The organism is Bradyrhizobium sp. JR4.1, assembly GCF_040548605.1.
In the GTDB taxonomy this organism is placed as follows: Bacteria; Pseudomonadota; Alphaproteobacteria; order Rhizobiales; family Xanthobacteraceae; genus Bradyrhizobium; species Bradyrhizobium canariense.
In genome coordinates, this window is the sequence record NZ_JBEPRY010000030.1 from 1 (window position 1) to 85187 (window position 85187).

Genomic DNA, 85187 nt, shown 5'->3' on the forward strand with positions numbered 1-85187 from the left:
CCCCACTCCCACACACACCACCACCACCCAAACCTATTACCCACCCCCCCCCCCCCCCGCCCCCCCCCCCCCCCCACACACCCCCCCCCCCCCCCCCCCCCCCCCCCCCCCGCCCCGCCCCCCCCCCCCCCCCCCCCCCCCCCCCCCCCGACCTCTCCCCGCAAAGAGCGGGGAGAGGTTAAGGGCGCTCGCGGCGTCCCGTTGAAGTTCGATGGGCCCATGAAGTGAGGGACACACTGCTCGTGCACTCCCTCGCCCCGTTCTTACGGGGAGAGGGTGGGGTGAGGGGCTCTCTCCGCGAACTCGCTTTTAGACGCGTTCGATCTGGCACCGCCAAAACTATTGTGGCATAGACCATCGCGCATCACGGGTGGGGCGCTCTCTCTGCTCGCATCACATTCATCGCCGGAGATATTCATGCGCCGTTCACTCCTCCTCGCCGGGCTTGCCGTTGCGAGCTTCGTTGCCTCCGTTGTGGGCGCCAGCGCGCAGTCCCGGATGGTGCAGGTGGGCGTGCTCGAATGCCGCGGCGGCGCCAGCGTAGGCTTCATCGTGGGATCGGTAACCAATCTCGGCTGCGTGCTGCGCGTCGATGGTTTGCCGGACGACCGTTACGTCGCGACGATCCGCAAGGTGGGCCTCGACCTCGGCATCACCCAGGAAACGGCACTCGCCTGGGGCGTGTTCGCGCCGGTGAACCGGATTGGCCCGGGCGACCTCGCCGGCACCTACGCCGGTGCGCAGGGCAGCGCATCGGTCGGCGTCGGCCTCGGCGGCAACGTGCTGGTCGGCGGCTCCAATAATTCGATCGCGCTCCAGCCACTCAGCGTGCAGGGCCAGGTCGGCCTCAACGTCGCCGCCGGCCTCGAGAGCCTGGAACTCCACCCGGGCCGTTGACAACTCCCGTGTGCGAATCGCGTCGCTCCGACGCGATTCCGGCAACGACGCACCGCAGCGACGTTTGATGCTTGCCAAATCTCGGGGACGGGCAGAGCATCGGCGTTTGCCGACCCAATCATGGGCCGAGCTCCACACCAAGGAGGCGGCGAATGGGACAAGACGTCAGAAGTCCCCGAGGTCCACGGTGCATCGCGCTGGTGGGCCCTTTCCAAAGCGGTAAAACCACACTTCTCGAAGCCATCCTGGCGCGAACCGGCGCAATCCCACGCGCCGGCAGCGTCGACGCCGGAACCTCCGTCGGCGACGCCGCGCCAGAGGCCCGTCATCACAAGATGACGGTCGGGCTGACTGCCGTCACCACGAGTTTCATGGGCGACAGCTACACCTTCCTCGATTGTCCCGGTTCCGTCGAATTTGCCCACGACATGCGCGCCGCGCTGCCCGCGGTCGATGCCGCAATCGTGGTCTGCGAAGCCGACGAGAAGAAGCTGCCGCAGCTTCAGATCATTCTGCGCGAGCTGGAAGAACTGAAGATCCCGCGTTTCCTGTTCCTCAACAAGATCGACCGCGCCAACAAGCGCATCCGCGAGACGCTCGAGATACTCCAGCCCGCCTCGCGCGTGCCGCTGGTGCTGCGCCAGATCCCGATCTGGAAGGACGAGCTGATCGAGGGCTTCGTCGATCTCGCGCTGGAGCGTGCGTTCATTTACCGCGAGCACAAGGCCTCCGAAGTCGTCGCGCTCCAAGGCGGCGATCTCGATCGCGAGAAGGAGGCCCGCTTCTCGATGCTGGAGAAGCTCGCCGATCATGACGATGCGCTGATGGAGCAGCTGCTCGAGGACATCCAGCCGCCGCGCGACGCCGTGTTCGACGATCTCGCGCGCGAATTGCGCGACGGGCTGATCTGCCCCGTGCTGCTGGGCGCCGCCGCACGCGAAAACGGCGTGCTGCGTTTGATGAAAGCGCTGCGCCACGAGGCGCCCGGTATCGCGGAGACCGCAAAGCGTCTCGGCGTTCCCGAGACCAGAGACGTCCTCGGCTTCGTCTTCAAGACTCTGCATTCGCAGCACGGCGGCAAGCTCTCGCTGACGCGGATGCTCGCGGGCCATCTCGACGACGGTGCTACGCTGCAATCCTCCTCCGGCGGGGTCAGCCGCATCTCCGGCATCCTCGCCGTCACCGGGGCCTACGACACCAAGCGTGCCGCGGCGGAAGCCGGCGACACGGTGGCGCTCGCTAAGCTCGACCCGATCAAGACCGGCGACACGGTTTCGAACGGCAAGACCCCGCCGGCAGCGCTTGCCGCCAGCGAGCCCACTCCGCCGGTGCTCGCGATCTCGGTTGCGGCCACCGACCGCAAGGACGACGTCAAGCTCGGCCAGGCGCTGATGCGGCTGCACGAGGAGGATCCCTCGCTCGTCTTCGTGATGAACGCCCAGACCCACGACACCGTGCTGTGGGGTCAGGGCGAGATGCACTTGCGCGTCGCGAGCGAGCGGCTGCGCGATCGTTTCGGCGTCAAGGTCGCCTCGCATCCGCCTGCGATCGGCTATCAGGAAACCATCCGCAAGCCGATCGTCCAGCGCGGCCGCCACAAGAAACAGTCCGGCGGGCATGGCCAGTTCGGTGACGTCGTGCTCGACATCAGGCCGCTGCCGCGCGGCGAGGGCTTCAAGTTCGCCGAGAAGGTGGTCGGCGGCGCGGTGCCGCGCAACTACATCGGCGCGGTGGAAGAGGGCGTCGTCGACGGGCTCGCCCGCGGCCCGCTCGGTTTCCCGGTCACCGATTTGCAGGTGACGCTGACCGACGGCTCCTATCACAGCGTCGATTCCTCCGACCTCGCCTTCCGCACGGCGGCGCGGGTCGGGCTCACCGAGGGCCTGCCGCAATGCCAGTCGGTGCTGCTGGAGCCGATCCACGTGGTCGAGATCGTCTGCCCGACCGACGCCACCGCCAAGATCAACGCGATCCTATCGGCACGGCGCGGCCAGATCCTCGGCTTCGACACCCGCGACGGCTGGAGCGGATGGGACTGCGTCCGCGCCATGATGCCGGAAGCCGAGATCGGCGAGTTGATCGTCGAACTGCGCTCGGCCACGGCAGGCGCCGGCAGCTTCACCCGCCAGTTCGACCACATGGCCGAAGTCACGGGGCGCGCCGCCGACCAGATCATCGCCGCGCATCAACACGCGGCGTGAGTCTGTCTCTCGCGCAGTAAGGGGAGCACGCTCTCTCACCCCCTCTCCCCGTTCTTTACGGGGAGAGGGTGGGGTGAGGGGCTGCCTCGCCACCCCGTCATTGCGAGCGCAGCGAAGCAATCCAGAATCCCTCCGCGGGGACAGCCTGGATTGCTTCGCTGCGCTCGCAATGACGGTGGAGACAGACGGGAGCGATAAAGTGCTTGCGCACGGCCTTGAATGATGTATTTTACATCATTGTACATGCTTCAGATATCACTTATAAACGCTGACACGTGAGGCCGAGGTGATCACGTCGTTCCAGATGCGGGCAGCGCGCGCGCTGCTCGGCATTGACCAGAGGGCCTTGGCGGAGCTCGCAGGCGTTTCGCTGCCGACCATTCAGCGGATGGAGGCGAGCACCGGCAACGTCCGCGGCGTGGTCGAGACCTTGATGAAGGTGGTCGAAGCCTTCGATCGGGCCGGCGTCGAGCTGATCGGCGAACAGGTGCGCAGCGAAGGCGGCGGACGCGGCGTTCGGCTCAAGGAGCCGGGGCCGCCGCGTCGGGTGGGAGCATGATCCCGCAATGATCATGCTCGGAAGCAGTCTTGACTAACGCACCGTCGCGCCCCGATACGCGGCCGCACGATGCATCGGGGCGTTGTGGGCAGCGGAGCATTTTGCTGAAATGAGCATCACAGGCGAACACGCAGGCAAGCTGCACCAGCTTCGTCGGCCGACCTTTACCGAACTCTATCTGCCAAAGCTCGTCACCGTCTGGCGCGAGGGCTATGGCCTATCGGATTTCCGCGCCGATGTGTTCGCGGGCCTCACGGTCGCGATCGTCGCGTTGCCGCTGTCGATGGCCATCGCGATCGCCTCGGGCGTGACGCCGGACCGCGGACTCTACACCGCTGTCGTCGGCGGCTTCATTGCCTCACTGCTCGGCGGCAGCCGATTCCAGATCGGCGGTCCCGCCGGCGCCTTCATCGTGCTGGTTGCGGCGACCGCCGACCGTCACGGGGTTGATGGCGTGATCCTGGCCACGCTGATGGCGGGCCTGTTCCTGATCGCTGCGGGCTTCCTGCGGGTCGGCACTTATATCAAGTTCATTCCGTATCCTGTGACGGTCGGCTTCACGGCCGGCATCGCCGTCATCATCTTCGCCAGCCAGCTGCGCGATCTCGGCGGGATCACGCTCCTCGCGAAGGAGCCGAGCGAGTTCGTTCCGAAACTGGTCGCGCTCGCCGGGGGCCTGCACACCGTCAATCCGTCGGCCGTCGCGGTCGCGATCGTCAGCATTGCCATCATCGCGGGCCTGCGACGTTGGCTGCCGTCCTGGCCGGGTATCCTGATCGCGGTCGTGCTCGCGGCGGTCGCATGTGCCGTGCTGTCGCTGCCGGTCGAGACCGTCGGCTCGCGCTTCGGCGGCATTCCGCGCGAACTGCCCTCGCCGGCCTTGCCTGCGTTCTCGCTCGCGAAGGCGACCGCCGTGCTGCCGGATGCGATCTCCTTCGCGCTGCTCGCCGCCATCGAATCGCTGCTGTCGGCGGTGGTGGCCGACGGCATGACCGGGCGCCGTCACCGCTCCAATTGCGAGCTGGTGGCGCAAGGCGCCGCCAATGTCGGCGCGGCGCTGTTCGGCGGCATCTGCGTCACCGGGCTGATCGCGCGCACCGCGACCAACATCCGCGCCGGCGCGCGGGGGCCGCTGGCGGGCATGCTGCATTCGGTCTTCCTGCTGCTGTTCATGCTGATCGCAGCGCCGCTCGCGAGCTACATCCCGCTGGCCGCGCTCGCCGCCGTGCTCGTCGTGGTGGCCTGGACCATGGCAGAGAAGCACGAATTCGCGACGCTCCTGCGCTCGTCATGGGGCGATGCCGTCGTGCTGCTCGCAACCTTCCTGCTCACCATCTTCCGCGATCTGACCGAAGGCATTTTGGTCGGCTTCGCGCTTGGCGCGGTCCTGTTCATCCATCGCATGGCGGAAATGACCGGCATCGAGGAACGTTCGCCGCTGGTGGCCGCCGATCGTCCCGACGACGATAATGGCGGGCGCGTGCCCTACGACCCCGCCCTCGCGGTCGATCGCGACGTGCTGGTCTATCGCATCACCGGCGCATTCTTTTTCGGTGCAGCCTCGGCGATCGGCGGCGTGCTCGACGGCATCGCCGACAAGCGCAAGGGATTCGTGGTCGATTTCGCCGCGGTGCCGTTCCTGGATTCGACCGCGGCCAACGTGCTCGGCCGCGTCGCCGCCAAGGCCCACCGCCAGGGCATCCGGCTGTTCATCACGGGGGCATCGCCAACGGTTCGCCGCGCGCTGCTCACCCATGGCGTCACGCCGCCACGCGCCCGCTATCGCGAGACCATCGCGCGTGCGGTCGCCGACATCAAGGGCGGTGCGGCGCACCCCGCGGCCGGTCAGGCGGGCACGACCTGACGTCGAGCCTCTCCCGAGACGCCCGCGCGCTTGACAGGGCCTGCGGGACGCGAAATGGATCGCCTCCGAAACGACCCCAGGGGAGGACGACCGTGACCAAGGCTCCCGCAGCCTGTCTGATCGGATGGCCGGCTGCGCATTCGCGCTCGCCGCTGATCCATCGTTACTGGCTGCGCACGCTCGGGATCGAGGGTGGCTATGTCATCGAGGCGGTTCCACCCGACAATTTGCGCGACTTCGTGCTGCGGCTGTCGCTGCGCGGCTTCGTCGGCGCCAACGTCACCATCCCGCACAAGGAGGGCGTGCTCGAGCTCTCGACGCCCGATGCCCGCGCGCGGGCGGTCGGTGCGGCCAACACGCTGTGGTTTGCGGACGGCGAGCTGCGCTCGACCAACACCGACGTCGAGGGCTTTATCGGCAATCTCGATGCCAGCGCGCCCGGCTGGGACGCAGCCGAAGAGGCGCTGGTGCTGGGCGCCGGCGGCTCCTCGCGCGCCATCGTGTTCGGGTTGCTCGAACGCGGCATCAGCCGCGTGCATCTCGCCAATCGCACCATCGCCCGGGCCGAGATGCTTGCACGCGAGTTCGGGCCGAAGGTGCATCCTGTTGCCTGGGACGGGATCGATGACATCCTGTCGCGTGCAAGACTTCTCGTGAACACGACCTCGCTCGGCATGCACGGTCAGCCTTCACTCGACCTTGACGTGGCGCGCCTGCCGGATGGCGCCGTGATCGCCGATCTCGTCTATGTCCCGCTGGCGACGCCGCTGCTCGCGGCCGCAAAGGCGCGCGGGCTGAAGACCGCCGACGGGCTCGGCATGCTGCTGCATCAGGCGGTCCGCGGCTTCGAGCTGTGGTTCGGCCAGCGGCCGCAGGTCACGGCCGAGCTGCGTGCGCTGGTCGAGGCCGATCTCACAAAGACTTGAGAGAATAGCGCGTAACCTCCGGAGTTCTATGTCCGTAAGGGGACAATAGGGACAATCGGAGACCATCATGTCTGTTCAACGTGCAACTTTCACACGTCCGCTCATTGCCGTCGCGATGGTGGCCGTCTCGACCCTCTCGGCACTTGCGCAAAGGGCGCCGGTGCCGACGCGCGTCCGCGGCACGATCGAAAGCGTCAATGGCGACACGATGCAGGTCAAGGCGCGCAGCGGCGAGGATGTCAAGCTGCACATCGCCTCCGACGTGAACGTGTCAGGCATTACCAGGATTTCACTTGCCGACATCAAGCCCGGCTCCTTCGTCGGCGCCACCACCGTGCCGGGACCGGACGGCGGCGCGAACGCGGTCGAGGTCCACGTGTTTCCGGAGAGCATGCGCGGCACCGGCGAGGGCTCGCGACCTTATGACCTCAAGCCCAACTCCAGCATGACCAATGCGACCGTGTCGGAGAGCGTGGTCGGCAATGACGGCCATACGCTGCTGGTCAAGTACAAGGACGGCGAGAAGAAGGTGTTCGTCGCCGACAATACGCCGGTGGTGACCTTCGTGCCCGGCGACAAATCCGATCTGAAGGCCGGCGCCAAGGTGATCGCCTTCATGAAGCAGCTGCCGGACGGCTCGTTCGAAACCAACCGCGTCAGCGTCGGCCGCGACGGCCTGACGCCGCCAATGTAAATGGAGACTAACAACATGTCGAAGAGAAGCTGGATATCACGCGTCGGCGCGGCCGCATTCGCCGCCTGCATCGTCACGTCATCCGCCCTGGCGCAGCAGACGCCGACGGTCCGGATCCGCGGCACCATCGAGAGCGTCGACGGCAACACGCTCGGCATCAAGACCCGCGAAGGCAGCGACGTGAAGGTGCGCATGACCGACAACGTCGCCGTCTTCGCGGTGGTGAAGACGTCGTTGTCGGAGATCAAGGACGGCTCCTATATCGGCGTCACCGGCCTGCCCGAGCCCGACGGCACCCAGAAGGCGATCGCGGTGCACATCTTCCCCGAAAACCAGCGCGGCGCGGCCGAAGGTTTTCGTCCCTGGGACGCGCGCGCCAACTCGACCATGACCAACGCCACCGTGGCGCAGACGGTGAAGGGCACCGATGGCCAGAACATCACGGTCAAGTACAAGGACGGCGAGAAGAAAGTCGTGGTGCCTCCGGACACGCCGATCGTCACCTTCGTCGCCAGCGACAAATCCGAGCTCAAGCCCGGCGCCAAGCTGATCATTTTCGGCGCGGTGAAGAAGGACGATGGTTCGCTGGAAGCCAACCGGGTGAACGTCGGTCGCGATGGGGTGACGCCGCCGATGTGAGGGTGAACGCTGAAATCGTAGGGTGGGCAAAGGCGCGGAGCCCCGTGCCCACCACTTTCCCGCGATTTGCGAATTGGTGGGCACGCTTCGCTTTGCCCACCCTACGGCACTGCCGCTGCGGTTCACATCGCAATGATATGTTCGTCGATCTCGTCAATCCTGTTGACGCCGCACAGGCCCATGGTGGTGAGCAGCTCCTTCTGGATGATGTCGATCGCCTTGGCGACGCCGGCCTGGCCGCCGGCGCCCAGGCCATAGGCGTAAGCGCGGCCGATCATGCAGGACTTTGCGCCGAGCGCGAGCGCACGCATCACGTCTTGACCGGAGCGGATGCCGCCGTCGAACATGATCTCCATCCTGTCACCGACCGCCTCGGCGATCTCGGGCAGCACCTCGATCGATGACGGCGCGCCGTCGAGCTGACGGCCGCCGTGGTTCGATACGACGAGAGCCTGCGCGCCGGTCTTGGCGGCTTCCTCCGCGTCCTCGACGTCCAGAATGCCCTTGATGATCAGCTTGCCCGGCCAGATGCTGCGGACCCACTCGACGTCCTTCCAGTTCAACGACGTGTCGAACTGCGACGCCGTCCACTCGGCGAGGCGATTGAGATCCCCGGTGTTCTTCACATGTCCGGCGATGTTACCGAAGGTGCGGCGCTTGCCCCGGAGCACGCCCGACACCCAGGTCGGCTTGGTGGCAAAGTCGATCAGCTTCGAGAGCGACCATTCCGGCGGAACCGTCATGCCGTTCTTGATGTCGGCGTGGCGCTGGCCGATGACCTGGAGATCGACTGTCAGCACCAGCGCGGAGCATTTCGCCGCGATCGCGCGCTCGATCAGTTCCTTGATGAAGCCGCGGTCCTTCATCACGTAGAGCTGGAACCAGAACGGCTTCTCGACACTGGCCGCGATGTCTTCGATCGAGCAGATCGACATCGTCGACTGCGTGAACGGGATACCGGCGGCTTGCGCGGCGCGGCAGGCATGGATCTCGCCATCGCCATGCTGCATGCCAAGCAGGCCTACCGGCGCCAGTATCAGCGGCATGGTCGAGGGCTCGCCGAGGATCGTGGTCGCGGTGTCGCGTTTGGAGACGTCGACCAGGATGCGCTGGCGGAACTTGATGGCCTGCATGTCATCGCGGTTGGCGCGCAGCGTTTCCTCGGCGTAGGAGCCGCGGTCGCAATAATCGAAAAACGCCTTCGGCACGCGGCGCTGATGCAGTGTGCGAAGATCGTCGATACAGGTGATGTGCTTCATGAACGTTTCCCCGGCCCGTCTTCTATCAAGAGTCTTGTACTGGAAGACTCTTGCATCGGAAGATCGAGGGGTCATCTAGCATGGTTGGATGCACAGCCAAATCGTTTGAAAATCTTTTGGAGGAGGGCGCCATGACCAGGCCGCACACCGGACCGACGCCGGAGGAGATCAAGGAGAAGCATGATCTCGAGGAGGCGCTGGAAGAAGGTCTGGAAGAGACCTTTCCGGGCTCCGATCCCGTCAATGTCACCCAGCCGGCGCCGAGCCGCGGGGACGGTCATGTGAAGCGCTCGGACTAGCGCGGGTTCCAGCCTATTCCGGCGTCCTCACCGGAAATATAATGTTAATAAGACGTTATCGGCACCGGGGCACGCCAGGTTCCGTAATGATTCATCATATTTTTTGAAGCCAAGTTAGCCGCGATGGCTTTATAAGACCTCAGCAAATCAGGGATGCGGGTCCCGCCAGGGCACCCGCAGGTTGTCTTGGGATCCTTGGTTGTCGCGTGGGGGACGATATGAGCCGCAAATATTTCGGGACGGACGGGATCCGGGGCCGCGCCAACGGGCTGATCACGCCGGAGCTGGCGCTCAAGGTCGGCCAGGCCGCAGGCCTGGCGTTTCAGCGCGGTGACCACCGCCACAGGGTCGTGATCGGCAAGGACACCCGCTTGTCCGGCTACATGATCGAATACGCGATGGTGGCGGGCTTCACCTCGGTCGGCATGGATGTGCTGCTGGTCGGCCCGATGCCGACACCGGCGGTCGCGATGCTGACCAAGTCGATGCGCGCCGATCTCGGCGTGATGATCTCCGCGTCGCACAACCTGTTCGAGGACAACGGCATCAAGCTGTTCGGCCCGCAGGGCTTCAAGCTCTCCGACGACGTCGAGAAGCAGATCGAGCAGCTGCTCGACGAGCCCATCGACAAGCGTCTTGCCCAGAGCGCCAGCCTCGGCCGCGCCCGCCGCATCGATGGCGTGCATGATCGCTACATCGAATTCGCCAAGCGCACGCTGCCGCGCGATCTGTCGCTCGACGGCCTGCGCGTCGTGGTCGATTGCGCCAACGGCGCCGCCTACAAGGTGGTACCGGAAGCGCTGTGGGAGCTGGGCGCCGACGTGATTGCGATCGGAGTCGAGCCCGACGGCTTCAACATCAACAAGGAATGCGGCTCCACCTCGCCGGAAGCGCTGTCGAAGAAGGTGCGCGAGATGCGCGCCGACATCGGCATCGCGCTCGACGGTGACGCCGATCGCGTCATCCTGGTCGACGAGCGCGGCCACATCGTCGATGGCGACCAGCTGCTCGCGGTGATCGCGCAGAGCTGGAAGGAAGACGGCCGGCTGTCGCGATCGGGCATCGTCGCCACCGTGATGTCGAACCTCGGGCTCGAGCGCTTCCTCAATGCGCAGGGGCTCGATCTCGTGCGCACGCCGGTCGGCGATCGCTACGTGCTCGAGCAGATGCTGAACGGCGGCTACAATCTCGGGGGCGAGCAGTCCGGCCACATCATCCTGTCCGACTACGCCACCACCGGCGACGGCTTCGTGGCCGCATTGCAGGTGCTTGCCGTGGTGCAGAAGCTGCGCCGGCCGGTGTCGGAAGTCTGCCACCGCTTCGATCCGCTGCCGCAGATTCTGAAGAACGTCCGTCACAAGGGCGGCAAGCCGCTCGACAATTCCGACGTCAAATCGGCGATCTCCGACGGCGAGCAGCGGCTCAACGGCCACGGCCGCCTGCTGATCCGCTCCTCCGGCACCGAGCCGGTGATCCGCGTCATGGGCGAGGGCGAGGATCGCATCCTGGTCGAGGACGTCGTCGACACCATCGTTTCCGCACTCGGGCAGGCCGCGGCTTAAGGCGCATCGCGAAGCACGATCGTAGCCCGGATGGAGCGCAGCGAAATCCGGGAATCGTGCAACAGGCGAACGGCCCCGGATTGCGCTGCGCTCCATCCGGGCTACGAACTCCCTCAGGCGGGAAGAGCGAAGCGCATCCCAGCCATCGACGATTGGCGGTGGATCGCTCGCCGCGCGCAGCGTAACTAGCTTGTCGCGGCAATCTGCCGCGCCGGCCGGGATGCTCCATTGAACAAGCCAGTCGTCGTCTCAGAGGAAACGCTGACCGAGCCCGTCATCGTCAGCGACGTGGCATCCGCCGCCAAGGCCGCAGGGCCGGCCTATGTCGTGCTTGCCGGCATCAGCTTCTCGCACTTTCTCAACGACACCATGCAGTCGCTGATCGCTTCCGTGTATCCGATCCTGAAGGACACCTACGCACTCGACTTCGCGCAGATCGGCATGATCACGCTGGCCTTCCAGTTCACGGCCTCGCTGCTCCAGCCGGTGGTCGGCCACTACACCGACAAGAAGGCGCAGCCCTATTCGCTGTCGATCGGCATGGCCTCGACCTTCTTCGGTCTGCTGCTGCTCAGTGCCGCCCACCAATATCTGGTCATCCTCGTCGCCGCCGCGCTGGTCGGCCTCGGCTCGGCGGTGTTTCACCCGGAATCGGCGCGCATCGCGCGGCTCGCCTCCGGCGGCCGCTACGGTTTTGCGCAATCGGTATTCCAGCTCGGCGGCAGTTTTGGCACCTCGATGGGACCGGTGCTCGCCGCGCTCATCGTCGTGCCGTTCGGGCAGGGCAGCATCGCCTGGTTCTCCTCGATCGCCTTCCTCGCGATCCTTATCCTCTGGCGCATCGGCCGCTGGTACGAACCGCAGATCAAGGCGAAGAAGACCGCGGTCGCTCAAGCCCATCCCGACGCGCCGAGCTCGCGTCGCGTCGTCGTTGCGCTCCTCGTGCTGGTCGCGCTGCTGTTCTCGAAACAGCTCTACGTCTCGAGCCTGTCGAGCTACTACATCTTTTATCTGATCGACCGCTTCGGCGTGTCGACGCAAGCCGCGCAGATGTATCTCTTCATTTTCCTCGCCGCGAACGCGGTCGGCGCTTTTCTCGGTGGTCCCCTGGGCGATCGCTTCGGCCGCAAGATCGTGATCTGGATCTCGATCCTGGGGGCGCTGCCGTTCACGCTGGCGCTGCCCTATGCCGGGCTCTATGCGAGTGCGGTGCTATCAGTGATCATCGGCCTGATCATCTCCTCGACGACGTCATCGATCATCGTGTTCGCGCAGGAGCTGGTGCCGCATCGCTTCGGCATGATCTCCGGCGTGTTCTTCGGTGTCGCCTTCGGCATCGGCGGCTTGGGCGCCGCCGTGCTCGGCAAGCTCGCCGACCACACCTCGATCGCGTTCGTCTACCAGGTCTGCGCTTACCTCCCGGCGATCGGCCTGCTTGCGGTGTTCCTGCCCAAGCTGCCGCGGCACGCGCGTTAACATATCCTGTCTTGCTGCAACGCGGCTTCATACATCGTTAGGAAATGCGGCGACGGCGTCGTATTTGCGCTGCATTTTTGCAACGCTCGCGCCGCACGCGCGTGTGCAGTTAGAAAAAATCAACCTTAAAAATTAGGGTTAAGTGGCGCTTAAACATTTGCTGGCATCGTCCGGGCCGTGAGTTTCCAGAACGTGAGGCGCCGTATTTGCCTCACCGGCCAAAAGGACGAAGCCAATGCGTAGCGTTAAGTCTCTCCTTGCCGCGGGTGCGGCAACCCTGATCTCATCGATGGCGTTCGCCGCCGACATGCCGATCGCGGCGCCCCCTCCGATGTACGCGCCCCCGGCTCCGCCCGCCGATTTCGGTGGCTGGTATCTGCGCGGCGACGTCGGCTTCAGCAATCAGAAGACAAGCGATCTCCACTACGGTCGCGAGTCCGCCTATTCGCAGCTCACCTCGTTCAATCAGCAGGCGTCGTTCGACACGGCCGGCATCTTTGGGCTCGGCGCGGGTTACCGGTTCAACAATTGGTTCCGCGCGGACGTGACCGGGCAGTATCGCGGCAATTCGAATTTCAAGGGAACGGATCGTTTCACCGGAACCGCGGGCGGCGTGCCCTACAGCGGGATCGACAATTACAGTGCATCCAAGTCCGAATGGCTGGTGTTGGCGAACGCGTATGTCGACCTGGGCACCTGGTGGTGCATCACGCCGTTCATCGGCGCGGGCGTTGGCGGCGCACGCGTCTCCATCTCGAACTTCACCGACACCGGCATCAACGATCTTGCGTTCTCGACCGCGAGCTTCTCGAGCGCACCGACCGGTTCGAAGTGGAACTTGGCGTGGGCTGCCCACGCGGGTCTCGCATACAAGGTCAATCCCAACCTCGTCCTCGAACTTGCCTATAGCTATGTCGATATGGGTGAGGGGCAAACCGGTGTTTTGTCGACCTACACCGGGGGAACCACGGGCAACGTCTTCAAGTTCAAGGACATCACCTCGCACGACCTGAAGCTTGGCGTGCGCTGGAATCTCGACAGCCCGCCGGCCTACATGCCGCCGCTCGTCACCAAGGGCTGATCGTCAGCCTGATCGGTTAGGATTTCTTAACGGCGCGGGATCATCCCGCGCCGTTTTGCTTTGCGTATTTTTCATGGCGAACGGCGACGAAAGGCTCCGACGCAACCATTGGTTAAGGTTAACGAGCCATGATCACGAGCGAAAGTTCGAGTTCGATGGAGCGTTCGATGCGTAGGCTTTTGTTGGCGGCGGCGATGTTGGGGACGATCTCTGCGGCGCACGCGGCTGATCTCTCTGACCTGCCGATCCTGCGCGGCGGCTTCACAGACGGCTTGAGCAACTCCAACGTCAACTGGCAAGGAAGCTATATCGGCGCCCAGGGAAGCTACGGGACATCCGATATGAATTTCACCGGTTCTACTAGAACTGTTGCGGCTGCGTTGCTTGCCAATACTTCGATCGAAGCCGGCGGACAGGTATCGAGCTGGCCAGTGGGCGGCGGCAAGGTGTCATCACATGGTCATGGCTATGGCGCCTTCGCCGGTTACAACGGGCAATGGGACGATGTCGTGCTCGGCGTCGAGGTCAATTACATACATGGCAAGTTCGGCGGCTCGGCGACCGGCACCATGGGGCGCTCCTTTGTCGATCCTCTGGGTTTTCTGGACGACATCACGTACAAAAGCACGAGCTCGATAGCGATCTCAGATATGGGAACGCTCCGCATTCGCGGCGGCTACGCCGTCGGCTCTTTCTTGCCTTATCTGTTCGGAGGCATTGCACTTGGGCAAGCCAACATCACCAAGACTGCCGAGATCACCGGGACTCAGTTCAACCAGTCGGCGCCCTTTCAAACGATCAATGTCAATCTGTCCGCCACAGATGGTCTCTATAGTCACCTGATCTATGGCTACTCCACCGGTATTGGTGTCGATGCGATGCTGTGTGCAGGCCTGTTTCTGCGGGCGGAGTGGGAATACGTTCGCTTCACGTCATCGGTTGACACCAGTATCAACACCGTTCGCGCCGGCCTCGGCTACAAGTTCTGAAGGCACTGCGGTGTCGTCGGTTGACAGGTTTGCCTCGTCCTGATGCTCTGTTGCCGGAAGACGGGGCAGTAGCGATGAAGATCTACGGCGATACCAATTCCGGCAATTGTCTGAAGGTGAAGTGGGTCTGCGATAAGCTCGCGCTGCCCTATCAGTGGATCGAGATCGACACTCGCAAGGGCGAAAGCCGCACGCCGCAATTCCTGAGGATGAACGGCGCCGGCCAGGTGCCCACCGTCGCTTTCGACGACGGTCACACGCTGGCGCAATCCAATGCCATCATCCGCTATCTCGCGCGCGACAGCGCGCTCATTCCGCACGATGCCTTCACTGCCGCGAAGATGGACGAATGGCTGTTCTGGGAACAATACAGCCACGAGCCCTATATCGCGGTGTGCCGCTTCCAACTCGTCTATCTCGGCAAGGACGCCTCCGAGCTCGACCCTGAAAAGGTCAAGCGCGGCTACGCGGCGCTCGATCGCATGGAGCAGCATCTGGCGGCAAGCCGCTTCTTCGCCGGTGATGACGTTTCGCTTGCCGACGTCTCGCTGCTTGCCTATACGCGCGTCGCGCATGAAGGCGGCTTCGATCTCGATCGCTATGCCGCCGTCCGCCGCTGGATCGCCGAAGCCGAGACCTTTCTCGGGCTTCCCGGGGTGCGTTAGGCGCGCTGAGGCAGGAGTAACTCAATGAACGCCGAATCCGTTTCCATTCGTCCCGCGCGCCGCGAGGATGTTGCTGCGATCGTGGCGATGCTCGCCGACGATCATCTCGGGAGCGCACGCGAGCGCGTGGAAGATCCGTTGCCTGCGTCCTATTACGAGGCATTCGCGCGGCTCGAGCGCGATCAAAATATCCAGCTCGTGGTTGCCGAGAGCGAGGGCAGGGTGGTCGGCTGCCTGCAGCTCGCGATCCTGTCGGGTCTCAGCTCGCAAGGCGGCTTGCGCGGTTTGCTCGAAGACGTGCGCGTTGCTTCCGATTGCCGCAGCCGCGGCATCGGCGAGCAATTGGTGCAGTGGGCGATGACGGAAGCGAAAGCGCGCGGTTGCAATCTGGTCGAACTGCTGACGCATCAGACGCGAACAGATGCGCAGCGCTTCTACAAGCGACTTGGGTTCACGGCGAGTCACGTCGGTATGACTGTCCGCTTTTGACGCAGCATGCCGATGAGCGTTGCGCGATCAGCGAAATCGGATCGCGCATACGTTCATATTAAGAGCTGATAAACTACCCGTTCGACGTTCACGTGGAACCAGGAACGAACGGTGCTACGCGAGCGTCTGAAACCGGGCTCGGTCGGTTCGGGGATTTCGATGACAAGCTATTCGATGATCAAGGTCGGCAACGACTATGTCGTGCAGGCCAATGACAAATGCATTTTGAAAGTCGGCAGCCGCCGCCGCGCCGCGCAATTGATCACCGATGCCACGGACTTGTTGAACGCGCTCGCCGCCGTCGAATCCCCCAAAATCGCACCGGAGGCGCCATCACTCGCGCGTGAGGCCCCGGAACTTCCTTGACGACCCTTCCCGATTCCCGTATCAGCCGCGGCGGGACACCTCCCCCCAACGGGAGGCTTACTATCTGGAAGGGTAGACGATGACTGTAGCGAAGCCCGCTTCGCGGCCGAACGTGCCGCATTTTTCCTCCGGCCCCTGCGCCAAGCGCCCCGGATGGAATGCCCAAAATCTCAAGGACGCAGCGCTCGGCCGTTCGCATCGCGCGAAGGTCGGCAAGACCAAGCTCAAGCTCGCGATCGATTTGACGCGCGAGGTGCTCGAAGTGCCCGCTGATTATCGCATCGGCATCGTGCCGGCCTCCGATACCGGCGCGGTCGAAATGGCGCTGTGGTCGATGCTGGGTGCGCGGCCCGTCACCACGCTCGCCTGGGAATCCTTCGGCGAGGGCTGGGTCAGCGATATCGTCAAGGAATTGAAGCTCAAGGACGTCACCAAGTTCAACGCGGCTTACGGTGAACTCCCGGATCTCTCCAAGGTCGATCCGAAGTCCGACGTCGTCTTCACCTGGAACGGCACCACCTCGGGCGTGCGCGTGCCGAACGCCGACTGGATCAGCGCGACCCGCGAAGGCCTGACCATTTGCGACGCCACCTCGGCCGCGTTCGCACAACCCCTCGACTGGGCCAAGCTCGACGTCGTCACCTTCTCCTGGCAGAAGGCGCTCGGCGGCGAAGCCGCGCACGGCATGCTGATCCTGTCGCCCCGCGCGGTGGAGCGGCTCGAAACCTACAAGCCGGCCTGGCCGCTTCCGAAGATTTTCCGCGTGACCAAGGGCGGCAAGATCAACGAAGGCATTTTCGTCGGCGAGACCATCAACACGCCGTCGATGCTCTGCGTCGAGGATTATCTCGACGCGCTGAACTGGGCCAAGTCGATCGGCGGCCTGAAGGCGCTGATCGCGCGCGCCGACGCCAACACCAAGGTGCTGGCCGACTGGAAGGCGAAGACGCCCTGGATCGACTTCCTCGCCAAGGACGCCGCGATCCGCTCCAACACTTCGGTGTGCCTGAAGTTCACCGATCCCGCGATCACCTCGCTCTCCGAGGACGCGCAGGCCGACTTCTCCAAGAAGCTGGTGGCGCTGGTCGAGAAGGAAGGCGCGGGCTACGACTTCGCCTACTACCGCGATGCGCCCGCCGGCCTGCGGATCTGGTGCGGCGCCACCGTCGAGGCCAGCAATGTCGCGCTGCTGACCCAGTGGATCGACTGGGCTTTTGCCGAGACCAAGGCCGCGCTCGCCAAGGCGGCGTAGGTTTCTTTCTTCGCTTCTCCCCGTAAGAACGGGGGGAGGGAGAAGTGCTCCGAGACATTCATCCAATCCGGTCTAAGGCCCTTCCCTTGAGGAAGGCAGAGGACACATTCCCATGACCAAACCCAAAGTTCTCATTTCCGACGCGCTCTCTCCCGCCGCCGTACAGATCTTCAAAGACCGCGGTGTCGAGGTCGACTTCCAGCCCAACCTCGGCAAGGACAAGGACAAGCTCGCCGAGATCATCGGCAATTACGACGGCCTCGCGATCCGCTCGGCGACCAAGGCGACCGCGAAGATCCTCGAGAAGGCGACCAACCTCAAGGTGATCGGCCGCGCCGGCATCGGCGTCGACAACGTCGAGATTCCCGCCGCCACGGCCAAGGGCATCATCGTGATGAACACGCCGTTCGGCAATTCGATCACGACCGCCGAGCACGCCATCACCCTGATGCTGGCGCTGGCGCGCGAGATTCCGCAGGCGGACGCTTCGACCCAGGCCGGCAAATGGGAAAAGAACCGCTTCATGGGCGTCGAGATCACCGGCAAGGTGCTCGGCGTCGTCGGCTGCGGCAACATCGGCTCGATCGTCGCCGACCGCGCGCTCGGCCTGCGCATGAAGGTGATCGCGTTCGATCCGTTCCTGTCGCCGGAACGCGCCAGGGACATCGGCGTTGAGAAGGTCGAGCTCGACGATCTCTTGAAGCGTGCCGACTTCATCACGCTGCACACCCCGCTGACCGAGAAGACCAAGAACATCATCGACGCATCCGCGATCGCCAAGATGAAGAAGGGCGTGCGCCTGATCAACTGCGCCCGCGGCGGCCTCGTCGACGAGCAGGCCGTGGTCGACGCTTTGAATTCCAAGCACATCGCAGGTGCCGCCTTCGACGTCTTTGTCGAGGAGCCCGCCACCGCGAACGTGCTGTTCGGTCATCCCAACGTGATCTGCACGCCGCATCTCGGCGCGTCCACCACCGAGGCGCAGGAGAACGTCGCACTTCAGGTCGCCGAGCAGATGTCGGATTACCTGCTCACCGGCGCGATCTCGAATGCCGTCAACTTCCCCTCGATCACGGCGGAAGAGGCCCCGAAGCTGAAGCCGTTCATCGCGCTCGCCGAAAAGCTCGGCTCGTTCGCCGGACAGCTGACCGAGAGCGGCATCCTCAAGGTGGAGATCACCTATGAGGGCCACGTCGCCGAGATGAAGATCAAGGCGATCACCTCCGCCGTGCTGTCCGGCCTGCTGCGGCCGATGCTGGGCGAGGTCAACGTCGTCTCCGCGCCCGTCGTCGCCAAGGAGCGCGGCATGGTGGTGGACGAGATCGTCCGCGCCGCCCAGAGCGACTATGAAAGCCTGATCACCGTCACGGTCACCACCGAGCGGCAGGAGCGGTCGGTCTCGGGCACGGTCTATGCCGACGGCAAGCCGCGCCTGGTCGACATCAAGGGCATCCGCGTCGACGCTGAATTTGGCAAGTCGATGATCTACGTGACCAACGAGGACAAGCCGGGCTTCATCGGCAAGTTCGCGAGCCTGCTCGGCGATGCCAAGATCAACATCGCGACCTTCCATCTCGGCCGCGTTGCGCCGGGCTCCGATGCCATCGCACTGATCGAGGTCGACGGTGCCGTGCCGGCGGATCTGCTCGCCAAGGTGCAGGCCCTGCCGCAGGTCAAGCAGGTCAAGGCGCTGACGTTCTGATACGCCGACATATTCCGACCCGCGGAACAACGCCGCCCTCTCGCGAGGGCGGCGTTTTTATTTCTCCCGCGACCGCTGGACATTGTGTACCAATGGCGCCGAGAAGACGTCGACCGACGCTCCGTTCAAAATCGTTCGAAAAGGGAGAAAACAATGCGTGAAGCCGTCATCGTTTCCTATGCACGCACGGGCCTCGCGAAATCCGGCCGCGGCGGGTTCAACATCACCCCGCCGATGTCGCTCGCGGCCCACGCCATCCACCACGCGGTCGATCGCGCCGGCGTCGAGAAGGACTATGTCGAGGATTGCTATCTCGGCAATTGCGCCCATGGCGCGCCGAACATCGGCCGCCAGGCCGCGCTGCTGGCAGGAATGCCGAAATCGACCGGGGGCGTCTCGGTGAACCGGTTCTGCTCGTCCGGTCTCCAGACCATCGCGATGGCCGCCAACTCGATTCGTTCGGACGGTTCCGACTGCATCGTCGCAGGCGGCGTCGAGAGCATCTCGATGCCGGGCGGCGGGACTCCGAAAGAATCGATCGATCCCGAGCTGCTCAAGACGGCGCCGGCGATCTTCATGGCGATGATCGACACCGCCGACATCGTCGCCGAGCGCTACAATCTCAGCCGTGAATATCAGGACGAGTATTCGCTGGAGTCGCAGCGCCGCATGGCCGCCGCGCAGCAGGCGGGCAAGTTCAAGGACGAGATCGTCCCGATGAAGACCAAGATGAAAGTGGTCGACAAGGCGACCAAGGCCGAGTCGATCGTCGATTACGTCGTCGACCGCGACGAGTGCAACCGACCGGAGACCACGCTGGAAGGTCTCGCCAAGCTCGAGCCCGTCAGGGGTCCCGGCAAGTTCGTCACGGCGGGCAACGCCAGCCAGCTGTCGGACGGTGCCGCGGCCGTGGTGCTGATGGAAGCCAAGGACGCGGAGAAGCGCGGCCTCAATCCCATGGGCCGCTTCGTCGCCTGGGCGGCGGCGGGTTGCGAGCCGGACGAGATGGGCATCGGCCCGATCTTTGCCGTGCCGAAGCTGTTGAAGCGTCATGGCCTGAAGATCGACGACATCGATCTGTGGGAGCTCAACGAAGCCTTCGCCAGCCAGTGTCTCTATTCGCGCGACAAGCTCGGCATCGATCCCGACAAGTACAACGTCAACGGCGGCTCGATCGCGATCGGCCACCCGTTCGGCATGACCGGCGCGCGTCTCACCGGCCACATCCTTCAGGAAGGCAAGCGCCGCAAGGCCAAATGGGGCGTCGTGACGATGTGCATCGGCGGCGGCCAGGGCGGCGCGGGACTGTTCGAGATTTATAGCTGAGACAGACGACAGGACTGCGAAGGGCACGGCGCCGCAAGCGCCGTGCCCTTTTGTTTGGGCGATTTGTGCTTGTGGGCTCTCTCAACGCGGGTCGTCCCGGGCCTTCGCCGGGACGACGATGTGGCGAAGGCTAAGCCTGCGCCAGCGCCGGTGCGAACACCACCTCGATCAGCGAGCCGGAGTTCGCCGCGCTCTTGATGTTGAACCGGGCGCGGTTGGCTTCGACCAGGGCCTTGGTCAGCGACAGGCTCAGCGCCGAACTGTCCTCGGCGTCGCCGGGCGGTGGCGTCCGGAACGGCTCCATCGCGGCGGCGACTTCGCGTTCGCTGAGGCCGTGGCCGGTGTCGCGGATCCGAAGTGCGACCTCGCCGCGGTCGGTGAGGGCGGTCGAGACGATGACCTGGCCGCCGGCGCTGGCGAGCCGGATCGAGTTGGAGATCAGGTTCATGGTGATCTGCCGCATCGCGCGCGCATCCGCGCTCACCTGCGGCAGCGCATGGCCGAGCGAGGTGCGGATGATGATGCGCTCGCGATTGGCCTGCGGCTGCATCACGACCACGCAGGCCTCGACCAGATCGTTGAGGTTGAGGTTGGCGAAGTTGAGGTCGAGCTTGCCGGTCTCGATCCGCGACAGCTCGAGCAGGTCGTCGATGATGGCGATGACGCGCTCGCCGGAGGCGCGGATGTCCTTCATGTACTCGCCGTAGCGCTCGTTGCCGAGCGTGCCGAAGCGTTCCGAAATCATCACCTCCGAGAAGCCGATGATGGCGTTGAGCGGCGTGCGGATCTCGTGGCTGATCCGCGCCAGCATGTCGGCCTTGGCATTGGCCGCGCCGTCGACCAGGCGTCGCGCCTGCGTCAGCTCGCTCTCGCCCTGCTTGCTGTGCGAGAGATCGCGGAACACGGCGAAGAAGTTCGGGCCGTCGGGCCGGGTGCGGCCCATGATCATGGCGAGCGGAATCACGCCGCCCTTCTTCTCGCGCCCCAGCACCTCGCGGCCGTGGTCGAGCAGGCTCGCGATGTCCTGGCTCTTGAGGTTTTCGAGATAGTCGATGACGACGTGCTGGCTCTCCGGCGCGAACAGCGTCACCAGATTCTGCTGCATCAGCGTCTCGCCGTCATAGCCGAACAGCGCCTCGGCGCTGCGGTTGCAGGCGTGGATGTTGCCTTCGGCATCGAACATCACGATGCCTTCGGCTGTGGTGTCGAGGATCGCGGCGAGATCTTCCGCGTCCGCCTCGCCGACGTCGGGCTCGGGCTCGGGCGGGAAGGTCTCGGGGACAATGGTCTCTGCGATCACGGTCTCCGCAACGACGGGCGCAGCGGGTGCTGCTTGCGGCAGCGCGCAGATCAGCGCGTGCGCGCTCTCGCCGTCCCAGTCGATCGCGTGCAGATGCGCTTCGGTGGTCGGCAGCGGCGCCTCGCCATTGGCGAGCGTCGCGCTGATCGTGACAGGCGTGCCTGCTTGCGACGTGCTGCTGGCCGCGGAGACACCCGGCTCGACATAGAGCGCATCGAGCCCGCCGGCGTTCTCCAGCTCGCTCAGGCTGGCATAGCCCATGCGCGCGAGAAACGCGGGGTTGGCGTAGAGCAGGCGGTCGAGCCGGTAGATCAGGATGCCTGATGGCAGCAGGTCGAGCAGCGCGCGGTCGCGCGGGCTGTGGCCGTGCGCCGGCGGCGCGGGCGCGGTCAGCCATTCGGCCGGCGCGTGCGGCGTCTCAGGCTCAGACTTGGGCTCGGGCTCCGGCGTCGGCGCTTCGGGCGTGATCTCGGCATCCGGCGGTTCGGCCGATGCCGCGATGGTTTCCTTGTCGCGCTCGAGGCGCTCGGACAATTGCCGGGCGAGCTCGTTGAATGCGCTGTTCTCGACCGGCGTCAGCGTCGGCGATCGCGTGTCGCCGGGCGCGCGGAACGGCAGGACATTGGGAGGCGTTTCCACTGGCGTTTCCGGATCGGTTGGATGTGAATTCGCGTCGGTTGGGGGGTCGGGCAGTTTAGCTTCAGGCTCAGGCTCAGGCTCAGGTGCGGGCGGTTCGATCGGCGGAGGCGGCGCCTCGGGCTCCGGCTCGACCATATCGGCGGACAGGCTTTGCGGCGCCGTCGGTTCGGCCAGCAGCTCAAAACGCCTGAGCGCATCGAGCCGGTTGAGGCCATCGAGATCGCGGCAGACGCCAAATCCCCTGAAGCCCGCGAAGTTGCGGTCGCCGTCGTAAACCGGAAGTCCGGCAAGTTCGACCGGCAGATGCTCGCCGCCGTCGGCCGGCCAGTTCACGGTGATCCCGGCCCAGGTGTCCTTGCTCGCAAGCGCCTGCGCCACGCGGCTTTCAGGGTCGAGCGCGAATGCGTCGGCGATCTCGCGCCAGGGGCGGTCGAAGCCGGCGGCCGTGCGCGGACCGATCAGGCGGATGAATTCGTCGGACAGAAGCACAAAGCGGCCCTCTGCATCCACCTTCCAGAGGAAGCGCAGCGGATGCTGACGCGGTGCGGGCGGCTCTTCGTGGCCCGACGGCGGCTCGACCATGCCGGTCACGGTCGGCGCGGCCTGCGGCGACACCATGGCTTCGGCCGAGTTTTCAACCGGAGTTTCTGGCGCGGCCTCGGCCGCTTGCTCGACGGCTTGCTGGATCGTCACGATCTCCGTCGCCGGCTCTTGCGCGGGCGGATCGTGCGCGATCGTTGCTTCCGGCGCGTCGACCGGCTCGGCGAAGGCGTCGAACAGCGCGATTTCGGATGGCGCCTGGTGCGACGGCGCGGCTTGCACATGCTCCGGCACGGCGGCGGGAGCAGGGGGCGGCGCGGGCTCAGGCTGAACGATGTGTTCGCGCGCGACCTCTTCAGCGGCCCCGGCTTCGACCTCATCAGTCGCAGCCGCCGCCTGCTGCACGGCAGGCTCGATCAGCGCGACCAGCCCGACATCGGCCCCACTGCCGACCCGCTGCAGCACCATCTGGCCGATGCCGATCGGCGTCTCGGCGCGACCCTGGCGAAGCGCATCGCTGCGCGCCCGGTCGAGGCCTGCTTCGCCGAGATCGCGGAAGCCGAGCAGGGTGCGGGCCGTTTCGCTGGCGCCGACGAACAGGCCATCGGGCGCGAACGCCGCCATCGGCGTCTTGGCGCCGTCGACGAGACGAAGCAGGCGCTCGACCAGCGGCATGGTGCGCAAGCCCGGGTCCATCGCGGTAACGAGCACAGCGCGGCCGCCATCGGCGAAGTCCAGCCGGGCACAGGCGCAGGTCATCAGCGTGCCGAGCCGCGCGCCGAAGCCGCGCAGCCGTTCGAGCCGGATCGCGCCGTTCGCAGGCAGCCGGCCGGCAAGCCGGATGATCTGGCGGCGGTGGCTGTCGGCGGGGCCGAAAATCTTCTCCGCCAGCGCCGTGGCATTGGCCGCGCCGAACAGTCTTGCCCCGACCGGATTGGCCCAGAGCACGCGCGTGCCGTCGATCGACCAGAGCCAGGCGGGCAGCGGCGAGGTCGCGTGCACGGCCAGCCGGGGATCGCCCACGCCTCGCAACTGGAAATCCGAACTCGTCATCCGACCGGCTTCGCGTCCCGCTTGTGCGCATGGCTGCCGGGAATGGCAGCCTTAAGAAAGGGTTAGTATCGCCCGCAGCCGCGGGCAGGTCCACGTCCCAAGCCTAGGCGGCAAGGCCTAAAGCCGCGATAACCTTAATGTCCCCAGGCCCGCAAGGCGTGCTGGCGCTGCATCCGCAGGATTCGCGCGTGCGGATGGTCGATCGCATCAAGCCGAGCTAGCGCCCCACCCCAACTGCGTTCCCTCCCCCCTTGTGGGGGAGGGCTAGGGAGAGGGGTAAGCCCAGCAAAAGGTGTCAGTCGTTGCCCTGAGGCCCAGAGCGCGACGGCCAGAATCCCCGTGTGGCACCCCCCTCCCTGACCCTCCCCCACAAGGGGGAGGGAACGGAGAGAGCGCTGCTGGCCGTCGCAAACCCCCTCAACCACCGGTTCCCCTGCCCGGGAACCTCATCCTCCCCGAGATTAAATTTTGCAATGCACCCTCCAAACCCGTTGCGTTGCACAATGTTGACATTTTAGGCAGCCATGGTCCCCGCGCTGGGCGAGCCATCATTCGTTTCGTGTTTCCAGTCTTCGCACCCGTCACCCGGTTGGCCGGCGGGCGCGCCTGAAGGCTCACTCCGTTTTTTCATTAGTGTGAGGGACAAACCATGACAGGTGCGACTGATCCGTTTTCTGCCTCGATCATTCCGTTCGAGGTCCCCGAGCAGATGCGTGCGTTCGCCGAAAAGGGCGTGTCGCAGGCCCGCGAGAACTACGCCAAGTTCAAGGACGCCGCCGAGACCCACAACGGCACCGTCGAGGCCGTGTTCTCTTCCGCCCACAAGGGCGTGAGCGAATACACCGCCAAGCTGATGGAGTTCGCGAAGGCCAACACCAAGGCCCATCTCGACTTCACCCAGGAGCTGTTCAGCGTGAAGGCGCCGCAGGATGCGTTCGCGCTGTGGACCAACCATTCCAAGGCGCAGCTCGAGACCTTCCAGGCCCAGGCCAGGGAGCTCGCCGAGATCGCCCAGCGCGCTGCCACTGCCGCCGCCGAGCCGATCAAGGCCTCCGCCGCGAAGCTCTACCCCGCCGCCTGATCCGGCGCGGCCGTCTCAATTAAGAACCCGGGCCCAGAGCCCGGGTTTTTCTTCACCTCTCCCGCTCATGTCCGCCGAAGCCTTGGCGAAGGCGGATGCGGGAGAGGCCGGGAGAGGGCTCTCTCCTCACGGGGAGTGTCGCCGCCAAGCGGGCGAGGGGAGCGCAACCTCGCTGCGGTCGCCATCAAGCCTGATTTCATTGCGCTGAGGGTGATTTACCCCGGGTTTTCGTCCGTTTGCGGCCTTGCCAAAAACGCCCGTTGCACCTAGTTTCCGCCCCGTCCAGCCCCCCTCGGTGACCGGCCCTATCAAGGGCGCCCAGAGGCGCGGCTCGCAAGGATGCAGTTGTAGCTCAGTTGGTTAGAGCGCCTGTCTGTGGAACAGGAGGTCGGTGGTTCGAGCCCACCCAACTGTACCAGTAAAATCAACAAGTTAGCATCGGCCGCGGTTTATTCGTCCCTTTTAGGTAGCGAATTTAGGTAACGGACAAGCATTGTCCGTACGCTTGCGCTTGATGTCGTGACGGTTAGCAAGGCCCAAGGTTGTATTGACAATCATGCTCGCATCGCGAGCAGTGACCCCTGAAGGGACTTGGGGAGAATCACTCGCATGGCGAGGAAGAGAAGAGGGGCGATCGCTGCACGAAGCAAGCAAGCAGCTGTATCAGAAGTTCCCACGCCGAAAGATCAGCCAGTACTAGGCAGCGTGATCGGCGAAAAGCAGCAGCGGATAACCGAGTACAAGCGTCGCAAGCCAAGGGTCCTTCAAAAAAGGATCAGTCCAGGCGATGTCGAGGCTCGGGTGAACGATTGATTGATTGTTATCTCACGGTCAAGGCGGACCCCGATGGCGTTTGGCGATATCTCCGTGAGTTCAAGCGCGATCATTCGGACAAGTTCTACTATGAGATAAGGAATGCCGCTTTTCGAAGTCCTGCGAAGACAGCGGCGCAATTCATCTATCTTAACCGCACATGCTTCAATGGCATTTATCGGGAAAACTTGCGTGGTGTGTTCAATGTGCCTCGCGGAACGAAGGATTCGGTGATTTTCCCCGATGACGATTTCAATGCGATCTCGAAGCTTCTAAAGCCGGTGCAGTTATTGTCAGGTGATTTTGCAGGCTCGCTCCAGGCTGCGAAAAAGGGGGATTTTGTTTTCGTTGATCCGCCCTACACCGTGCGACACAATTCTAATGGGTTCGTGAAGTACAATCAGAAGATTTTTGATTGGAAAGATCAAATCCGACTGCGAGATGAAGTTAAGGCGGCTGCATCGCGAGGGGCAAAGCTTCTCATTACCAATGCGAACCATCCCAGCATCGTTGAGCTTTATGATGGGATCGGTTCTGCAGCCGCGCTGAATCGCGCGAGCGTGATATCCGGAGATTCCACGTCGCGCGGTAGATATTCCGAGCTTGTAATAGCTATTGGGTACGAGCCGAAAGAGCCCGCCGTCTCTCGGGCTCCGGGAAGAAGCGAGAGACGGCAGGCTTATTGATCGCGGGTGATGCTCGCGATCAGATGGCCTGCCGCGCCAGGAGATTCGGTTCGGCCGCAGCGAATTACGGTGACAGTGCACAAACTCTCGACGCGGAGAGTACCCTGTCCGCAACTGCTCAAGGCCGGCTTCGTCCACGGTCACCGTAGCTCCCCGGTCCGCAATGCGCTATCGGTAGCTTGCCAAAGACGTTCATGGACAAGCACCCCGGGCAAAAAACATCGTGAGTTTCTTCGAGCGTCTCAAGACAGAAGCATCCGTTGAGTGGCGGGCTTACACCGAGCATCCCTTCACGAACGGATTGGCAGACGGCTCGCTCCCCGAAGCGGCGTTTCGTCACTACCTCGTGCAGGACTATTTGTTCCTCATCGAGTTTGCTCGCGCCTACGCGCTCGCGGTCTACAAGTCGCCCCGACTTGCCGACATGCGTGAAGCAGCGGCCGGACTTTCGGCCATCCTCGATGTCGAGATGAACCTGCATGTGAAGCTCTGTGCCGAGTGGGGCCTATCGCCGACCGACCTTGAACAGGCCCCTCCGGCGGCCGAGATGCTGGCCTATACACGCTACGTGCTCGACGCGGGAATGCGCGGCGATCTGCTGGCACTCAAGGTGGCGCTCGCCCCCTGCGTGATCGGGTATGCGGAGATCGCGACGCGGCTCGCCTCGCGACCCGATGCGGACGCAGCGACGAATGCCTATCGCGTCTGGATCGCCGAGTACGCCGGCGCGCCGTACCAGGAGGTCGCTGCCAAAGCGCGGGCGCACATGGAGCATCTCGCCGATCTCTACGCCACGCCGGCCCGCGAGGCGGAGCTGGTTGCGATTTTCAAGGAAGCCACCCGACTCGAGGCGGACTTCTGGCAGATGGCCTGGCGCGCGGGCCAGCGTGTTCAATAGCAGGCATTGTCTGAGCTTCCCGACATGAGGTCGCGAGAGCACCGCCGCGCTTGAATCCGGCAGCCCATGTGCTTAAATGCCACTTGGCTGTATTTTTTAGGCGTTTGGCATTACGGCGGACCAATGGCAAAGAACGAGCGGACTGGCAAAGGCGTTGGTTCAACCTCCCGCGGGCTTCGTGCCCCCGGCTCGCTGACCAACAAACAGATCAAGACGATCGCGGCGGCGGCCCTGACCCGGCGGCCTGACCGCAAGCCATCATCGAAGCCGACGCACAAATCTCCTCCCGACAAATCGCGCGGGGGGGCGGCAATTGAACGCTTGTTCGCCGCCGAGCAGGACCACACCTATCAACCGCAAGCCGGCGCCATTGTCGTGCAGGGGCATTTCGATGCGGTCACGGGGCTCTCCACCGTCACCGACGCGCCTTCGCTCGGGCTGGGCAGGGGCGGGGTGGATGAATCGCAGCCGTCGGCCGAGCTGTTCAATGTCGTCATCGACGCCAACAGCCTGTTTCGCATCGAACCTGCCGCGCTCAAGCGCCTCGCCAATTACAGCGACGACGAAATTCACGCGCTTGTCGTGCCGAAGCGCACACTGGCGCGGCGGCTGTCGGAGGGCGAGCCGCTGACGGTCGAGGAGACCGACAAAGCCGTGCGGCTGGCGCGGGTTGACCGATTGGCCGCCAACGTGTTCGGCGAGCCTGCGAAGGCGCACCGCTGGTTGCGCAAGCCCAAGAAGTTGCTTCGCGGGGAAACGCCACTTGCTTACCTCGCGACGGAGGCGGGCGCGCGCGTCGTCGAAGAGATGCTGCACCGGATCGATCACGGCATCCTTGCGTAAGAATTTGGCGTGAGGATCTGGCGGATCTCCAACTTCGACGATCTGTCTGGCGTGGGCGGCCTCAAGGCCGACGGCCGCTGGCATGATCGCGGCCGGCACGCGGTCTACGCAGCGGATCATCCGGCGTCGGCACTGCTCGAAGTGATGGTGCATCTGGAAATCGATTTCGAGGACCTGCCGACGAGCTACCAACTGCTCGGCATCGACGTGCCTGATGACCTCGCCGTCGAGACGGTGAGCCGGGCCGACATCGAGAGTATATCGCCGGATTGGGCTGACGATCCCAGGGTGAGCCGCGACGTGTTGCGGACCTGGTTCACTGAGGTGCGCACGGCGATGGTGTCGGTGCCATCGGTCATCGTGCCATTCGCGCAAAACTACCTCATCAATCCCAGGCACAAGGACGCGGCGCGCATCCGCGTGGCGCATGTCGCGCGCTATCCCCATGACCTCAGGCTGTTCGGCCAATGGCCGGCCAACGCTACCTAACCCCCGCCACCACCCACACCACCACCGGCAACGTCACCGCCGCCAGCAGCGTCCCCAGCGCCACCGCGCCCGATACCGGGTTCACCAGCCGCTGATACTGAACCGCGAAGATGTATGCATTCGCGCCGGTCGGCATGGCCGCGAACAGCACGACGACGCCGGCCGCGAGCGGCGGCAGGTCGAGCAGCTTTGCCAGCACGAAGGCGGCCGCCGGCATCGCCAGCAGTTTGAGTGCGCTCATCACGACGACGCTCAACATCTCGCCTTTGACCTCGAACCGGAACAGGTTGATGCCGAGCGCGATCAGCGCCGCCGGCGATCCCGCCTGCGCCAGCAGCTCGACGGTCCGGTCGACGACCGGATGAAGGCCGAGGCCGGTGAGGCGCCAGACGAGGCCGAAGCCGATCGCGAGCATGATCGGGTTACGGGCGAGATCGCGCAGCACCGGCACGATCAGCGACGCCGCCGAGGCGGTCTGCTTGCGGTCCACCAGCTCCATCTGCAGCGTGCCGCAGAGCCAGAGCAGCGGCGTGTTCACCGACAGGATCAGCGCCATCGGTCCTGCCGCCTCGTTGCCCAGCGCCGACAGCGTCAGGGGAATGCCGAGCATCACGATGTTGCCGTAGACCGATCCGATCGCGAACACGACGCCGTCCTCGCGGTCCTCGCGCCGTTGCCGCAGCAGTGCCGAGAGGACAAGCGCCGCGATCGAGGTCAGCGCGAGCGCGCCGTAATAGGCGCCCCACATCCTGTAGGGGCTGACGCCGGAAAATTCCGAGACGACGATGGTGCGGAACAGCAGCGCGGGAATCGCGATGCTGAAGGCGAACTCGCTGATGCCCTTGTGCGCGGTCTCGGAGACGAAGCGAAACAGCACCGCGGCATAGCCGGCCGCGATCAGCGCGAACACCGGCGCGACGATCAGCACGGTGGCCATGCGCCGCTACGACCCCATCTCGATGATCCTGCGCGCCATCCGAACATTGGCATAGTCGATCATCTTGCCGTCGAGTGTCACCGCGCCCTGGCCCTGCGCCTCGGCCTGCTCCATGGCCTCGACGACCCGCCGCGCGTGCGCCAGTTCGGTGTCGGAGGGGACGAAGGCCCGCAGCGTCGGTTCGATCTGGTCGGGATGGATCACCTGCTTGCCGTCAAAGCCCATCGCGGCGGCCTTGAGCGCGCTGCTTTCCGTCAGTCTGGCATCGCGGAACGCGCCGCACGGACCGTCGATGGCGCGCAGGCCAAACGCGCGCGCGGCCACCAGCAGGCGCATCATCGGATAGGCGAACAGGTCGAGCGGAGCGGAGGCATAGCCGCTCTGGGCGGAGCCCACGTGCCGGTAGCCGTCCGGCGAGGCGCCGATTTCCGAAGAGCGGGCGCCGATCGAGGCGGCGAAATCGCCGACACCGAGATGAAGGGCGGCGACGCTTTGGTGCGCGGCGGCGAGCGCGTCGACATTGACGAGACCCAGCGCGGTCTCGATCAGCAGTTCGAGGGCCACAGGCGAGGGGCGACCAGGCGCGGCCGCGCGCAGCTGATCGGCAATGGCGGCGATGTCGCTCGCGCGCTCCGCCTTGGGCACGATCACCGAATCCAGCCGGGGGAGCGCCGCGAGCTTGCGGATTTCCTGTGCGATGAAGGGGCTGTCGACGGCGTTGAGCCTGACCGCGACGACCTTGCTGCCCCAATCCAGCGAGGACAGCGCCTGCGCAGTTTCCTCCAGTGCCGCGCTCTTCTCGGACGGTGGCACGGCGTCCTCGAGATCCATGAACACCGCATCCGCGGCCGAGGCGGCCGCCTTGGCGACGAGACGGGAGCGATGCGCGGGAGCGGCCAGATAGACCCGCGTCGGCCGTAGACGGACCATCGTCATGTCTCCTTTGCGAGACCGAGCTCGCTGAGGATGGATGGGTTGTGCTGGCCGACGTCAGGCACCGGATCCATCCTGGGCGACAGGCCCGGAATGGTGAGAGCCGGCAGGAAGCTCATCACCGGGCCGCAACGAGTGCCCACCGTTTGCACCCGGGATCGGGCGCGGAGCTGCTCGTGCTCCAGGAACGCCTCGACCGAATTCAGATGTGCGTTGGCGATCGAGGCCTCGTCGAGCAGCCGCAGCACCTCGTCACTGGTCATCGCCGCAAAACGCTGCTCGATATGGACCTGCAGATCGTCCCTGTTCTGCATGCGCAGCGGATTGGTGCGGAAGCGGGGATGGTCGGCAAAGGCGGCCTCGCCAAGCACAATGGCGCACAGCGATCGCCATTCCCGGTCGTTCTGGATGCCGAAGAAGATCGTGTTGCCGTCGCCGACGCGGAAAGGGCCATACGGCGCTATCGTTGCATGCCTTGCCCCGGTTCGCGGCAGCGGGCGGCCCGTACTCTGCGTGTAGAAGGCGGGATAGCTCATCCAGTCCGTAATGGAATCGAACAGCGAGGCCTGGAAGGCGGTGCCCTTGCCGGTGCGCTCGCGGCGATACAGCGCCATCAGCACGCCGTTGAGGATGTACATGCCGGTGGCGATATCGACCACGGAAAGTCCGACCTTGGCGGGCTCCGCCTCGGTGCCGTTGATGGCGAGGACGCCGGCCTCGCACTGCACCAGGAGATCGTAAGCCTTCTTGTTGCTGTAGGGTCCGCCCGTACCATAGCCCGAAACGTCGCAGGCGATGATCCGGGGATACTTCCGCAGCAGCGATGCGGCATCGAGGCCCAGCCGCTCCGCCGCGCCGGGCGCCAGGTTCTGGATGAAGACGTCGGCCTGCGGCAGCAGGGCGTCGAGCACCTCCTGGCCTTCAGGACTTTTGATGTCGATGGCGAGGCTCTCCTTCGACCTGTTGGTCCAGACGAACTGGCTCGACATCCCGTTCATCACATGATCGTAGTCGCGGCAGAAATCGCCATCGCCCGGCCGCTCGATCTTGATGACGCGCGCGCCCCAATCCGCAAGATGCCGGCTGGCAAGAGGAGCCGCGATCGCCTGCTCGAGCGAGACCACCGTCACCCCCGACAGCGGCAGCTCCGCCTCATTCCGCTCCATGCAATCGTCTCCGCTCCCGCTCACGCTTTTGTCCAGCGCAGGAGACAAGCCGACCACCCCACGCACGTTCTGTGATGATGGCATCATGCTCCTGTTTTGCCCGACGAGTCAAATCGATTTCGTAAAATCCGTAAATCGCGATCCGTAAAGTTCAATCGTCACATGGACTTGGCTACTGTGCATGGGGTTGTTTTCGCGTTTTTTGTTTTAGGGGGCCCTGTTGCCGAGACCGCACACGTTCCGCCTTTCGCATCTCGCCTCGGTTGCCAACGAACCGCCGTTCACCCACTATCCGCTCCGACTCGACATTTGGGGGGATCGATGCCGCGCTTTAAAAAATCTTTGGCTGCTGCGATCACGGGGATCGCCCTGGCCGTCCTGATCCACCCGGGTGAAGGCTTTGCCTACTCCCAGGAGGAGCAGCAGGCCTGCACTCCCGATGCGATGCGGCTGTGCGGCGAGTTCGTTCCGAACGTCGACGCCATCACCGCCTGCATGATCCAGAAGAAGTCGCAGCTCTCGCCGCAGTGCCGGGTGTTCTTCCGGCCGGGACCGGAGCCGGGCATGGCGGCCGCGCCCCGCGCCGGCAAGCCGACCAGCATCGCGCCCAAGAGCTCGGCCCGGACGGCGAAGAAGAGCACCAAGCCGGCCAAGAAGAAGAAATCCAGCGAAGGCTGAACGCGGACACCGCGTTCCCTCTTTGAAACTCGATCATGCCCGGGCCAAAGCGCGCAGTGCGTTTGAAGTCCCGGGCATTTGCGTGTCCGGCTCCTCGTTCGCTGTCCCCTGAGTCAAACTGACCCAGGCATCAGCCCCACACCAGCCACCGGACTCGTTTTGTTCGCCTCCGATTGCGGACGCTTGCGACAAGGCGGGATGGAAACGGTTAGCGAAGCGGATTGCGCGGCGAGGTTGCATTCCGCTTCGTCCCGCGGCGCTGCTCAAAAAACGCACGATTGATGGCGTGAAGCGGTCGTCGCACGCAGTAGTGTGACTCAAAAGCCAACGCGCTTTGTTATTTCATGGCGTCAGCATAACTTATGATAAATTTTTCTTTCCCGAATCACCGCGGTGATTCATTTTCGCCGCCTGGGGTCAATCTGGAGGCAGAGGTATGAACGTTATTGTTTTTGCATCGCGTAAAGGTGGCTCAGGCAAGAGTACGCTGGCCGCGCATCTCGCCGCGCAGATCAAGGCGACCAAGCCGATCCTGCTCGTCGATGCGGATCCGCAAGGCTCGCTCACGCTGTGGCACAAGCTGCGTGGCACCAACGAACCGCCGATCAAGTCCGCGGTGAACTCGGTCAGCGGCATCGTCTCCGCTGCCAAGCGCGACGGTTATGAATGGGTGTTGATCGACACGCCGCCGAACCTCTCGGCCGTCGTCGACGACGCCATCCGCAATGCCACCATGGTGGTGATCCCCGCCCGTCCCGGCGTGTTCGACGTCAACGCGGTGCAGGAAACCATCCAGATGTGCCGTGCGGCGCGCAAACCCTACGCGGTCGTGCTCAACGGTGCGCCGGCGCGCCGCGACGAGTCCGAGAGCCCGATCGTCACCATCGCCCGCGAAGCGCTGGCGAAGTTCCGTGCTCCGGTGTGGGGCGGCCAGATCACCAACCGTTCGGATCTGCTGATGGCGCTGAGCCACGGCGAGGGCGCGCGGGAATATCAGGCCGAGAGTCGTGCGGCTCAGGAAATCGCAAGGCTGTGGGCGGCGATCGAACGTTCGGTAAAGGCTATTCGCGGCACGGCGTCGGCGTCCGGCGCAATGCACAAGCAGGCGGCGTAATTTTTCATAAATCATTCCCCGGACGAAAAACGCGCGGACATCCGCGCGTTTTGCGTTTCTGGAGATCGCTGTGGAGGCTATGCCACCATCAGCATGTAGAACACGATCACCGGCGACAAAGTGAGGATCACCGACCAGATGCCGGCGGCCCAGAGAATGTCCTCGGTGGTGAAGCCCTGCTGTCCAGCGTCGTAATGCGACGCCATCTCGTTATGACTATTCACAAACGCCCCCGCGATTTCTTCGCTTATGGGCATGAACGCTACACGGGATAATTTAAAAATCCGGGTCGCAGTTTCGCGCGCTTTCGAACACAGGTGCTACCACGGGTTAACCATCCCGACCTGCGCTTGCATCACGCCAGCCAGACTCGAAACACCAGCACCGGCATCAGGCCGAGCATCACCGCCCAGAAGCCAAACGACGACACCACCAGAATTCCCCGCAAGAAATCGGCCGACGCGAACATGTCTGCCGCCGTCGGGCGGATGCGCTGCCCCATGATCGTTCCCCCATTTGAAAAGACTTTGAATGAAGACGATAGGCGCGTTTGCGTAAACGAGCCGTGGATGCGCCATGCGGCAGCAGCGAAGGCCGTTCGGGCGCGGTTAACCAAGCACTCCGCTCTCTCACTCCCTCTCCCCGTTCTTACGGGGAGAGGGAGGGGTGAGGGGCTATCAGCTACGCCGCGACTTGCGTCCGCCGTTCGATCTCGCGGTCGAGCTGGACGGCGAGTTCGCTGCCGATCTCGATCATCGGCAGGCGCACTTCGGGGCTGTCGATCAGGCCCGTGCGCCACAGCCAGTATTTTGCCGGTGCGGGACTGGGCTCGGTGAACAACAGCCGCGTCAGGTCCGCGACCTCCTGCCAGCGCGCCAGCGCCGCATCGTGATTGCCGCGCTTCAGCTCGGCATGGACAGCCGCAAATGTCGCGGTCTCGAGATGGGCTGACAGCACGATGCCGCCGTCGGCGCCGTCGCTGAGCGCGTCGAAATAATTCGCATCCTCGCCGGTCAGCACGCGAAAGTCCGCAGGACGGTCGCGCAGCAACGCGATGGATTGCTCGCGGCTTGCGCCGCAATCCTTCAGGCCGATGATGTTCGGATGCCCGGCAAGCCGCAGCAGCGTCTGGTTGGTGATGTTGACCGAGGTGCGATAGGGAATGTTGTAGAGCGCGAGCGGCCAGGCGGCGTGATTGGCGAGCGCCTCGAAATGCGCCAGCAACCCGCGCTGCGACGGCCGCACATAATACGGGCTTGCGATCAGATAACCGTCGATCGGCCAGTCCGCGGTCGCGTCGAGACGCTCCTTCAGCCGCGAGGTGTCCGCGCCTGAGAGTCCGAGGCAGATCGGAAGCTTGCTGTGGGCGGTGGCCAGCTCGTCGCGCACGATGGCGACGAGGCGTTCGAGCTCGGCGTCGCGCAGCGTCATGCCTTCACCGGAGGTCGCTCCCAGGATGAAGCCGTCGACAGCCTGTCCGCTGTAATGCCGTGTCAACCGGCGCAGCGACCTCTCGTCGAGGGCGCCGTCGCGAAACGGCGTCACCAGCGGCAGCCAGAGCCCGTGCAATTGTTCCTGTAGTCCGGTCATGTTCCATCTCCTTCTCGGGAAAAGTCCTGAGACGAGGGCACATGAAAAAACCCCGTCCAGGCGGCGGGGTTTTCGAAGTTTCGGCTCGCGATGACGAAGGCTGTGTTAGCGCGTGCAAAAATCCGAGGTCCCCAGATGGGGGCCTTTTTTCGAGGCGATTGCCTGCGACGAGCTTACGCACGACTTCGTGATCATTTGCAAATCATGCGGGGTAAGCATGGAACTGTCAATACACGTGGAGGGCGAAGGCCGAATCCGCCAAAAAAAAGCCGGGCTCGATCGAGCCCGGCTTAAGGTATTGGCCACGTGAGGCCGACACAATCACCTTCCAAGAGGGATTACTGAACTCCCGCGCCACTGGAGGAGGGGGACAAATGCGCAACGCGAAGGCTCAGCGTGAAAAGATTATGGGCTAGCTTCGCGCCATGCATCAAGCGTCCAAGCCGCATGTCAGACATGCGGAAATCAGGACGGCCAGCGCTGCGCCTTGCTCACTACGAAGTCGCGGAACACTTGCACGCGCGCGACCGTCTTCAGCTCTTCCGGATAAACAAAATACGTATCGAGCTGGATCGAATCCGATTCGCCGAACAGCTGCACGAGGCGGCTCTGTTCTTCGATCAGATAGTCGGGCAGCGCGGCAATGCCGAGGCCCTGCTGACAGGCGCGGACGAGGCCGAGAATGTTGTTGACCCTGAAATAGGCCTCGCGCGGACCCGAGCCGTTGCGCCCCGCTTCGACCAGCCAGTTGCGGTTCTGAAGATGCGGCGCGAAGTTGCCGTCGGAGAGCGTGATGATGCGGTGGGAGTCGAGCTCCTCCAGCGTGCGCGGCGTGCCGAAGCGCTTGATGTAATCGGGCGAGCAATAGGCGTGGAAGCCCATCGCGAACAGCTTGCGCTGGATGAGATCCGGCTGCGTCGGCTTGCGGGTGCGGATCGCGACATCGGCCTCGCGCATCGACAGGTCGAGCTCCTCGTCTGTGACGATCAGCGAAATCCGGATTTCCGGATAGAGCGCGGTGAATTCGCCGAGCCTGGGGATCAGCCAGTTGATGCCGACGCCGGGCGTGGTGGTGATCTTGAGATCGCCGCTCGGCCGCTCGCGGCTGTCGGTCAGTTTGGCGCGCGCCGCCTGCAGCTGCATGAACACGTCATGGGCGGTGCGGAACAGGAGGTCGCCCTGTTCGGTGAGGATCAGGCCGCGGGCGTGGCGGTGGAACAGCGAGACCGAAAGCTCCTGCTCCAGTGCCGAGACCTGGCGTGACACCGCCGATTGCGACAGGCCGAGCTGCTCGCCCGCGTGCGTGAAGCTGCCCGCTTCCGCCGCGGCGTGAAACACCTTCAGCTTGTCCCAGTCCATATCCGTAAATCCGTCGCGTGTTCTTGCCATGATGTCTATTCCGCTGCCGCGCGCTCGCTGGCGCGCAGGGCCAAAAATCGTTCCGCCTCGAGCGCTGCCATGCAGCCGAGGCCGGCCGCCGTGACCGCTTGACGATAGGTCTCGTCGGCGACGTCGCCGGCGGCGAACAGGCCGGGGACCGAGGTGGCGGTCGAGTTCGGGGCGACCTCGACATAGCCCGACGGTTTCAGCTTGATCTGGCCGGCCACGAGCTCGGTCGCCGGGGCATGCCCGATGGCGACGAAGACGCCGTCGGTCGGCACATCGGTCAAGGCGCCGGTCTTGACGTTCTTCAGTCGAACATGGGTGACCTTGTTCGGGTTCTCGGTGCCGCAGATCTCGTCGACGGCTGAGTCCCAGACCACTTTGATCTTCGGGTGCTTGAACAGACGCTCCTGCAGGATGCGTTCGGCGCGGAAATGATCGCGACGATGCACGATGGTGACCTGCGAGGCATGGTTGGTGAGGTACAGGGCTTCCTCGACCGCGGTATTGCCGCCGCCGACCACCATGACGTCCTTGTTGCGGTAGAAGAACCCGTCACAGGTGGCACAGGCCGACACGCCGCCGCCCTGGAATTTCGCTTCGGACGGCAGCCCGAGCCAGCGCGCCTGGGCGCCGGTGGCGAGGATGACGGTGTCGGCGAGATAGACGTCGCCGCTATCGCAGGTCAGGCGAAAGGGTCGCTGCGAGGTGTCGAGCTTCGTCACCAGATCGGTCTTGATCTGGGTGCCCACATGCAGCGCCTGCTTCTCCATCTGCTCCATCAGCCAGGGGCCCTGGATCACGTCGGCGAAACCGGGATAGTTCTCGACGTCGGTGGTGATGGTGAGCTGGCCGCCTGCCTGGATGCCCTGGATCAGGATCGGCTCGAGCATCGCGCGCGCGGCGTAGATCGCCGCCGTGTAGCCGGCGGGGCCGGAGCCGATGATGACGACCTTTGCATGGACAGCGGCGGACATTTCGACAGATGCCTTTCACGGGGGACTGCAGCGCGGGCGCGGAACGTGCCGGGAGGCCTCGCGGAGGCGCTGAAATATCAGAGGTAATCTAAGCCTTCTGGTGAGCTATGCAAGAATTGCATTCCCTGTCGGCGGATTTTTCCAACAGGGAACAAAAGTCGATTGCGCTGCACGCGCAATAAAATTGCGCCGAGTGCGCGGTCTGCGCTATGAGGATTGCGACAGACCCACCAATACCGCCGCAAAGGCCAGGAGTTCCAATCACGTGTCGCGGAACCTAGACGAGATCGACCTGAAAATTCTCACCGAGATTCAGGCCGACGGTCGAATCACGAATGTCGAGCTGGCCAAGCGGGTCGGCATTTCGCCCCCGCCCTGCCTGCGCCGAGTCCGGGCGCTGGAGGAGGAGGGGTATATCCACGGCTACCGCGGGCTTCTGGACGCACGCAAGCTCGGCTTCGACGTCACGGTATTTGCCGCAGTGCACCTCTCCAGCCAGGCCGAGGCGGATTTACGCGCCTTCGAGGAGTTCGTCCGCGCCGAGCCGCTGGTGCGCGAGTGCTGGATGTTGTCCGGCGAGGTCGATTTCATCCTGAAATGCGTCGCGCCCGACATGGCCACCTTCCAGGATTTCGTCACCCATTTGACTGCCGCTCCACACGTCCGCAACGTGCGAACCTCGCTGGTGCTGCACAATTCGAAATACGAGGCGGCCGTGCCGCTGGACGTGAGGGGACGAAGGTAGCGCCTCCTCCGTCACTGCCAGCAACACGCAGCAACAAAAAAGGCCGCGCATCGCGCGGCCTTTTCAAATCACACGCGACGGCAAATCGCTACCGCCACTCCACCTTGGTGATCTCATAAGCCTTGGCGCCGCCGGGTGCGTTGACCTCGACGGTTGAACCCTTCTTCTTGCCGATCAGCGCGCGCGCGAGCGGCGAGGTGATGGAGATGCGGCCCTTCTTGGCGTCGGCCTCGACCTCGCCGACGATCTGCCACACCGTCTTCTTTTCGGTGTCCTCGTCGACCAGCGTCACGGTCGCGCCGAACTTGATGGTGTCGCCGGACAGCTTCGAGATGTCGATGATGTCGGCGCGCGCGAGCTTGTCCTCGAGCTCGGCGATGCGGCCTTCATTGTGGGACTGCTCTTCCTTCGCGGCGTGGTATTCCGCGTTCTCCGAAAGGTCTCCGTGCGAGCGCGCCTCGGCGATATGCTCGATGATCCGCGGACGGTCCTCCGACTGGCGCTTCTTCAGTTCTTCCCCGAGTGCGGCAAAGCCGCCCGCTGTCATCGGTACCTTTTCCATCTCTTCTCTCGTCCTTCGGTCGCGCGCGCCCTGACATGTCAGCGCGCACGCAACTTGATTCGTCAGTTCTGTCCGGGGGCTCAACGCGCGTGCCGCCGAACGTTCATATGGGCTTGGCGCCGGAACAGAACAACCTTATGGCCGGACAGTTCCTCCGGCCATAGTGGCTTCATCGCCAATCACTTAGCGGAAGGTTGGGCCTCCCGCTCGCGATCAGGTTTCCGAAAAGTAGCTCTGCAGGGTCCGAACCTCAAGGTCCCCGCCCAGATAGGCGCGGATGCCCTGCGCGGCCGCCACGGCCCCGGAAAGAGTGGTGTAATACGGCACTTTATGCAAGAGGGCCGCGCGCCGCAGAGAACGGCTGTCGGCGAGCGCCTGCGGCCCTTCGGTGGTGTTGAAGACGAGCTGGACGTCGCCATTGGTGATGGCGTCGACGATGTGCGGCCGGCCCTCCAGCACCTTGTTCACCTTCTCGGTCGGGATGCCCTGGTCGGTCAGGAAGCGGGCCGTGCCCGACGTCGCCAGCACCTTGAAGCCGAGCGAATGCAGCTCGCGGACGGCCTCGGTGATGCGCGTCTTGTCGCTTTCGCGGACCGAGACGAACACCGTCCCCTTGCGCGGCACCCGTGTGCCGCCGCCGAGCTGGCTCTTGGCGAACGCCACCGCGAAGGAGCGGTCGATGCCCATGACCTCGCCGGTCGAGCGCATCTCGGGGCCGAGCACGGTATCGACGCCGGGGAAGCGGGCAAACGGAAATACCGATTCCTTCACGCCGACATGATCGAAGTTCGCCTTCTTCAGCTTGAAATCGGCAAGCTTCTCGCCGGCCATGACGCGCGCCGCGATCTTCGCGACCGGCGTGCCGACCACCTTGGCGACAAAGGGCACCGTGCGCGAGGCGCGCGGATTGACTTCGAGCACGTAGATCTCGCCGTCTTTGATGGCGTATTGCACGTTCATCAGGCCGACGACGTCGAGGCCGAGCGCCAGCTCGCGGGTCTGCCGCTCCAGCTCCTCGATCATCTTGTCGTCCAGCGAGTGCGGCGGCAGCGAGCAGGCGCTGTCGCCGGAATGGATGCCGGCTTCCTCGATGTGCTCCATGATGCCGACGATGAAAGTGTCCTTGCCGTCGCAGAGGCAGTCGACGTCGATCTCGGTCGCATCGGACAGATAGCGGTCGAACAGCAGCGGGTTCTTGCCGAGAACGGTGTTGATCTGGCCGGTCTTGTCGTTCGGGTAGCGCGCCTTGACGTCTCCCGGCACCAGCTCCGGCAGCGTGCCGAGCAGGTAATCGCTGAGCTGGTTCTCCTCGCGGATGATTTGCATCGCGCGGCCGCCGAGCACGTAGGACGGGCGCACCACCAGCGGCAGGCCGAGATCGGTTGCGACCAGGCGCGCTTGCTCGACCGAATAGGCGATGCCGTTCTTGGGCTGCTTCAGCCGCAGCTTGTCGAGCACCCGCTTGAATCGGTCGCGGTCTTCCGCAAGATCGATGGCGTCGGGCGAGGTGCCGAGGATCGGCACTTCGGCGGCTTCCAGCGCGCGCGCGAGCTTGAGCGGGGTCTGGCCGCCGAACTGCACGATCACGCCGTGCAGCGTACCGTTCGTGCGTTCCTTCGCGATGATCTCCAGCACGTCCTCGGCGGTGAGCGGCTCGAAATAGAGCCGGTCGGCCGTGTCGTAGTCGGTGGACACCGTCTCCGGGTTGCAGTTGACCATGATGGATTCGTAGCCGGCGTCGTGCAGCGCGAAACAGGCGTGACAGCAGCAATAGTCGAATTCGATGCCCTGGCCGATGCGGTTCGGTCCGCCGCCGAGGATGATGACCTTCTTCTTGTCGGACGGCGAGCTCTCGTCCGCAGGCGTGCCCGCGAACGGCGCCTCATAGGTCGAGTACATGTAGGCGGTGGGCGAGGCGAACTCGGCCGCGCAGGTGTCGATGCGCTTGTAGACCGGGCGAACGCCGAGCGCGTGGCGCTTCGCCGTGACCTCGGCCTCCGTCGTCTCCGCGATCACCGCGAGCCGGGCATCGGAGAAGCCCATGGCCTTGAGCGTGCGCATGCCGAAGGCGTTGCCCGGCAGGCCGTTCTTGCGGACCTTCGCTTCCATGTCGACGATGCCGCGCATCTCGCTGAGGAACCACGGATCGATCTTGCAGGAATTGAAGATCTCCTCGTCCGACCAGCCGAGCCGCATCGCCTGGGCGACCTGGAGTAGCCGGTTCGGCGTCGGCGTGCCTAGCGCAGCGCGGATCGCATTCTTGTCGTCGTCGCGACCGAGACCTTCGATCTCGATCTCGTCGAGGCCGGTGAGTCCGGTCTCGAGCCCGCGCAAGGCCTTCTGAAGGCTTTCCTGGAAGGTGCGGCCGATCGCCATGACTTCGCCGACCGACTTCATCGACGTGGTCAGCGTGGTGGAGGCACCGGGGAATTTCTCGAAGGCGAAACGCGGCACCTTGGTGACGACGTAGTCGATCGTCGGCTCGAACGAGGCCGGCGTGGCGCCGCCGGTGATGTCGTTGGCGATTTCGTCGAGCGTGTAGCCGACCGCAAGCTTGGCGGCGACCTTTGCGATCGGAAAGCCGGTGGCTTTCGAAGCCAGGGCGGAGGAACGCGACACGCGCGGATTCATCTCGATGACGACCATGCGGCCGTCTTCCGGGTTGACGCCGAACTGCACGTTGGAGCCGCCGGTCTCGACCCCGATCTCGCGCAGCACCGCAAGCGAGGCGTCGCGCATGATCTGGTATTCCTTGTCGGTCAGCGTCAGCGCCGGCGCCACCGTGATGGAATCGCCGGTGTGCACGCCCATCGGATCGAGATTCTCGATCGAGCAGACGATGATGCAATTGTCTTTCTTGTCGCGCACCACCTCCATCTCGTACTCTTTCCAGCCGAGCACGGATTCTTCGATCAGCACTTCGTTGGTAGGAGACGCATCCAGGCCGCGCTCGATGATGTCGAGGAACTCTTCCTTGTTATAGGCAATGCCGCCGCCGGTGCCGCCCATGGTGAAGGAGGGGCGGATGATCGCGGGCAGGCCGATCTCGGACAACGCCATCAGCGCCTGGCCGAGCGCATATTCCTGGTAGCGCTTGCGACGGTCGCTCTCGCCGAGCGTCCACTGCCGCTCGAGCTCTGCGAGCGCCGCGCCCGAGGCCTTCGCGCGATCGGCCTGGTACTTGTCGCGGAAGGACTTCTTCAGGGCGGAGGCGTTGGCGAGCCGCGACTTTGGTGTCTCGAGCCCGATCTTGGTCATGGCCTCGCGGAACAGCTGACGGTCTTCGGCCTTGTCGATCGCGTCCGCGGTGGCGCCGATCATCTCGACGTCGAACTTTTCCAGCGTGCCTTGCTGGCGCAGCGACAGCGCGCAGTTCAGCGCGGTCTGTCCGCCCATGGTCGGCAGCAGCGCGAAGCCGCCGGGAATGACGTGACGTTCCTTCTCGATGATTTTCGCGACGATCTCGGGCGTGATCGGCTCGATATAGGTCGCATCGGCCAATTCCGGGTCGGTCATGATGGTGGCCGGATTGGAATTGACGAGGACGATGCGATAGCCCTCTTCCTTCAGCGTCTTCACCGCCTGGGTGCCCGAATAGTCGAACTCGCAGGCCTGGCCGATCACGATGGGACCGGCGCCGATGATCAGGATGGTGGTGATGTCTGTACGTTTGGGCATCAACTCTCGCCGAAGTGGAATTTGGGCACAAAAAAAGGGCGCGCCTGCTGCGCGTCCCTTTGGCCGAGAGCGCGGTGGTCCCCCCTCGCGCGCGGGGTGGGTCTTAGACCAGTTTTCGGGGCGGCGAAACCCCGAAAAACGCCCATCAACCGGCAATTTTGACCGGTTTTGGCCGGGCCTGCCAGCCCCGGGCGAGATGGACCAGAAGAGCCGCCAAAACGCTCAATCCGCCGACCCAGCCGAGATCGGCCGGGCTCCACGCCGCAAGCACGGCGCCGCCCAAGGCACCGCCGATCGCAAAGCCGAGATACATGGCCGAGGCGTTGAGCGAGAGCGCGATCATCGAGGCCTGCGGCTCGATCCGGATGATGCTGGCGACCTGGGCCGGGTAGAACGCCCATCCCGAGATGCCCCAGAGGAAGATCGCAGCCAGCACCGTGTAATGCGCCTGTCCCGGCATCAGCTTCAGGACCAGCGAATGCAGGATCAGCGCGCTGGCCATGCCGGCAAGCCCGAGACCTGCTGTGGCGAGCGTGCCGAGCCGGTCGGCCAGGACGCCGCCGAGCATGTTCCCGATCGCGGCGGCGCCGCCGAACACCAGCAGCGCGAGGCTGATCTGCGACGCATCAAATCCAAGACCGCGCAGCGGGACCGCGAAATAGGTGAACACTGTGAAGCCGCCGAGCGCCCATAAGATCGTGATCAGAAGCGCCGTCAGGACATTGCGGTGACGCGCCACCGCCAGCCGATCGCTGAGCGAGGCCGTGTTGCGGGGCAGGCCGCGGGGCAGGCCGAGCAGGAGGCCGGCGAGCGCAACGGCACCGATCAGGGCGACCATGGCAAAGGTCGCGCGCCAGCCGAGCATGCTGCCGACGAGATTGCCGAGGGGAACGCCGATGACGGTCGCAACCGTGAGGCCCGAGGTGACGAGTGCCACCGCGCGGCCGCGTCGCTCCGGCGCGGCGACGGCCACGGATACGGCCAGCGCGGTCGGCATGCACAGCCCGGAGCCCAGCGCCATCAGCATGCGCGAGGCCAGCAGCAGGGCGTAATTCGACGCCACCATCGCCGCGAGGTTTCCGGCGATGAAGGTCGATAGCGCCAGGGCCAGCACGGTGCGGCGGTCGATATTGTTCAGCGTCACCGCTAGGATCGGGGAGCCGACCGCATAGGTGAGAGCATAGGCCGTGACCAACTGGCCGGCGGCGGGGACTGAAATCGCCAGGTCGGTGGCGATCGACGGCAAAAGCCCTGCAATGACAAAGCCTTCCGTGCCGATCGCAAAGGCCGCCAAGGCCAACCAGAATACGCTCATCCGAGAAATCCCGATGTTCAACGTTTATTGAACTATCGATGGGACGGGGTCAGGAGTCAATTGGTTCAAGAACTATTGAACATCGAGGCGATTTCACTATGATCCTCAGACCATGAGCCGCACGCCTCCCCACCCCACCCGCGAGCAGATCGAACTGCCGATGGTTCTGGATTGCCTGAGCGACCCGATCAGGTTGACGATTGTGTATCAGCTCGCGCAGCAGGAACGTGTCAGCGGCGAGCTGTGCTGCGGCGATTTCAACGGGCTCGCGGGCAAATCAAACCTCGCCTATCACTTCGCCAAGCTGCGCGAATGCGGCCTGATGCAGACCCGCGTCGCCGGCACCAACCGCTTCGTGCGGCTGCGCCGCGAGGATCTGGACGCACGTTTTCCGGGCCTGCTCGATGCCGTCATCGCCTCCGCGGCAAAGGATGCCGACCGGCTGCGACTCTTGCCTGAATGTGAAGTGGTCGAGGCGGAGTGAGGATTGGTCGGCCAGTCCGTCTACGCATGCGCTTCGCTCCAGCTACGCCGGACACGCTTCGCCCTTCGCCCTTCGGGCTTCGCGTGGCGGCGCCACGCGTAGCCCCCGCAGGGGCGAAGCGTGGAGACCCGGCCTGGATTTGAACCAGGATAAAGAGCGATGCATCGCCCTCGCGTAGACACTTCCGCCACCGGGCCGCGGCGATCATTGCCGATCAGGGTGCGACAAGCCACCTCAGGCAGACGTTATGCTTAACGAACCCAGGAAACTCACCGAACCCAAGAAACTTACCGAACCAACGGCGGCCGCGCGACGAACGTCATGCGCCAGCGATTGTGGCCGATATTGCGGTGAGCGCGCTGGACCGCGAAGCCGGCTATCTTGAGCTTGGCGGTGATCTCCTCCTCACTGTAGCGCTGCAGCCCGATGCGCGTGCGCAGATGACGGTAATCCGACAGTGCGGTGCTGATCAGCCCGATCAGCGCATCTTTCAAAAAGCCGTGACGCAGGCCGAAGCTGAGCAGCGCCGTGACGTCCCTGAACATGCCGACATTGGGCTGGAGGATGTCGCCGAGCACCAGCTTCCCGGAGGGCTTTAGGATACGCCGGAAATTGAGGAGCGCGGTGTCGAGCTCGTCCGGCGTCATGTATTGCGCGACCGAGTTCATCACGACGAGATCGATCGACTGCTCCTGCATGTTGTGGACGTCGTCGAGCGAGCGGACGCGGATTTTCGTGTTCGGGGCAAAGCGCGCGATCAACCGGCCGCGCACGCCGGGCGCGGGCTCGGCGAGGATCAGCTTTCCACAGGCCGCAGCGACCTCGCTCGCCGACAGCGCCTCGCCGCAGGCATAGTCGAGCACGGTCGCCTCGGGCGAAGAGATGTAGCCGATAATGTCCCGCGCGATGATCTGGAAGTGCAAGTCGCGATGCAGCTTGCTGACATAGATCGTGTGCGTCGAGTCGTAATAGTCGATCCAATCGTCCATGGTCGTCGAGGGTCCCGGCCAAACGGTTCCGATGCAGGAACCGGCGCTGCCCGCCTGCGTTAGGGGTGCGGCGGCGCGCCGTCAATGTCCGCGTCCTAACAGGAAGGTTTCCCGTGAGCAAAGCCCCACAAAAGGTCTCGCCCGACCTCGACACACCCACCGATCTGTCTTCCCAGGCGGTCAACAAGGTTTCGGAGGCGCTCAACGTGCTTCTGGCCGATGCGTTCGCGCTGTATCTGAAGACCAAGAATTTCCACTGGCATATCAGCGGCCGGCATTTCCGCGACTATCATTTGCTGCTCGACGAACAGTCCGACCAGATTTTCGCCACCACCGACCAACTCGCCGAGCGCGTCCGCAAGATCGGCGGTACCACGCTGAAATCGATCGGGCAGATCGCCAAGCTCCAGACCATCAAGGACAACAACGAAGACTATGTCCCGCCGCGCGAGATGCTGCGCGAGCTGATGCAGGACAACAAGCATGTCGCCGCGGCAATGCGCAAGGCACACGAGGTCTGCGACGACGCCGGTGACGTCGCCAGCGCCAGCATCCTCGAAAACTTCATCGACGAGACCGAGCGCCGCACCTGGTTCCTGTTCGAAGCCACGAGACAGGAAGGTGCGAACGAGGCGTAGGATAGGTCGTAGGGTGGATTAGCCGCAGGCGTAATCCACCACCTCTGCCTCCGCGGAAACAGAAGAGGTGGGTTACGCTTCGCTAACCCACCCTACTGCAACGTCTTTGTAGCTACCGCCACAACCGCATCAGCGCGCCATTCTTGCCCGTCACCGGATCGGCCGGCGGCAGCGCGACCTTTGGAATCGTCTTCAGCGCCTTGGCGTGGTTCTCCGGCGTTGCGCGGGTGACCTCCATCTTCGCGCCCGGCGGATAGGCGCCGATCACACAGAAATCCGCGCTCGCCTTAATGCGTTGGTGACCTGTGCCGGCGGGCAGGATCGCGACGTCGCCGGCCTTGATCTCCAGCTCCTGGCCGTGGTCGCCGCCGAAGCGAACGCGGGCGCTGCCACGCGCAACGCCGAGCACCTCGTGCACCGTCGCATGATAATGCAGATAATCGAAGACGCCATTGCGCCACGTGCCGCCCCAGCCGTTCGCTTCGAACAAGCGTTCGATTGTCTCTTCCGGCTGTCTGGAATCAAGCTTCACTGCGGCCTGGTAGACCAGGAAGGGGAGGATATTGTTCGGCACGAGCCCGTCATCCTCAAACACGATGGCGAGCGGCTCGGCATTGTCGCGGACGACGGACATAAGGGCTCCTGCGTGAGCGTAGCAGGGATCAACGACAGGAATTGAGCGGCGTTCCTCGTTCCGCTGTCATTCCGGGTTCGCGCTGCGCTGCGCCCCGGAACGACAAAAGCCCGGGAGAAGACCCGGGCTCGATGTCGTCATAGCAGTTGCAGGAGAGCGCGCACCTTACGCGCTCTTGTTCTGCCGCATCAGGTCCGCAAACCGCTGGAACAGATAGTGCGAGTCGCGTGGACCCGGTGAGGCCTCGGGGTGGTACTGCACCGAGAACACCGGCTTGCCGTCGAGCTGGATGCCGCAATTGGAGCCGTCGAACAGCGAGATGTGGGTCTGCGTCGCGCCCGTCGGCAGGGTGCTCTCGTCCACGGCAAAGCCGTGGTTCATCGAAGTGATCTCGACCTTGCCGGTGGTCTCGTCCTTCACGGGATGATTGGCGCCGTGATGGCCCTGGTGCATCTTCTTCGTCTTGGCGCCGACGGCGAGGCCGAGCATCTGATGGCCGAGACAAATTCCGAATGTCGGCGTGCCGGACTTGATCACGTCCTGGATCACGGGCACGGCATATTTGCCGGTCGCGGCCGGATCGCCGGGACCGTTCGACAGGAACACGCCATCCGGCTTCATCGCCAGGATATCCTCGGATGACGTCGTTGCCGGCACCACCGTGACCTTGCAGCCGACGCCGGCGAGCAGGCGCAGAATGTTGCGCTTGATGCCGTAGTCGATGGCGACGACGTTGAACTCAGGCTTGTCCTGACGGCCAAAGCCCTTCTCCCAGAGCCAGGGCGTCTCGTCCCAGGTGAAGCGCTGGCCGGAGGTGACCATTGGCACGAGGTCCATGCCCTCGAGGCCCGGCCATTCGCGCGCTTCTTCCTTCAGGCCGTGCAGGTCGAACTCGCCGTCTTTGGCGTGCGCGATCACGGCGTTGGGCATGCCCTTGTTGCGGATCAGCGCGGTCAGCGCGCGGGTGTCGATGCCGGAGAGGCCGATGATGCCGCGGGCCTTCAGCCACTGGTCGAGATGCTTGGTGGCGCGGTAGTTCGAGGGATCGGTGATCGCGGTGCGCAGGATCACGCCGCGCGCGCCGGGCGTCGCGGCCATGTTCACCGTCTCGATGTCGTCGTCGTTGGTACCGACATTGCCGATATGCGGGAAGGTGAAGGTGATGAGCTGACCGGCATAGGAGGGATCGGTGAGGATCTCCTCATAGCCGGTCATCGCGGTGTTGAAGCAGACCTCACCGACGGCTTGGCCTTCGGCGCCGAGGCCAAAGCCTTCGAGCACCGTGCCGTCGGCAAGCACCAACAGCGCGGTCGGTTTGTGGTCCGGCCAGGCGGGATCGTTATCATGTTGTGTCATGAGCCCGGTTCATAGTCTCCGCGGGCGCCGGCGTCAAAGCGGAGATGCAGCGATTCACATGCGTTTTTGCATATTTGACAGGTCGCCTTGGGCCCCTAAGCTCTGCGGCATAATTTCCGGCAAATTCCGGGGCTTGGGAGGCAATAATGGACCAGACGATGCCGATTTTGCTGGTTCCGGGATTAGCCTCCTCGTCCCGGATCTATGCGCCGGTGATCCCGGCGCTCTGGCGGTTCGGCCCGGTGATGGTCGCCAACCATGTTCGCGACGACAGCATGGCGGCAATCGCCCGACGGGTGCTGAGCGAGGCGCCGCCGCGCTTCGCGCTCGCCGGCCATTCCGTGGGCGGCTACATCGCCCTCGAGATCATGCGCCAGGCGCCCGAGCGGGTGACGAAGCTGGCGCTGATCAACACCCAGGCGCGGCCCGACACGCCGGAGGCGACCGCGCGCCGCCGCGGCCTGATGGAGCGGGCCCGGCGCGGTGAGCTGCGTGCCGCGCGCGAGGAGATGTTTCCCGAACTGGTCCATCCCTCTCGCCGCGACGATTCCGGTATTCGCCAGCTCGTGCACGAGCAGGGCGAGGACGTCGGCGTCGAAGGCTATCTGCGACAGCAGACCGCGATCATCGCGCGAGTGGATTCACGGCCGACGCTTGCGACGATCAAATGCCCGACATTGGTGCTGACGGGAGATGCGGACAACACGATTCCCAACGCATTCTCGAAGGAGATGGCGGAGGGCATTGCCGGCGCAAGGCTCGTCGTTCTGGAGAATTGCGGACACCTGCCGCAACCGGAGCAGCCTGCGGCGACGGTGCGCGCGCTGGTCGAATGGCTGGAAACCCCCGTTGTCTCAGGGCCGCGAACGGCCTAGATCAGGCGTCGGATATTCTAGGGGAGCACGATCATGCTGCGCGACGACATCAACAATGCGGTCAAGGAGGCCATGAAGGCCAAGGAAGAGCGCAAGCTGTCCACGCTACGTATGGTCAACTCGACCATCAAGAACGCCGACATCGAGGCGCGCGGCAGCGGCAAGCCGCCGCTCTCGGACGCGGACCTGCTCGGCGTGTTTCAGAAGATGATCAAGCAGCGCCAGGAGTCGGTCGAGCTCTACGAGAAGGGCGGCCGTGCCGAACTCGCCGCGCAGGAGCGCGACGAGATCGCGGTGATCTCGGCGTATCTGCCGAAGCAGATGTCGGACGACGACGTGAAGAAGGCGATCTCTGACGCGGTCGCCGAGACCGGCGCCGCCGGCATGAAGGACATGGGCAAGGTGATTGCCGTGTTGAAGACGAAGTATGCCGGCCAGATGGATTTCGGCAAGGCGTCCGGCTTGGTGAAGGCTGCTCTGACGGGCTAGGCCGTCATTCCGGGGCGACGCATAGCGTCGAGCTATGATGCGCAATTGCGCATCTGAGAATCCATCGCGCCGCCGACTCTGTTGATCGATGGATTCCGGGCTCGTGCTCCGCACGCCCCGGAATGACAAGAAAAAATGGGGAGGCAACCGATGACCGCCATCAAGCCGTTTCGCATCGCCATCAGCGACGATATCCTCACCGACCTCAAGTCGCGCCTCGCTCGCACGCGCTGGCCGGAGGCGGAGCTGGTCGACGACTGGAGCCAGGGTGCGCCGCTGACATGGATCCAGGAGATCTGCACCTATTGGGCCGACGGCTACGACTGGCGCGCGCGTGAGGCCCAGCTCAACCGCTTCGAGCAGTTCACCACCGAGATCGACGGGCTCGACATCCACTTCCTGCATGCGCCCTCGAAGGAGCCGACGGCGCTGCCGCTGATCATCACTCATGGTTGGCCCGGCTCGATCGTCGAATTCCAGAAGGTAATCGCGCCGCTGGTCGATCCTGTCGCGCATGGCGGCAACCCCGCCGATGCCTTCCACGTCGTCTGTCCGTCGCTGCCGGGCTTTGGGTTCTCGGGCAAGCCGAACACCACCGGCTGGGGCGTCGATCGTATCGCCGCGACCTGGGCCAGGCTGATGGACCGGCTCGGCTACGCGCGTTATGGCGCGCAGGGCGGCGACTGGGGCTCGGCGGTGACGACCTCGCTTGGCATGCAGGACGGCGAGCATTGCGCCGGCATCCACATCACGCTCGCCTTCAACGCCGCGCCGAAAGTCGAGGGCGAACCGACACCGGAAGAGAAACGCGCGCTCGCCGGCCTCAAGCATTACGTCGACCTCGACTCCGGCTATTCGAAGCAGCAATCGACGCGGCCGCAGACACTCGGCTACGGTCTGACGGATTCGCCGAGCGGGCAGGCGGCCTGGATTCTGGAAAAATTCTGGGCCTGGACCGATTGCAACGGTCATCCCGAAAACATCTTCACCAAGGACGAGCTGCTCGACAACGTCATGCTCTACTGGGCGACGGAGACCGCGACCTCGTCTGCGCGGCTCTATTGGGAAAGCTTCGGCAAGCGCCGGACCACGCCGGTCGTCAAGGTGCCGACGGGCGTCGCTGTCTTTCCCAAGGAGATCATCACGCCGGTGCGGCGCTGGATGGAGCCGAACTTCCACAACATCACGCATTGGAGCGAGATGGAGAAGGGCGGGCATTTCGCCGCATTCGAGCAGCCGGAGCTCTATGTCGACGAGGTCAGAAAGTTCTTCCGGACGGTGCGCTGAGACGCATTCTCCGTCTTGCCCGGGCTTGTCCCGGGCATCCACGTCCTTAAACTGAGGCCAAACAAGAACGTGGATGGCCGGAACAAGTCCGGCCATGACGACGCGGCCGGGAAACGACCATGCTCACCCAAGCCAGCACCTACGACGAACTCTACAGCAATTTCCGCTGGGAGATCCCGGCGCGCTTCAACATGGCGGAGGCCTGCTGCGATCGCCACGCCGACGGTACCGGCCGGCTGGCGCTGGTCTATCTCGACGAGAACGGCGCCATCACGCGCACATCCTTCGACGAGGTCGCGGAGATGTCGCGCCGCTTGGCCAATGTGCTGAAGGCGGATGGTCTTGCCCGCGGCGACCGCGTCGCGGTGTTCCTGTCGCAGTCGCTGGAACTGCCGATCGCGCACATGGCCGCGTTCCGATCGGCGATGATCTCCATTCCGCTGTTCGCATTGTTCGGCGAAGACGCGCTGGAATTCCGTCTGTCGAACTCGCAGGCCAAGGCGATCTTCACCGACGCGGGCGGCTGGGAGAAGCTTTCGAAGATTCGCGACCGTCTGCCGGAGCTTAAGAATATCTACATCGTTGGCGAACGAACGCCGGCGGGCACGACATCGTTCTGGGATTCGGTCAAGGCTGCATCGCCCGACTTCACGCTGGTGGAGACGTCTGCGGACGATCCCGCGCTGATCATCTACACTTCGGGCACGACAGGCAATCCGAAGGGCGCGCTGCACGCGCACCGCGTCGTGCTCGGACATCTCCCCAATGTCGAGATGTGCCACAACTTCCTGCCGCGTCCCGGCGATCTGATGTGGACGCCGGCTGACTGGGCCTGGATCGGCGGCCTCATCAACGGCCTGTTCGCGTTCTGGTATCACGGCATTCCCCTGGTCGGTCACCGCGCGCGAAAGTTCGAGCCGCAGGCGGCGATGCAGATGATGGCCGATCTCGGCGTGCGCAATGTCTTCCTGCCGCCGACCGCGCTGAAGCTGATGCGGCAGGCCGGGGTGACGCATCCGGGCGTCAGGCTGCGCAGCATCTTTACCGGCGGCGAGTCCCTTGGTGGCGAGTTGCTCGGCTGGGTGCGCGAGACTTTCGGCATCGACGCGCATGAGGTGTTTGGCCAGACCGAATGCAATCTCGTGATCGGCAGCAACGCGAATCTGTTTCCGATTCGCCCCGGTTCGATGGGCAAGGCGACGCCGGGTTTCGATGTTCGCATCGTCAACGACAGAGGCGAGGAGCAGCCACGTGGCCAGCGCGGCATCATCGGCGTGCGCCAACCCTGTCCTTGCACGATGCTCGAATACTGGCGCAATCCGGACGCGACGGCGAAGAAATATGCCGGCGAGTTCCTGCTCACCGGCGATCTCGGTATCCAGGACGAGGACGGTTACTTCTGGTACATCAGCCGCGAGGACGACGTCATCACCACCGCCGGTTATCGCGTCGGTCCGTCCGAGATCGAGCACACGCTGATGAAGCATCCGGCGGTGGCGATGGCGGCGGTGGTCGGCATTCCCGATCCGATCCGCACCGAATCGATCAAGGCCTGGATCGTGCTGCGTCCGGGCTTCGCCGCCGGCGACGCACTCGCGCGAGAAATCCAGGAGTTCGTCAAGATACAGCTCGCCGCCCACGAATACCCGCGCTTCGTGGAGTTCGCGGAGACACTGCCGATGACCGCCACCGGAAAGGTGCTGCGGCGCGAGCTGCGAGCGCTCGGGTAGAGCACATCGTCATCTCACCGCTGCGGCGTCGACAGCGCGGACCGCAGCATCGCGGCGAGGTCTCGCCGCCGGAACGGCTTGGTCAGGATGCGGGCATCGCCAATCCCGTCGGGGGCCTTGACCGGATTTTGGCTGTAGCCGGAGGTGAAGAGCACCTTGAGCCCGGGCCGCAGCTGGATTGCTTGCCTGGCAAGCTCCGGCCCGAACATGCCGCCGGGCATCACGACGTCGGTGAACAGCAGGTCGATGTCCCCGGACTGGTGCAACAGGTCGAGCGCAGCCGGGCCGCTCGCGGCTGTGATGACGCGATAGCCGAGCGTCTTCAGCTCGCTTTCGACATAGGTCCGAACCATATCGTTGTCCTCGACGACGAGAATGGTCTCGCTTCCTTCGCGCGCGACGATCCCTTCGGCGGGTGAGGCGTCCTCGTTTGGCGGCGTGGCCAGGCGGGGAAAGAACAGCCTGACGGCGCTGCCTTGCCTCGGCGCAGACTGCATCTGCACCAATCCGCCGGACTGCCGCACAAACCCGTAGACCATGCTCAGGCCAAGCCCGGTCCCCTTGCCGACCTCCTTGGTGGTGAAGAACGGCTCGAACGCCCGGCTCGCCACCTCGGCGGTCATGCCGCTGCCGGTGTCGGTCACGGCCACCATGACATAGTCGCCTGGTCGCTGTTCGCCATTGATGTCCAAGTCGGATTCACCGAGCGAGACGTTGCGCGCCTCGATGGTCAGCCTGCCGCCCAACTGCATGACATCGCGCGCGTTGAGCACGAGATTGAGCAGCGCAGTCGTTAGCTGGCCGGGATCGACGCTGATCAACCACAGGTCCGGTGCGAGCGCGAAGGTGCATTCGATGTGCTCGCCCAAGGGGCGGCGCAACAAGTGCTCCATCTCTTGAATCTTCTCACCGATGTCAATGTCTCGCGGCCTCAGGGGCTGCTTGCGCGCGAAGGCGAGCAGGCTGCGCGTCAGGTCGGAGCCGCGTTCGGCGGCTGTCGCGATGTCGCCGGCGATCCGGTGCAATTCCTTGTTTCCCGTCAGCCTGTCGGCAAGGTGCTCCGAATTGCCGAGAATGACGGTGAGGAGGTTGTTGAAGTCATGCGCCACGCCGCCGGTGAGCTGGCCCATGGCCTCCATCTTCTGGGATTGGCTGAGCCTCTGGTTGAGGTCCGCGATGGCCGCGCGTTGCTGCTCAAGCGACTCGGCGGTGCCATTGAGCAGGGTCATCAATCCGCCCAGCTCGCCGCGCGGATGGGGAGGTGGGATGCGCGCGCTGAGATCGCCGAGCCCAAGTCTCTTCGCCATGTTGGCGAGCCGCCCGACCTGGCGCCCGACGCTCACGGTCGCGAGGATCCATACACCGGCGAGCAGCAGCAGCAAGGCCACCGCGAGGATCGCCATGTCCTCGTAGAGCCGGCGATTCGCCGCCGCGACCAATCCGTCCTTGGAGCGTCCGACCAGGATGTAGAGGCCGGCATCACGGATCGAAGGTGAGTGGGCGACGGCCCAGACCTGCGTGCGGCCGTCGCGATCGGTCACTTCCTGAAATGCCTTTTGATCGGGAGTCGTCGCAAAGCGGAGCAGGTCGGATCCAGCAATCGACGCGCCCACGGGCGCGGTCCAGCCGGCTCCCGAGGGAGCGACGAGAACGGTGCCCTTGCTGTCGATGAGCAGGATATCCTTCTCGGCGAGCAGCCGCTTGTGGTGATACTCGGCGAATTTTCGCAGGTTGAACGAGGCGAGCAGCACCAGCTTCAGCGCGCCCGCCTCCGATCGCACCGGATATGCGATCTGGAGCACCGATATTCCGGTCAGCCGGCCGAATACCGGCTCAACCACGACGCTGCGCGAGACCAGGGCCTGCTTGAAATAGGCGCGATCCCTCAGATCGAGGGTGCGGTTGGTCCGCAGCGAGTCGCAGAACAGGCTGCCGTCCGGGTCGATCGTCAGGATTCCCGTGAACTGAGGGTATTCCTCGCGCACGTCCGACAGAAACGCCGAGCATGCCGCCTTGTCGCGCGTGTCGATGTCGCGCGCTCGGGCCAGACCGTAGTGAAGCTGCGTGGTGCCCTGAATCTTCTCGCCCAGGTCGCTCGCAATGTCGTCGGCCGAGGCCGCTAGATTGGCCAGTGCGGCGTTGATTTCACTGCTCCGGTTCTGCACGAAACGCAGCCCGACGAGGCTCGCCGGCACCAGCATGGCCGCGATGACGAGTATCAGTAGCCGGGTACGCAAGCTCATCGGTCGGACGGTCCACTCTGGTCATCGCAGGTGCTCGTTCAAGGACCCAATTTGCGGCACCATCCTCCGCTCAGTCCATAGGCAACGGGCCGAAAAAGTCCTCGGCGGGAAAGATTCAGAGCCGCGTGCAGCACGGATGAGCTCCCCGAAGGGAGCGCCGCCGCCGGCGCGACGGCTTTCCTCGGTCTGCGCCGGCGGCGTCGGGATACCGTCGTGCAGCAATCCAACTCGCGCGTGCGCGCTGGCCGCGGGGACGCTAAGATCAAGGTCAATCCGCGCGCGACGGAGATCGCGCCGGCCAACGAGGAGGTAGCTGATGTCCATTTCGGGCAAGGTCGATCCGGTGGTGCGTCCCGTCGCGGCGACCGACATCGCCGAGGCGCTGGTCGAGGGCCTGCGTGATTTCCAGGCGCTGCCGCTTTACGGCCTTTGCTTCGGTGCGCTCTACGCCGCCGGCGGCATCGCCATCATACTGTGCTTCACGGCGTTCGGCATGGTCTATCTGGTCTATCCGCTGGCCGCCGGTTTCGCGCTGCTCGGGCCATTCGTGGCGATCGGGCTCTATGAAGTCAGCCGCCGCCGCGAACGCGGCGAGCCCGTCTCGCTTGGCGCGATCTGGTCGGCCGTGCGCGCGCGCAGCGAGATCGGCTGGATGGCCTTCGTCACGCTGTTCGTCTTCGTGGTCTGGATGTATCAGGTGCGGCTTCTGATCGCGCTGCTGCTTGGCCTGCATGCCTCGTTCTCGAGCCTGCAGGAGTTCATGACGGTGGTGCTGACCACGAATGAAGGCCTGCTTTTCCTCGGCATCGGCAACGCGGTCGGCGCGGTGCTGTCGCTGATCCTGTTTTCGCTGACCGTGGTGTCGTTTCCGCTGCTGCTCGACCGCGAGGTCGATTTCGTCACGGCGATGGTAACGAGCGTGCGCGCGGTCGTGGCCAGCCCGCTGCCGATGATTGGCTGGGCCGCGGTGATCGTGATGGTCCTGATCGTCTCGGCGCTGCCGTATTTTCTGGGGCTGGTGGTGACGTTGCCCGTGCTCGGGCACGCGACCTGGCATCTTTATCGGCGGATCGTGGTGCCGGTGGCGTAGCAGGAAGCCGAACGCAACGGCAGCGAGCTATTCACCCGATGCCAGCCGACGCTCGCCGGATGAGGTCAGTTCGAGTTCGCCGAGGCGCCTGATCGCATAACCGAGGTTGGTCAGGCGCTCGCCGTGCGCTTGCGGAATTTCGCCTTGTACCTTGCCCTTGCCGATCTCGGCCAAGGACGCAAATTCATCGGCGCTGAGCGCAACGCTGTTGTCTGTCATCAGGCAACCTCGTCGGTCCATACTTTGAAATTGAGCAGCTTATTCGGACCGAAGGTCTGGGTGATCGGGACGTCCGCGGCATCGCGTCCTTGTGCGATCAGCACGCGGCCGATCCGCGGCGTGTTGTTGCGGGGATCGAACATGTGCCAGCTTCCACCGAGATAGGCCTCGAACCAGCCGGCGAAATCTCCCGCGGCCCAGGGCTTCGGCGTGCCGATGTCGCTGAGATAGCCGGTGCAGTAGCGCGCCGGAATGTTCATGCAGCGGCAGAACGAGATGGCAAGATGAGCATAGTCGCGGCACACGCCCTTGCCTTCGTCGTAGGCCTCCCGCGCCGTCTTGGTTGCGCGCGCGTGCTCATAGCCGAAAGCGATGTGACGATGAACGAAATCGCAGATGGCCTGCACCCGCGCCCAGCCTGGCGGCGTGTGCTCGAACAGTTTCCATGCGATATCCGACAGGCGATCGGTCTCGCAATAGCGACTGCCGAGCAGATAGACGAGCGTGTCGGTCGGCAGCGCCTCGACGGCGTGCTGAGCCGCGTTCGGGAACACCGGGTCGGGCAGGCCGCTGTCGCTCACGACGCCGTCGCCGGCAAGCCGAAAGGCGCCGGCCGGCGCCACGATGCGGCTGCACCAATTGCCGAAGAGGTCGCGATAGGGAGTGATCGGAACCGAGGGTCTGGTGGTCATCAGGTCGGGCACGATGACATCGGAGGCGCGCGTGAAGTGCGTGCCCAATACCATGATCATGGGCGTGGGCTGCGGGAATTCGTACAGCATCTCAAACCCGACGCGGAGCTTCATACGTTTTTCCCTTGGCTAAGCTCCCAACATGGCTACGAAGCGGCCGATCACAAGGCTTTGACGGCTTATTCGCTCGCGCGCGGCATTTGGCACTTCAAAAGTGCGGCACTGGTGAGAAAACGATAGCTAATTGCGGCGATTGCGCGCACGGTGCGGGAATGTCGAAAGATCTGTCGTTTCTGCGCCTATGCAGCGCCACGACTATTCGCGCGACGTGAAGCGCCTCATTCCCTCGCACCGGCGGAGCCGGCTCATCGCGACGTCGCAACAGCGGTCGTCGCGCATATTGCCCGCTCCAGCGGGTGAGTTGGACGCGGCAGCCTCGTGCCGCAGACGCCTGAAGGTTTCACCGCGATTCGATCATGAGATCGAACGCCAACCGAAAGCACCCGATGCAAGCTCTCTCCCCACGGCACGTCAAGACAGAAGAAGCGCTCCGGCTCGGCGTCGAGTCGGGCTGGTACGCGATCAAGGTCAGCGGGACCTTTGTCTCGGGCCCGCACGGCTCGGAAGCGGATTGCAGTCGCAAGATCGACGAAATCAATCCGCCTCCGGTGAAGAAGAAGCGATGACGGGGCGGAATTCGTCCGCTACGGCGTCTTGATACCCATCGCCTTCAACGCTTCCAGCATCTGCACCGGCGGCGCCATCTTGATCTGCGGCGCCTTGCCCGTTTCCAGCAGGCTCTTCAGCCCCGACAGGATTGCGGGCCAGCCGGTGCGGCCGCCGGAGAGGATGTCGTCGCTGAGCGGACGGTCGTGACGTTCGCTCATGGTGAGGCGGACGGCCTCGCCGGCTTGTTCGATCTCATAAGTGACAAGCGTGGTGCCGAGCTTCGCGACGAGGTCGGGCCAGTTGACGTTCCACGTCACCGTCAGCTTGGTCGGCGGATCGTATTCGAACACGTCACCCGAGATGTGTTCCGACCCGTCAGGCGCGCGGACGATGAATTTGCCGCCGAGTCTTGGCTCCATCTCAACCGCAAAGCCGGAAAAGTATTTGCGGCTGAACTCGGCGGAGGTCAGCGCCTCCCACACCTTGTCCGGCGTCGCGGCGATGTAAATCGTGTAGACGGTGAGCGGCTTGAACTGATCGAGGTTCATTTTGCATCGAATCCCTTGTTGAGGGCTGCACGCGGAATGGCCAGCACTTTGCCGCTTTCCAGCAGGCTCTTGAGACCGGACAGGATCGCCGGCCAGCCGTTGGAAACGGCGCCGAGATATTTGCCGCCTTCGACGAAGCCGTCATGCAGCACCGTCAAACGCACGAGCGAGCCGAACGGTTCGATGGTGAACACGACGCGCGAGATCGGCTCACTGCGCAGCTCCTCATATTTCTCATGCTTGAAGCTGTAGGACAACCGCCGCGGCGGATCGGCTTCGAGGATCTCGCCGGAATCCGTGGTCTCGCCATCCAGCAGCAGCGCGAAAGGGGAGCCGATTTTCCAGTCGGATCTGACCTCGGCGCCGAACCAGTATTGCTTGCTGAACTCGCTTGATGTCAGCGCCTCCCACAGCCTCGTTGGCGTGGTCTCGATGTAGGTGACATAGACGAATTGCGGCTTACTCATCACGCTTCTCCAACTGGCGTTTCAACTCGCCGAGTGCGGCGAGCTTGCCGCGCTCGAATTTCTTGATCCAGCGTTCGCCGATCTGATGGATCGGAACCGGATTGAGATAGTGCAGCTTCTCGCGGCCGTGCCTGATGGTCGTGACCAGATTGGCGTCTTCCAGAATGGCAAGGTGCTTGGTCACCGCCTGGCGCGTCATCGCGAGGCCTTCGCAGAGCTCGTTCAGCGTCTGGCCGTTCCTGGTGTGAAGCCTGTCGAGCAGCGACCGTCGTGACGCATCGGCGAGCGCTTTGAAGACCTCATCCATGGCGGCGATAATAGGCAACCAAATGGTTGCCTGTCAAGATGGTCTCTTTGGCGCCAGCAAATGGCTGTGCTAGCGTCAACGCTCAGCCAACACAGATTGGTTCCGGGAGGACTTTGATGTTCCGTTGGGTCCCGCTTGCGATAGGCCTCGCCGTTTCTGCCTGCAGCATCGCGGCACAGGCACAACAGGAGCAGACCATCGGCGCGCCGCCTGAAGCTTCCAACATGAAGCTGGTCGGTGTGAGCGACCTTCAGGCGCGCAGCGCGTATCAGCCGACCATTCATCACCAGGGCGACCGCTGGATCGCCTATATCGGTCATCACGGCGGCACTGACGATGTGCCCGCGCCCGTCAATCCGATGACGGGGCAGGCCGAGCCGAACGGAACCTCGATCGTCGACGTCACCGATCCCGCGAAGCCAAAGTATCTGCGGCACCTGCCGGGGCAGGAAGGCAAGTATGAATCTGGCGGCGCGCAGATGGTGCGGGTCTGCGACGCCAAATCGCTGCCGAAAGGGGATTCCAATGCGGTCTACATGCTGCGCACTTTCGGTGGTCAGGCGCATGAGATCTGGAACGTCTCCGATCCCGCAAGCCCGGTGCTCATCACGCGCATTGACGGTCTGAAGGACACGCACAAGAGCTGGTGGGAGTCCGACACCGGCATTGCCTTCCTGGTCTCGGGCGCGCCGGACTGGCGCACGCGGCGCATGACGCAGGTCTATGATCTCAGTGATCCCGCCCATCCACAGAAGATCAGGGATTTTGGCCTGCCCGGTCAGGAGCCCGGTTCGACCGGCCCGGTGCCGACCGAATTGCATGGACCGATCTCGACCGGGCCCAACGGCAATCGTGTCTTTTTCGGCTACGGCACCAACAAGGGCGGCATCCTGCAGATCGTCGATCGCGACAAGCTCTTGAACGGGCCGAAGGAGCCGACGCCGGACAATCTGCGTTTTCCGGAGATTTCGCGCCTGCCGATGTCCGCCTTCAACGGCGCACACACCACGTTTCCGATGCTCGACATGCCGGTTGCGGAATTTGCCGAGGACAAGGACGGCAAGACCCGAGACATCGTCATGATCGTCGACGAGGCGATCCTCAACGAATGCGGCGAGGCGCGGCAGATGGTCTGGTTTGCCGACGTCACCACCGAGACGCGGCCGATGATGATCTCGAGCTACACCGTGCCGGAGGCGAGCGGACAGTTCTGCCAGCGCGGCGGCCGCTTTGGTTCGCATTCCGCGAACGAGAGCATGGCGCCGGTCTATTACAAGAAGATGGCTTTCATCGCCTTCTTCAATGCCGGCGTGCGCGCGCTCGACATCCGCGACCCCTATCATCCTAAGGAAGTCGGCTACTTCATTCCGTCGATCACGAGCGCGACCGACAAGCGCTGCATCCCGATCGAGGGCGGCCAACGCTGCAAGGTCGCGATCCAGACCAACAATGTCGAGACCGACGACCGCGGATATGTCTACATCGTCGATCGCGCCAATACCGGCCTGCACATTCTCGAATTGACCGGATCCGCGCGCGCCGTCGCCGGTCTGCCGAAGACCTGACGATGCGGCGTGGGGCAGCGTTAGCAGCAATGGTGATCGCACTCGGTGTGTCCGGGGTCGCGACCTATCAGCTTGCGCCGGCACCCGCCGAAGAGACGGCGCGCTGGCGCGAGATCGCCTGGCCGTTCCCGCGCGACGGCTGGCCGTCCGGGCGCGCGTTCCGTTGCGATGGCGCCTGCGCCGGCACTGAGCTGTACCTGCGCGCAAAACGCGGCTTTTGCAGCTGTGACCGCGGTGTCGCCGATGACGACGAGGTCGATCGTGTTGCGGATATCGATCTGATCAGCCCGCGCTTTGCGGCCGTCGCGCCGGGTGAGGAAGTTGGCATTGGAGCGATGCGCGGCCGTGCCAGGCGCTATGATCTGGACAGGCCCGACCACACTCGTCACGCCGCGCTCGGCATCGCCGTCTCACGGGGCTGCGATCTCTTCGTTGCGGCTGCGCAGGGAAGCCGGGGAACAGGCGTGATGCAGCGCGCGGTGCTCGTGTTCCTGCAGACGCCGGAGATGAAGACGTGGGTGACGGCTGCGCTGGACGGAAACTGAGGGTCATGCATTAATGTCCCAAACCGCTCTCAGCGAGTCCTCCCATGATGTCTCTGCAAGCCTATCTCGCCTTCCTTGCCGCCTGCATCGCGCTCGCGCTGCTGCCGGGGCCGATCGTCACCCTCGTCATCGCCAACGGGCTGCGTCACGGCACGCGTGCGGCGCTGACCAATGTGGCCGGTGCGCAGGCCGGCCTCGCCATCGTCATCGGCATCGTCGCGGTCGGCCTGACCTCACTCATGGCGACCATGGGCTACTGGTTCGACTGGGTGCGCTTTGCCGGCGCCGCCTATCTGGTCTGGCTCGGCATCAAGCTGATCTGGGCGCCGGTCGAGGGCGTCAAGGTGGACGAGCCGCCGGCGCCGCCGCGCGGCGGATTCTTCCTGCAAGGTTTCCTGGTGCTGCTGTCGAACCCGAAAGTGCTGGTGTTCTTCGGCGCCTTCATCCCGCAGTTTATGGACATGAACCGCGACCACTTCCCGCAGGTCGCGCTGCTGGGAGCTACCTTCATGGTCACTGCGGTGATGACGGACGCGCTCTACGCCATCGCCGCCGGGCGTGCCCGAAAGTTCTTCTCGGCTCGCCGCACCCGCATGATGTCGCGCATCTCCGGCGGCTTCATGATCGGCGGCGGCATCTGGCTGGCGCTGACCAGGGCGAAATAACCGCCATCGGGCTAATCGACCAGCCTCGCCGCCCGCAGCTCCAGCTCGATCTCCGCGAAAATCCGCGCCAGCCGCTCGGCCCATTGTTGCTGGCCGGACTGGTCGGCGATCAGATCCTGGCGGATCTCGATGCCGGTGTTGACGAGGCCGCGGGCTTCGCCATGCACGGGGATGGTGTAGTCGGTGAGGTCGTTCACCGCATAGGGTTCGTTATCGCCGACGACGAGATCGCCCTCGCTGCGCAGATGCTTGAGCAGCAGCTGCGGCAGCACGGTGTCGCGATTGTAGAGCGCGCCGATGTGCCAGGGACGCGCGACGCCGGCGTAAACGGGGGTGAAGCTGTGCAGCGACACCAGCACCGTCGGCCGCTTGTCGTGCACGCGGCGGTCGATCGCGGCATCGATACGGCGGTGATAGGGCTCGAAAATCTCGCGCCTGCGCGCTTTGCGCTCCTGCTCCGAAATTCCCTCGTTGCGCGGGATCGCGGTTGCTTCGGAAATCACGGGGATCGAGCTCATGGCGGCCGGCGGCCGGTTGCAGTCGATCACCAGCCGCGAATAGCGCTGCGCGATCAGATGTGCGCCCAGCATCTCTGCCAGCCGGTCGGCGACCCCCGCGATGCCGATGTCCCAGGCAATGTGCCGCGTCAGCTCGCCTCCCGCGACGCCCAGATCGCCAAGCGTACGCGGCAGGACCCGTCCGTAGTGGTCCGAGGTGAGCAAAAAAGGCGATGTCCCTTGCGCGTTCACCTCGTGCACGGGGGGGACGTCACCCTCGCTGAGGAGTTGATTGGTCGCCTCGATTGTGTCTAAAGCCATCCTGATTGCCTAATGAAACAGCAGTCACCCCAAAGAATCGGGCTGGATTGCTATAGATTGGTCCGCCCGACATCACCATGATTGCCTGACGATGCCGCTGCTGACGATTCATCACAAGACCGAATATCGCTACACCCGCCCTGTGGCGTTCGGCGAACACAGGATCATGCTGCGTCCCAGCGACGGGCATGATCTGCGCGTGCTCGACTCCAGGCTCGAGATCTCGCCCGAGCCGATGTCGCTGCACTGGATCCACGACGTGTTCGGCAATTCGGTCGCGATCGCGAATTTCGACGAGCGCGCGGACACGCTGGTCTTCGACTGGCACGTCACCGTCGAGCACAATCCGGTCGAGGAGTTCGCGCTGACGCCGGACGACTCGGCCTATTTCTATCCGTTCGCCTATGACGACGAGGAATTTCCCGACCTCGTCCACTACATCACGCCGCAATATACCGATCCCGATGGCGAGATCGCGGAATGGGCGCGCGGCTTTCTCGACGAGGACGCGCCGACGCCGACCTTCAAGATTCTGAGCGGCATGACCCACGGCATCCGCGAGCGGTTTAAATACCGCAAGCGCCACGAGTTGGGCACGCAGCATCCGCTCGACACCTTGCAGTCCGGTAGCGGGACCTGCCGCGATTACGCGCTGTTCATGATCGAGGCGCTGCGCCATCTCGGCATCGCCGCACGATTCGTCTCCGGCTACATCTTCCTGCCGGAGGATATCGCGCAGCGCCATGTCGGCGGTGGTTCGACGCATGCCTGGGTCCAGGTCTACCTGCCGAGCGCGGGCTGGATCGAATTCGATCCGACCAATGGCATCGTCGGCACCCGCGATCTCATCCGCGTCGCGGTCGCCCGCGATCCGCGCCAGGCGATCCCGCTTCACGGCGTCTATATCGGCCCAGCGGGCGCGTTCGATGCCATGGACGTGACCATCAGGGTGGTGTCGGACGAGCAACGCAGCGGCGAGGAGCTGGAAGCCGAAGTTTCGTAGACGCTCACCGCCGTCGTCCTGGCGAAAGCCAGGACGACCATGGAATGTGTGGCGCTGTCGCTCTGCATCATTCGCAGCTATAGAGCCCGCATGATCTCCAATCGTCTTTTCGTCTACGGCACGTTGATGCGCGGCTTCGACCATCCGATGGCGCGGCTGCTTGCCGGGCACGCGGATTTTCTGAGTGAAGCGACCTGCCGCGGCCGGCTCGTTCTGGTGAAGCATTATCCGGGGCTGCTGCTCTCCGATGTGCCGTCCGACCGCGTCCACGGCGAACTCTTCCACCTGCGCGTACCCGACGAGCTCCTGCGCGAGCTCGACATGTACGAGGCCTGCGGTGAGGGCTTTCCCGAGCCGACCGAATATCTGCGCCGGCTGGTCGACGTGACAGGCGCGGACGGGGTGACGGCACCGGCCTGGACTTACATCTACAACTGGCCCGTCACCGATCTGCCGCGCATCGAATCCGGCCGCTTCCTCGATCACTAGGCCGAAAGCACTTCCTTCACCGCGCGCACGTCGACCTCGCGCTCGACATAGGTCCACTCCTCGGTCCGCCGGAGCATCGCGACCAGCTCCTCGAACAGCGAGGCGTGCGCGGGCGCGAATTCGAACCAGGTTAGGAAATCGAAGGGCCCGCCAAGGTCGTGGCAATGATAGAGCTGCCGCGCAATCGCAGGCAGGAAGCGCAGGCTGCTCGCGATGTGATGCGACTTGTCTTCAAATATCCTGCGGCGTTCTTCCTGGGTCAGATCCCACCAGGCCTGCGACTTGCGGATCGGGATCAGCGCGGCGCTGGTTGCTTCCAGCCGGCCGAGGCCGGCCTGCATGGCAGTGAGCTGCTCCTTCTCGCCGCGCTCGGTGTAGCGCAAGCTGCTCGCGACACCGACCAGCCGCCAGGCATTGCGCGAGGGCACCAGCGGCAGCGCGATGGCCTCGCTGTCGGTGACCGACAGCGCCGGCATGAAGGCGAGGGGCTCGCCCGTCACCGGCGAAATCGAGGTGATGCGCCAACCCCCACTCTGGCCGCCTCGGAAGGTCCTGAACATGGCCCATGGAAGCGTGGAACCGGGGCGGGTTCAAGGCTTCTGTCACGAGCCTCCGAAGATATTCTCCGGATCAAGCCCGCTTCTTCGGCTTCGACTTCTGCTGCATGAAGGAGCGCAGCACCGCATTGATGCGCCGCTGATAGCCCTCGCCATCGCGCTTGAAGAAGTCGAGCACGTCCTCGTCGAGGCGGATGGAGATCGCCTTCTTCCTCGGCGGCATCACCAGCACGGCGTCCGACCAGTCGACGTCCTTGAACTCCGCCCAGTCGGGATCATTTGCGATCGAGGCTTCCAATTCCTCGTCCGTCATTGCATCGACACGGGCCCAATCGCTATTACCCTTGCGGCGATCTCCCCATCGACGCTTCACGATATGCTCTTTTTTCATCTGGCCTCGGACGTCGCGCTGAAATGATACGGATCGCTTTGTCTCTTCGCGTGAAGATCACTGTCAGAAGTCGGTCGTCGAGTTTTCCGATCGCGATCCACCGCTCTTCGTCGTTGCGATTCGACCGTTTGATGACGACACGTTCGTAGAAGACCTGACTGGCATCGTCGAAGCTGATGCCATGTTTGATCGGATTAGTCCGGTTCTTCTCTTCGTCCCATTCAAACCCGGCAGACGCGAGAGAGCTGAAATCCGGCATCAGTTTCTCTGTATATACAATCGTATTTTTGGATTATCAAGCCTGTGGATATGGACTGAACATATCATGAACATTAAATAAGGCGTTGAAGCAAGGCCGGCGTTCGCCTTTCTGAGGTGGGCGCTTCACGCGGCCGAGCTGACAGAGTTCCATTCCGCCATGCGCTTCACGCCCCAATTCCTCGACGAGCTGCGTGCCCGGCTTTCGGTCTCCGAAGTCGTGGGCAAGCGCGTCAAGCTGAAGAAGGCGGGGCGGGAGTGGAAGGGACTGTCGCCGTTCCAGCAGGAGAAGTCGCCGTCGTTTTTCGTCAACGACCAGAAGGGTTTTTACCACGACTTCTCCTCGGGCAAGCACGGCGACATCATCAGCTTCGTGATGGAGACCGACGGCCTGCCGTTCGCCGAGGCCGTGGAGCGGCTCGCCAATATGGCGGGCCTGCCGCTGCCCGCGGTGACACCGGATGCGGCGCGTCAGGAGCAGCGGCGCCGCTCCCTGCATGACGTCATGGATCTCGCCGCGAAGTTCTTCGCCGAGACGCTGGCCTCGCGCGTCGGCGCCAAGGCGCGCGGCTATCTCGCCGATCGTGCGATCTCGCCGGCGACGCAATTGCAGTTTCGGCTGGGCTATGCGCCGCCCGATCGCTTCGCACTGAAAGAGCATCTCGGCAAGCTCGGCGTCTCCGTCGACGACATGATCGAGACCGGCATGCTGGTGGCCGGCAACGACATCCCGGTGCCCTATGATCGCTTCCGCGACCGCGTGATGTTTCCGATCACGGATTTGCGCGGCCGCGTCATCGCCTTTGGCGGGCGCGCGCTGGAGAAGGACGTTCCGGCCAAGTACCTGAACTCGCCGGAGACGCCGCTCTTCCACAAGGGCGACAATCTCTACAACCACCAGACCGCGCGCAAGGCCACCCATGACGGCAGCGCCCTCGTCGTGGTCGAAGGCTATGTCGACGTCATCGCCATGGTCACCGCGGGCTTTGCCGGCAGCGTGGCGCCGCTCGGCACTGCACTCACCGAAAACCAGCTCGCGCTGCTCTGGAAGATGGCGGACGAGCCGATCCTCTGTTTCGACGGCGACCGCGCCGGCCAGAAGGCGGCTTATCGTGCCGCGGATCTCGCCTTGCCGTTCCTCGCGCCGGGCAAGAGTCTTCGTTTCGCGCTGCTGCCGGAAGGGCAGGACCCCGACGATCTCGTGCGCTCCGGCGGTCGCGGTGCGATCGAGGAGGTGATCGCGGCGGCGCGTCCGCTCGCCGAGATGATCTGGTCGCGCGAGCTCGAAGGCGGCAATTTCGCCACGCCCGAGCGCCGTGCCGCGCTGGAGGCGCGCATCAAGGAGCTCTCCAACGGCATCCGCGACGAAGTGGTGCGGCGCTATTATCGGCAGGATCTTGCCGAGCGGCTTCAGCGCGCCTTTGCCCCCGAAGGCGGGCGCGGCGGCTTTGGCGGCGGCCGTGGTAATTTCCGCCCCGGCTCGGCCGGTCGTCAGTTTCAGCCCCGTGGTGGGGGAGGCGCGAATCGATTCGGCAATCAGGGATTTGGAGGCCGCCGCGGCCCGCCCGGTCCGATCCAGCTGCCCTCCGGGCCCTACCAAGCGGCGAGCGCGCAGCTCGCCGCAAGCCCGATCATGCGCGGCCAGCGCAGCGCCATCTCCCGCCGCGAGGCCCTGATCCTGCAAATCCTGATCAACCACCCCTGGCTGCTGCACGATCACCTCGAGGAAGTCGCGGCCCTGGAGCTCGCCCATCCCGAGGTCCATAAGCTCCGGGCCGGCATCATCGCCGCTTTTGCCAACGACCATCACCATTCGCCGGACCCTGGCGAGCTCGCCGAGAAAATGCGCAGCGACCTCGAGAAGGGAGGTTTTTCTCAGGCTCTTCAAAGGGTTGAGGGCGGCATCACGACCGCGGCGGTGTGGGGCGCCCGCGAGGGCGCGGCACGGGACGACGTTCTCTCCACCTGGCATCAGCTGGTTGCCTTGCATCGGCAGTACCATTCACTACTTAGAGAGCTGAAGGACGCCGAGCTGGCCTTGGGGGAAGATCCCAGCGAGGCCAACATGGCGTGGCTGCGCGACGTCAAGGCTCGGATAGGCGAAGTCGATGGCACCGAGGCCCTCATCGAGGGTTTTGGCGAGCTGTCGGGTCGGTTCCAGAAGAGCGTGTGATGAAAGAATCATGCGGACGGCCGGGGCCGGAACCGCTAAAAGACTCGCCAAATCCGAGGTTTGGCGGCAAAAACAGGGTTAATCGAGGCTTAACGGTCTTGTAGCACTTTGGCCACCAGGCGGCCGCAGGCAGAACAGATGCGTCAGGAATGAATCCGCGCAATTGCTGTTGGCACTATACCTGCAACCGCTGCGACAAAGAGGCTCTACGAAGCGTTAGGCAAATCCGGCGAGTGAAAGGTCGGGGGTGGCGACAAGAGGTCCGCGCCGCCCTTTCCGTGTCGAGATCTGACGAAGCGAGAGCATCGAACAACAGGTTCAAGTGATTTCACGCGGGCGCGGCGAACGTCTGTGTGAAACGCGTTTAGGAGCAATGGATGGCCACCAAGGCAAAGACGCTGCAGGCGAAGGACAAGGAAAAAGACGACAAGGCAGCGGACGCGCCGGAGAAGGACTCCCAGGACGCGCCCTCGCCGTTGCTCGATCTGTCCGACGCGGCCGTGAAGAAGATGATCAAGCAGGCCAAGAAGCGCGGCTTCGTGACCTTCGATCAGCTCAACGAAGTTTTGCCGTCCGACCAGACCTCGCCCGAGCAGATCGAGGACATCATGTCCATGCTCTCGGACATGGGCATCAACGTCACCGAAGCCGACGATAGCGAAGGCGAGGAAGACAAGGACGAGAGCGGCGAGGACGAGACCGACAACGAGCTGGTCGAAGTCACCCAGAAGGCCGTCACCGAGGTCAAGAAGAGCGAGCCGGGCGAGCGCACCGACGATCCCGTGCGCATGTATCTGCGCGAGATGGGCACCGTCGAGCTGCTGTCGCGCGAAGGCGAAATCGCGATTGCGAAGCGCATCGAGGCCGGCCGCGAGGCGATGATCGCAGGGCTGTGCGAAAGCCCGCTGACCTTCCAGGCCATCATCATCTGGCGCGACGAGCTCAACGAAGGAAAAATCTTCCTTCGCGACATCATCGATCTCGAAGCCACCTATGCCGGGCCCGACGCCAAGGCCGGCATGAACAATGCGATGATCGCGGGTCCCAACGGTGAGACCGGTGAAGCGCCGGCCGAAGGCGGCCAGGTCACCGGCGCCGCGCCCGCGCATGTCGCGCCGCCCGCCGCACCGCCGTCGCCGACCCCGTTCCGCGCCGCGCCTGTGCCCGGCAATGCCGGCGAAGCCGCGAAGGATCCGGCGGAGTCCGCCGCCGAAGCCGACATGGACGAGGACGACGAGTTCGAGAACCAGATGTCGCTTGCGGCGATCGAGGCCGAGCTCAAACCGAAGGTCGTCGAGATCTTCGACAAGATCGCCGACAGCTACAAGAAGCTGCGCAAGCTGCAAGAGCAGGACATCCAGAACCAGCTCGAGAGCACCTCGCACGGCCCCTCGCTGTCGCCGCACCAGGAGCGCAAGTACCGCAAGCTCAAGGACGAGATCATCGTCGAGGTGAAGTCGCTGCGCCTCAACCAGGCGCGTATCGACTCACTGGTCGAGCAGCTCTACGACATCAACAAGCGCCTCGTCTCGCATGAGGGCCGCCTGATGCGCCTCGCCGACAGCCACGGCGTCGCGCGCGAGGACTTCCTGCGCAACTACACCGGCTCGGAGCTCGATCCGCGGTGGCTCAACCGTGTCTCGAAGCTGTCGGCCAAGGGCTGGAAGAACTTCGTCCATCACGAGAAGGACCGCATCAAGGACCTTCGCCACGAGGTGCATCAGCTCGCGGCCCTGACCGGCTTGGAGATCATCGAGTTCCGCAAGATCGTGCACTCGGTGCAGAAGGGCGAGCGCGAAGCCCGCCAGGCCAAGAAGGAGATGGTGGAAGCCAACCTCCGTCTCGTGATCTCGATCGCCAAGAAATACACCAACCGCGGCCTGCAGTTCCTCGACCTGATCCAGGAAGGCAACATCGGCCTGATGAAGGCGGTCGACAAGTTCGAGTACCGCCGCGGCTACAAGTTCTCGACCTACGCCACGTGGTGGATCCGGCAGGCGATCACCCGATCGATCGCCGACCAGGCGCGCACCATCCGCATTCCCGTGCACATGATCGAGACGATCAACAAGATCGTGCGCACCTCGCGCCAGATGCTCAACGAGATCGGCCGCGAGCCGACTCCTGAGGAATTGGCCGAAAAGCTCGGCATGCCGCTGGAGAAAGTGCGAAAAGTCCTCAAGATCGCCAAGGAGCCGTTGTCGCTGGAGACGCCCGTCGGTGACGAAGAGGATTCGCACCTCGGCGATTTCATCGAGGACAAAAACGCGATCCTGCCGATCGACGCCGCGATCCAGTCGAACCTGCGCGAGACCACCACGCGCGTGCTGGCCTCGCTCACCCCGCGCGAAGAGCGCGTGCTGCGCATGCGCTTCGGCATCGGCATGAACACCGACCACACGCTGGAAGAAGTCGGCCAGCAGTTCTCGGTGACGAGAGAGCGTATTCGCCAGATCGAGGCCAAGGCGCTGCGGAAGTTGAAGCATCCGTCAAGGTCAAGGAAGCTGCGGAGCTTCTTGGATAATTGATACACGCCATCATTCTTCGATTGTCCCTTCAATCCAATAACGGCGAGCCCGAAAGGCTCGCTTTTATTTTGCCCTCGGGCGAGGCCTTGCAAATACGACAATGATTGCGCAAAACTTGGTCCGCAACCACAGGGGGTGGTTGATGGCGATGTTACGCAAGATAACGGACCAAAGAGCAACGTTTGGAATACCTATCTGGGGGCAAGCAATGAAGATTACTCCGACGTCACTAACTCTAAACCAACTGTTTGGCTCAACAAACGAGCAGTATGTCATTCCTACATACCAGCGCAGATATTCATGGCATGAACGCCAAGTTGGGGAGCTTATCGATGACATCGTCGCAATAGAAAGCGGGGACACACATCTGCTTGGCAGCATCGTTTGCTTAGCGGGCCATCATAGAGCCGGCCTGAACCACCTCGAATTGGTCGATGGACAGCAGCGACTTACTACTGTGAGCATTATTCTGGAGTGCATCAGAGAGCGGCTTGAAGCAGAGGGGACACCGGATGAAGCATTCGAAATTGGCCAACTTCTAAACGCAAAGCCGCTCAGCGGACAGCACGTCAAAAAAATTGCGCTTGAATCGATTGATGCCGACGAATTTGCACAGCACCTACTTCATGGCGATTCAACAGGTGTCAAAAATCAGAATCTGGCTGGCGCGTTTAACTTTGTGCGCGGGCGTGTAATGCAACGAACAAAGAAATCGCCCATCTCACCGTCTGGTACAACACCCGCTGCCCTGTCTGCGATGCCGGCATCGACTGGCAGCGCAACAAGCTGCTCGCGTTGGTGCGCGCGGGCACGATCGAATTCAGGGATATCAACGAGCAGCCCGATGCGCTGGCGCACTTTGGCGCCACGCTCGACGATATCAGGCGCCGCCTGCATGCGACCGATGAGGCCGGCCGACTTATCGTCGGCGCGGATGTCGCGATTGCGCTGTGGAGGCTGACGCCGGGAGAGGGGTGGCTTGCGGGGTTGTTCGGCAATCGCGTGGCGCTGCCGTTCACCCGGTTCTTCTATGACCGGTTTGCCGATCTGCTGTTTGCCTGGAACAGGCGGGCCGGGCGCTGGTGAGCGCCTGCCTGGATCGGCCTATTTCTTCTTCGCGCCGACCCGCTCGAGGTTCTTGATCTCCAGCGCCGGGCGGCCGGATTTTTCGGCGATCTCGCGGTCCTGCTCCATGATGAAGGCGCGGGCCGGCTCGTCGCCGTCGAGGCCGCCGAGCAATTCGGCGGGCACGCGCCGGTTGGAGCGTTGGGAGCCGTCTTCATAGAAGACGTTGAAAAAGGCGAATTCGCCCTTGGGATTGGTTCCGGGTTTTTTGGCCATGGCCGGCTTTTCGTCGATCAGGGGGCCATAGTCAAATGACTTTGGCAGGTTTCCGGAGGCCGGCTGCGGACGCTGCTGCGGCAGAACTGGCTGGGCGATCGATCGACGAACCCGTTTGCGCGGCGCCTGGATGTCGGGTGGAAGCGTCCAGCGCTTCGTAAAACCCGATGCGCTTCTTCGAGGAGACCCTTACCTTCAGCCTTGCCTCACCCTTGCCGCAACAAACGGCGGGCCGCGAAGCCCGCCGTTTATTTTGGTCTTCAGCGTCGCCCGGGGCTGGCAGGGCGACAACCTAGAATAGAATGTTATAACCGGCGCCATGCCATGGCAAGGCAAATCGTTGGCGCTGCGATGTCGCAGCGAGCGCATGAGATATGCAGTGGTCGCGACATCGCGTTTCGATCAGCATCAAAGCAATTGCTTGGACGGCTAAAGCACTTTGTTCATATTTCCTGCTCTCGCAACGCAACGCAGCGAGCGCTGCGCGCCTTGTCAGAACGCGCGTTTGCCTGCACGTATTCCCGCGTGCGTGCAGAAGTCGCGCTGACAAACATGTTAATCCGTTTTCGCCCTTCACGCTGTTCCCATCACGTTACGAGTGCCGCATGCACCGTTCTCACGGCGCCACCAGCTCCACGCGCCGGTTGAGCGCACGGCCTGCGTCCGTTGCATTCGGGCCGACCGGCGCCAGCAATCCAACACCGGCAGTGCGCAACCGCGCCTGCGCGATGCGAAAGTTCTTCACCAGCTCGGCTGCGACGGCTTCGGCGCGGCGCTTCGACAGGTCGAGATTGTATTCATAGGCGCCTTGGCTGTCGGTGTGGCCGACGATGAAGACGTTGAGCTGCGGCTGGCTCGTCAGCAGCTTTGCGATCTGCTCCAGCGTCGGGCGGCTTTCCGGTTTGAGCACGGCCTTGTCGGTGTCGAAATAAATGCCGTAGAGCGCGATGTGGCCGGTCTCGCCAAGCTCCTTCGCCATCGCGGCGGCGTCCACCATCTTGTTCGCGATGGCGCCGAACTCGGCGACGGTGACCTGCGTGGTGATGTCCTGGTTGTTCTGGCTGACCAGGACGCTGGCGAAGGTCTCGCGCCCGCCCTCGGTCTTGCGGCCGGCGTAGTAACGGTAGTTGAAACCATCGACCCACATCTGCGGGACCGGCAACGTGTCGATGGCTTCGGTAAAGGGAATGGCGCCGCAGGCATCGGTGTCGCAGGCGAGCAGGGTCTCGAAGCCGGCTTTCGCAAGCTGCGTCTCGAAATTGCGCGACACTTCCAGGATCGAGGGGCCGGGATTGGTGCGATAGGCGATGCGAAAGACGCGACCCTCGAGCCGCCGCGCATCGACGGGCTGGCCGTCCTTGAAGGGAGCCGCCTGCATCCGCGCCGCGTCAAAATCCTTCATCACATATCCGGTGATGACGCTGCCGGCGAACCGGCCGATGCCGGGATAGTCGCGGCTGCCGGCGACATCGCGCGTCTGTGCGGAAGCGGCCGTCACGGTGAGGGAGAGCAAGGCGAGGACGGCGAGCATCCGGCGCGACATGGACATAGACATGGTCATCTCGATCGGTTGGGGAGGGGGCGAGCGCATTTGATTTGTCGCAGACAGGATGCGATCGGTTCTGGCGGGGATTTGCCGCTTTGACGCGAATCCGGTTCCCGGGCATGATCGCGCGCTGCCTTCCCCGCCCATTCCCTGTAGGATTCATCCGAATGTCGAAATACGCCTTGGCCATCGCCGTCATCGCCTCTCTGGCCGGCGGATCGGCGCAAGCCGCGCGCTGCGGCGGCGACTTCAACAGCTTTGTCGCCAGCATGGCCTCGGAAGCGCAAGCTGCCGGCGTCTCGGCGAGCGTGACCAGCGCGGCGCTCAGCGGTGTGCAGCAGGACGGCGCGGTGCTCGCCTTCGACCGGCGCCAGCGCTACACCTTCAACAAGAGCTTCGAGCAGTATGTCTCGACCCGTGTCGGCCCTGGCCGCATCAATGGCGGCAAGGCACTGCTGCAGCGCCACGCCGCACTGCTGTCGCGCATCGAACAGCAGTTCGGCGTGCCCCGTTATATCCTAGTTGCGATCTGGGGGCTGGAGAGCGATTTCGGCAAGGGCGACATCGGCAAGCTGCCGGTGATCCGCACCCTGGCGACGCTCGCGCATGACTGCCGCCGCACCGAGCTGTTCCAGGGCGAGCTGCTTGCGGCGTTGAAGATCGTGCAGCGCGGCGACCTGCCGCTGCGCGACCTGATCGGCGCCTATGCCGGCGAGATCGGCCAGACCCAGTTCCTGCCGTCGTCGTACGTCAAGTACGGCGTCGATTTCGACGGCGACGGCCATGTCGATCTCCGCCACAGCGTCCCCGACGTGCTCGCCTCGACCGCGAACCTGCTCCACACCAGCGGCTTCAAGATGGGCCAGCCTTACGGCGAAGGCACCGCCAATTTCGAAGCCATGCGCGAATGGAACAGGGCGGTGATCTATCGCAAGACGATCGGGTATTTTGCCGATCGGCTGGCGGGGCAGTGAGGGCGTGACGTCTCTCCGCCGTCGTCCTGGCGAAAGCCAGGACCCATTACCCCAGGCGGGACTCGTTACAACGACTGGCAGTCACGTACCTGGTAACTGGCAGTCTTCGCCAAACTGAATTCGGTGGCTATGGGTCCTGGCTTTCGCCAGGACGACGGCCGCGGGTGAATGATGCCATTCGCCTCATGCCTCACTTCGTCCCCTTCGCCATTCTCTCCAGCTTGCGCTGTAACGGCGCCCAGTACGTTCCCGGGCGGAAGCGCTGCAGGAGATCCATGAAGCGCGCGTCGTTACCGATCAGGATGCGTGGCTCGTTTCTTTCGATGCCCCTGATGATGCGCAGCGCGGCGTCTTGCGGCGTGGTCTTGGCTGCGTTCTCGAACCGCTCGATCGATTGCGACCGGCGCGCATTGTCGGTGACGCCGACCCCGGTGTGCGAATTGCGGGCGATAGCGGTGGCGACGCCGCCGGGATGCACCACCGACAGCCTCACGGCGCTGCCCGCCATCGCAAGCTCGTGCCGCACGCTCTCGGAAAAGCCGCGCACCGCGAATTTCGCCGCGGCATAGGCCGACTGTCCCGGCGGGGCGATGATGCCGAAGATCGAGGACAGGTTGACGATGTGCGCCTCGCCCATCGTCTTCAGATGCGGCAGGAAGGCGCGCGTGCCGTGCACCACGCCCCAGAAATTGATGTCGAACAGCCAGTCCATCTGCGCCTGGTCGATCTCCTCGAACGAGCCCATCAGCGCCACGCCGGCATTGTTGACGACGATGCCGAGCGCGGGATGCGCGACGGTCGCCTCACGCGCGAACTGCGCGATGTCGTCGGGTTCGCTGACGTCGAGGCGATGCAGGCTGACCTTGCATGCAGCTCCGATCTCGGCCGCGAGCGTCTTCAGCCCGGCCTCCTCGCGATCGGCGAGCGCGAGATCGCAGCCGCGCCGCGCAAGCTCGATCGCCAGCGCGCGGCCGATGCCGCTTGCCGCTCCGGTGACGGCGGCGGCGCCGCGGATCGCAGTCATGATGATCCCCCGTCGAGCCTCTCGAGCGGAACTATGATTTACATTTTTTCATATTGGAACCGAACCGCATCGCGGTTCCCACCTTAACCTACGTTACTTGATGAAGACAGGCAGCATTGGGAGCCGCCGATGGGACAAGCACAGCCATTTCGCGCCACCGCACTGATCGTGGAAGACGACCTCATGCAGAGGGAGATGCTCAGTCTTCTTCTCGAAGAAAGCGGCTACGACGTCATTCAGTGCGAGAGCGCCGAGGCGGCCGAGCTGGTGCTCGACAAAAGCGCGGGCGTGCTCTGCCTGATGATGACCGACGTCCAGCTTGCCGGCCGCATGAACGGGGTCGAGCTCGCGCACGTCGCCAAGGACCGCAACCCCAGGCTCGACATCGTCGTCACTTCCGGCCGCCCCTTGATGCAGGCCTTGCCCGACGGCGCAAAGTTCTGGGCCAAGCCCTGGGCGCCGCTCGACGTGCTCCGAGAGGCCGAGATCGCGCAGCTGTCCTGACGGTCGGTCCGGCTGGCCGGCTTTCGTGGTCCCGGGCGCGGTGATAAGGTCGGTCCATGACCTTGTCCTTCCTGCTCACTTCGCTGATCGTCGTCGCCTCGCCCGGCACCGGCGTGCTCTACACGCTGGCCGCCGCGCTGACCCGCGGCTCGCGCGCGAGCATCGCGGCCGCCTTTGGCTGCACCCTTGGAATCGTGCCGCACATGACGGCCGCGATGCTGGGGCTCGCCGCCGTGCTCCACACCAGCGCGCTCGCCTTCGCCGCACTGAAGTGGTGCGGCGTCGCCTATCTGCTCTACATGTCCTGGCAGGCGCTGCGCGAGACCGGGGCGCTGGCAGTCGACGGCGAGATCCGCGAGCGTTCGGTCGGCCGGGTGATCGTGACTGGCTTCCTGATCAACATCCTCAATCCAAAGCTGTCGATCTTCTTTTTGGCCTTCCTGCCGCAGTTCATCGCCGCGGACGAAGCCCATGTGTTGGCGCGGATGCTGGAATTGAGCGGCGCCTTCATGGCGATGACATTTGCGGTGTTCGTGGTCTACGGCCTCTGTGCGGCCTCGGTGCGCGAGCGCGTCATCTCCCGCCCGCGCGTCATGGCCTGGCTGCGCCGGAGTTTTGCTGCCGGCTTCGCCGCGCTCGGCGCCAAGCTGGCGTTCGCGGAGCGGTAGCTTCTCCAGCCGATAAAAAAGCGGGCCTTGCGCCCGCCACCTTCGATCTCTCGACCTACCCGAAGCCCGGGCGGAGCGAGCTCCACCCGGGCAAAGAATAAGAAGCCTCGTTACTTCTTCTTCGCTGCCTTCTTGGCCTTTTTCTTCGTCGCCTTCTTCGCCTTCTTCGCTTTCTTAGCCATAGGATCCTCTTCAGGGTTAATGGTAAAACGCGACACGAGGGATGCTCGGCGGAGGGCCAGCCTCGCAACATCCTCGACGACGAACTCAGCAGATTCGCGCGCTTCTGCCCCGCGCTGTCACATCCGTGTCATCGCGTTATCCACAGCTCAGATGCGTTTTCTGGTGATTTTGACCCGCGAATCCGCATCGCCGGCCATGCCTAACGATCCGACAATGCGCCAGCCGTTCATGATTCCAAAACCAAAGGCATGTTTTCGCGGATCGCAGTGAGACTCCGTTAAGCGCGACGGCCGCATTGTCCTCCGCAAGAAAACGGGGACGGGTCATGAACGGACAGCTGGCAGGGACAGAGGGCGCGACGCTGCGCGTGTGGCGCGCGCCATGCTGAACGTGCCGACGCTCTGGACCGTGTTCGTCGTCAACTTCCTGGCGCTCGGCCTGATCTGGGCCTACGTGACGCGCTCCTATCCGAAATTCGCGGCCGCGCGGTTCTGGATGGCATCGTGCTTCGTCGGCGCGACCGGCACGATGGCGGCCCTGATCCGCCTTTTCGTCGTTTCGCCTGTCCCGCTTCTGCTCGGAGCCGCCGGCGTCATCGCGGCGAGCTGCCTTGCCGCCATGGGCATTCAGCGCTTCTACGGTCGGCCGGTGTCCTGGCGCCTCATGACCGCGACGGGAATTCTCAGCCTCGGCGGCGTCGTGTTCTTCATGGTCGCATACGATCACATGCAGCTGCGTATGCTCAGCTACTCGCTCGGCCAGGCGCTCCCGCTGGCGCTATCGCTGCGTTTGCTGCTCTCGCCGCCGGAAGGCCGCGCCAGTCCGGGAGCCCGGCTCTCCGGCATCGTGATCATCACCATCATCGCGATCTTCGCGGCCCGTGCGGTCGGCAATCTGCTCGGCGGCGATTTCTCGTCGGTCTCCGGAGGGCAGTCTCATGCCGTCATGGTGCTGGGGCTCCTGTTCCTGTCGATGACGCTGAATTTTGGCTTCCTGCTGATGGCGATGGACCGCCTGCGCAACGAAGTTGCCGACCTCGCGCTGCTCGACGATCTCACCGGTGTCGCCAACCGGCGGCACCTGTTGCAGCGGCTGGGTGAAGAATGCGCCCGCTCGGAGCGCAGCAGCGAGCCGTTCTCGCTGCTGGTGATCGATCTCGACGGCTTCAAGGCCGTCAACGACACCCATGGCCATGCCGCCGGCGATGCCTGCCTGCAGCACTTCACCCTGATGGCGCAGACGCGCTTGAGGCCCGGCGACATGCTTGCCCGCACCGGCGGCGACGAATTCTGCGTCGTGCTGCCGTCGTCGACCTTGCGCGAGGCGGCTGTGATCGCCCGCCGCGTGCTCGAGGTCTGCCGCCAGGATGCCGTCAACTGCACCGGCATCGACATCCCGATCGCGATCTCGATCGGGGTGGCGCAGTGGGACCGCGGCGTCGGCCAGTTTCCGGACCGCCTGATCGCGCATGCCGACCACGCCCTCTATGCCGCCAAGAAGAACGGCAAGAACGACTTTGCGGTCCACGATCCGGCGCCGCCGCTCATGCCTGACCCGATCGGTCCAGGCGAGGCCTTGCGCAAATTCGCGTAAGGGCGTGCTAATCTCTGGTCCGCATTGGACCGCATGATGATCTCTCGCCTGCTCGCGGCCGTTCTCGCCGCTCTCATTCTGATCACACCCGCCGCCGCGACCGACGCCGAGCTCGCAAAGCTCGCGCGCGCCTCCGGCACGCCCGACATTCCCGGCCTGAAGATGGTGTGGCTGGCGCCATGGGGCGATGTCGGCAACGCAAAACCCTGGCGCAACATCATCGTGCACCAGACCGAGGGACCGGCAGGCTCGGCGCGCGGCGGCGCGCAGGTGCAGGCTAAGAATCCCACGCGTCGCGGCGTCACATTGTGGGTCGAGACCGACGGCACCGTCTATTGGGCGGTCGCGGAAAACCTGGTGCCGACCCACGGCGACGGTGCCAACCGCAACGACAATAAGTACATCGACAACAAGCCGACCTATCGCCAGGTGGTGCGCGACAATTCGATCGGCGTCGAGTTCGCCGGCAACTATCCCGACGTCACCACGGGCCCGACCGCGGCGCAGGTCGCGGCGTGGAAGATCCTCGTCCAAATCCTGCGCGCGCGCTACGGCATCCCGCTCGACCACGTCTATGCGCACAACTGGATCGACTACAAGGACGCCCGCTATTGCGAAGGCTGCTGGCTCGCGACGCTGGCGCGGGTTTGGGGGGAGTAGGTTAGGGAGGCGCTGGTGGTGCGCTCTTCCCTTCTCCCCTTGCCGGAGAACGTGGCGCAAAGCGCCGGATGAGGGGTATCTCTCCGCGAATGACCATGTGAGAGGCGTGCTCGCGGAGGCAACCCCTCACCCGTCTCGCTCCGCGAGCCACCCTCTCCCGCAAGGGGAGAGGGGAAAAGCAGCTACACCGGCTGCGACATCCAGCCGAACAGCCGCCTGACCAAGCCCGGCCGCTGCGGCAGTTCCGGCGGGCCGTCCGCCGCGAGCACGCGTTTGAAGAAGTAGTCCAGGAACACCATGTCGTTCGGCTCGGTGACGGTGAATGTCTCGTCGCCGAAATAGACGCTGTAGTTGAAGAAGAACGGACCCATCAGCGGGATCGTCGCGGTCGAGGCATAGTCCTTCGAGATCACGAACTCCGACGGCTCGAGCCCGTGGTCGCGCATCGCCTGCTCGACCAGCGGCAGCTTGCGCATGAACTGGGCGGAGAAGCCGCCGACGGTGGATTGCAGGATGATCGACACGATCTGTGCCCGTTCTCTTGATGCTGTCGGCCCAATGCTTTTGGTCGGTCGACCGGCAGCGCGGGTTCAAGGTGCCTGGTCCGCGTCACGGCGAACATGCTGCACCTCACACGCAAACAAAAAAGCCGGCGTTGCCGCCGGCTTTTCTGTCTCTTGTCGATCCGCCAATCTCTGGCGCCAAAAACCTCGCGCTTAGAGCGCGGCTTCCAGCGCGGCCTGTTCGGCCTTTGCGATCGTGCCCTTGACCGCGGACTGCACCTTCTCGAAGGCGCGGACCTCGATCTGGCGGACGCGCTCGCGCGACACGCCGAACTCGGCGGCAAGGTCTTCCAGCGTCATCGGCTCATCGGCGAGGCGGCGCGCCTCGAAGATGCGGCGTTCGCGCGGGTTGAGCACGCCCATGGCGCCGTTCAAGGCGTCACGGCGGTGATCATACTCCTCGTGCTCGGCCAGCATGGCTTCCTGGTTGGGCGAATTGTCGACCAGCCAGTCCTGCCATTCGCCGGCTTCGCCGTCGTCGCGGATCGGAGCGTTGAGCGACGCGTCGCCACCGAGGCGGCGGTTCATGTCGACCACGTCCTGAGCCGTGACGCCGAGACGCTTGGCAATGATGGCCACCTGGTCGGGGCGGAGATCGCCTTCGTCCAGCGCGGAAATCTTGCTCTTCGCCTTGCGCAGGTTGAAGAACAGCTTCTTCTGGTTCGCGGTGGTGCCCATCTTCACGAGCGACCACGAACGCAGGATGTACTCTTGAATCGACGCCTTGATCCACCACATCGCGTAGGTGGCGAGACGGAAGCCCTTCTCGGGCTCGAACCGCTTCACCGCCTGCATCAGGCCGACATTGCCTTCCGAGACGACCTCGGAGATCGGCAGGCCGTAGCCGCGATAGCCCATGGCGATCTTGGCCACGAGACGAAGATGGCTGGTGACGAGTTGGTGCGCGGCGTCGCGATCATCGTGCTCGCGCCAACGCTTGGCGAGCATGTATTCCTGCTGGGGTTCCAGCATCGGAAACTTGCGGATCTCGCCGAGGTAACGGGAAAGGCCGGATTCGCCATTAAGGACCGGCAGGGTAGCTGTACGGGCCATAGTGCGCCCTCCAAACAGGTTCAGGCCCCCGATAGCGGCGGGCCAGGCAGACGACCGCTTGGTTAAAGCCGATCGGTGCTGCGATGTTCCGCGTTGGTCTTCAACGCAAGCGCAATATACTCCATCGGGAGGCAAAAAGGGAAGGATTGCTGACGTCACGTCCCCGTGTGGCAGCTATAACTTTTTGTAATGTAAAGCATTTCTGAAGCGGCCTGCGTCATAGCGCCGCTTGCAGGGCCCCCTGAAGGAGAAGCAAATCCTCCGGCAGAGGCGCTTCCCAGTGGAGTAATTCTCCCGTCCTCGGGTGCTCCAATACCAGCAGGTAGGCGTGCAGGGCCTGCCTCCCCAGCGCGGCGAGAGCGGCCTGCGACTCGGGGCTCAGCTGGTTTGCCTTGGTCTTGAAATGCGGGCCGTAGACGGCATCGCCCATCAGGGGGTGGCCGATATGGGCGAGGTGGACGCGGATCTGGTGGGTGCGCCCGGTCTCGAGCTCGCAGGCGAGCAGCGTCGCGATCGGCTTGCCGTCGCGCCCGTTAAAGCTTTCCAGAAGCTCCCAATGCGTCACGGCCTCGCGGCCGCCCTGGCGCACCGCCATCTTCTCGCGCGCATGCGGGTGGCGGTCGATCGGCGCGTCCACGGTGCCGCGATGGCGGCCCGGCAGCCCCCAGGCGAAGGCCATATAGCCGCGCCGCATCGGCCCGGTGCGGCCATGGTCGGCGAATTGCGCGGTCAGCGAGGCATGCGCGAGGTCGTTCTTGGCGACCACCATCAGCCCGGTGGTGTCCTTGTCCAGCCGGTGCACGATGCCGGGCCGGCGGACGCCACCGATGCCCGACAGTGATGAGCCGCAATGGGCGATCAGCGCATTCACCAACGTGCCGGTCTCGTGGCCGGCCGCGGGATGCACCACCAGCCCCTTGGGCTTGTTGAGGACGACGATGTCGTCGTCCTCGAACACGATGTCGAGGGCGATATCCTCGCCTTTCGGCTCCGGCGCGGCCGCTTCCGGCACGTCGATTGTGATCGTATCGCCGGATGCGACGTGATAAGCGGGGTCCCGGATCGCGGCGTCCCTGAGGCTCACCGCGCCCGCCAAAATCAGGGCTTTCAGCCTCGATCGCGACAGCTCGGCAAGGTGCACAGCCAGCACGCGGTCGAGCCGGGTCGAGCCCTCGGAGCCTTCGACGACAACCTCCAAACTTTGCGCAGAGCCAGAATTTTCCATGACGACGTCTGATACCGTTGTTCCCGAACCGAGCCCCGAGCAGGCCGCGCTGTTCGCGCGGGTGCGGCGGATGATGCTGATCGCGGGGTTGACCACGGCGCTGGCAATCTGCGCCGTGCTGATCGCGGTGGGCTACCGCCTTTTCAAGTCCGAGGGAAGGGCGCCCGAGCCTGTCGGCGACGTCACCGCCACCCTGCCCAAGGGCGCCAAAATCGTCTCGAGCGGCGTGGCCGGCGACCGGCTCGTGATCACGCTCGATGTCGGCGGCGTCACCGAGATCCGCACCTTCGACGCCCACACCTTGCGGCCGGCCGGAAAGCTGAAATTCGCCAACGAGCCGTAAGGCGGGCCTGGGGCGCGGAACTCGCCTCAGCCGTCGTCCTGGCGAAAGCCAGGACCCATAACCACCGAATCCGGTTGCGCGCACGAGATCGTCGTTCCGGTTCGCCTTAACCACGCCCATTCGGGGTGATGGGTCCTGGCCTCTGTGCGCAATTGCGCACGAGGCCAGGACGACGCCAGATGGACCTTTGAAACCCCTCGATCCCCGCTTGCCGCCGGCAAAATTCGAGGCTATGTCCTCTCCCTCACGCTCCCTTCGTCTAGCGGTTAGGACGCGGCCCTCTCAAGGCTGAAACAGGGGTTCGATTCCCCTAGGGAGCGCCAGTCCGTAAAAGCCCTCATTGAAATCAACAACTAGCACGAATACAAGCGCTTAGCTGCCGCGTGGTGGTCACAAGCGGTGGTGCTATTCGTGCGAATATTGATGGGCGTCATCAAAGACAGACACGGGACGTATTGCGCCCGAAAGACGGTGCCAGAGGGACTTCAGGCGGCGGTTGCTCGTGAGCTGAACAACGGCAAGCCGGTGCAGAAGCACTTGAAGAAGTCGCTGGGCACCAAGGACCCGCGAGAGGCCAACATTCGTGCCAAGCCGGTGCTGGCGGAATTCGACCGCATCATAGCCAAGGCCAAGGCAAACCTTGCGGCAACCACGGTGCCCATAGCCAAGCGCACGAGCCTGAACGACACCGAAATAAAGCGTATGGCCGAGTGGGTGTACGCAACGGCGCTGAAGGAAGATGAAGCGCTAAGGTTTTCGGGCAGGCTAGAGACAATCGGACCAAACGGCGAGAATGTTAACGAGGATGCTCTGGGGGACATCTTACGCGATTGTCAGCAGCAGTTTGCTGTCGGTGATGTTTCTTTCGCCGAGCAGCGCGCCCAGAACGCCCTAGCAAGCTTCGGCATCACGTTAGACCAAAGCGGGCTGGCCTATCACAAGCTGTGCATTGAAAGCGCCAAGGCGTTCCTAACGGCCCTTGATGACATTGGGCATCGTTACGCGGGTGCAGTTATTGAAACTCCGCGCTTACCCGATTCCAAAGCCTTAGACAGCCACCGGGAAGGCGGAACGCTGCAAGATGCGCTGGCTGGCTGGAAGAAACACCGCGTAATGCCCAAGGGCACCGTGAATGAGACGAGCCGTGCAGTGGACATGTTCATCCAGCTTCACGGAAACATGGCTGTGGCGGCAATTAAGAAGCGGCACGCGCTGGAATATCGTAGTGCCCTCCAAGACGCCCCGCGCCATCGCACAGGCAGCCTGCGAGGGGCCACGTTGCCTGAGCAAGCCGCTTGGGGCCGCGAGCACCCAGAGGTACCCCGGATCACCGCCGCAACCATCAACAAGCAGCTAGGCGGCGTGCAAGCCATCTGTGTATGGGCGAGCGATAATGGCCTGATCCCCGATAATGTGCAGTGGGTCGATCCCTTCAGCAGACTGAGGTTGCCAACGGAGCGCTCTGAGCGAACGTCGTTTGAGATTGCAGAATTGCAATCCCTGTTCAACGCGCCGCTATTCACCGAACACCGCTTCCCTGTTGGCGCGCACGGCGCGGCCGGATTTTGGCTGCCGGTGCTAGCGCTCTACACCGGAGCGAGGCAGGCAGAGCTGGGCCACCTTACCGCTGACAACGTGAAGGTTGATGCCCAGACAGGCGTGGCGCTCCTCTACTTCGTCACCGAGAAAGCACGAGGCAAGCGGACTAAGACAGATGCCTCCGAGCGCACCGTGCCCGTTCACCCGGAAGCGATCCGCTTGGGCTTCCTAGATTATGTAGAGGGGCGCCGCAGTGCGGATAGTGCGGATGCTTGGCTATTCCCTTCCCTGTCACCAGACAGGGGGACCGCAGGCGTGCCTGCGTGGTCGAAATGGTTTGGTCGGTATCTGCGTGACGAAGGGGGCGTGACCGACAAAGCCAAGGTCTTTCATAGCTTCAGGCATACGGTGAAGGACGCGCTGCGTAGAGGCGGCGCTGACCACGAGATACGTGAGGACCTTATAGGCCACGCTCAGGCGTCCACTGTTAGTGGTGGCTACGGCGCTAACGCCATGCTGTCCCGTTGGGGCGCTGAGGCGCTGTCGGACGCCATCAAACGCATTTCCTATCCCGGCCTTGACCTGTCGCGTGTCAAGCCGCTGGGCGCGCCACCGCGTACGCGCGACAACACCAAAGCAACTAAGGGACACCGGACGCATACCGGAGCACAAGGATAGCACGGAGGCTTCTAGCTATGGCATACGCAGAGACGCGAGACGGCAAGCTAACAGGCTTGTGGGCGGGCGAGGTGGAGCGCAAAGACGCGGGCAGGGTGTTTAGACAGACATTCGCGACACAAAAAGAAGCCGAGAGCTACGAAGCGTTCGTGCGCAGCGTCAAGCCCGCCAAGATGAAGCGGGCTATGGCCGTGCGGCTGCCCGCCCGCAAAACGTAGCAGCACCAGCACAGCGCTCGCGCGAGAATGTAACGATAGGAAGAAGACTACGTTGTTGAAATACGCACTTTCCGCTGCCACAGAGACGGAAGCACCTAATAGCGCTGAGCTGCGCGATGCTACTTTCGCTTCTCTTGAGGGACACCCATGCACCGAAGCGGCGCAGGCTCTCACCGAGGCCGTTAACGAACAGGTGCTGCATCTGTTAGCCCACATAGAGTTTTTCGGGGAGCGCAAGGCGAACCGCAAGAAGCTCAAGCCAGCTATCGCAGCTTTCTTAGCTGATCTACTGAGCGCTGAGGGCAAATGGGTTTATCGGTCACTCAAAAAGGACAGCTTCACGGGGCAAGAGGTCGGCGCGTGGGCGTTCATTCCTCTCCAGCACGCCATGCGAGAGCTTGGCCTTGTGGAGCATCATGGCGGTGTCGTTAGTCATTGGGTCCGATTTGACGAAGGCGGACCGGCACTGGCCAATCGTCGAAGGGCGTCGCGTTATCGTCCTACCAAGAAGCTCATAGAGCTGGCGGGCGAGCACGGAATTCGCTTGGAGAACGCGCTAGACCACTTCGACTATGGCTTGCCGAAACAGCCGCTTCAGAAACGCGCCGCGAGCACTAGAGTTGGTCGCCGTAAGGTCCAAGGCGAACTCATGAAGTTCGAGCACACGGACCTGTCCCTAAAGCTGGAAGCGGACGTGCAGGAGCTGAATGAGTTTCTTGCAAAACAGACCTTTGGTGGGGGCTGCGTCCACCGAGGCTACGTGCGTATGTTCCACAACGGCGATGCGGCAGACTTCAATTGGGATCAAGGCGGGCGGCTGTACAGCCAACCGTCAGACAAGAGCTACCAACAGCAGCCCAGCGAGAAACGCCTTGAGATGACCATCAATGGTTCGCCGATAGTCGAGATTGATTTGCGAGCAAGCTACCTGACCATCTTCCACGCTTGGCATGATGTGCAAATCGACAAGGAACAGGACCCTTACGTCATTCCCGGACTGGGCGAGGAGGCGCGGGATGTCGTGAAGCTTTGGGTGGCCGCGACCTTCGGCAACAACGAGCCGCTGCGCAAGTGGCCCACAGACCTTCTGAAGAAGTACGAGGAAAAGCATGGCCATCCTCTGGACCGCAAGAAGTACCCAGCGGTCCGGCTAGGTGAGCAGATAATCAAGCACCACCCGCTTCTCGGCCAATGGGGGCGGCCGCCGAAGGATGGGCGAGCGCGCACTTGGGCTGATCTCATGTTTGACGAGAGCCGCGTTGTGGTTGCGGCGATGCAAGGGTTGATGCGGGCTGGCGTCCCTAGCCTAGCGGTGCATGACAGCCTGATTGTTCCCGAACAGCATGAGCGCCAAGGCGCTATGGCGTTGATGGCAGCTTTCGGTGGGCATTTCCGCGTCGGGAGTATCCCGGTCAGTCCCAGCCTCAAAATCAACAGCAGGCGGGGAAGCTACAGGTTCCTACCGTGATGCCGCCGCCTTACCCTGCCATTGGTGCCTATAATCCCTAACCCACAATGATAGAGAGAAAGGGAAAAGGGGAGGAGGGAAGGGAGCAGGAGAAGAACTGCGCCTGTACCATAACGGAGAACGAATTTGACTGTGACGTATTCCTCCGGGGTGGGCCGCCTTGTTGAGTTGCAGGTATCCGACGAGGATCTAGCTTTAAGGCTAGCCTTAAGGTCGGTAGATGCGGGTAGAG

82 protein-coding genes, 2 tRNA genes and 2 pseudogenes are annotated in these 85187 nt (G+C 63.8%); 54 read left to right on the forward strand and 32 right to left on the reverse strand.

Features of this window, described 5'->3' with window-relative positions; all coding sequences use genetic code 11:
• Positions 1–417: 417 nt before the first annotated feature.
• From ABIB90_RS35915 to ABIB90_RS35945, 7 genes are all read left to right on the forward strand, one after another.
• Positions 418–897, forward strand: coding sequence for a DUF992 domain-containing protein (locus ABIB90_RS35915; protein WP_354202442.1), 480 nt, complete (start codon positions 418–420; stop codon positions 895–897).
• A gap of 152 nt (positions 898–1049) precedes the next feature.
• A complete protein-coding gene (locus ABIB90_RS35920) occupies positions 1050–3098 on the forward strand; it encodes an elongation factor G (protein WP_007596743.1) in 2049 nt (682 codons plus the stop codon).
• A gap of 286 nt (positions 3099–3384) precedes the next feature.
• On the forward strand, positions 3385–3657 hold the full coding sequence (locus ABIB90_RS35925; RefSeq protein ID WP_007596742.1) for a helix-turn-helix domain-containing protein: 273 nt from the start codon (positions 3385–3387) through the stop codon (positions 3655–3657).
• A 109-nt stretch (positions 3658–3766) separates the two neighbouring features.
• A complete protein-coding gene (locus tag ABIB90_RS35930; protein ID WP_354202443.1) occupies positions 3767–5521 on the forward strand; it encodes a SulP family inorganic anion transporter in 1755 nt (584 codons plus the stop codon).
• Between the two features lie 92 nt (positions 5522–5613).
• Entirely contained in the window at positions 5614–6447 is an 834-nt protein-coding gene (locus tag ABIB90_RS35935; protein ID WP_354169290.1) for a shikimate dehydrogenase, read from the forward strand.
• A gap of 67 nt (positions 6448–6514) precedes the next feature.
• Positions 6515–7141 (forward strand): hypothetical protein, encoded by a 627-nt coding sequence (locus ABIB90_RS35940; protein ID WP_007596731.1) that lies wholly within the window; start codon positions 6515–6517, stop codon positions 7139–7141.
• Positions 7142–7156: 15 nt separating this feature from the next.
• Complete coding sequence (locus ABIB90_RS35945; RefSeq protein WP_354202444.1) at positions 7157–7780, forward strand: single stranded DNA-binding domain-containing protein; 624 nt, start codon at positions 7157–7159, stop codon at positions 7778–7780.
• 122 nt (positions 7781–7902) lie between these two features.
• Here ABIB90_RS35945 and ABIB90_RS35950 read toward each other — a convergent pair whose 3' ends face one another.
• Complete coding sequence (locus ABIB90_RS35950) at positions 7903–9039, reverse strand: alpha-hydroxy acid oxidase (protein ID WP_354202445.1); 1137 nt, start codon at positions 9037–9039, stop codon at positions 7903–7905.
• 131 nt (positions 9040–9170) lie between these two features.
• On the opposite strand from ABIB90_RS35950, the gene ABIB90_RS35955 reads away from it, so the two are divergent.
• From ABIB90_RS35955 to ABIB90_RS36005, 11 genes are all read left to right on the forward strand, one after another.
• Complete coding sequence (locus ABIB90_RS35955; protein WP_007596725.1) at positions 9171–9338, forward strand: hypothetical protein; 168 nt, start codon at positions 9171–9173, stop codon at positions 9336–9338.
• 218 nt (positions 9339–9556) lie between these two features.
• A complete protein-coding gene (glmM, locus tag ABIB90_RS35960; protein WP_007596723.1) occupies positions 9557–10900 on the forward strand; it encodes a phosphoglucosamine mutase in 1344 nt (447 codons plus the stop codon).
• Between the two features lie 228 nt (positions 10901–11128).
• Positions 11129–12376: an MFS transporter gene (locus tag ABIB90_RS35965; RefSeq protein WP_007596721.1), complete on the forward strand. Its 1248-nt coding sequence runs from the start codon at positions 11129–11131 to the stop codon at positions 12374–12376.
• Positions 12377–12611: 235 nt separating this feature from the next.
• A complete protein-coding gene (locus ABIB90_RS35970) occupies positions 12612–13457 on the forward strand; it encodes an outer membrane protein (protein WP_007596720.1) in 846 nt (281 codons plus the stop codon).
• Positions 13458–13624: 167 nt separating this feature from the next.
• Complete coding sequence (locus ABIB90_RS35975) at positions 13625–14446, forward strand: outer membrane protein (protein WP_354169418.1); 822 nt, start codon at positions 13625–13627, stop codon at positions 14444–14446.
• A 74-nt stretch (positions 14447–14520) separates the two neighbouring features.
• On the forward strand, positions 14521–15111 hold the full coding sequence (locus ABIB90_RS35980; protein ID WP_354202446.1) for a glutathione S-transferase family protein: 591 nt from the start codon (positions 14521–14523) through the stop codon (positions 15109–15111).
• Positions 15112–15135: 24 nt separating this feature from the next.
• On the forward strand, positions 15136–15600 hold the full coding sequence (locus ABIB90_RS35985; protein ID WP_354202447.1) for a GNAT family N-acetyltransferase: 465 nt from the start codon (positions 15136–15138) through the stop codon (positions 15598–15600).
• Between the two features lie 174 nt (positions 15601–15774).
• Positions 15775–15966 carry a hypothetical protein gene (locus ABIB90_RS35990; protein ID WP_354202448.1) on the forward strand — a complete coding sequence of 64 codons (192 nt, stop codon included), beginning with the start codon at positions 15775–15777 and terminating at the stop codon, positions 15964–15966.
• A 79-nt stretch (positions 15967–16045) separates the two neighbouring features.
• Positions 16046–17218, forward strand: coding sequence for a phosphoserine transaminase (locus ABIB90_RS35995; protein WP_354202449.1), 1173 nt, complete (start codon positions 16046–16048; stop codon positions 17216–17218).
• Between the two features lie 112 nt (positions 17219–17330).
• Positions 17331–18920 carry a phosphoglycerate dehydrogenase gene (serA, locus tag ABIB90_RS36000; RefSeq protein WP_204512347.1) on the forward strand — a complete coding sequence of 530 codons (1590 nt, stop codon included), beginning with the start codon at positions 17331–17333 and terminating at the stop codon, positions 18918–18920.
• Between the two features lie 153 nt (positions 18921–19073).
• The gene (locus ABIB90_RS36005) at positions 19074–20246 is read left to right on the forward strand and encodes a thiolase family protein (protein ID WP_275172497.1); all 1173 of its coding nucleotides are present in this window, start codon (positions 19074–19076) and stop codon (positions 20244–20246) included.
• Positions 20247–20376: 130 nt separating this feature from the next.
• Here ABIB90_RS36005 and ABIB90_RS36010 read toward each other — a convergent pair whose 3' ends face one another.
• On the reverse strand, positions 20377–23778 hold the full coding sequence (locus ABIB90_RS36010) for a PAS domain-containing sensor histidine kinase (RefSeq protein WP_354202450.1): 3402 nt from the start codon (positions 23776–23778) through the stop codon (positions 20377–20379).
• A gap of 649 nt (positions 23779–24427) precedes the next feature.
• Between ABIB90_RS36010 and ABIB90_RS36015 the strand changes: the two genes are divergently transcribed.
• From ABIB90_RS36015 to ABIB90_RS36040, 6 genes are all read left to right on the forward strand, one after another.
• The gene (locus tag ABIB90_RS36015) at positions 24428–24859 is read left to right on the forward strand and encodes a phasin (RefSeq protein ID WP_007596705.1); all 432 of its coding nucleotides are present in this window, start codon (positions 24428–24430) and stop codon (positions 24857–24859) included.
• Between the two features lie 341 nt (positions 24860–25200).
• Positions 25201–25277 (forward strand) — tRNA-His (locus ABIB90_RS36020).
• Between the two features lie 391 nt (positions 25278–25668).
• Positions 25669–26358, forward strand: coding sequence for a DNA adenine methylase (locus ABIB90_RS36025; RefSeq protein WP_354202452.1), 690 nt, complete (start codon positions 25669–25671; stop codon positions 26356–26358).
• Between the two features lie 223 nt (positions 26359–26581).
• Positions 26582–27256 (forward strand): thiaminase II, encoded by a 675-nt coding sequence (gene tenA / locus ABIB90_RS36030; protein ID WP_354202453.1) that lies wholly within the window; start codon positions 26582–26584, stop codon positions 27254–27256.
• A 321-nt stretch (positions 27257–27577) separates the two neighbouring features.
• A complete protein-coding gene (locus tag ABIB90_RS36035) occupies positions 27578–28099 on the forward strand; it encodes an Xre family toxin-antitoxin system antitoxin (protein ID WP_354202454.1) in 522 nt (173 codons plus the stop codon).
• 9 nt (positions 28100–28108) lie between these two features.
• Positions 28109–28588, forward strand: coding sequence for an RES family NAD+ phosphorylase (locus tag ABIB90_RS36040; RefSeq protein WP_219683703.1), 480 nt, complete (start codon positions 28109–28111; stop codon positions 28586–28588).
• On the opposite strand, the gene ABIB90_RS36045 is transcribed toward ABIB90_RS36040, so the two are convergent.
• Genes ABIB90_RS36045 through ABIB90_RS36055 form a run of 3 tightly spaced genes read right to left on the reverse strand, consistent with a single transcriptional unit; the run spans position 28581 to position 31624 of the window.
• Positions 28581–29525 carry an AEC family transporter gene (locus ABIB90_RS36045; RefSeq protein WP_354202455.1) on the reverse strand — a complete coding sequence of 315 codons (945 nt, stop codon included), beginning with the start codon at positions 29523–29525 and terminating at the stop codon, positions 28581–28583. The genes ABIB90_RS36040 and ABIB90_RS36045 overlap by 8 nt on opposite strands.
• Before the next feature lie 6 nt (positions 29526–29531).
• The gene (locus ABIB90_RS36050) at positions 29532–30461 is read right to left on the reverse strand and encodes an HpcH/HpaI aldolase/citrate lyase family protein (RefSeq protein WP_354202456.1); all 930 of its coding nucleotides are present in this window, start codon (positions 30459–30461) and stop codon (positions 29532–29534) included.
• Positions 30458–31624 (reverse strand): CaiB/BaiF CoA transferase family protein, encoded by a 1167-nt coding sequence (locus ABIB90_RS36055; protein WP_354202457.1) that lies wholly within the window; start codon positions 31622–31624, stop codon positions 30458–30460. Before ABIB90_RS36055 ends, ABIB90_RS36050 begins: the two co-directional genes overlap by 4 nt.
• Before the next feature lie 321 nt (positions 31625–31945).
• Here ABIB90_RS36055 and ABIB90_RS36060 point away from each other — a divergent pair, with 321 nt between their 5' ends.
• Together ABIB90_RS36060 and ABIB90_RS36065 are read left to right on the forward strand one after the other, a co-directional pair.
• On the forward strand, positions 31946–32302 hold the full coding sequence (locus ABIB90_RS36060) for a hypothetical protein (RefSeq protein ID WP_354202458.1): 357 nt from the start codon (positions 31946–31948) through the stop codon (positions 32300–32302).
• Between the two features lie 436 nt (positions 32303–32738).
• Positions 32739–33416 (forward strand): AAA family ATPase, encoded by a 678-nt coding sequence (locus tag ABIB90_RS36065; protein ID WP_007596685.1) that lies wholly within the window; start codon positions 32739–32741, stop codon positions 33414–33416.
• A gap of 77 nt (positions 33417–33493) precedes the next feature.
• Here the strand turns inward: ABIB90_RS36065 and ABIB90_RS36070 are convergent, their stop codons facing one another.
• The 5 genes from ABIB90_RS36070 to trxB all read right to left on the reverse strand — a co-directional run bounded on the left by ABIB90_RS36070 (position 33494) and on the right by trxB (position 37366).
• The gene (locus tag ABIB90_RS36070) at positions 33494–33673 is read right to left on the reverse strand and encodes a hypothetical protein (RefSeq protein WP_007596684.1); all 180 of its coding nucleotides are present in this window, start codon (positions 33671–33673) and stop codon (positions 33494–33496) included.
• A gap of 98 nt (positions 33674–33771) precedes the next feature.
• Complete coding sequence (locus tag ABIB90_RS36075; RefSeq protein ID WP_007596683.1) at positions 33772–33918, reverse strand: hypothetical protein; 147 nt, start codon at positions 33916–33918, stop codon at positions 33772–33774.
• Positions 33919–34097: 179 nt separating this feature from the next.
• A complete protein-coding gene (locus tag ABIB90_RS36080; RefSeq protein ID WP_354202459.1) occupies positions 34098–35006 on the reverse strand; it encodes a 4-hydroxy-tetrahydrodipicolinate synthase family protein in 909 nt (302 codons plus the stop codon).
• 465 nt (positions 35007–35471) lie between these two features.
• Positions 35472–36395 carry a LysR family transcriptional regulator gene (locus tag ABIB90_RS36085; protein WP_007614700.1) on the reverse strand — a complete coding sequence of 308 codons (924 nt, stop codon included), beginning with the start codon at positions 36393–36395 and terminating at the stop codon, positions 35472–35474.
• A gap of 5 nt (positions 36396–36400) precedes the next feature.
• Entirely contained in the window at positions 36401–37366 is a 966-nt protein-coding gene (trxB, locus tag ABIB90_RS36090; RefSeq protein ID WP_354202460.1) for a thioredoxin-disulfide reductase, read from the reverse strand.
• 265 nt (positions 37367–37631) lie between these two features.
• Here trxB and ABIB90_RS36095 point away from each other — a divergent pair, with 265 nt between their 5' ends.
• Positions 37632–38111 carry an Lrp/AsnC family transcriptional regulator gene (locus ABIB90_RS36095; protein WP_007596676.1) on the forward strand — a complete coding sequence of 160 codons (480 nt, stop codon included), beginning with the start codon at positions 37632–37634 and terminating at the stop codon, positions 38109–38111.
• Positions 38112–38199: 88 nt separating this feature from the next.
• Here the strand turns inward: ABIB90_RS36095 and greA are convergent, their stop codons facing one another.
• The 3 genes from greA to ABIB90_RS36110 all read right to left on the reverse strand — a co-directional run bounded on the left by greA (position 38200) and on the right by ABIB90_RS36110 (position 43666).
• The gene (gene greA / locus ABIB90_RS36100) at positions 38200–38673 is read right to left on the reverse strand and encodes a transcription elongation factor GreA (protein ID WP_007596674.1); all 474 of its coding nucleotides are present in this window, start codon (positions 38671–38673) and stop codon (positions 38200–38202) included.
• 213 nt (positions 38674–38886) lie between these two features.
• Positions 38887–42351 carry a carbamoyl-phosphate synthase large subunit gene (carB, locus tag ABIB90_RS36105; RefSeq protein WP_219683716.1) on the reverse strand — a complete coding sequence of 1155 codons (3465 nt, stop codon included), beginning with the start codon at positions 42349–42351 and terminating at the stop codon, positions 38887–38889.
• Positions 42352–42496: 145 nt separating this feature from the next.
• Complete coding sequence (locus ABIB90_RS36110; protein ID WP_354202461.1) at positions 42497–43666, reverse strand: MFS transporter; 1170 nt, start codon at positions 43664–43666, stop codon at positions 42497–42499.
• Between the two features lie 112 nt (positions 43667–43778).
• On the opposite strand from ABIB90_RS36110, the gene ABIB90_RS36115 reads away from it, so the two are divergent.
• Positions 43779–44150, forward strand: coding sequence for an ArsR/SmtB family transcription factor (locus ABIB90_RS36115; RefSeq protein WP_007596669.1), 372 nt, complete (start codon positions 43779–43781; stop codon positions 44148–44150).
• Positions 44151–44437: 287 nt separating this feature from the next.
• Here the strand turns inward: ABIB90_RS36115 and ABIB90_RS36120 are convergent, their stop codons facing one another.
• Positions 44438–45139: a class I SAM-dependent methyltransferase gene (locus ABIB90_RS36120; protein WP_007596668.1), complete on the reverse strand. Its 702-nt coding sequence runs from the start codon at positions 45137–45139 to the stop codon at positions 44438–44440.
• Between the two features lie 113 nt (positions 45140–45252).
• On the opposite strand from ABIB90_RS36120, the gene ABIB90_RS36125 reads away from it, so the two are divergent.
• The gene (locus tag ABIB90_RS36125) at positions 45253–45777 is read left to right on the forward strand and encodes a Dps family protein (RefSeq protein ID WP_007596666.1); all 525 of its coding nucleotides are present in this window, start codon (positions 45253–45255) and stop codon (positions 45775–45777) included.
• Positions 45778–45889: 112 nt separating this feature from the next.
• On the opposite strand, the gene ABIB90_RS36130 is transcribed toward ABIB90_RS36125, so the two are convergent.
• Positions 45890–46411, reverse strand: coding sequence for a hypothetical protein (locus ABIB90_RS36130; RefSeq protein ID WP_354202462.1), 522 nt, complete (start codon positions 46409–46411; stop codon positions 45890–45892).
• A gap of 165 nt (positions 46412–46576) precedes the next feature.
• Positions 46577–47767, reverse strand: coding sequence for a glutamine-hydrolyzing carbamoyl-phosphate synthase small subunit (gene carA, locus ABIB90_RS36135; RefSeq protein WP_354202463.1), 1191 nt, complete (start codon positions 47765–47767; stop codon positions 46577–46579).
• A gap of 134 nt (positions 47768–47901) precedes the next feature.
• On the opposite strand from carA, the pseudogene ABIB90_RS36140 reads away from it, so the two are divergent.
• The 4 genes and pseudogenes from ABIB90_RS36140 to ABIB90_RS36155 form a co-directional block, all read left to right on the forward strand.
• Positions 47902–48642: pseudogene (locus ABIB90_RS36140) on the forward strand (alpha/beta fold hydrolase); the annotation flags it as partial.
• Positions 48643–48675: 33 nt separating this feature from the next.
• Positions 48676–49131, forward strand: a complete 456-nt coding sequence (locus ABIB90_RS36145; RefSeq protein ID WP_007596662.1) for a GatB/YqeY domain-containing protein — start codon at positions 48676–48678, stop codon at positions 49129–49131.
• Between the two features lie 150 nt (positions 49132–49281).
• Positions 49282–50418, forward strand: coding sequence for an epoxide hydrolase family protein (locus tag ABIB90_RS36150; protein WP_354202466.1), 1137 nt, complete (start codon positions 49282–49284; stop codon positions 50416–50418).
• 119 nt (positions 50419–50537) lie between these two features.
• Positions 50538–52148 (forward strand): acyl-CoA synthetase, encoded by a 1611-nt coding sequence (locus ABIB90_RS36155; RefSeq protein WP_354202467.1) that lies wholly within the window; start codon positions 50538–50540, stop codon positions 52146–52148.
• A gap of 14 nt (positions 52149–52162) precedes the next feature.
• On the opposite strand, the gene ABIB90_RS36160 is transcribed toward ABIB90_RS36155, so the two are convergent.
• Positions 52163–54391 (reverse strand): ATP-binding protein, encoded by a 2229-nt coding sequence (locus tag ABIB90_RS36160; RefSeq protein ID WP_354202468.1) that lies wholly within the window; start codon positions 54389–54391, stop codon positions 52163–52165.
• A gap of 316 nt (positions 54392–54707) precedes the next feature.
• On the opposite strand from ABIB90_RS36160, the gene ABIB90_RS36165 reads away from it, so the two are divergent.
• Positions 54708–55481 (forward strand): DUF2189 domain-containing protein, encoded by a 774-nt coding sequence (locus ABIB90_RS36165; RefSeq protein ID WP_354169344.1) that lies wholly within the window; start codon positions 54708–54710, stop codon positions 55479–55481.
• A 27-nt stretch (positions 55482–55508) separates the two neighbouring features.
• Here the strand turns inward: ABIB90_RS36165 and ABIB90_RS36170 are convergent, their stop codons facing one another.
• Together ABIB90_RS36170 and ABIB90_RS36175 are read right to left on the reverse strand one after the other, a co-directional pair.
• On the reverse strand, positions 55509–55700 hold the full coding sequence (locus tag ABIB90_RS36170; RefSeq protein ID WP_219683727.1) for a hypothetical protein: 192 nt from the start codon (positions 55698–55700) through the stop codon (positions 55509–55511).
• Entirely contained in the window at positions 55700–56506 is an 807-nt protein-coding gene (locus ABIB90_RS36175) for a transglutaminase-like domain-containing protein (RefSeq protein ID WP_354202469.1), read from the reverse strand. Before ABIB90_RS36175 ends, ABIB90_RS36170 begins: the two co-directional genes overlap by 1 nt.
• Before the next feature lie 392 nt (positions 56507–56898).
• On the opposite strand from ABIB90_RS36175, the gene ABIB90_RS36180 reads away from it, so the two are divergent.
• Positions 56899–57078: a hypothetical protein gene (locus tag ABIB90_RS36180; RefSeq protein WP_035995268.1), complete on the forward strand. Its 180-nt coding sequence runs from the start codon at positions 56899–56901 to the stop codon at positions 57076–57078.
• Positions 57079–57096: 18 nt separating this feature from the next.
• On the opposite strand, the gene ABIB90_RS36185 is transcribed toward ABIB90_RS36180, so the two are convergent.
• The 3 genes from ABIB90_RS36185 to ABIB90_RS36195 are packed head-to-tail and all read right to left on the reverse strand — an operon-like array spanning position 57097 to position 58383.
• A complete protein-coding gene (locus ABIB90_RS36185) occupies positions 57097–57609 on the reverse strand; it encodes an SRPBCC family protein (protein WP_007596644.1) in 513 nt (170 codons plus the stop codon).
• A complete protein-coding gene (locus tag ABIB90_RS36190; RefSeq protein ID WP_354202470.1) occupies positions 57606–58076 on the reverse strand; it encodes an SRPBCC family protein in 471 nt (156 codons plus the stop codon). The genes ABIB90_RS36185 and ABIB90_RS36190 overlap by 4 nt, the downstream gene beginning before the upstream one ends.
• A complete protein-coding gene (locus ABIB90_RS36195) occupies positions 58069–58383 on the reverse strand; it encodes an ArsR/SmtB family transcription factor (RefSeq protein ID WP_219683740.1) in 315 nt (104 codons plus the stop codon). The genes ABIB90_RS36190 and ABIB90_RS36195 overlap by 8 nt, the downstream gene beginning before the upstream one ends.
• Before the next feature lie 116 nt (positions 58384–58499).
• On the opposite strand from ABIB90_RS36195, the gene ABIB90_RS36200 reads away from it, so the two are divergent.
• From ABIB90_RS36200 to ABIB90_RS36210, 3 genes are read left to right on the forward strand one after another with little or no spacing between them, the layout of a single operon-like run.
• Positions 58500–59948, forward strand: coding sequence for an LVIVD repeat-containing protein (locus ABIB90_RS36200; RefSeq protein WP_354202471.1), 1449 nt, complete (start codon positions 58500–58502; stop codon positions 59946–59948).
• 2 nt (positions 59949–59950) lie between these two features.
• Positions 59951–60493 (forward strand): hypothetical protein, encoded by a 543-nt coding sequence (locus ABIB90_RS36205; protein WP_354202472.1) that lies wholly within the window; start codon positions 59951–59953, stop codon positions 60491–60493.
• A 44-nt stretch (positions 60494–60537) separates the two neighbouring features.
• Positions 60538–61158, forward strand: a complete 621-nt coding sequence (locus tag ABIB90_RS36210; RefSeq protein ID WP_007596634.1) for a LysE family translocator — start codon at positions 60538–60540, stop codon at positions 61156–61158.
• A gap of 11 nt (positions 61159–61169) precedes the next feature.
• Here ABIB90_RS36210 and ABIB90_RS36215 read toward each other — a convergent pair whose 3' ends face one another.
• Positions 61170–61976, reverse strand: coding sequence for an N-formylglutamate amidohydrolase (locus tag ABIB90_RS36215; protein ID WP_007596632.1), 807 nt, complete (start codon positions 61974–61976; stop codon positions 61170–61172).
• A 91-nt stretch (positions 61977–62067) separates the two neighbouring features.
• On the opposite strand from ABIB90_RS36215, the gene ABIB90_RS36220 reads away from it, so the two are divergent.
• On the forward strand, positions 62068–62979 hold the full coding sequence (locus ABIB90_RS36220; RefSeq protein WP_354202473.1) for a transglutaminase family protein: 912 nt from the start codon (positions 62068–62070) through the stop codon (positions 62977–62979).
• Between the two features lie 90 nt (positions 62980–63069).
• Entirely contained in the window at positions 63070–63468 is a 399-nt protein-coding gene (locus tag ABIB90_RS36225) for a gamma-glutamylcyclotransferase family protein (protein ID WP_035993593.1), read from the forward strand.
• Here ABIB90_RS36225 and ABIB90_RS36230 read toward each other — a convergent pair.
• The 3 genes from ABIB90_RS36230 to ABIB90_RS36240 form a co-directional block, all read right to left on the reverse strand.
• Positions 63465–64028 carry a chlorite dismutase family protein gene (locus tag ABIB90_RS36230; RefSeq protein ID WP_354202475.1) on the reverse strand — a complete coding sequence of 188 codons (564 nt, stop codon included), beginning with the start codon at positions 64026–64028 and terminating at the stop codon, positions 63465–63467. The two genes, ABIB90_RS36225 and ABIB90_RS36230, sit on opposite strands and share 4 nt — an antisense overlap.
• A 70-nt stretch (positions 64029–64098) precedes the next feature.
• Positions 64099–64338: a BrnA antitoxin family protein gene (locus ABIB90_RS36235; RefSeq protein ID WP_245285940.1), complete on the reverse strand. Its 240-nt coding sequence runs from the start codon at positions 64336–64338 to the stop codon at positions 64099–64101.
• Positions 64339–64363: 25 nt separating this feature from the next.
• Positions 64364–64675: a BrnT family toxin gene (locus ABIB90_RS36240; RefSeq protein ID WP_354202476.1), complete on the reverse strand. Its 312-nt coding sequence runs from the start codon at positions 64673–64675 to the stop codon at positions 64364–64366.
• 159 nt (positions 64676–64834) lie between these two features.
• Between ABIB90_RS36240 and dnaG the strand changes: the two genes are divergently transcribed.
• The 4 genes and pseudogenes from dnaG to ABIB90_RS36260 all read left to right on the forward strand — a co-directional run bounded on the left by dnaG (position 64835) and on the right by ABIB90_RS36260 (position 70461).
• Positions 64835–66847 carry a DNA primase gene (gene dnaG, locus ABIB90_RS36245; RefSeq protein ID WP_354202477.1) on the forward strand — a complete coding sequence of 671 codons (2013 nt, stop codon included), beginning with the start codon at positions 64835–64837 and terminating at the stop codon, positions 66845–66847.
• Between the two features lie 377 nt (positions 66848–67224).
• Complete coding sequence (gene rpoD / locus ABIB90_RS36250; protein ID WP_007596618.1) at positions 67225–69375, forward strand: RNA polymerase sigma factor RpoD; 2151 nt, start codon at positions 67225–67227, stop codon at positions 69373–69375.
• A 208-nt stretch (positions 69376–69583) separates the two neighbouring features.
• Positions 69584–69931, forward strand: a pseudogene (locus ABIB90_RS36255) (DUF262 domain-containing protein); the annotation flags it as partial.
• Positions 69932–70086: 155 nt separating this feature from the next.
• Positions 70087–70461, forward strand: a complete 375-nt coding sequence (locus ABIB90_RS36260; RefSeq protein WP_354202487.1) for a thiol-disulfide oxidoreductase DCC family protein — start codon at positions 70087–70089, stop codon at positions 70459–70461.
• 18 nt (positions 70462–70479) lie between these two features.
• Here the strand turns inward: ABIB90_RS36260 and ABIB90_RS36265 are convergent, their stop codons facing one another.
• Positions 70480–70716, reverse strand: coding sequence for a hypothetical protein (locus ABIB90_RS36265; protein WP_007596614.1), 237 nt, complete (start codon positions 70714–70716; stop codon positions 70480–70482).
• A 616-nt stretch (positions 70717–71332) separates the two neighbouring features.
• Entirely contained in the window at positions 71333–72271 is a 939-nt protein-coding gene (locus tag ABIB90_RS36270; RefSeq protein ID WP_354202478.1) for an OmpA family protein, read from the reverse strand.
• 158 nt (positions 72272–72429) lie between these two features.
• Here ABIB90_RS36270 and ABIB90_RS36275 point away from each other — a divergent pair, with 158 nt between their 5' ends.
• Positions 72430–73236, forward strand: coding sequence for a lytic murein transglycosylase (locus tag ABIB90_RS36275; RefSeq protein ID WP_354202479.1), 807 nt, complete (start codon positions 72430–72432; stop codon positions 73234–73236).
• 190 nt (positions 73237–73426) lie between these two features.
• On the opposite strand, the gene ABIB90_RS36280 is transcribed toward ABIB90_RS36275, so the two are convergent.
• Positions 73427–74260, reverse strand: coding sequence for an SDR family NAD(P)-dependent oxidoreductase (locus ABIB90_RS36280; protein WP_007596608.1), 834 nt, complete (start codon positions 74258–74260; stop codon positions 73427–73429).
• Positions 74261–74389: 129 nt separating this feature from the next.
• Between ABIB90_RS36280 and ABIB90_RS36285 the strand changes: the two genes are divergently transcribed.
• The 4 genes from ABIB90_RS36285 to ABIB90_RS36300 all read left to right on the forward strand — a co-directional run bounded on the left by ABIB90_RS36285 (position 74390) and on the right by ABIB90_RS36300 (position 77868).
• Entirely contained in the window at positions 74390–74764 is a 375-nt protein-coding gene (locus ABIB90_RS36285; protein WP_007596606.1) for a response regulator, read from the forward strand.
• 56 nt (positions 74765–74820) lie between these two features.
• On the forward strand, positions 74821–75432 hold the full coding sequence (locus tag ABIB90_RS36290) for a LysE family translocator (RefSeq protein WP_007596605.1): 612 nt from the start codon (positions 74821–74823) through the stop codon (positions 75430–75432).
• A gap of 564 nt (positions 75433–75996) precedes the next feature.
• Positions 75997–77208: a GGDEF domain-containing protein gene (locus ABIB90_RS36295; RefSeq protein WP_219683005.1), complete on the forward strand. Its 1212-nt coding sequence runs from the start codon at positions 75997–75999 to the stop codon at positions 77206–77208.
• A 33-nt stretch (positions 77209–77241) separates the two neighbouring features.
• Positions 77242–77868 carry a peptidoglycan recognition protein family protein gene (locus ABIB90_RS36300; protein ID WP_007596601.1) on the forward strand — a complete coding sequence of 209 codons (627 nt, stop codon included), beginning with the start codon at positions 77242–77244 and terminating at the stop codon, positions 77866–77868.
• 182 nt (positions 77869–78050) lie between these two features.
• Here the strand turns inward: ABIB90_RS36300 and ABIB90_RS36305 are convergent, their stop codons facing one another.
• From ABIB90_RS36305 to ABIB90_RS36315, 3 genes are all read right to left on the reverse strand, one after another.
• Positions 78051–78392, reverse strand: coding sequence for a hypothetical protein (locus tag ABIB90_RS36305; protein WP_354202480.1), 342 nt, complete (start codon positions 78390–78392; stop codon positions 78051–78053).
• Positions 78393–78584: 192 nt separating this feature from the next.
• Positions 78585–79484 (reverse strand): RNA polymerase sigma factor RpoH, encoded by a 900-nt coding sequence (gene rpoH, locus ABIB90_RS36310; RefSeq protein WP_007596598.1) that lies wholly within the window; start codon positions 79482–79484, stop codon positions 78585–78587.
• Between the two features lie 217 nt (positions 79485–79701).
• Positions 79702–80709 carry an RluA family pseudouridine synthase gene (locus ABIB90_RS36315; protein WP_354202481.1) on the reverse strand — a complete coding sequence of 336 codons (1008 nt, stop codon included), beginning with the start codon at positions 80707–80709 and terminating at the stop codon, positions 79702–79704.
• On the opposite strand from ABIB90_RS36315, the gene ABIB90_RS36320 reads away from it, so the two are divergent.
• The 5 genes from ABIB90_RS36320 to ABIB90_RS36340 all read left to right on the forward strand — a co-directional run bounded on the left by ABIB90_RS36320 (position 80708) and on the right by ABIB90_RS36340 (position 84955).
• Positions 80708–81052: a hypothetical protein gene (locus ABIB90_RS36320; protein ID WP_354202482.1), complete on the forward strand. Its 345-nt coding sequence runs from the start codon at positions 80708–80710 to the stop codon at positions 81050–81052. The genes ABIB90_RS36315 and ABIB90_RS36320 overlap by 2 nt on opposite strands.
• A 248-nt stretch (positions 81053–81300) precedes the next feature.
• Positions 81301–81375, forward strand: a tRNA-Glu gene (locus ABIB90_RS36325).
• A 100-nt stretch (positions 81376–81475) separates the two neighbouring features.
• Positions 81476–83269, forward strand: coding sequence for a tyrosine-type recombinase/integrase (locus ABIB90_RS36330; RefSeq protein ID WP_354202483.1), 1794 nt, complete (start codon positions 81476–81478; stop codon positions 83267–83269).
• A 17-nt stretch (positions 83270–83286) separates the two neighbouring features.
• On the forward strand, positions 83287–83487 hold the full coding sequence (locus tag ABIB90_RS36335; protein ID WP_354202485.1) for a hypothetical protein: 201 nt from the start codon (positions 83287–83289) through the stop codon (positions 83485–83487).
• Positions 83488–83539: 52 nt separating this feature from the next.
• Complete coding sequence (locus tag ABIB90_RS36340) at positions 83540–84955, forward strand: hypothetical protein (protein ID WP_354202486.1); 1416 nt, start codon at positions 83540–83542, stop codon at positions 84953–84955.
• Positions 84956–85187 lie beyond the last annotated feature (232 nt).

Coding starts and splice junctions, on each gene's coding strand:
- ABIB90_RS35915 (WP_354202442.1), top strand. CDS start 418: ATGCGCCGTTCACTCCTCCTCGCCGGGCTTGCCGTTGCGAGCTTCGTT.
- ABIB90_RS35920 (WP_007596743.1), top strand. CDS start 1,050: ATGGGACAAGACGTCAGAAGTCCCCGAGGTCCACGGTGCATCGCGCTG.
- ABIB90_RS35930 (WP_354202443.1), top strand. CDS start 3,767: ATGAGCATCACAGGCGAACACGCAGGCAAGCTGCACCAGCTTCGTCGG.
- ABIB90_RS35940 (WP_007596731.1), top strand. CDS start 6,515: ATGTCTGTTCAACGTGCAACTTTCACACGTCCGCTCATTGCCGTCGCG.
- ABIB90_RS35945 (WP_354202444.1), top strand. CDS start 7,157: ATGTCGAAGAGAAGCTGGATATCACGCGTCGGCGCGGCCGCATTCGCC.
- ABIB90_RS35950 (WP_354202445.1), bottom strand. CDS start 9,039: ATGAAGCACATCACCTGTATCGACGATCTTCGCACACTGCATCAGCGC.
- ABIB90_RS35955 (WP_007596725.1), top strand. CDS start 9,171: ATGACCAGGCCGCACACCGGACCGACGCCGGAGGAGATCAAGGAGAAG.
- glmM (WP_007596723.1), top strand. CDS start 9,557: ATGAGCCGCAAATATTTCGGGACGGACGGGATCCGGGGCCGCGCCAAC.
- ABIB90_RS35970 (WP_007596720.1), top strand. CDS start 12,612: ATGCGTAGCGTTAAGTCTCTCCTTGCCGCGGGTGCGGCAACCCTGATC.
- ABIB90_RS35975 (WP_354169418.1), top strand. CDS start 13,625: ATGCGTAGGCTTTTGTTGGCGGCGGCGATGTTGGGGACGATCTCTGCG.
- ABIB90_RS35980 (WP_354202446.1), top strand. CDS start 14,521: ATGAAGATCTACGGCGATACCAATTCCGGCAATTGTCTGAAGGTGAAG.
- ABIB90_RS35985 (WP_354202447.1), top strand. CDS start 15,136: ATGAACGCCGAATCCGTTTCCATTCGTCCCGCGCGCCGCGAGGATGTT.
- ABIB90_RS35990 (WP_354202448.1), top strand. CDS start 15,775: ATGATCAAGGTCGGCAACGACTATGTCGTGCAGGCCAATGACAAATGC.
- ABIB90_RS35995 (WP_354202449.1), top strand. CDS start 16,046: ATGACTGTAGCGAAGCCCGCTTCGCGGCCGAACGTGCCGCATTTTTCC.
- serA (WP_204512347.1), top strand. CDS start 17,331: ATGACCAAACCCAAAGTTCTCATTTCCGACGCGCTCTCTCCCGCCGCC.
- ABIB90_RS36005 (WP_275172497.1), top strand. CDS start 19,074: ATGCGTGAAGCCGTCATCGTTTCCTATGCACGCACGGGCCTCGCGAAA.
- ABIB90_RS36010 (WP_354202450.1), bottom strand. CDS start 23,778: ATGACGAGTTCGGATTTCCAGTTGCGAGGCGTGGGCGATCCCCGGCTG.
- ABIB90_RS36015 (WP_007596705.1), top strand. CDS start 24,428: ATGACAGGTGCGACTGATCCGTTTTCTGCCTCGATCATTCCGTTCGAG.
- ABIB90_RS36045 (WP_354202455.1), bottom strand. CDS start 29,525: ATGGCCACCGTGCTGATCGTCGCGCCGGTGTTCGCGCTGATCGCGGCC.
- ABIB90_RS36050 (WP_354202456.1), bottom strand. CDS start 30,461: ATGACGATGGTCCGTCTACGGCCGACGCGGGTCTATCTGGCCGCTCCC.
- ABIB90_RS36055 (WP_354202457.1), bottom strand. CDS start 31,624: ATGGAGCGGAATGAGGCGGAGCTGCCGCTGTCGGGGGTGACGGTGGTC.
- ABIB90_RS36060 (WP_354202458.1), top strand. CDS start 31,946: ATGCCGCGCTTTAAAAAATCTTTGGCTGCTGCGATCACGGGGATCGCC.
- ABIB90_RS36065 (WP_007596685.1), top strand. CDS start 32,739: ATGAACGTTATTGTTTTTGCATCGCGTAAAGGTGGCTCAGGCAAGAGT.
- ABIB90_RS36070 (WP_007596684.1), bottom strand. CDS start 33,673: ATGCCCATAAGCGAAGAAATCGCGGGGGCGTTTGTGAATAGTCATAAC.
- ABIB90_RS36075 (WP_007596683.1), bottom strand. CDS start 33,918: ATGGGGCAGCGCATCCGCCCGACGGCGGCAGACATGTTCGCGTCGGCC.
- ABIB90_RS36080 (WP_354202459.1), bottom strand. CDS start 35,006: ATGACCGGACTACAGGAACAATTGCACGGGCTCTGGCTGCCGCTGGTG.
- ABIB90_RS36085 (WP_007614700.1), bottom strand. CDS start 36,395: ATGGCAAGAACACGCGACGGATTTACGGATATGGACTGGGACAAGCTG.
- trxB (WP_354202460.1), bottom strand. CDS start 37,366: ATGTCCGCCGCTGTCCATGCAAAGGTCGTCATCATCGGCTCCGGCCCC.
- greA (WP_007596674.1), bottom strand. CDS start 38,673: ATGGAAAAGGTACCGATGACAGCGGGCGGCTTTGCCGCACTCGGGGAA.
- carB (WP_219683716.1), bottom strand. CDS start 42,351: ATGCCCAAACGTACAGACATCACCACCATCCTGATCATCGGCGCCGGT.
- ABIB90_RS36110 (WP_354202461.1), bottom strand. CDS start 43,666: ATGAGCGTATTCTGGTTGGCCTTGGCGGCCTTTGCGATCGGCACGGAA.
- ABIB90_RS36115 (WP_007596669.1), top strand. CDS start 43,779: ATGAGCCGCACGCCTCCCCACCCCACCCGCGAGCAGATCGAACTGCCG.
- ABIB90_RS36120 (WP_007596668.1), bottom strand. CDS start 45,139: ATGGACGATTGGATCGACTATTACGACTCGACGCACACGATCTATGTC.
- ABIB90_RS36130 (WP_354202462.1), bottom strand. CDS start 46,411: ATGTCCGTCGTCCGCGACAATGCCGAGCCGCTCGCCATCGTGTTTGAG.
- carA (WP_354202463.1), bottom strand. CDS start 47,767: ATGACACAACATGATAACGATCCCGCCTGGCCGGACCACAAACCGACC.
- ABIB90_RS36145 (WP_007596662.1), top strand. CDS start 48,676: ATGCTGCGCGACGACATCAACAATGCGGTCAAGGAGGCCATGAAGGCC.
- ABIB90_RS36150 (WP_354202466.1), top strand. CDS start 49,282: ATGACCGCCATCAAGCCGTTTCGCATCGCCATCAGCGACGATATCCTC.
- ABIB90_RS36155 (WP_354202467.1), top strand. CDS start 50,538: ATGCTCACCCAAGCCAGCACCTACGACGAACTCTACAGCAATTTCCGC.
- ABIB90_RS36160 (WP_354202468.1), bottom strand. CDS start 54,391: ATGAGCTTGCGTACCCGGCTACTGATACTCGTCATCGCGGCCATGCTG.
- ABIB90_RS36165 (WP_354169344.1), top strand. CDS start 54,708: ATGTCCATTTCGGGCAAGGTCGATCCGGTGGTGCGTCCCGTCGCGGCG.
- ABIB90_RS36170 (WP_219683727.1), bottom strand. CDS start 55,700: ATGACAGACAACAGCGTTGCGCTCAGCGCCGATGAATTTGCGTCCTTG.
- ABIB90_RS36175 (WP_354202469.1), bottom strand. CDS start 56,506: ATGAAGCTCCGCGTCGGGTTTGAGATGCTGTACGAATTCCCGCAGCCC.
- ABIB90_RS36180 (WP_035995268.1), top strand. CDS start 56,899: ATGCAAGCTCTCTCCCCACGGCACGTCAAGACAGAAGAAGCGCTCCGG.
- ABIB90_RS36185 (WP_007596644.1), bottom strand. CDS start 57,609: ATGAACCTCGATCAGTTCAAGCCGCTCACCGTCTACACGATTTACATC.
- ABIB90_RS36190 (WP_354202470.1), bottom strand. CDS start 58,076: ATGAGTAAGCCGCAATTCGTCTATGTCACCTACATCGAGACCACGCCA.
- ABIB90_RS36195 (WP_219683740.1), bottom strand. CDS start 58,383: ATGGATGAGGTCTTCAAAGCGCTCGCCGATGCGTCACGACGGTCGCTG.
- ABIB90_RS36200 (WP_354202471.1), top strand. CDS start 58,500: ATGTTCCGTTGGGTCCCGCTTGCGATAGGCCTCGCCGTTTCTGCCTGC.
- ABIB90_RS36205 (WP_354202472.1), top strand. CDS start 59,951: ATGCGGCGTGGGGCAGCGTTAGCAGCAATGGTGATCGCACTCGGTGTG.
- ABIB90_RS36210 (WP_007596634.1), top strand. CDS start 60,538: ATGATGTCTCTGCAAGCCTATCTCGCCTTCCTTGCCGCCTGCATCGCG.
- ABIB90_RS36215 (WP_007596632.1), bottom strand. CDS start 61,976: ATGGCTTTAGACACAATCGAGGCGACCAATCAACTCCTCAGCGAGGGT.
- ABIB90_RS36220 (WP_354202473.1), top strand. CDS start 62,068: ATGCCGCTGCTGACGATTCATCACAAGACCGAATATCGCTACACCCGC.
- ABIB90_RS36225 (WP_035993593.1), top strand. CDS start 63,070: ATGATCTCCAATCGTCTTTTCGTCTACGGCACGTTGATGCGCGGCTTC.
- ABIB90_RS36230 (WP_354202475.1), bottom strand. CDS start 64,028: ATGTTCAGGACCTTCCGAGGCGGCCAGAGTGGGGGTTGGCGCATCACC.
- ABIB90_RS36235 (WP_245285940.1), bottom strand. CDS start 64,338: ATGACGGACGAGGAATTGGAAGCCTCGATCGCAAATGATCCCGACTGG.
- ABIB90_RS36240 (WP_354202476.1), bottom strand. CDS start 64,675: ATGCCGGATTTCAGCTCTCTCGCGTCTGCCGGGTTTGAATGGGACGAA.
- dnaG (WP_354202477.1), top strand. CDS start 64,835: ATGCGCTTCACGCCCCAATTCCTCGACGAGCTGCGTGCCCGGCTTTCG.
- rpoD (WP_007596618.1), top strand. CDS start 67,225: ATGGCCACCAAGGCAAAGACGCTGCAGGCGAAGGACAAGGAAAAAGAC.
- ABIB90_RS36265 (WP_007596614.1), bottom strand. CDS start 70,716: ATGGCCAAAAAACCCGGAACCAATCCCAAGGGCGAATTCGCCTTTTTC.
- ABIB90_RS36270 (WP_354202478.1), bottom strand. CDS start 72,271: ATGTCTATGTCCATGTCGCGCCGGATGCTCGCCGTCCTCGCCTTGCTC.
- ABIB90_RS36275 (WP_354202479.1), top strand. CDS start 72,430: ATGTCGAAATACGCCTTGGCCATCGCCGTCATCGCCTCTCTGGCCGGC.
- ABIB90_RS36280 (WP_007596608.1), bottom strand. CDS start 74,260: ATGACTGCGATCCGCGGCGCCGCCGCCGTCACCGGAGCGGCAAGCGGC.
- ABIB90_RS36285 (WP_007596606.1), top strand. CDS start 74,390: ATGGGACAAGCACAGCCATTTCGCGCCACCGCACTGATCGTGGAAGAC.
- ABIB90_RS36290 (WP_007596605.1), top strand. CDS start 74,821: ATGACCTTGTCCTTCCTGCTCACTTCGCTGATCGTCGTCGCCTCGCCC.
- ABIB90_RS36295 (WP_219683005.1), top strand. CDS start 75,997: ATGCTGAACGTGCCGACGCTCTGGACCGTGTTCGTCGTCAACTTCCTG.
- ABIB90_RS36300 (WP_007596601.1), top strand. CDS start 77,242: ATGATGATCTCTCGCCTGCTCGCGGCCGTTCTCGCCGCTCTCATTCTG.
- rpoH (WP_007596598.1), bottom strand. CDS start 79,484: ATGGCCCGTACAGCTACCCTGCCGGTCCTTAATGGCGAATCCGGCCTT.
- ABIB90_RS36320 (WP_354202482.1), top strand. CDS start 80,708: ATGACGACGTCTGATACCGTTGTTCCCGAACCGAGCCCCGAGCAGGCC.
- ABIB90_RS36315 (WP_354202481.1), bottom strand. CDS start 80,709: ATGGAAAATTCTGGCTCTGCGCAAAGTTTGGAGGTTGTCGTCGAAGGC.
- ABIB90_RS36330 (WP_354202483.1), top strand. CDS start 81,476: ATGGGCGTCATCAAAGACAGACACGGGACGTATTGCGCCCGAAAGACG.
- ABIB90_RS36335 (WP_354202485.1), top strand. CDS start 83,287: ATGGCATACGCAGAGACGCGAGACGGCAAGCTAACAGGCTTGTGGGCG.